93 protein-coding genes, 1 tRNA gene and 1 riboswitch (1 of these 95 running past the window's edge) are annotated in these 115,343 nt (G+C 46.1%); of the genes, 18 read left to right on the forward strand and 76 right to left on the reverse strand.

The features are described from left to right. The first annotated feature begins 127 nt into the window (after positions 1-127). The 3 genes from DMI82_RS05735 to DMI82_RS05745 all read left to right on the forward strand — a co-directional run bounded on the left by DMI82_RS05735 (position 128) and on the right by DMI82_RS05745 (position 3,233). Positions 128-1,336: a MalY/PatB family protein gene (locus DMI82_RS05735; protein ID WP_110102784.1), complete on the forward strand. Its 1,209-nt coding sequence runs from the start codon at positions 128-130 to the stop codon at positions 1,334-1,336. 104 nt (positions 1,337-1,440) lie between these two features. Then, complete coding sequence (locus tag DMI82_RS05740; RefSeq protein ID WP_092073111.1) at positions 1,441-2,799, forward strand: M20 family metallopeptidase; 1,359 nt, start codon at positions 1,441-1,443, stop codon at positions 2,797-2,799. 20 nt (positions 2,800-2,819) lie between these two features. Continuing rightward, a complete protein-coding gene (locus DMI82_RS05745; RefSeq protein ID WP_022426236.1) occupies positions 2,820-3,233 on the forward strand; it encodes a C-GCAxxG-C-C family protein in 414 nt (137 codons plus the stop codon). 256 nt (positions 3,234-3,489) lie between these two features. Here DMI82_RS05745 and DMI82_RS05750 read toward each other — a convergent pair whose 3' ends face one another. Next, positions 3,490-5,607 carry a glycoside hydrolase family 36 protein gene (locus DMI82_RS05750; RefSeq protein WP_110102785.1) on the reverse strand — a complete coding sequence of 706 codons (2,118 nt, stop codon included), beginning with the start codon at positions 5,605-5,607 and terminating at the stop codon, positions 3,490-3,492. A 260-nt stretch (positions 5,608-5,867) separates the two neighbouring features. On the opposite strand from DMI82_RS05750, the gene DMI82_RS05755 reads away from it, so the two are divergent. After that, a complete protein-coding gene (locus tag DMI82_RS05755) occupies positions 5,868-6,815 on the forward strand; it encodes an AraC family transcriptional regulator (protein WP_110102786.1) in 948 nt (315 codons plus the stop codon). A 174-nt stretch (positions 6,816-6,989) separates the two neighbouring features. Here the strand turns inward: DMI82_RS05755 and DMI82_RS05760 are convergent, their stop codons facing one another. The 3 genes from DMI82_RS05760 to DMI82_RS05770 form a co-directional block, all read right to left on the reverse strand. After that, complete coding sequence (locus tag DMI82_RS05760; protein ID WP_110102787.1) at positions 6,990-9,065, reverse strand: heavy metal translocating P-type ATPase; 2,076 nt, start codon at positions 9,063-9,065, stop codon at positions 6,990-6,992. Between the two features lie 14 nt (positions 9,066-9,079). Further along, positions 9,080-9,421 carry a DUF6110 family protein gene (locus DMI82_RS05765; protein WP_110102788.1) on the reverse strand — a complete coding sequence of 114 codons (342 nt, stop codon included), beginning with the start codon at positions 9,419-9,421 and terminating at the stop codon, positions 9,080-9,082. Between the two features lie 259 nt (positions 9,422-9,680). Further along, complete coding sequence (locus tag DMI82_RS05770) at positions 9,681-10,139, reverse strand: transcriptional repressor (RefSeq protein WP_021651932.1); 459 nt, start codon at positions 10,137-10,139, stop codon at positions 9,681-9,683. 330 nt (positions 10,140-10,469) lie between these two features. Here DMI82_RS05770 and DMI82_RS05775 point away from each other — a divergent pair, with 330 nt between their 5' ends. After that, the gene (locus DMI82_RS05775; protein ID WP_015527387.1) at positions 10,470-11,585 is read left to right on the forward strand and encodes an ABC transporter ATP-binding protein; all 1,116 of its coding nucleotides are present in this window, start codon (positions 10,470-10,472) and stop codon (positions 11,583-11,585) included. 104 nt (positions 11,586-11,689) lie between these two features. Further along, the gene (locus DMI82_RS05780) at positions 11,690-12,778 is read left to right on the forward strand and encodes a PucR family transcriptional regulator (protein ID WP_110102789.1); all 1,089 of its coding nucleotides are present in this window, start codon (positions 11,690-11,692) and stop codon (positions 12,776-12,778) included. A gap of 84 nt (positions 12,779-12,862) precedes the next feature. Here DMI82_RS05780 and DMI82_RS05785 read toward each other — a convergent pair whose 3' ends face one another. The 3 genes from DMI82_RS05785 to modA all read right to left on the reverse strand — a co-directional run bounded on the left by DMI82_RS05785 (position 12,863) and on the right by modA (position 15,577). Beyond that, the gene (locus DMI82_RS05785) at positions 12,863-13,912 is read right to left on the reverse strand and encodes a sulfate/molybdate ABC transporter ATP-binding protein (RefSeq protein WP_110102790.1); all 1,050 of its coding nucleotides are present in this window, start codon (positions 13,910-13,912) and stop codon (positions 12,863-12,865) included. Further along, positions 13,912-14,607 carry a molybdate ABC transporter permease subunit gene (modB, locus tag DMI82_RS05790; protein ID WP_021651929.1) on the reverse strand — a complete coding sequence of 232 codons (696 nt, stop codon included), beginning with the start codon at positions 14,605-14,607 and terminating at the stop codon, positions 13,912-13,914. The genes DMI82_RS05785 and modB overlap by 1 nt, the downstream gene beginning before the upstream one ends. Positions 14,608-14,674: 67 nt before the next feature. Beyond that, positions 14,675-15,577: a molybdate ABC transporter substrate-binding protein gene (modA, locus tag DMI82_RS05795; protein ID WP_110102791.1), complete on the reverse strand. Its 903-nt coding sequence runs from the start codon at positions 15,575-15,577 to the stop codon at positions 14,675-14,677. A 307-nt stretch (positions 15,578-15,884) separates the two neighbouring features. Here modA and DMI82_RS05800 point away from each other — a divergent pair, with 307 nt between their 5' ends. Both DMI82_RS05800 and DMI82_RS05805 read left to right on the forward strand, forming a co-directional pair. Continuing rightward, a complete protein-coding gene (locus DMI82_RS05800; protein WP_110102792.1) occupies positions 15,885-16,097 on the forward strand; it encodes a TOBE domain-containing protein in 213 nt (70 codons plus the stop codon). Then, complete coding sequence (locus DMI82_RS05805; protein ID WP_110102793.1) at positions 16,090-17,010, forward strand: substrate-binding domain-containing protein; 921 nt, start codon at positions 16,090-16,092, stop codon at positions 17,008-17,010. The genes DMI82_RS05800 and DMI82_RS05805 overlap by 8 nt, the downstream gene beginning before the upstream one ends. Positions 17,011-17,149: 139 nt before the next feature. On the opposite strand, the gene DMI82_RS05810 is transcribed toward DMI82_RS05805, so the two are convergent. The 9 genes from DMI82_RS05810 to DMI82_RS05850 form a co-directional block, all read right to left on the reverse strand. Beyond that, positions 17,150-18,724: a serine hydrolase gene (locus DMI82_RS05810; RefSeq protein WP_110102794.1), complete on the reverse strand. Its 1,575-nt coding sequence runs from the start codon at positions 18,722-18,724 to the stop codon at positions 17,150-17,152. Between the two features lie 52 nt (positions 18,725-18,776). Beyond that, entirely contained in the window at positions 18,777-19,853 is a 1,077-nt protein-coding gene (locus DMI82_RS05815; RefSeq protein WP_110102795.1) for an acyltransferase family protein, read from the reverse strand. Positions 19,854-19,868: 15 nt separating this feature from the next. Then, positions 19,869-22,637, reverse strand: coding sequence for a CDP-glycerol glycerophosphotransferase family protein (locus tag DMI82_RS05820; RefSeq protein ID WP_110102796.1), 2,769 nt, complete (start codon positions 22,635-22,637; stop codon positions 19,869-19,871). 23 nt (positions 22,638-22,660) lie between these two features. Continuing rightward, positions 22,661-24,325 carry a CDP-glycerol glycerophosphotransferase family protein gene (locus DMI82_RS05825; protein ID WP_110102797.1) on the reverse strand — a complete coding sequence of 555 codons (1,665 nt, stop codon included), beginning with the start codon at positions 24,323-24,325 and terminating at the stop codon, positions 22,661-22,663. A 14-nt stretch (positions 24,326-24,339) separates the two neighbouring features. Then, positions 24,340-25,536: a CDP-glycerol glycerophosphotransferase family protein gene (locus DMI82_RS05830; protein WP_110102798.1), complete on the reverse strand. Its 1,197-nt coding sequence runs from the start codon at positions 25,534-25,536 to the stop codon at positions 24,340-24,342. 27 nt (positions 25,537-25,563) lie between these two features. Next, complete coding sequence (locus tag DMI82_RS05835; RefSeq protein ID WP_110102799.1) at positions 25,564-26,487, reverse strand: hypothetical protein; 924 nt, start codon at positions 26,485-26,487, stop codon at positions 25,564-25,566. 24 nt (positions 26,488-26,511) lie between these two features. After that, positions 26,512-27,414, reverse strand: coding sequence for an undecaprenyl-diphosphate phosphatase (locus DMI82_RS05840; RefSeq protein ID WP_021651920.1), 903 nt, complete (start codon positions 27,412-27,414; stop codon positions 26,512-26,514). A gap of 130 nt (positions 27,415-27,544) precedes the next feature. Further along, on the reverse strand, positions 27,545-30,760 hold the full coding sequence (gene carB, locus DMI82_RS05845; RefSeq protein WP_110102800.1) for a carbamoyl-phosphate synthase large subunit: 3,216 nt from the start codon (positions 30,758-30,760) through the stop codon (positions 27,545-27,547). Continuing rightward, entirely contained in the window at positions 30,760-31,836 is a 1,077-nt protein-coding gene (locus DMI82_RS05850; RefSeq protein ID WP_015527400.1) for a carbamoyl phosphate synthase small subunit, read from the reverse strand. Before DMI82_RS05850 ends, carB begins: the two co-directional genes overlap by 1 nt. Before the next feature lie 237 nt (positions 31,837-32,073). On the opposite strand from DMI82_RS05850, the gene DMI82_RS05855 reads away from it, so the two are divergent. After that, positions 32,074-32,157 (forward strand) — tRNA-Leu (locus DMI82_RS05855). Positions 32,158-32,224: 67 nt separating this feature from the next. Here the strand turns inward: DMI82_RS05855 and DMI82_RS05860 are convergent. The 9 genes from DMI82_RS05860 to DMI82_RS05900 all read right to left on the reverse strand — a co-directional run bounded on the left by DMI82_RS05860 (position 32,225) and on the right by DMI82_RS05900 (position 43,439). Further along, a complete protein-coding gene (locus DMI82_RS05860; RefSeq protein WP_021651918.1) occupies positions 32,225-32,692 on the reverse strand; it encodes a signal peptidase II in 468 nt (155 codons plus the stop codon). Positions 32,693-32,773: 81 nt separating this feature from the next. Beyond that, positions 32,774-33,466 (reverse strand): zinc ribbon domain-containing protein, encoded by a 693-nt coding sequence (locus DMI82_RS05865; protein ID WP_110102801.1) that lies wholly within the window; start codon positions 33,464-33,466, stop codon positions 32,774-32,776. A gap of 42 nt (positions 33,467-33,508) precedes the next feature. Next, the gene (clpX, locus tag DMI82_RS05870) at positions 33,509-34,894 is read right to left on the reverse strand and encodes an ATP-dependent Clp protease ATP-binding subunit ClpX (RefSeq protein ID WP_022426973.1); all 1,386 of its coding nucleotides are present in this window, start codon (positions 34,892-34,894) and stop codon (positions 33,509-33,511) included. A 136-nt stretch (positions 34,895-35,030) separates the two neighbouring features. After that, a complete protein-coding gene (locus DMI82_RS05875; RefSeq protein WP_110102802.1) occupies positions 35,031-36,596 on the reverse strand; it encodes a S1C family serine protease in 1,566 nt (521 codons plus the stop codon). Positions 36,597-36,746: 150 nt separating this feature from the next. Then, complete coding sequence (locus tag DMI82_RS05880) at positions 36,747-37,676, reverse strand: glycosyltransferase family 2 protein (RefSeq protein ID WP_021651914.1); 930 nt, start codon at positions 37,674-37,676, stop codon at positions 36,747-36,749. A 71-nt stretch (positions 37,677-37,747) separates the two neighbouring features. Next, positions 37,748-39,088, reverse strand: coding sequence for an LCP family protein (locus tag DMI82_RS05885; RefSeq protein ID WP_022426970.1), 1,341 nt, complete (start codon positions 39,086-39,088; stop codon positions 37,748-37,750). Between the two features lie 18 nt (positions 39,089-39,106). Beyond that, positions 39,107-40,510, reverse strand: coding sequence for an undecaprenyl-phosphate glucose phosphotransferase (locus DMI82_RS05890; RefSeq protein ID WP_022426969.1), 1,404 nt, complete (start codon positions 40,508-40,510; stop codon positions 39,107-39,109). 108 nt (positions 40,511-40,618) lie between these two features. Further along, positions 40,619-41,575, reverse strand: a complete 957-nt coding sequence (locus DMI82_RS05895) for a glycosyltransferase family 2 protein (protein ID WP_110102803.1) — start codon at positions 41,573-41,575, stop codon at positions 40,619-40,621. A gap of 4 nt (positions 41,576-41,579) precedes the next feature. Further along, entirely contained in the window at positions 41,580-43,439 is a 1,860-nt protein-coding gene (locus DMI82_RS05900; protein ID WP_110102804.1) for a glycosyltransferase family 2 protein, read from the reverse strand. 181 nt (positions 43,440-43,620) lie between these two features. On the opposite strand from DMI82_RS05900, the gene DMI82_RS05905 reads away from it, so the two are divergent. Beyond that, a complete protein-coding gene (locus DMI82_RS05905) occupies positions 43,621-44,868 on the forward strand; it encodes a D-alanyl-D-alanine carboxypeptidase family protein (RefSeq protein ID WP_110102805.1) in 1,248 nt (415 codons plus the stop codon). A 109-nt stretch (positions 44,869-44,977) separates the two neighbouring features. Here the strand turns inward: DMI82_RS05905 and DMI82_RS05910 are convergent, their stop codons facing one another. The 11 genes from DMI82_RS05910 to DMI82_RS05960 form a co-directional block, all read right to left on the reverse strand. Beyond that, positions 44,978-46,417: a DUF2142 domain-containing protein gene (locus tag DMI82_RS05910; protein ID WP_242981817.1), complete on the reverse strand. Its 1,440-nt coding sequence runs from the start codon at positions 46,415-46,417 to the stop codon at positions 44,978-44,980. Positions 46,418-46,428: 11 nt separating this feature from the next. Further along, positions 46,429-48,876: a glycosyltransferase family 2 protein gene (locus DMI82_RS05915; RefSeq protein ID WP_110102806.1), complete on the reverse strand. Its 2,448-nt coding sequence runs from the start codon at positions 48,874-48,876 to the stop codon at positions 46,429-46,431. After that, positions 48,852-54,491: a glycosyltransferase gene (locus DMI82_RS05920; protein WP_110102807.1), complete on the reverse strand. Its 5,640-nt coding sequence runs from the start codon at positions 54,489-54,491 to the stop codon at positions 48,852-48,854. The genes DMI82_RS05915 and DMI82_RS05920 overlap by 25 nt, the downstream gene beginning before the upstream one ends. A 14-nt stretch (positions 54,492-54,505) precedes the next feature. After that, positions 54,506-55,828 carry an ABC transporter ATP-binding protein gene (locus DMI82_RS05925; protein ID WP_110102808.1) on the reverse strand — a complete coding sequence of 441 codons (1,323 nt, stop codon included), beginning with the start codon at positions 55,826-55,828 and terminating at the stop codon, positions 54,506-54,508. Between the two features lie 132 nt (positions 55,829-55,960). Beyond that, a complete protein-coding gene (locus DMI82_RS05930) occupies positions 55,961-56,767 on the reverse strand; it encodes an ABC transporter permease (RefSeq protein ID WP_110102809.1) in 807 nt (268 codons plus the stop codon). 11 nt (positions 56,768-56,778) lie between these two features. Then, positions 56,779-57,336, reverse strand: a complete 558-nt coding sequence (gene rfbC / locus DMI82_RS05935; protein ID WP_015527414.1) for a dTDP-4-dehydrorhamnose 3,5-epimerase — start codon at positions 57,334-57,336, stop codon at positions 56,779-56,781. A 27-nt stretch (positions 57,337-57,363) separates the two neighbouring features. Next, the gene (locus tag DMI82_RS05940) at positions 57,364-58,680 is read right to left on the reverse strand and encodes a D-alanyl-D-alanine carboxypeptidase family protein (protein WP_110102810.1); all 1,317 of its coding nucleotides are present in this window, start codon (positions 58,678-58,680) and stop codon (positions 57,364-57,366) included. Positions 58,681-58,698: 18 nt separating this feature from the next. Beyond that, positions 58,699-59,829 (reverse strand): dTDP-4-amino-4,6-dideoxygalactose transaminase, encoded by a 1,131-nt coding sequence (rffA, locus tag DMI82_RS05945; RefSeq protein WP_015527415.1) that lies wholly within the window; start codon positions 59,827-59,829, stop codon positions 58,699-58,701. A gap of 88 nt (positions 59,830-59,917) precedes the next feature. Then, positions 59,918-61,210 carry an ATP-grasp domain-containing protein gene (locus tag DMI82_RS05950; protein WP_110102811.1) on the reverse strand — a complete coding sequence of 431 codons (1,293 nt, stop codon included), beginning with the start codon at positions 61,208-61,210 and terminating at the stop codon, positions 59,918-59,920. Then, the gene (locus DMI82_RS05955; RefSeq protein ID WP_199579964.1) at positions 61,207-62,178 is read right to left on the reverse strand and encodes a hypothetical protein; all 972 of its coding nucleotides are present in this window, start codon (positions 62,176-62,178) and stop codon (positions 61,207-61,209) included. The genes DMI82_RS05950 and DMI82_RS05955 overlap by 4 nt, the downstream gene beginning before the upstream one ends. Next, positions 62,178-63,110 carry a glycosyltransferase family 2 protein gene (locus DMI82_RS05960; RefSeq protein WP_015527419.1) on the reverse strand — a complete coding sequence of 311 codons (933 nt, stop codon included), beginning with the start codon at positions 63,108-63,110 and terminating at the stop codon, positions 62,178-62,180. The genes DMI82_RS05955 and DMI82_RS05960 overlap by 1 nt, the downstream gene beginning before the upstream one ends. 168 nt (positions 63,111-63,278) lie before the next feature. Here DMI82_RS05960 and DMI82_RS05965 point away from each other — a divergent pair, with 168 nt between their 5' ends. Together DMI82_RS05965 and DMI82_RS05970 are read left to right on the forward strand one after the other, a co-directional pair. Beyond that, positions 63,279-63,629: an EamA-like transporter family protein gene (locus tag DMI82_RS05965; protein ID WP_110102812.1), complete on the forward strand. Its 351-nt coding sequence runs from the start codon at positions 63,279-63,281 to the stop codon at positions 63,627-63,629. After that, positions 63,622-63,960, forward strand: a complete 339-nt coding sequence (locus tag DMI82_RS05970) for an EamA family transporter (protein WP_015527421.1) — start codon at positions 63,622-63,624, stop codon at positions 63,958-63,960. Before DMI82_RS05965 ends, DMI82_RS05970 begins: the two co-directional genes overlap by 8 nt. A gap of 43 nt (positions 63,961-64,003) precedes the next feature. On the opposite strand, the gene DMI82_RS05975 is transcribed toward DMI82_RS05970, so the two are convergent. From DMI82_RS05975 to DMI82_RS19630, 17 genes are all read right to left on the reverse strand, one after another. Further along, positions 64,004-65,551: a GH25 family lysozyme gene (locus DMI82_RS05975; RefSeq protein ID WP_110102813.1), complete on the reverse strand. Its 1,548-nt coding sequence runs from the start codon at positions 65,549-65,551 to the stop codon at positions 64,004-64,006. A 171-nt stretch (positions 65,552-65,722) separates the two neighbouring features. Next, positions 65,723-68,626, reverse strand: coding sequence for a L,D-transpeptidase family protein (locus DMI82_RS05980; protein ID WP_110102814.1), 2,904 nt, complete (start codon positions 68,624-68,626; stop codon positions 65,723-65,725). Between the two features lie 52 nt (positions 68,627-68,678). Continuing rightward, positions 68,679-68,942, reverse strand: a complete 264-nt coding sequence (locus DMI82_RS05985) for an HPr family phosphocarrier protein (RefSeq protein WP_015527424.1) — start codon at positions 68,940-68,942, stop codon at positions 68,679-68,681. Between the two features lie 58 nt (positions 68,943-69,000). Further along, on the reverse strand, positions 69,001-70,302 hold the full coding sequence (locus DMI82_RS05990; RefSeq protein WP_059086146.1) for a CdaR family protein: 1,302 nt from the start codon (positions 70,300-70,302) through the stop codon (positions 69,001-69,003). Then, positions 70,283-71,167, reverse strand: a complete 885-nt coding sequence (gene cdaA, locus DMI82_RS05995) for a diadenylate cyclase CdaA (RefSeq protein WP_015527426.1) — start codon at positions 71,165-71,167, stop codon at positions 70,283-70,285. Before cdaA ends, DMI82_RS05990 begins: the two co-directional genes overlap by 20 nt. Before the next feature lie 42 nt (positions 71,168-71,209). After that, complete coding sequence (locus DMI82_RS06000) at positions 71,210-72,319, reverse strand: hypothetical protein (protein ID WP_110102815.1); 1,110 nt, start codon at positions 72,317-72,319, stop codon at positions 71,210-71,212. After that, the gene (locus DMI82_RS06005) at positions 72,316-72,750 is read right to left on the reverse strand and encodes a hypothetical protein (RefSeq protein ID WP_015527429.1); all 435 of its coding nucleotides are present in this window, start codon (positions 72,748-72,750) and stop codon (positions 72,316-72,318) included. Before DMI82_RS06005 ends, DMI82_RS06000 begins: the two co-directional genes overlap by 4 nt. Before the next feature lie 147 nt (positions 72,751-72,897). Then, positions 72,898-73,605 (reverse strand): ComF family protein, encoded by a 708-nt coding sequence (locus DMI82_RS06010; protein ID WP_021651891.1) that lies wholly within the window; start codon positions 73,603-73,605, stop codon positions 72,898-72,900. Beyond that, positions 73,602-75,875 (reverse strand): SF1B family DNA helicase RecD2, encoded by a 2,274-nt coding sequence (recD2, locus tag DMI82_RS06015; protein ID WP_015527431.1) that lies wholly within the window; start codon positions 75,873-75,875, stop codon positions 73,602-73,604. Before recD2 ends, DMI82_RS06010 begins: the two co-directional genes overlap by 4 nt. A 125-nt stretch (positions 75,876-76,000) precedes the next feature. Next, positions 76,001-76,984, reverse strand: coding sequence for a rod shape-determining protein (locus tag DMI82_RS06020; protein ID WP_022426956.1), 984 nt, complete (start codon positions 76,982-76,984; stop codon positions 76,001-76,003). A 133-nt stretch (positions 76,985-77,117) separates the two neighbouring features. Beyond that, the gene (uvrA, locus tag DMI82_RS06025) at positions 77,118-79,967 is read right to left on the reverse strand and encodes an excinuclease ABC subunit UvrA (RefSeq protein ID WP_110102816.1); all 2,850 of its coding nucleotides are present in this window, start codon (positions 79,965-79,967) and stop codon (positions 77,118-77,120) included. A 154-nt stretch (positions 79,968-80,121) separates the two neighbouring features. Further along, on the reverse strand, positions 80,122-81,258 hold the full coding sequence (hemW, locus tag DMI82_RS06030) for a radical SAM family heme chaperone HemW (RefSeq protein ID WP_110102817.1): 1,137 nt from the start codon (positions 81,256-81,258) through the stop codon (positions 80,122-80,124). After that, positions 81,248-81,634, reverse strand: coding sequence for a hypothetical protein (locus tag DMI82_RS06035; RefSeq protein ID WP_021651885.1), 387 nt, complete (start codon positions 81,632-81,634; stop codon positions 81,248-81,250). The genes hemW and DMI82_RS06035 overlap by 11 nt, the downstream gene beginning before the upstream one ends. A gap of 11 nt (positions 81,635-81,645) precedes the next feature. Beyond that, positions 81,646-83,454 (reverse strand): translation elongation factor 4, encoded by a 1,809-nt coding sequence (gene lepA / locus DMI82_RS06040; protein WP_021651884.1) that lies wholly within the window; start codon positions 83,452-83,454, stop codon positions 81,646-81,648. Between the two features lie 82 nt (positions 83,455-83,536). Then, complete coding sequence (locus DMI82_RS06045) at positions 83,537-84,907, reverse strand: stage II sporulation protein P (protein WP_022426952.1); 1,371 nt, start codon at positions 84,905-84,907, stop codon at positions 83,537-83,539. Positions 84,908-84,930: 23 nt separating this feature from the next. Beyond that, positions 84,931-85,860: a GPR endopeptidase gene (gene gpr, locus DMI82_RS06050; RefSeq protein WP_015527438.1), complete on the reverse strand. Its 930-nt coding sequence runs from the start codon at positions 85,858-85,860 to the stop codon at positions 84,931-84,933. Between the two features lie 4 nt (positions 85,861-85,864). Continuing rightward, positions 85,865-86,083 carry a hypothetical protein gene (locus DMI82_RS19630; protein ID WP_015527439.1) on the reverse strand — a complete coding sequence of 73 codons (219 nt, stop codon included), beginning with the start codon at positions 86,081-86,083 and terminating at the stop codon, positions 85,865-85,867. A 70-nt stretch (positions 86,084-86,153) separates the two neighbouring features. On the opposite strand from DMI82_RS19630, the gene rpsT reads away from it, so the two are divergent. Together rpsT and DMI82_RS06060 are read left to right on the forward strand one after the other, a co-directional pair. Continuing rightward, positions 86,154-86,417 carry a 30S ribosomal protein S20 gene (gene rpsT / locus DMI82_RS06055; RefSeq protein WP_022426951.1) on the forward strand — a complete coding sequence of 88 codons (264 nt, stop codon included), beginning with the start codon at positions 86,154-86,156 and terminating at the stop codon, positions 86,415-86,417. A gap of 133 nt (positions 86,418-86,550) precedes the next feature. Further along, positions 86,551-87,123 (forward strand): M48 family metallopeptidase, encoded by a 573-nt coding sequence (locus DMI82_RS06060; RefSeq protein WP_022426950.1) that lies wholly within the window; start codon positions 86,551-86,553, stop codon positions 87,121-87,123. Between the two features lie 3 nt (positions 87,124-87,126). Here the strand turns inward: DMI82_RS06060 and holA are convergent, their stop codons facing one another. Further along, positions 87,127-88,122, reverse strand: coding sequence for a DNA polymerase III subunit delta (holA, locus tag DMI82_RS06065; protein WP_022426949.1), 996 nt, complete (start codon positions 88,120-88,122; stop codon positions 87,127-87,129). Positions 88,123-88,293: 171 nt separating this feature from the next. On the opposite strand from holA, the gene DMI82_RS06070 reads away from it, so the two are divergent. Further along, on the forward strand, positions 88,294-88,701 hold the full coding sequence (locus tag DMI82_RS06070) for a DUF6465 family protein (protein ID WP_022426948.1): 408 nt from the start codon (positions 88,294-88,296) through the stop codon (positions 88,699-88,701). A 125-nt stretch (positions 88,702-88,826) separates the two neighbouring features. Here the strand turns inward: DMI82_RS06070 and glpK are convergent, their stop codons facing one another. The 13 genes from glpK to DMI82_RS06135 form a co-directional block, all read right to left on the reverse strand. After that, positions 88,827-90,326 (reverse strand): glycerol kinase GlpK, encoded by a 1,500-nt coding sequence (gene glpK, locus DMI82_RS06075; protein ID WP_022426947.1) that lies wholly within the window; start codon positions 90,324-90,326, stop codon positions 88,827-88,829. 51 nt (positions 90,327-90,377) lie between these two features. Then, on the reverse strand, positions 90,378-90,953 hold the full coding sequence (locus tag DMI82_RS06080) for a glycerol-3-phosphate responsive antiterminator (protein WP_015527444.1): 576 nt from the start codon (positions 90,951-90,953) through the stop codon (positions 90,378-90,380). 213 nt (positions 90,954-91,166) lie between these two features. Beyond that, positions 91,167-92,285: an Ldh family oxidoreductase gene (locus tag DMI82_RS06085; RefSeq protein WP_015527445.1), complete on the reverse strand. Its 1,119-nt coding sequence runs from the start codon at positions 92,283-92,285 to the stop codon at positions 91,167-91,169. A 141-nt stretch (positions 92,286-92,426) separates the two neighbouring features. Beyond that, entirely contained in the window at positions 92,427-93,158 is a 732-nt protein-coding gene (locus DMI82_RS06090) for a glycerophosphodiester phosphodiesterase (RefSeq protein ID WP_021976755.1), read from the reverse strand. Positions 93,159-93,456: 298 nt separating this feature from the next. Beyond that, positions 93,457-93,828 (reverse strand): DUF1667 domain-containing protein, encoded by a 372-nt coding sequence (locus DMI82_RS06095; protein WP_022426946.1) that lies wholly within the window; start codon positions 93,826-93,828, stop codon positions 93,457-93,459. A 5-nt stretch (positions 93,829-93,833) separates the two neighbouring features. Beyond that, on the reverse strand, positions 93,834-95,120 hold the full coding sequence (locus DMI82_RS06100; RefSeq protein WP_059086922.1) for an NAD(P)/FAD-dependent oxidoreductase: 1,287 nt from the start codon (positions 95,118-95,120) through the stop codon (positions 93,834-93,836). Between the two features lie 7 nt (positions 95,121-95,127). Beyond that, a complete protein-coding gene (locus DMI82_RS06105) occupies positions 95,128-96,585 on the reverse strand; it encodes an NAD(P)/FAD-dependent oxidoreductase (RefSeq protein WP_110102818.1) in 1,458 nt (485 codons plus the stop codon). 465 nt (positions 96,586-97,050) lie between these two features. Further along, positions 97,051-97,767, reverse strand: a complete 717-nt coding sequence (locus DMI82_RS06110) for an MgtC/SapB family protein (protein WP_022426944.1) — start codon at positions 97,765-97,767, stop codon at positions 97,051-97,053. A gap of 288 nt (positions 97,768-98,055) precedes the next feature. Continuing rightward, positions 98,056-99,378 carry an ABC transporter substrate-binding protein gene (locus DMI82_RS06115; protein WP_110102820.1) on the reverse strand — a complete coding sequence of 441 codons (1,323 nt, stop codon included), beginning with the start codon at positions 99,376-99,378 and terminating at the stop codon, positions 98,056-98,058. A gap of 89 nt (positions 99,379-99,467) precedes the next feature. Further along, positions 99,468-100,286 (reverse strand): carbohydrate ABC transporter permease, encoded by an 819-nt coding sequence (locus tag DMI82_RS06120; protein ID WP_021651865.1) that lies wholly within the window; start codon positions 100,284-100,286, stop codon positions 99,468-99,470. Continuing rightward, entirely contained in the window at positions 100,286-101,152 is an 867-nt protein-coding gene (locus DMI82_RS06125; RefSeq protein ID WP_022426943.1) for a carbohydrate ABC transporter permease, read from the reverse strand. The genes DMI82_RS06120 and DMI82_RS06125 overlap by 1 nt, the downstream gene beginning before the upstream one ends. Before the next feature lie 671 nt (positions 101,153-101,823). Continuing rightward, on the reverse strand, positions 101,824-102,288 hold the full coding sequence (locus DMI82_RS06130) for a DUF1700 domain-containing protein (RefSeq protein ID WP_022426942.1): 465 nt from the start codon (positions 102,286-102,288) through the stop codon (positions 101,824-101,826). A 282-nt stretch (positions 102,289-102,570) separates the two neighbouring features. Then, entirely contained in the window at positions 102,571-103,806 is a 1,236-nt protein-coding gene (locus tag DMI82_RS06135; RefSeq protein ID WP_431833222.1) for a galactokinase, read from the reverse strand. 345 nt (positions 103,807-104,151) lie between these two features. Here DMI82_RS06135 and DMI82_RS06145 point away from each other — a divergent pair, with 345 nt between their 5' ends. Further along, positions 104,152-105,042: an AraC family transcriptional regulator gene (locus DMI82_RS06145; protein ID WP_110102822.1), complete on the forward strand. Its 891-nt coding sequence runs from the start codon at positions 104,152-104,154 to the stop codon at positions 105,040-105,042. Between the two features lie 74 nt (positions 105,043-105,116). Here DMI82_RS06145 and xylB read toward each other — a convergent pair whose 3' ends face one another. From xylB to DMI82_RS06170, 5 genes are all read right to left on the reverse strand, one after another. Further along, the gene (gene xylB, locus DMI82_RS06150; protein WP_059086154.1) at positions 105,117-106,577 is read right to left on the reverse strand and encodes a xylulokinase; all 1,461 of its coding nucleotides are present in this window, start codon (positions 106,575-106,577) and stop codon (positions 105,117-105,119) included. Between the two features lie 198 nt (positions 106,578-106,775). Continuing rightward, the gene (locus tag DMI82_RS06155; RefSeq protein WP_110102823.1) at positions 106,776-108,260 is read right to left on the reverse strand and encodes an L-fucose/L-arabinose isomerase family protein; all 1,485 of its coding nucleotides are present in this window, start codon (positions 108,258-108,260) and stop codon (positions 106,776-106,778) included. Positions 108,261-108,343: 83 nt separating this feature from the next. Then, positions 108,344-108,961 (reverse strand): DUF4867 family protein, encoded by a 618-nt coding sequence (locus DMI82_RS06160; protein ID WP_110102824.1) that lies wholly within the window; start codon positions 108,959-108,961, stop codon positions 108,344-108,346. A gap of 112 nt (positions 108,962-109,073) precedes the next feature. Next, the gene (locus tag DMI82_RS06165) at positions 109,074-109,925 is read right to left on the reverse strand and encodes an AraC family transcriptional regulator (RefSeq protein WP_015527463.1); all 852 of its coding nucleotides are present in this window, start codon (positions 109,923-109,925) and stop codon (positions 109,074-109,076) included. Then, entirely contained in the window at positions 109,909-110,883 is a 975-nt protein-coding gene (locus tag DMI82_RS06170) for a bile acid:sodium symporter family protein (protein ID WP_110102825.1), read from the reverse strand. Before DMI82_RS06170 ends, DMI82_RS06165 begins: the two co-directional genes overlap by 17 nt. 207 nt (positions 110,884-111,090) lie before the next feature. Here DMI82_RS06170 and DMI82_RS06175 point away from each other — a divergent pair, with 207 nt between their 5' ends. Continuing rightward, positions 111,091-112,032, forward strand: coding sequence for a glycosyltransferase family 2 protein (locus DMI82_RS06175; RefSeq protein ID WP_015527465.1), 942 nt, complete (start codon positions 111,091-111,093; stop codon positions 112,030-112,032). Positions 112,033-112,036: 4 nt separating this feature from the next. Here the strand turns inward: DMI82_RS06175 and DMI82_RS06180 are convergent, their stop codons facing one another. Then, positions 112,037-112,600 (reverse strand): prolyl-tRNA synthetase associated domain-containing protein, encoded by a 564-nt coding sequence (locus DMI82_RS06180; RefSeq protein ID WP_110102826.1) that lies wholly within the window; start codon positions 112,598-112,600, stop codon positions 112,037-112,039. A 179-nt stretch (positions 112,601-112,779) separates the two neighbouring features. Continuing rightward, positions 112,780-112,852: riboswitch (Fluoride riboswitch) on the forward strand. A gap of 61 nt (positions 112,853-112,913) precedes the next feature. Here DMI82_RS06180 and DMI82_RS06185 point away from each other — a divergent pair. Continuing rightward, positions 112,914-114,143 (forward strand): chloride channel protein, encoded by a 1,230-nt coding sequence (locus tag DMI82_RS06185; RefSeq protein ID WP_178016050.1) that lies wholly within the window; start codon positions 112,914-112,916, stop codon positions 114,141-114,143. 99 nt (positions 114,144-114,242) lie between these two features. On the opposite strand, the gene DMI82_RS06190 is transcribed toward DMI82_RS06185, so the two are convergent. From DMI82_RS06190 to DMI82_RS19635, 3 genes are all read right to left on the reverse strand, one after another. Further along, complete coding sequence (locus tag DMI82_RS06190; protein WP_110102827.1) at positions 114,243-114,803, reverse strand: hypothetical protein; 561 nt, start codon at positions 114,801-114,803, stop codon at positions 114,243-114,245. A 62-nt stretch (positions 114,804-114,865) separates the two neighbouring features. Beyond that, positions 114,866-115,243: a hypothetical protein gene (locus DMI82_RS06195; protein WP_146207139.1), complete on the reverse strand. Its 378-nt coding sequence runs from the start codon at positions 115,241-115,243 to the stop codon at positions 114,866-114,868. A gap of 57 nt (positions 115,244-115,300) precedes the next feature. Then, positions 115,301-115,343, reverse strand: the end of a protein-coding gene (locus tag DMI82_RS19635; protein WP_129976250.1) for a hypothetical protein. The gene runs 311 nt beyond the window's last position; the window shows 43 of its 354 coding nt (coding positions 312-354); the start codon falls outside the window, past its right edge; the stop codon is at positions 115,301-115,303.

Below are 115,343 nucleotides of genomic sequence, written 5' to 3' on the forward strand. Positions count from 1 at the left end.
GCCTATGGAGAGTACAAGAACTTGTGAGTAGATAGATATTTATATCATCAAAAGCATACTCGTTGAAGTAGGAATGAAACATAGAAGTTTATAACTTTTTATAAGTTTTCAGTAACGGAGCATTCATATGAAATACGACTTCACTTCCATCATTGACCGGCATGGCAGAGATTCCATTGCAGTAGACGGCCTGAAGGGCGATGGTTTCTCTCCTGCCCCGCCGAAGGAGGGCTTCGATGCCATCCCGATGTGGGTAGCAGACATGAACTTTCCTACTGTACCTACCATACAGCAGGCGATCATCGAACGGGCCAGTCACCCGGCCTTCGGTTACTTCGAAGCCCCGCCGGAATATTATAAAGCCATCATCCGCTGGCAGGAAACACGCCACGGTGTCACCGGTCTGAAGCCCAGGCACATTGGCTATGAAAATGGCGTTCTGGGCGGAGTTATCAGTGCACTGAACTGCATCTGCTCCCGCGGTGATAACGTCCTGGTCCACAGCCCGACATACATAGGCTTCACCTCAAGCCTGAAAAACAACGGCTACGAGGCCGTACATTCTCCGCTGGTAAGGGATGAAAACGGCATATGGAGAATGGATTATGCAGACATGGAAAAACAACTCCGTGAAAAGAAGATCCACGCTGCCATTCTCTGCAATCCACACAATCCCTGCGGACGCGTGTGGGAACGCCGGGAGCTGGAAAAAGCCATGGAGCTGTACCGAAAATATGATGTCTACGTCATCTCAGACGAGATCTGGTCTGACCTCATCCTGAATGGCCATAAGCATATCCCCAGCCAGTCCGTCAGCGAAGATGCCCGCCAGCGTACAGCGGCCTTCTACGCTCCATCCAAAACCTTTAATCTGGCAGGACTTGTTGGCAGCTATCACATTGTATACAACAGCTGGTGGCGGGATCGTATTTTGAAGGAGTCCAGTCTGAGCCATTATAATATGATGAATGTTCTGTCCATGCACGCTCTGCTTGGCGCTTATCAGCCTGAAGGCTATGAATGGACCGATGAACTATGCGAAGTACTAAGCGGAAATGTAAGCTTTGCCTGTGATTACATTGACCGGCACTTTAAGGGTGTCAACGTTTCCAGGCCGGAAGGCACCTATATGCTCTTTGTCGACTGCACCGACTGGTGTGCTGCCCATGGCAAAACAATCGAAGATGTGGAAAAAGCCTGCTGGGATGTCGGCGTTGCCGTCCAGGACGGCAGGATGTTTTTCGGTCCCTGCCACCTGAGAATGAATCTGGCCTCACCCCGTTCCCGCATAGAAGAAGCCTTCCGTCGAATGGATCGGTACGTCTTCAACAGGTAAAAATCTACTCTGCCATTCATTACAATCTATGCTATAATAGAGCTCATAACATCAGCGTTCCATCCTGTCACTTTCCGGAACGCTGTAAACAGGAGGAAATCAATATGGATATTAAAGAGGAAATCCACGCATTATCAGAAGAAATGCTCACAAATCTTGGCAGACTGGTTGCCATTGACTCCCAGCTCGGTACCCCTTCCGAGGGAAAACCATTTGGTGAGGGTCCTGCAAAAGCCCTGAAAGAGGGACTGAAGATTGCCGAAGAACTTGGCTTTGAAACCGTAAACCTGGATAACTACTGCGGTTATGCCGAAATGGGTGAGGGCGATGAGATCGTCGGCATCGCCGGTCATCTGGATATCGTTCCTGTAGGCGGAGACTGGACCTACGATCCGTTCCGCCTTACCCGTGAAGACGATCATGTATACGGCCGCGGGACCACTGATGACAAAGGCCCTATCCTGGAAGCGCTCTATGCCATGAAGCTTCTCCGCGACCACGGCGTGAAGCTGAACAAAAGAGTCCGCCTGATCATGGGCTGCAACGAGGAAACAGGTTCCAAATGTATGGATCACTACAATCAGGTAGCAGAAGAACTTTCCTGCGGTTTCACACCGGATGCCAGCTTCCCATGTATCCACGGTGAAAAAGGTCAGCTTGCCATGATCGCCTGCTCAAAAAACACCCGGATCATCTCCATGAACGGCGGTTTTGTATCCAATGCAATGTGTGACACCTGTACAACCGTTGTTCCCGATGAGGACGGTCTGAAGGAAAAGCTGGAATCCGCACTTTCCCGGACGAAGCTCCAGGAATATAAGGTAACCGAAGAAAATGGTGAGCTCACCATCTACGCCAAAGGTATTCCGGCTCATGCCAGCACTCCCCATCTCGGTGTCAATGCTGCAGGAGTAACCTTTGAATGTCTGGCAAAAGCAGGCTTTGAAGATGACTTTGTGGAATTCTATAACTCCCATATCGGCACTGCATGTGACGGCTCCGGCATTGGTCTGAAATTTGCAGATGAATACGGCGATCTGACGTTATGCAACGGAATCGTAAAAACAGAAAACGGTGTCATTTCCTGTACCATCGATATCCGTGTTCCGGTAACTCTTAATGAGACCGATATCCGCAAAATGTGCCAGGACAGACTGGAAGATAAAAACGGTCGTATTGAGATCATAAAGGTTGTTGCCCCGTTATTCTTCCCAAGAGAATCTCCGCTGGTAAATGCTCTTTACAAAGCGTACACAGATGTGACTGGCGATACCGAACACAAACCAATGGTCATCGGAGGCGGCACTTACGCAAAATCCCTCAAAAACATCATAGCCTTCGGACCTGAAAAAGAGGGAATTGACTACCGCATCCACGGAGCCGATGAATTTATCCTGGTCTCCGGCATGGAAGAAGCAGTCCTGATCTATATGGAAGCGATCAAAAATATGCTTGCGATCTGAAATCAGGAGGATAAGAAATCATGAGTACAAAAGCTGAACACGCTACAAAATTACACGAGAATGGCTGTAACTGTGCACAGGCAGTTGCCTGTTCTTTCTGCCAGGAATTTGGCATCGATGAAAACGAGATGTTCCGTATTGCCGAGGGCTTCGGCCTTGGAATGGGTGTTATGGAAATGTGCGGTGCTCTTTCCGGTATGGCTATGATCATCGGACTTTCCAACAGCCGCGGAAACACTGAAGAAGGTTCCGGCTCCAAAGGTGACACTTACAAAAAGCTCCGCACCTATATCCAGAAATTCAAAGAAAAAAACGGTTCCTGTATCTGCCGTGAATTAAAAGGTGTGGAGACAGGCAAGGTTCTCTGCAGCTGCCCACAGTGTATCACGGATGCGGTTGCTCTTACAGAAGAATATCTTGCAGAAAATAGATAAACTCATAAAATAAAACAGCAGAATTGTATATTCCCTGTAATCCCGGGACATACAGCTCTGCTGTTTTCTGTTTCTATTCGCTTTTCACTGTCAGATCCTTCACCCATCTGTATTTCTTATAATTCAGGTACACAGCCGGGATCTTTACAACTTCATTCAGACTGATGAGCTTTCTGGCAAAAATGCCGGCGCTCTTTTATTTTCCATTTATTTTTGCCCACGCCTCTTCGTCAAACTTACGGTCTTTCACGCTTTTCTATTTCATCTCGATCTTAAACAGTCTGGCCGCTTTTTCCTGTGGCATCTTCACTACAAGATTTCCATTTTCGATCTTATATCCGCACATCTCTTCCTTCGGATAGATCACGGATACTCTGCGGACCTGCTCTGCATTTTCCAGCGGGATCACTGCTTCTGTTGTTCTCGGTGTCCATACCGAAAGATAGGTATTCTTCTCTGCTTTCACTCCGTAAGCAAGAACTTCAGATTTCAGAGTTCCAAAACCAAGCGGGAAGAACGGCACGCCGTCACGGACTTCCTCACGGATCTCCTTATACAGGGAGATTCCCTCCTTCATACGGTTCATGGAATTTTCGCCCAGCTTCCATACCATACCGCTGATATATGGGCGGAGAAGCATACCATTTACTACATTGTAGATCACATGCTCTTCTTCATCCTCATACGGATATACCCACATACCACCCTGCTCCGGAGTTACCGCACTGGCTACATTGGCAGCGATATTGGCATTGTAGAGATAATCTGTCTGATCACTGGTAGACTGCAGGCTTAAGATCTTCAGCATACCATAATCCATACGCTGTCCGCCGGAACCGCAGTTCTCCACAACAAGCTCCGGATGATCCCGGAAGATTTCCTCATACCACTGGTGAAGACATTCATAATGCTCACGGATGGCATCTGCACAGCTGTCACTGTTCAGATCACTTCCATATCCCATGGTTACGTTATAGTCCACTTTAAAGTACTCTACACCGTAATCATTGATCAATCTGTCTACTACATCACGGCAATATTTCCGTACCTCCGGATTGCGGAAATCCAGCATATAGCGTTTATTGTCAATGTGGCGTTTTCCATGACGGCAGACAAACCAGTCATCCGGAAGCTTGTTTGCCAGCTCGCAGGCAACTCCCATAACCTCGATTTCCAGCCAGAGTCCCATTTTCAGGCCTTTACTGTGTGCATAATCGCAGACTTCTTGCAGACCATTGGGGAATCTTCCGGATGCTTCTTTCCATTCCCCGACACGGTCCCACCAGAATCCGTCGTCATACCAGCCTGCATCCAGGCAGTAATATTCGCATCCGAGCTCTGCTGCCTTGTCAATGATGGAAAGCTCCCGCTCCGTTGTAGGGTCTCCCATCAGGCAATTCATGTAATCATTAAATACCACGTTCAGCTTCTCATCGTCCGTATTCGGTCTGCGTACTTTTCTCCGATATCTGGTCAGTGCCGCTGCTGCCGGATTCAGGCCACCTTTTACAACCGCTGCCCCTGCCGGAACGGTTGTAAAGCTTTCTCCCGGTTTCAGATTCTTATACCAGCCATGCTCCTGCTCTGTGGCGCCGCTTAAGGCAAGATACAGATTTCCGCCCTGTGCAGAGCCATATTCTGCCAGCCACTGTCCGGAGCTTTCAATCTGGAAAATATACGTCTCCCCTGTTTCTCTGTCCTCGGCAATTCCCATGGGAAGATACTCACAGGTAGACCAGGTGCCCTTTCCACTGTAACAATAACGGTTCAGGCCATATCCCTGATGATTGAAGCCATCTACGACCATTCCGTTTAAATTCAGCGTTTCTGCATCATATTTCTGCCACTGTGCCTCACAGCACCAGCTGTTAAACGGCACATAGATATCTGTTTTTTTATAATAAGGCTTCTCGCCGCCTCTGGAAATTCCCTGATACATAAAAGAAGAAACATAGGTCAGCCCCTGATCCTCGCTTCCCTCGTTGATGATCTCTGTCCAAGTCTGTACTGCCGGCACTCCATCAAACAGGCGCATATGATATACTGCCTTCAGCTTTTCCGGGGAAATCATTACGATCTCTAGCTCTTTTCCGCCGGCCTGTGCCTTCAGCTCATGGTTCTCATAAACAAAATCCACAGAGGACTGATTGATGTTGTTTTTGTAGGCATGCATGTTTAAGCTTCCTGTGCCGCTTCTGTGGATCTCAACAGCCGGATAACAGATATCATCCTTCGGCTCCATGACTGCTTTTTTTACTTCCTGTGAAGAAAAATCTGCCAGCTCTACCACGCCGTTTTCCCGGATACGAAACTGGATATCCAGGCCATTCTCATGTAATTCGATCATTTTCATGTTTTCATTTTTATAGCTCATAGAAAATACCCTCCGTTTTTCTGATTCTGATCACAGTATAATATCTGTTTTTTTATAAGGTGACAGGTATCATCCCCTGAATGTAAAAATGCAATATATTGTCGTATTTATTTTTGCGTGATATACTGTTTGCTGACAGTAAAGAGTACAGTCAGTCAGACATGTAGGGCGATTTAATCGAATATCTGCATCTGTCCGACTCGCAATTTACAGCTGAAATATTTACATTCCGCTTCGCAGCATACTCAGGAGGTTTTTTCATGCCAGATATTTTCCAGGACTCTTCCCGATATTTCCATATTTCTGCTTTTTATGCTCTCTCCCTGCCTTATTATCATATGGAGCATCACACACATTCCAGCTATGAGATCATGTATATCACCTCCGGTTCCTGCCGGGTTTTCTGCCTGGATGGCACACAGGACACGGAATTCCCACTGAAATCCGGGCAATTTATCTTTATCCGGCCGGATGTACCTCACAGGCTGGAGATTCCGGATGGTTTTCCCTGCTCGATCCTGAATCTGGAATTTTCCCTTACTCCCGAAAAAAGTCCGGTTGCTCTGGAGCTTCTCCTGAAAAAGGATCCCGGATTTTCCCAGTTCTGGAATTTTATGGAAGCCTCCCAGGGCTTCTGCTCCGGCGCGGATTCCCGCAGCTTCGGATACAGCCTGAAGGATCTGCTCACCTTTTTACAACAAAATTCCGGTCAGATACAAAAGGAAGAATTTCTCTTCTTTCTTCTTTTCAACCGTATGCTTACAGAGCTTGCATTCTGCGCCCGCTCCAGCCGGAGCACCCAGAGAATCGTCTATCTGAAAAAAGCGCTCCGCTATATTGACGAGCATTATCTGGAAGACATTGATATTCCTGCCATCTCCGCATATGCAGGGATCAACAAATCCTACCTGCAGGCGCTCTTTACAGAAAAAAACGGCTGCACCATCAATACCTATATCAACCGCAAGCGTATGGAACAGGCCGCCTTTCTTCTGTGCAACAGTACTCTGCACATTACGGATATTGCCTTTTCTTCCGGATACAACAGCCGGCAGCATTTTGCACATACCTTCGAAAAATTTTATCATATGAGCCCCTCCAGGTACCGAAGCCTTCATACCCGGCCTCTCCGTTCGGATACCCAAAAGAAACGCTATCATATGACTGACGGACTGACGTTGGAAAGCGAACCCTTTCCTCAGGAATAAAACTTACTTCATACACCTTCAGGCTGATACCTGTAATCCACGTCTGAGCAGCCTAAAAAAACGGCCAGGTACGAAGCTCTTATCTCTTCGATAACCTGGCCGGCTTTTTATATTTATTGTCAAGCGGATATTCGCAATCCTGCAGGGGACTTACTTGATTCGGTTAAAAATTTTCTATGGAAGCAGATTCTGCATACTCTTCAGGCTGATCGCCAGTGTGGAGGTATTATGCAGAAGTGCGGATGAAGTCGGCTGCAGGATACCTGCAACGCCACAGGCGATAAGACCTGCGTTAAAGGTAATAATAAAACGGTAATTGCGTCTGATACGCTTCATCAGTGCATTGCTGATCTCTTTCAGAACAACAAGCTCCTGAAGATCATCTGCACCTACAGTAATATCTGCGATCTCCCGGGCAATTTCAGCACCATCACTGATGGCGATACCGACATTGGCTGCGGAAAGTGCCGGAGAATCATTGATTCCGTCACCTACCATGATAACCTTTCTTCCGGCTGCCTTTTCTTTTTCGATGAAGTTGGCCTTATCCTCCGGAAGTACCTCGGAATAATATTCGTCCACTCCCACACGTCTGGCAATGGCTGCTGCTGTACGCTCACTGTCCCCTGTCATCATAACGATCTTGGAAATCCCTGCCCCGCGCAGTGCTTCTACAGCAACTTTCGCCTCCTCACGAAGGGGATCTTCAATACAGATCACGGCCGCAAGGCGTCCGTCAATGGCAAGATACAGGTGGGAATACTCTTCCGGAATATTGTCGAATTTCTCCTTGCCATCCTCCGGGATCAGACATTTCTCATCTTCAAATACAAAGTGATAGCTTCCGATCACGGCCTTATGGTCTTCGATCGTAGTGGAAATTCCATGCGCTACTACATATTCAACCTTTGAATGCATCTCCTCATGGGCCAGATGCTTCTTCCTGGCAGCACTGACAACAGCCTTGGCCATGGAGTGTGGGAAATGCTCTTCCATACATGCGGCGATACGCAGCATCTCCTCCGGATCATTGTTGTCAAAAGGAACCACATCCACAACGGTTGGCTTCGCCTTTGTCAGAGTTCCTGTCTTATCAAATACGATGGTATCTGCCTCAGCCATTGCTTCCAGATATTTACCGCCCTTAACTGTAGCCTTATGTGTACCGGCCTCACGGATCGCAGACAATACAGAGATCGGCATTGCAAGCTTAAGCGCGCAGGAGAAATCCACCATCAGGATCGCAAGGGCCTTGGTGGCATTTCTGGTAAGGAGATATGTAAGTGCTGTTCCTCCAAGAGTATAGGGAACCAGCTTATCTGCCAGATGCTCTGCCTTTCCCTCCAAAGAAGATTTCAGCTTCTCAGACTCCTCGATCATGGTAACGATCTTGTCATAGCGGCTGGAACCACCTACCGTCTTTACGCAGATGGTGATCTCACCTTCCTCCACAACAGTGCCTGCATAGGCAACGCTGCCCTCTTTCTTGCATACAGGTACAGACTCTCCGGTAAGAGAAGCCTGGTTGACCATAGCCTCTCCATCTGTAACACTTCCGTCAAAAGGAATTACGGTACCCATACGTACAACAACATCATCTCCCGGCTGGACCTCTCCGGACTCTACCAAGATCTCCTGATCCTCTTTCTTCAGCCATACCCTGCCAACATTCAGGGACATGGTTCTTGCAAGATCACCTACGGATTTCTTGTGCGTCCACTCTTCCAGGATTTCTCCGATCCCAAGCAGGAACATGATGGAGCCTGCAGTACCAAAGTCCTGACGTAATACAGACACTCCAATTGCAGTGGCATCCAAGACCGGCACCTCGATCTTACGGTGAAGAAGTGTATCGATTCCCTTCCAGATATATTTCAGGGAAGTAGCTGTTGTATAAATGGCATTCAGCGGATATGGCAGAAAAAGCCTTCTTCCGTAATGGCAGATCACCTTGGAGATCAGCTTCTCCTGATATTCTGCATTCAGTGCTCTCCCTGAGCTCTGCAGCACCTGTGAAGGAACCTCTACATCCTGATAATGAAATTCGCTGATACCACGGATAACCGCAGCTCTGCTGCCCCGATAATTTACAACTGCGTCACAGGTTCTCTCATATACCTTGGCAGAAACCACTCCATCAAGATTCTCGAGATAATACAACAGCGTATCTGCCTGCCCGTAGCTCATCCTCTTCTGAGCAAGATGGATACGAAGCCGGCCTCTTGTCTCATGTTTGATATAAAATTTCACGGAAAATCGCCTCTTTACTCAGCTGTCTCTTCTGCTGCTTCTTCTGTCTCTTCTGCTGTTTCTTTGAATGCATCCTCATCTGCAGTTTCCTCTGCTTCTGTCTCAACATCCTCTACAGCCTCTTCAGCTGCTGCTCTTTCCTCATTGATCTCCTTAGCTTCAGCATAAATATCTTCAGCATTCTCCTGAAGATTCGTAGCTGTTTTCATGATGCAGTCCTTAGCTCTTAAAACGGCTGCTGTGCATCCTGTGTAAAGCTTCTTCGCATCCTTGCTTGTGAGGATCTTGATTCCTGCTGTGCCGAAAAGAACGCCTGCTGCAAAAAGTCCTGATTTTTTGAATTTAAAGTCTGCCATAATAATTTCCTCCTGATATATGATTTTTATTTTTTTCTGATTCCCGGTGAGGATTTTTCATGTCCGTCCCGATATTTTCATTATTATAAAATGTCTGTAAAAAAAAGTCCAGTGTTTTTTGTGTGAATTCAACACAATTCATTAAATTTTCAGTTATTTTTGCCTAACAGTTAATTTTTACTAATAGTTTAATCTATCTAATTCTTAGTCTGTACAAACCTCTTCTTTCCTATTATATTGTGCCATAGCTTTTCCATACTCACCCGACCTCATGAACAGGCAGCAGCGCCAGGGTACGGATATTCTGTTCACTGATCTCCCCGCAGGCCCGAAGTCCTGCAAGGATCACTTCATTAAGCTTCTGTCCGGACAGATGGCATATCGTATCATCATCCAGTTCTACTGTGCAGACGCCTTTTGTGCTGCATGCCACGCGATACATATTCTTTCGGCTGATAGCACCGATGGATTCCAGCGTATTGACCATACGGTATACTGTAGCTACACCGATCTTCGGATCCAGTGCGGAAGCCCTGTAATAGATTTCCTTACAACAGGAGCACTCTCCCTCCAGGATAATGTCCAGAAGAATCTTTCTCTGTCTGGTGATGCGGAGCCCCTTCTCCTTCAGTTTCTCTATAATAAGATCCCTCTGCATCTCTGTATGTCGGTAGCATCCTGTTTTTTTCTCTTCTGTTTCGGCTTCTGCAATATGCATTCTGATCCCTCCTTTATTGAGAAAACTTTTCTTTTATCTAATAAGTTAGTATACTCCAACTTAGGTTAGTTGTAAATAACTCCTTTGAACTTTTTTACATATTGAGGATTCTGCCTGAATACCATATAATGTTTCGTGAACCTGTACATAGGAAACCGTCGTTTTGACAAAATGACGAAAAATCCCCTTTCGTTTTTTCGTCAGAATGACAAGAAACTGCCGGAAACTTTGTAAGATTCAGCTCTAGCCCTTTTCTCTCATTTTCGATATACTGTTAACCAGCAAAGGAAATTACGTAAAACAATATATTAATTTTGGAGGGAAACAACAATGGCAAGTTTATCATTATCTCACATTAATAAAACTTATCCGAACGGCTTCCAGGCAGTTAAAGATTTCAACCTGGAGATCGAAGACAAAGAATTCATCATCTTCGTAGGACCATCCGGATGTGGAAAATCTACAACACTTCGTATGATCGCAGGTCTTGAGGAGATCAGCGGTGGTACACTTAAGATCGGTGACAAAGTCATGAACGATGTTGAGCCTAAGGACCGTGATATCGCAATGGTATTCCAGAACTACGCTCTGTATCCTCATATGACAGTTTATGATAACATGGCATTCGGACTTAAACTTCGTAAAGTTCCGAAGGACCAGATCGACAAGGCTGTTCGTGAAGCAGCAAGAATCCTTGACCTTGACAAGCTTCTTGATCGTAAACCGAAGGCTCTTTCCGGTGGTCAGAGACAGCGAGTTGCAATGGGACGTGCTATCGTTCGTAATCCTAAGGTATTCCTTATGGATGAGCCTCTTTCCAACCTGGATGCTAAGCTTCGTGTACAGATGCGTATCGAGATCTCCAAGATCCATCAGAGACTTGGCGCTACTATCATCTATGTAACACATGACCAGACAGAGGCTATGACACTTGGTACCAGAATCGTTGTTATGAAAGACGGTGTTGTTCAGCAGGTTGATACACCACAGAACCTGTATCAGAAACCAGGCAACCTCTTCGTTGCAGGATTCATGGGATCTCCGCAGATGAACTTCCTTGATGCTGTTATCTCCGAAAAAGGCGGCAATGTAGTTGCTACGATCGGTGGTGAGCATGAGGTTATCGTTCCGGCAGCTAAGGCTAAAGTCCTGAAAGACAAAGGCTATGTTGGAAAGAAAGTTGTTCTTGGTATCCGTCCTGAGGATATCCATGATTCTCAGATGTTCCTTGAGACATCTCCAAGCAAACCAATGAACTCCGTAGTTAAAGTTTACGAGCTTCTTGGTGCTGAAGTATTCCTGTACTTCGATGTTGACGGAACTCAGGTTACAGCACGAGTTGATCCTCGTACAACAGCTAAGACCGGTGATCCGATCAGATTTGCATTCGATATGGAGAAAGCTCACTTCTTCGACAAAGAGACAGAGCTTACTATCACAAACTAATTCTCGTCGAATCATAAAAACAGAATGTAACCCCGGGGGATATGATTTCCCGGGGTTTCTTTTTATTTCACTAGTTTTATTTCACATCAGAAAGGACGCTTTTTATGAAAATACAGCAAACAATTCAAAAATGTCTGGATGACTGGAACCGGATCAGCGGTCTTGATTTCTGTATTCTGGATGAAAATGACCAGATATACATTTCCACAGGGGACCACCGACTTCCTTCTTCTGAAAAGCTTGCTCAGTTCCGGGAGGATCCTGCCTTATGCATCTCCAACCGCAGCTGCAGTCTGTACAAGCTGAACAACACACCTCAGAGCAATATGCTTCTGATCGTATGGGGCTCCGGAGAGCAGGCTTCTACCATCGGAGAGCTTGCTGTCTGCCAGGTAGAAAGTCTCCTCACCGCCTATACGGAAAAAACAGACAAGAACTCCTTTATGCAGAATCTTCTCCTGGACCGCTATTCCCAGGTAGAAGCTTTTAACAAGGCTGCCCGTCTTCATATCACACCTTCTGCCCGCCGTGCGGTATTTCTTGTGGAAACCAAGCAGCACAAGGACGAAAATGCCCTGGCTACCATCCGCAACATCTTTTCTGCCCGTACACGGGATTTTATCACTGCACTGGATGATTCCGGCATCATCGTAGTACGTGAGCTTCAGAGCACCGAAAGCTACGAAGAGCTGGATGGTATCGCCTGCATGCTGGTGGATATGCTCAATACAGAGGCCATGACCTCTGCCTGGGTTTCCTACAGCAATGTTGCAGATGATATCATGGAGCTTTCCGATGCCTACAAGGAAGCCCGCACTGCTCTGGAGGTCGGCAAGATCTTTTATGCTGACAAAAACGTTTTCGGTTACAACCGTCTGGGCATCGGACGTCTGATCTATCAGCTTCCCACTCAGGTCTGCAACATGTTTGTAGGCGAGATCTTCGGAGAAGAATCCCTGGAATCTATTGACGACGAAACCCTCAATATCATCCGGACCTTCTTTGAAAATAACCTGAACCTTTCTGAAACCTCCAGACAGCTCTATGTGCACCGGAATACTCTGGTGTACCGTTTTGAAAAGCTGCAGAAGCGGTTTGGCCTGGATATCCGTACCTTTGAGGATGCACTGGCCTTCAAGCTTGCCATGATGGTGTCCGATTACATCACCTATTCCGGAAATCACGGAAAATAGCTCCTGTCCGCAAAAATCCATCAAAAATGCAGGTGCACAAAAAATCCCGGAAACAGCAAATAATGTCTGTTTCCGGGATTTTCTTTATTTCAGCAGCATCAGATGCTCCGGTGGAAGATACAGATATTCCGGAAGATCTTTATCCGGATCCTCCGTAAAGCTGTTTTTGGGACGCATCCACCATAATCCGGCAGCATTCTCTTCCGCTTTGTTTCGGATCATATACTGATGTTCAAATGTAGTTTCTATGTATTGGTCTACCTGCACTGCCATACAGTTCTCACCCGGCTCTGATTCCGGGCGGATCCAGTGGCCGCGGATCCCTACATGGGTAATATCCTCATCTACATTTTCTTCGGTATGGAGCTTCATTTTCCAGTCCGCCGCATAGATCTCGTGAGGTCCCAGCCTCTCCGCTCTGGAAAAATTCTTACAGCCGGTAAGCTTTGCTGCCTCCAGAAGTCCCGGTCTCTCAAACAGCTGCTTTGTCTCCCCTGTCACAAGGATTCTGCCTTCATGTACAATGGAAAGCTCCCTGCAGAATTTATAGGCCTCATCTCTGCTGTGTGTCACAAGGATCATATCTCCCGGATAGTCCTTGAGGAAATCCTGCATCTCCCGCTGGAGCACATCCTTCAGGTAACCGTCCAGTGCGGAAAACGGCTCATCCAGAAGAATAGCTTCCGGCTCTCCAATCATCATTCTGGCCAGTGCCACTCTCTGCTGCTGTCCGCCGGAAAGCTGTGAGGGCAGGCGCTTCTCCAACCCCTCCAGATGATATCGCCGGATCAGATCTGCCACTTTTTCTCTGGCGGAGGATTTTTCCCCACGATAACCGCAGCGGATGTTCTGTTCCACTGTCATGGTTGGGAACAGCGCATAATTCTGAAACAGATATCCGATCCGTCGCTTCTGCGGTTTCAAATTGATCCCTTTTTCAGAATCAAACACTGTTTTTCCATTGATAACGATCCTTCCCTTATCCGGTGTTTCGATCCCTGCAATACAGCGTAAGGTCATGCTTTTTCCGCTGCCGGAAGCACCAAGAAGCCCAATGGCTGCCGAACTGCCTTCAAAATCTACCTTCAGGGAAAAATCACGGAAGTTTTTTTCGATATTTACTTTGACTGCCATCAGATCCACCTTCTTGTTTTCATTCCTCTTCCGGATACGATATTGATCAGCGCTACGATCACAAAGGAGATCAGCACGATCACAACGACCCAGAAGCCTGCAGTTCCGTAATTTCCGGCTGCTGTCTCTGATGCAATGGCAACAGAAACTGTTCTGGTTTTTCCAAGGATATTTCCGGCAAGCATAGAGGTTGCGCCATATTCTCCGATCGCGCGTGCAAATGCCAGCACTGTTCCGGATGCGATCCCCGGTCCTGCCGCCGGCATGACTACCCGCCAGAAGATCCGGCTGTCGCTCATCCCCAGAGTCTGACCTGCATGGATAAGATTTATATCCACCTGTTCAAAAGCAGCCCGTGCATTGCGGTACATCAGCGGAAATGCAATCACTGCCGCTGCGACCACACAGCCCTTCCAGGTCTGCACGATCTTAATATCAAAATTATCCAGAAGAAAGCTTCCGAAGGGCCTTTTCAGGCTGAAGATCAGTAGCAGAAAAAATCCAGCCACTGTAGGAGGAAGTACCAGCGGAAGAGTAAGGATCCCGTCCAGTACTGCTCTGGCTCCCGGCTTCAGCTTCATGATCTTCCGGGCGCAAAATATTCCCAGAAAAAAAGCGATCACTGTGGCTGCCAGACCTGTTTTTAAGGAAATCCACAGAGGACTCCAGTTTATTTCTCTCAAAAATTCTGTCATATTTCATTCCTGTGCCGGCATTTACTGTGTTTCAATATTTACTGCCTGCCGGTTTTCTACACCATACTCATTTGGATGTGCTGTCTGCGGAAGCTGTGCTGTCCTCAGCCTCCGTGTTGTCTGCAGAAGCTTCTGTGGCATCCTCGGAATCCTCAGCCTCATATGCTGTAAATCCATAGTCCTCAAATACCTTGATTGCTGCGTCAGACTCCACATAATCAAGAAAAGCCTCTGCTGCCCTGGTATCGTCTTCCGATGCTTCCTTGTCCTCGATAAGTCCCACAGGATAAAGAACCGGCGTCTTAAGGCTGTCTGCCGGCGCCTCTGCGATGATATCTACTTTATCAGTAACAGACGCAGCATCTGTCGCATATACAACACCAACCTCATTACTTCCTTCACTGACTGCTGCAAGTACATCCGTTACATTCTTGCACTCGTTGATCTCCATTTTGTTTACATCGTCCATGATTCCAAGATTGTTAAAGATCTCACGGGCGTACTGTCCCACCGGAACATCCTCTCCTGCAAGCGCCATATTCTCAGCGTCTGTGATATTCTCGAATCCTGTTACCTTTGTCTCTCCGTCCTTTGGTCTGATCAGAACGACTTTGTTCTCAAGAAGATCCTTAACGGTGTCTTCCTTTGTCAGTTTATCCTCTGTGAGGGCATCCATCTGTTTATCTGCTGCTGAAAAGAAAAGATCACAGCGTGCACCTTCCTCGATCTGTGTCTGCAGTGTACCTGAGCTGTCTGCACTGTAATAGATCGTTACATTCGGATAAAGCTCATTGAAATCCTTCTGGATCTCCTCCATGGAATTGCTGAGGCTGGCAGCAATAAATGCATAAACCTCTCCCTTCAGGTTCTCATCACCTTTCACTTCTGTGTCCGCCGCAAAAACAGTTCCGGTCATAAGGCCTGTTGTTAAAATTCCCGCGGTAAGGGCTGCTAAGATTTTTTTCTTCATCTTTTGTTTCTCTCCTTTTCCGTTTCGTTCAGTTTTGTTTAGTTTTGAATGGTTTTGTTTAATTTTACCGAAAGAAAAGTTTCTTGTCAAGCTATAAGGCATTGCTGTTTTTCTCTACAAGTGCTATCATAAATACATAGTTGACAAGCCAGGCGGATGTTCACGATCCGCTTCGTTTCTTATCATGAGTGGCTTACAGCACTCCTGATACAGACAAATCCCACACAAGGTTCATTGCTCTGCACAACGGAAGCAGAGAACTTGCCTGATCCGGTTCATTCAATATTCAAGAAAAGGAGAATTACTTATGAAACTCAGTGCACGTAATCAGTTAAAAGGAAAAATCATCAACATCAACCAGGGAGCTGTAAATTCCATCGTTTCCATCGATATCGGTGGTGGAAATATCATCACTGCTACCATCTCCTGTGCGGCGGTGAAAGAACTTGGACTGAAAGTAGGCTCTGATGCTTACGCAGTTATTAAGGCAACCAATGTTATGGTAGGTATCGATGAATAAAGTCTACACAGCACAGGAAGTTGCAGATAAACTAAAGATCAAAAAATCCACAGTATATGACCTGATCAAACGCGGAGAGCTTTCCTCCTCCAAAGTCGGCAAACAGCTGCGGGTCAGCGAGGAACAGCTGTCTCAGTATCTTAAGGGTTCGGAATGTTCTGCGTCTTCTGCTCAGTCTTATGATCACCAGCCGGAGAGTTCTCTTTTGAAAAGGGATTATCTTCTGCATTCCAGTGGACTGATCATCAGCGGACAGGCTTCTCCGGCTCTGGATCTTCTCCTGAATCAGCTTCCCACACACCCGGACAATCTGCCTGTTCTGCAGTCTCACATGAATACCTACAACGGACTGTATTCTCTCTATTTTGAAAAAGTCCACATTGCCTGTGCATCCGCCTCACCGGAAGATATCCATAGCCTTATACCCGGTATCCCACTGACTGTGATCTCTCTGTGTCAATATCCCGTCGGCTTCTATGTAAAAAAAGAAAATCCCAAGAATATCCGGGGATTTTCTGATCTTACACGGGCAGATATTATTTTTGTGAACCGCGAAAAAGGAAGCAGCCGTCGCATCCTTCTTGACCGTACACTTCTGTCTTCCGAAATTTCACCGGATTCCATATCCGGATATCGAAATGAGCTTGTTACCGATCACTCCACGGCTGCTGCAGTGGCTGGCGGACAGGCAGACATAGCTCTTGGCGAGGCCTGTGTAGCGAGAAACTTTCCGGAGCTGGATTTTCTTCCTGTTTGCCAAGAATCACTCTTCCTGGTTATGCAGACCAAAAATCTGAGCACCCCCGGCTTTCAGGCCGTAGCGGAAACCATTGCATCCGAACCTTTCCGCCGGTTTTTAGCTCTTCAAACCGGATACGATACTACTAACACCGGAAATATCCGGCATATTTAGGGCTAAGAAAAACGCTTATGTAAAAAATTCTTCCACAACCATTTCTTTGATAATACAAAATCAGCCAGCACGTCAATGATCACTCCTTATTTTTGCCCAATTAAGGAAGTTTCTTGATCCTATGACTGCTGGCTGATCTTTATTTATTCAGATATTGATATACTCTTGAAGAAATCGAACGAATTCCGTACAGTAAATGATCTTCGGAAGCGCCTTCTGAAAATATACATAATACATAATTTGTTTTCTTTCCATAGACGATTGCCATATCATGCTGAACTGAGCTTGTCTCACCAGTTTTGTTCGCGCATACTATACCTGTCGGAAGACCTGATGGAATTTTGTATCGTTTCGTCTGATGCAGTAAAAGATTTAGCATTTCTCTGGAATACTGTTGAGAAACACACTGACCTCGATAGATTTTTTCTAAGAGTCTCCCACAATCTTTTGCAGATGCCGTGTTACGCCAGCCATCACTGCTCCAGGCAGAAGAAGATGGATGCAGGGAACTGTGACAACCGGTATTTTTGTAACCGTTCTTTCGAAGATACTGGTTCACTACAGCCGTTCCTCCTACAAAGCTTCCGCCTCCCTGACGCCTTACCAGTTCATTATAACATTCATTATCACTGACAGTGATCATATCCCACAGCAAGCTGTACACACCGGAGCTGTATTGCATTTTTCCCTGACGGATCTGATCATAGACCGACGCCATCACAAATGCCTTGATCGTACTTGCCGGATACATTTCCCGATCATTTATGTTTACAACATTTCCTGTTTTCAGATCTTTTATATAAACAGACCAGTTTCCACCGTAGGCAGAAACAAAGCTCTCCAATTCCGATTTAAATGCACTTAGAGCATACTCTGATCTTGTACTTTTTCTTCCCTGCCAGTCCACATACTGACCATCCGGTGTTTTCATATTTTTCGCAATGGTTCCGTTCGATTTCAGGTAATAACCATCTTTCCACCGGTTCACCAGCATTTTTCCATTTTGGTCTACATAATATTGCTGGCCCTCACAGGTTACCCACCCTGCCTTCTGTACCATTCTCCCATTATCATTGCCAAAATAATAGATTCCGTTAAACTTTTTTCCCTGAACTGTTTTGTTCACTTTATGAAAAGACGGACGCATGCAGATTCTTCCGGTTCCATAGAAATAATAATAACCACTTTTAAAATTACGCCCACCGAATCTTCTCTGTCTTATATAGCGTACTGTTCCACGATCAGCCAGTTTTCCGTACGCTTCCACATAATAAATGCCTGCGATAATTTTTTTGCCCCGTACCTTCTGTTCAGCTACGTTTACAAAGCCACGCTCTCCCTTTGAAATTCTTCCATTGGAGTCTGTGATGTGGTATTTATCAAAGCGGACACCAGAAACTGTCTTTTTATCAAAATAATACACGGATTGTTTTCTCAAAAGTTTTCCGTTTTTATCAAACATATAAAATCCTGTTTTTAAAAACTCTGTCTTTGGAATTGACAAATAACGTAATCCGGTAAGTTTTCGCTTCTTAGAATCTTTCAAATACCAGTTCCCGCCAGATTTCTGAAGATAATTTCCACTGTTATCCCAAAATCGTACCGTTCTTTCAGCAGCCTCGACCTTTATCTCTGTACTTCTGATACCAATAATTCCTCCAAAAACCACTATTAATATCAACCAATATATACAAACTGTTTTTTTTGCTTTCATACTTTAACAAGACCTGCCACAGACAATGACAGGTCTTTCTCCTTTATCTTTATTATCCTATTTTCATGCAGATGTTCTGGATCAGGCGGTTGTAGCCGGTTACCTTTTTCAGCCATTCCAGCGCTATGGACACTGCCAGTGAAGCCAGCAGAAGCGTCAGTGTATTGGTCAGAAAATATCCACTCACATACACAAAAGAATATTTTCTTATAAATGTATGTATCAGAAATATATTCATGGAATGTTTTCCGAGGAACAATAAAATCTGTCGCACTCCCGGAATGACATTAATAAATTCGCAGCAAAATGCCATAAATACAATTGGATACACACCCCAGTGGATCTCACTGTATACCGTCAGCGGCAAAGTTCTGTACGCTTTATACAAAATAAACACCGCAAGAAGCTCCAGAAGAAATTTGAAAACATGCTTCATTCCAGCATTCCATATCTTAAACCATCGGTTAAACAGATCATACTTGGCTACACACATTCCCATGAGAAATACCGGTAAAAATGCATAAATACCCGTAATTCCCATAACCTCCAGGGAAATTATCCGTGGAAATGCCGCAACAGCCACAAGAATAAATACCAGATATTCTTCCTTTATCATAAACAGTGGCACACAGATGATAAAAATGATCGCCGCACTCATATACCACCAGGTTCCGTTCAGAGTCGAAGTTCCGAAAAGTTTCGCCAGACCAAAAAAATCCAGCACCATTGCGCTAACACCTTTGGCAATATTCCCGTTTCCGAAATATCTGGCCACGGCATAGCCGTTATAAAGCTGTGAGCTCACAACAGAAAGCCCCCATATAATCCAGAACCCTCCCATTGTTTTTATCAGTCTTTTGGCTGTCCACTTGCCAGGTGTAGAATTATTTTTTCTGTAACTGAGATACAGTCCGTATCCGGAAATAAATGCATAGATCGGTACACAGATCTTAAATGTTCTGCACAGATACATGATCCGATCTGCTGAAAACGGAGTGAAAACAACATTCAGCCCCTCAAATCTGTCTTGACTCAGATACATATGATGGAACAGCATTATAACAATGGCAATGCCCTTCATCGCCTGAGAATTATATTTATCAAACTTTATTGCCTGCTTTCCTTCCAAAATCCAACCTCCATATTACCGATTCTCGATGATCCTCTCATAAACTCGTTTGGAACAGTTACGGTCATTAAATGCAAAGGTCTCATCCATTCGTTTCCGATATTCCTCTTTCATCTGACAGCCGTCTGCCATATATTCGATGATCCGGTCCACAGTTCCGTCCAGTGTATGCTCCACCTCTCCGAAGCCATCTCTCTCATAGTCAAAGTATCCCTCTGTGTAGGAATGCGCGCCACTGAAAAAGCTGTCTCTGTCAAACTGGGAGTATACGATGGGTTTTCTCAAATATGCAAAATCAAAGGCAACCGAAGAATAGTCCGTGATCATCAGATCGGTCTGAGCAAAAATGTCCTTGTAGGAATAAGACGAATCCATAAATTTTACCCGTGGATCATGACGGAACATATGCAGACCGTCAATGGTATTGGGGTGAGGCATGAAGCAGATGGTATATCCGTACTTCTCTGCCGCTCCCAGAAGTCTTTCGTTGTTGAGAAGATCATCATAAAAATGGAAATATTCGCTTTCCTGAAATTCTTTTCCAAGCTGCCATACCCCTCTGGCATCGGTTCCTGAGGAAAGGCTTTTGCGCCAGGTAGGCATCACCGTCACATACTTACGCTCATCATGGACCAGACGGTCATAACGCGGCATTCCCGTAAGCCAGATATTTTTTTCCGGATAAAAATAGTCATAGGTAAAGGCAGAATCATATTCCGGCTTTGTGCTGACGATAAATCCGAAAAGATTACGGTTGTATTTGTTCAGCCACTTGGACTGGTTGTCTTTGGTCACACCATGCTGTAAAAATACCAGCTTTTTGTCATAGATGATATCGCGGTACAGATACTCCAGCTTTCCAAAAGGATTGATCACCGGTTTGTTAGCCTGGGAGGACAGTGAAAATTCATTCAGCAGGAACAGAAGCTTATGCTTCCAGGAGAAAGGCTCCACAACCTTTCCAAGCTTCTTCATTTCCACATAATCCTGTGTATCCTTGTTGACTACAAAGTACGGCTCCACCGTAGGGTCCGGATTGGCGCAGAGATAGCGGAACATCACTTCGCCGTTATCATCTCCGCGTGTTGTACGATCGGAGATCAGCCAGATCTGCTTTTTCTGCTTCGCCTTCTGCATCTCGTAGAGCTTACGCACGAGAACTGCCTTTTTTCCGGCCTTTCCCTGAGAAAATATTGCTTTGGTGCGTTTTTTCTTCAGCTGTTTCTCCCTGCTCTGACTGTATGGCTCTACCGTTACTTCATACTGATGGCCCAGAACCTTTGCATCTTCCTGATCCTCTCCACGGATCATCCGGACTTTTTCGTTAAGATACAGAAGCTTATCCTCTATATGCAGGAAAAGCGGCAGCTTCTTTGTAAATGGCACATATTTTCCGTAGGAAATATTGTACATTTTGTTTATATGTCCATCTGTGCCTGTGCCCCAGCTGATAAACTCCCGGATCTCGGAAAGCGGAATGTCCACGATATACAGCTTCTCAACGGCACTTTCTTCTCTGCACCAGCCGGTTCTTTCCAGTGTATATTTCCATCTGGCTTCATAGGTGTTGCCACCAGTCATCATATATGCACGGTTTGTCCTGCTCACAGGCTCCACAATGGAAAATTCACAGTGAAGCTGGTCTTTTTCCGGCTGGAATATCTTGACACGGAGATTGTCATATATGGGATTCAGGATCGTGTCTGCCTGATCCGGAAATTTTTTGCATATATCCGGATAATATTTCCGGAGAAGATATACTTTGTTTGCCCTGCTGATATGCTGATTGGACATCACGATCTCCGGAAACTCCATCTGCTTCAGGAAGCTTTCGATACCTTCCTCATATCTGCACTTTTTCTCTTCATCAAGCTTCTCGTTATCAAATATGATATCAGCTATTTTTGCGCTGTAATACAGCAGCACATAATCTGCATTTTTTTCATGAACAGGATTTTCTTTTATTCTGCAGTCTGCGATCTTTCGGAAAAATTCCTGATAAAATACCTCCAGCTGGTCCGGATCCTGCAGCATATTCTTCCAATCATCCACCATGAGATGGTCCGCAAGGATCTGCACATAGATATCTTCCCCTGAAGCCACTCCCAGACTCCGGCAGCTTACAACGGACTGATATACCATGGTCATCACATCCAGATACCAGATCTCCGGACGGATCTCGGATACCCATTTCACCTGATCTGCGGCAAATGTGTAAGCGGTATACAGCTGATGCAGAAGATATACATTGTTATCCAGCGTTGTTTTTTCGGTGAAACGGTTACAGTAATTATTATGCTCCCGCACATAGATATTTCCTTTTCCACGGATCTTTGTTAGGACAACATCTCTGTTTTCTTCCTCAAAGCAGCGTCTGATCTCTGCACTGGATTTTGGGGAAAAACGGATTCCGGCTTTTGCAAAAACAACATAGCTTCCGGCTATCTTATCCTTCAGCTCCGCCACAAGATCCCCGCATTCCAGTCCGTCAATATATAAAAGATCCCGGTCATCCAGCATCTCCCGGAAACGAGGATCCTCCGGATTGAACTCTCCGTAGATCTTATCCAGCTCTTCGTCCTTGAGCTCTTTCTCCTTTTCTCCGGCTTCCTCCAGCTCCCGCATGTCCCGTTCATCAGGAATATCCATATCTCCTGCAATGCATACTGCAAGGATCTGTACCGTTCCTTCCGGTGTGACCTCACGTACATTTTTAAAGGTTCTGTAAAGCTTTGCGGTATCTTTTGCAAAAACAACTACTGAAAATTCATACTCCCTGTTCATATTGCTCCTTTTGTATCCTTACATTAAAATTTTTTCTCTTTCAGCCTTCTTTTCAGTTTGTCCGGTATTTGAGCATTGGCTATATATTCATAAATTCGTTTGCTGTTGTCATTGTCCCTGTAGGGAAGAAGCTCATCTCTTCTTCCTGAAAATTCCGGTTTTTCACGGAATCCGTTCCTCGCATATTCTCCGATAAGGTCTACCAGCTGGTTCTGATCCCATGCCAGATCTCCGAAAACATCTTTTTTGTAGTCCATATAGCTTCCCTGGACTTTCTCATAGGTTTCCAGATCAAAGGGATAAAATACCACCGGTTTTTCCTGATAGTAGACATCCCAGGAAACAGAAGAATAATCGGTGATCAGCATATGACAGCTCATCAGAAGCTGATTCAGCGGCATAGTCCCAAATGGGATCAGACGGATATGCCTGTCTTCCACCTGAAAGCTCCGGATATGTTCCCGGAATTTCGGATGGATATAAAAATTCAGCGTGATATTTTCCTTTTCCAGAAGAGTCTTAAGCCTCTCATCCTGCAGAAATGCTTTATAACGCTGATAGTATTCACTTTTTTTGAACTGCTCCTCGCTGATATCCTCCAGCCAGCTTCTCCATGTAGGCATCAGCAGGATCTCTTTATGAGCCGGATCCGACTTGTCCTCCAGCACATCCCATCTGGCCAGTCCGGTGATAATGATCTCTTCATTATCGTATCCGAAATAATCATGGATGATCTTCTGTTCATAACCCGAAGACACCACAAACAGTGCCATCTGATTGCCTCCGCCTTTATGGAAGGTCCTGTGGCATTGCTTGAAGCCCATCACTCCATGCTGGAGAAATACGATGTTCTTCCGTGCCTGATACAGAACCTTGTAGATGCTGTTGGGCGAATCCCAGATATAAAAATGCCGGATTGCATCGGTAGATATCAGATACCGTGCAGCGCTGAGATAGATCATGTACTTAAATGACATGAACTGGATCACATTGGCATCATACTCTTTTACAGCCTGATAATCCGGACATTTTTTATCTATTACATAAAAAATCCGACTTCTGTCCTTCTCCGGTGCATGCTCCATACAGTACCGGAAAAAATAGAGGCCGTTGTCCTGTGCCATTGTACAGTATTTCTCGCAGATCAGCCATAATTTCTTATGATCCCAGTAAGGTTTCAGGATAAAATAGCAGAATAATGCAAGAAATTCTTTTGCTATAAATGCATAGCTGTCATATTTCGGATCATATTTCCGGTATTGAATGGTAAACTGCCTTGCTCCGTTGACAAAGGGATAAACCATATGCCCATCCCCGGTTCTGGTCCATCTTGGAAAAAGGATCAGCTTAAGTTTAAGTTTTGAACTTAAGCCTCCCAGGATCGCATCCTCATAATTTCCTTTTCCTTCTTTATCCACAGATGCCACCACATCCCAGAATGCGGTTTCCATCGGATACTGATCTACATTGATCTGTGCATGATACACGATCGTATTTCCTTTTTTTGCTGTCTGCATTTCAAAAGGAAAACTTGTATCCAGCACTGCATTTCGCTGTTTCAGCTTCAGGGAACGGATCCTTCCTCTGGATCCTTCCAGCTCAAAACTGATCTTTATGGTTCCTTTTGTCAGCGAAAATTTCCTGGTTTTTACCTTGATCTCCGCCGGAGCTTCCATTAACTGCTGCAATTTTTCACCACCTGTTACATTTCTTTGATCGCTTTGTAATTTCTTTCACAGTTCTTTGTATCCCACAGATCAAAATATTTTCCGTGTCTTTCCAGATAGATCTCTTCATTGGCAAATCCCTGCTTATGCAGGCGGATCAGCCAGTCCGTTACTTCCTGTTCCGTTACACATACCGGACCGAAGCCATCTTTCCGGAAATCAAAATACCCGATCTGATGATGACTTTGCCGGAATTTTTCATTGTCAAACTGGTAGTAGACCAGTGGCTTTTTCATGTAGGCAAAGTCCATGGCCACACTGGAAAAATCAGTCACCAGCACTGCGGACTCTTTAAGGAGTGTTTGCACATCGTACTCAGGCCAGGACGCCACTGTGATCTTCGGATGATCCACATGAAAATATTTCAGAAACCGATGCATTTCCCTGTGCGGATAAAAGATGATCTGAAGATCGTTCTCCTCAATATAGCGGATCAGTCTCTCATCCTTGAGAAGTGCATCCCAGTACCGGTAATAATCGGTTTCCATGAATTTCTGTGCTTCCAGCTCGTGATCAGAGGCTGAGATCTCATTGCGGATATACATACGCCAGGTCGGCATGATCAGGATCTGGTTCTTTTTTACCTTCATATCATGAAGCTGGTCAAAACGACACAGTCCCAGCTCCTGCACATAGCCTTCCGGATATCCGTACCGGTCATTGACATATTTCCACTCATCATAGGTACTGGTAACAAAAAGGCTCATTTTTGTATGCGGATAGTACAGAAAACTAAGATCTGCCGTAATGATCCCATGCTGCAGGAACGCCCGCTTGTTCCGTAGGATTCCGTAAACCTCCAGCACATAGCAGATGGCTGCGTTTGGTTTTCCCATTTTCTGGGAGCTGATATTTTTTGATGCAGCCAGATAGTAGATCCAGTGGCGGAAGCTTCCATACTGGATCACAGGTCCCATATCTTTTACCCGGGCATAATCCGGAGATTTTCTATTGATGGCGTACACTGCATCCTCACTGGTATTTTCTCTCAGATATTTGTACAGCCAGAATCCGTTATCCCGGCATTCATTCTCTGTATCACAGAGAAGCCAGAGATCCCTGCGAAAAAGTCTGTAGACCATCGCAATGGGAAATGCCAGGATAAACTTGATGATGTGAAGCAGATCCCCAGGTTTTACTCGTTTCAGTTTTTCAAGAAATGTCTGTTCCATGTTTCCCTCTGTTTACAGGATCCCGGTTTATTCCTCTGACCAGTCTCCGTTATCATCCCAGACAATCTCTCCGTCTCCGCTGTCATCTGTATCTGTACTGTTGTCAAGAGAATCGTCACCGCTTCCGCTGTTGCCGCTGTCATCTACATAGTCGCCGCTATCATCACTGCTGTCATAGTTTCCATCATCACTGCTGTTGTCGTAGCTTCCGTCATCGCTGTTGTCGTAGTTTCCGTCATTACTGCTGTCATAGCTTCCATCATCACTGTTATCATAGCTTCCATCATCACTGTTGTCATAGCTTCCATCGCTGCTGTCAGAAGAAGTATCCGTGATACCGGAAGAACTGTCTGTCAGATCTGAAGCATCTGTGCTGTCTGCGGAATCACTGCTGTCCGCCTCACTGTTATCCGTTTCCACATTGCCAATAGTGCTCTTCTCACTCTTGTCACTGAGGCTTGTATAGGTCAGGTATGCTTCTCCGTTATCGATCATCAGTTTTGCCTTTTCCATATCGCTCAGCTGTACACTGTAGATCTCATAGGCATTTCCGTCTCCGTCTACGATCTTCATATCATAGATGGCATCTCTTGCAGAATCCGGGGTGTAATACATCTGCACCTGCTCCGCATCTTTGATGGTAGCTTCTGCAGGAACAAGACTTTTGCCCCATTCTTCCCCTCCTGCCGCGCGGAGATAGATCTCACGGATCTCTCCCTTCGTGCTGTTGGTAAGATAAACAAATTTTGCAGTACTGGTCTTTACACCGATCAGCTTCGGTGCAGGTGTAGATGTGGGAAGCGGTGTGGATGTAGCCGGTGCAGCCGTAGGTGCGGCTGTAGGAACCGGTGTTGGTGTCACCTCTGCTGTTTCCTTTGATGATTTTCCACAGCCGGAAATACCAAGCGCCGTCACTGCTGTCAGTACGATCAAAAGCTTCTTATATTTCATAATGATTACCTCCAGATTGCAGTTTTATGCTAAAAATGTTTTTCCAACGAAGTATCCGAGCACCAGGATACCAAGAATGATCCTGTACCAGCCGAATACTTTAAAATCGTGTTTCTTGATATATCCCATCAGGAATTTGATGGCAAGAACAGATACCACAAAGGATACCACAACACCTACGATCAGGATGATCAGCTCTGTGGAGCTGAAGGCAAAACCGAATTTGACCAGTTTCAGAAGACTTGCTCCGAACATAACCGGAATTGCCAGGAAAAAGGTAAATTCTGCTGCAACTGTACGGGATGTTCCTGCAAGGATTCCTCCGATAATGGTAGATCCGGAACGGGATGTTCCCGGAATCACGGAAAGCACCTGGAAGCAGCCGATGATCAGCGCTGTCTTAAAGGAAAGCTCATCCAGTCTGGTGCAGGTTGGTCTGCGGCGTTTGTTGTAGTTCTCGATAACGATAAAAAGCACACCATAAACGATCAGCATGATGGCAACGACCACATAGTTGTAAAATTTCTTTTCAATAATGTCATTAAAAGGAAGAGCGATGATGATCGTCGGCAGACATGCTACCAGGATCTTAAACCAGAGGATCCACTTATCCTTATCACAGTATTTTTCTACAAAAGTAAGGACAGTTCTGGGTACTGCCGGCTGTTTACGCAGTGCCATCTGTGTTTTCTTCGGGATTTTTCTTATGTAAAAAGGCCACAGCTTGTTCCAGTACAGTACAACAACTGCCAGGATCGCGCCAAGCTGGATCACCACCAGGAAAAATTCCATAAATGCCTCGGATACATTCAGCTTGATGAACTCATCCACAAGGATCATATGTCCGGTACTGCTGATCGGAAGCCACTCGGTGATTCCCTCCACAATACCGAGAAGGATAACCTTCAGTAATTCTATAAAAATCATGTTAACTCCTTTCTAAAAGCAAGATAAGGACAGGGCCGGTATGTGAACGACGGCCCCGTCCTTATCAGTATATTACATATTTGACAATTCGTAAACTTTTAATTTTTTATTTCACAGAATTTACAATTTATTATCGATTGTCGATGGTGGCGATATCTACCAGAGTCAGGTGGTTCAGGTCTGTATTCTCAAGACTTGTGACCAGAGCCTCTGCAGTATCAAGGCTTGTAAGCACATTGACACCTGTCTCGATGGCATTACGACGGATCACGAAACCATCTTTCTGATGCTCAACACCCTGTGGCGGTGTATCGATGACAACATCGATCTTGTGGCCAAGGATCAGGTCCATCAGGTTCGGAGACGGCTGCTCCAGCTTGTTGGTACGTGTTACCTTGATTCCGTTCTCAGTCAGGACATTTGCTGTACCTCTTGTTGCGAAGATACGGTATCCCTGAGCCTCGAAGCGTTTTGCGATCGGGATGATATCCTCTTTATCCTCATCCTTAACAGTGATGATCATCTGTTTGTGTTTCGGAAGACGGATTCCTGCCCCGATGAATGCTTTGTAAAGAGCCTCGTTGAAGGTCTTAGCAATACCAAGGCACTCACCTGTGGATTTCATCTCCGGTCCAAGGCTGATATCTGCGCCTCTGATCTTCTCGAAGGAGAATACCGGCATCTTGATTGCGAAGTACTCTGCTTCTTTCTGAAGTCCCGGTGTGTAACCAAGCTCTTTGATCTTATGTCCAAGGATAACTCTTGTTGCAAGCGGAACGATCGGGATTCCTGTTACCTTGCTGATGTACGGTACTGTACGGCTGGAACGCGGGTTAACCTCGATGACATATACATCCTCGCCTACAACGATGAACTGAATATTGATCATACCGATAACATGAAGTGCCTGTGCAAGACGACGTGTGTATTCGGCGATGGTATCTTTTGCTTTCTGGCTGATGGTCTGTGCCGGATATACAGAAATACTGTCTCCGGAGTGGATACCTGCACGCTCGATGTGCTCCATGATTCCAGGGATCAGGATGTCCTCACCGTCGCATACTGCATCGACCTCGATCTCTTTACCCATCAGGTACTTATCAACAAGGATCGGATGCTCCTGTGCGATCTGGTTGATGATTCCGATGTACTCTTCCACGTCCTCATCGCTGACAGCGATACGCATTCCCTGTCCTCCAAGTACATAGGACGGGCGGACAAGTACCGGATAACCCAGCTCATTGGCTGCTTTTTTCGCCTCTTCTGCTGTGAATACGGTATGTCCCTTCGGTCTCGGGATCTCACATTTCTCAAGGATGGCATCAAAGAGCTCTCTATCCTCTGCAGCATCTACGTTCTCAGCAGATGTTCCGAGGATCTTAACGCCCATCTTGATCAGTGCCTCTGTAAGCTTGATGGCTGTCTGTCCACCGAACTGAACAACAGCTCCGTCCGGTTTCTCGATATTTACAACATTCTCAACATCTTCCGGTGTCAGCGGCTCAAAATACAGCTTATCTGCAATATCGAAGTCTGTACTTACTGTCTCCGGGTTATTGTTGATGATGATCGTCTCATATCCCTCTTTCGCAAATGCCCATGTACAATGTACAGAGCAGAAGTCGAACTCGATACCCTGTCCGATACGGATCGGGCCGGAACCAAGTACCAGGATCTTTTTCTTATCTTTTGTCTCGATTGCTTCGTTCTCTGTCTGGTCATCGCCGTATACAGAATAGTAATATGGTGTCGCTGCCGCAAACTCTGCTGCACAGGTATCAACCATCTTGTATGCTGCACGGATGCCGTACTCTTTACGCAGGTCTTTGATCTCAGCTTCTGTCTTTCCTGTCAGGTCTGCGATGATGTAGTCCGGGAACTCCAGACGTTTTGCTTCCAGAAGAAGGTCTTTGTCCAGCTTCTGAGTTTTCAGAGCCTGCTCCATCTCAACAAGGATAGCCAGCTTATCGATGAACCAGATGTCGATCTTTGTGATATCATGAAGCTTCTCCTGGGAAACATTTCGTCTCAGGGCTTCTGCGATCTTCCAGATACGGCGGTCATCCACAATGTTCAGCTCGTCCATCAGTTCTTCATCAGAAAGATGTGAGAAATCATAGGACATCAGACTGTCTACATGCTGCTCCAGGGAACGGATAGCCTTCATTAAAGCACCCTCAAAGTTATGGCAGATACTCATAACCTCACCGGTAGCCTTCATCTGTGTAGTCAGTGTACGTTTTGCTGTGATGAATTTATCAAATGGCAGACGCGGGATCTTAACAACACAGTAATCCAGCATCGGCTCGAAGCTTGCATATGTTTTGCCTGTGATGGCGTTCGGGATCTCATCCAGTGTGTAGCCCAGTGCGATCTTGGCTGCAACCTTGGCGATCGGATAACCGGTAGCCTTACTTGCAAGTGCGGAGGAACGGCTTACACGAGGGTTAACCTCGATAACGCAATACTCAAAGCTCTCCGGATGAAGAGCGTACTGTACGTTACATCCACCTGTGATGCCAAGCTCTGTGATGATGTTAAGTGCAGATGTACGGAGCATCTGATACTCTTTATCTCCTAAGGTCTGGGAAGGAGCAACTACGATGGAGTCACCGGTATGGACACCAACCGGGTCAATGTTCTCCATGTTGCAGACTGTGATGCAGTTTCCTGCGCTGTCTCGCATTACCTCGTACTCGATTTCTTTCCATCCGGCGATACATCTCTCTACAAGAACCTCGCCTACACGGGAAAGACGGAGACCATTCTCAAGGATTTCACGAAGCTCCGGCTCATCATGCGCGATACCACCGCCGCTTCCGCCAAGTGTATATGCAGGACGGAGAACAACCGGATAACCGATAGTCTGAGTAAACGCAACACCGTCTTCTACAGTTGTTACGACCTTGGATGCTGCAACCGGCTCGCCGATCTTTTCCATTGTATCCTTAAATTCCTGACGATCCTCAGCTTTACGGATCGTTGCTGCTGTGGTACCGATGAGACGTACATTGTGCTCTTTCAGGAAGCCCTTTTCCTCAAGCTCCATGGCAAGGTTCAGACCTGCCTGTCCGCCCAGTGTAGGAAGTACACTGTCCGGTTTCTCTTTGAGGATCAGCTGCTCTACGACTTCAACAGTCAGAGGCTCGATGTAAACTCTGTCTGCGATGTCTTTATCTGTCATGATGGTAGCAGGATTGGAGTTTAAAAGTACAACCTCCATGCCCTCTTCCTTCAGGGAGCGGCATGCCTGGGTTCCTGCATAGTCAAACTCTGCTGCCTGGCCGATTATGATCGGGCCTGAGCCGATTACAAGTACTTTTTTTATGTCCTTATTCCTTGGCATTATTTCTCTCCTCCCATCATCTTCATGAATCTGTCAAAAAGGTAACTGGAATCCTGTGGTCCAGGGCATGCTTCCGGATGGAACTGTACAGTAAAGATGTTCTTTCCGTTATATGCCATACCCTCGTTTGTTCCGTCGTTGACGTTTACAAATGCAGGATGTGCGATATTTTTCTCCTCAAGTCCCTCTGCGTCTACAACGTAGCCATGGTTCTGGGAGGAAATATATACTCTTCCTGTCTCAAGGTCTTTAACCGGATGATTTCCGCCTCTGTGACCGTATTTCATCTTATGGGTGTCTCCGCCTGTTGCAAGAGCCATAAGCTGATGTCCAAGACAGATGGCAAAGATCGGTACATCAGAGTCGTAAAGTTTTTTGATTTCTTTAATAATAGAAGTACATTCCTTCGGATCTCCAGGTCCGTTACTGAGCATGATGCCGTCCGGATTGTCTCCAAGGATTTCTTCTGCAGATGTCAGAGCCGGGTAAATAGTAACCTGGCATCCTCTCTCATTCAGTGAGCGTGCAATGTTTTTCTTGGCGCCCAGATCAAGAAGGGCAACCTTCGGTCCGTTCCCCTTAAGCACTTCCTTTTCGCGGCAGGAAACCTTCTCTACCACTTTTCCTGTTGTATATGCTTTTAATCTGGGGATGATTGTATCCAGGTCATAGTTCTCATCAACTGTGATCATTCCGTTCATGGTTCCCTTCTCACGAAGGATCTTAGTCAGTGCTCTGGTATCAATTCCTGCGATTCCCGGAATGTCGTTTTTGCTCAGAAAATGCTGAATGGTGTCTACGCTTCTGAAGTTGCTGGGAACTCGTGATAATTCGCGTACAATAAATCCGTCAATCCACGGCTTCCTTGATTCCTGGTCATCATAACAGATTCCGTAGTTTCCGATCAGCGGATATGTCATACACACCGCCTGTCCTGCGTAAGAAGGATCTGTCATTACTTCCAGATAACCGGTCATGGAAGTGTTAAAGACAATTTCACTGATGACTTCCCTTGCAGAACCAATGCTAGTTCCTGTAAATACATGGCCATCTTCCAATATCAGAAATGCTTTCATACAATCTCCCTTTCTTTGTTCTCTTATTTTATCCTAAATCTTCAAGATTGTATCACAGGAATCGTCATTTTTCAACACCATATGCAAAAAAAATGTATAAAACTAACTTAAAATATTTTTTTTGAATTTTTTTAATTTTTTTGAATTTTTCTATTGACATTATCCAATTCCTGAGTTATTATAAGTGAGCAGTCGACGAGCGGAGCAAACAAAGCAAAGCAAGCCGGTTGAAAAAATGCAGGAATGGCGGAATTGGCAGACGCGCAGGCTTCAGGTGCCTGTGGTCGCAAGATCGTGTGGGTTCAAGTCCCATTTCCTGCATTCTTTTTTATTTTATCCAAAATCAAAAAAACAGAAGCGCCCAACACCGGCACTTCTGTTTTTTTATTTATTTTTCTTTTTCAGAAAAGATCTCGCTCCCGCCCCAGAGAAGCGCACCTGTAAATATGAAAAGATCCGAAATATTAAATACGACCTTCTTAAGCTTCGGATTTTCCACATTCAGGCTCATATAATCCGTGACGTATCCCTTTCTGCGACGTTCCGTATAATTATTCAGACCGCCGCCCAGGATCATGGAAAGCCCAAGCTTGGATATGCGTGTGCCTTTTTCTCCGGAAGTACGTATATACTCCCAGATCGCACCGCCCAGCACCATAGATGCAAGATCTCTCAGGAATTCTTTATCTTTGTTTTTTAATATTCCAAGCATCATCCCATGATTATGGCAATTTCTTACGATCAGTCTGCCTCCCAGGCACTTTTCCTTCAGATCTTTCTTTTCCGATGTGTTGATTTTTTTCTTTATATAATAGTCTGTACCAAAGATTCCCGCCGTCAGTAAATTCCACAACATTATTCCCCCTCCTTATTTCTGTGGTCCGCATAATATTCAGGCAGGCTTCCACTGGGGAAAGCCTGCCTTATATGCTTATGGTTATTCTGTTTTTTCTTCTATTGTTTCTGTATTTTCCGGATCAGCCGCAGGCTCCTCTGTTTCTGCAGATCCCACTTCCGTTCTTTTCTCTTCCAATTCCGGATCTGATCCTGATGTTTCTGTTTCTGACGCTTCTGCGGTTTCTGCTGTTTCTACTACTTCTGACGCTTCTACTGTCTCTTCCGGATCTGCTGCCACTTCTGTAGCTTCTGCGTTTTCTTCCGCTTCTGTCTCCGGTACTTCTGTCACCTCTGCCTCAGCAGCCTCTTCAAGCTCCTCATCTGCCTGCTCGATCACATCGGCAGCTTTCTCTTCCAGCTCCGCTGTAGGACACGCCGCTCCGCAATACGGACAGAAGCTGGCCTCCCGCATCACCGCCTTATGGCAGGCCGGGCAGAACTTCTCCCCTTTACTGGCAGCGATCGCATCTCTATAGTGATCCGCCTCCAGCATGTGCTGGCTGATTTCCTCGCAGATAGCTCCCGTCTCACCGTCAACGGCTTCTCCCTGCTCATAACGTGTATAGATCATCTTTCCGATATCCATCATCAGCTTTTCGGTCATACGCTCCTGTGCAGAGAGCTTGTTACGGATCTTCTGGATCTCATAGAGATTCTCTGCTCTGGAACTTAAGCCCTTTGCCTTTCTTGTCAGTGTGTTTCCCAGATCATCCCAAAAACTGCTTTTTGCCATATCTGTCACGCTCCTTTATATATTAAAGAATCTTCTTGTTTCTTATCCTTCCAGTGCCGGGATCTCCTGTCCACGCATAAGGATCTTCGGACCTCCGTTGCCCTGAATGTATCCCTCTGTGATCACGACCTCACCGATATTGTCGTCCTTCGGGATCTCATACATGATATCCAGCATATATTCCTCCAGGATAGCCCGGAGAGCTCTGGCTCCTGTATGGCGTTCCAATGCCTTACGGGCAATGGCATGTAAGGCACCGTCCTCAAACTCCAGTTTTACTTCATCCAGTGCCAGAAGCTTCTTGTACTGTTTCAGAATGGCGTTCTTCGGCTCCTTGAGGATTTTCACAAGCATATCTTCCGTCAGCCCGTTCAGGGTAAAGATGATCGGAAGACGACCGATAAATTCCGGAATCATTCCAAATGCACGGAGATCATCTACCGTTACTTTCTCCAGCACATGCGGATCATCATCATATTTGTCCTTCAGATCTGCATAAAATCCGATAGACGCCTGTTTATTCAGTCTTTCTTTGATGATATTCTCAAGATCCGGGAACGCACCGCCACAGATAAACAGAATGTTCCTTGTATTTACAGTCACCATAGGTACCATGGCATTCTTGCTGGTAGCACCTACCGGAACTTCCACTTCACTTCCCTCCAGAAGTTTCAGAAGTCCCTGCTGGACAGCCTCTCCGCTGACATCTCTCTGGTTGGTATTCTTCTTCTTTGCGATCTTATCGATCTCATCGATGAAAATGATCCCGTGCTCTGCCTTCTCCACATCATTATCTGCAGCTGCAAGCAGCTTGGATACTACGCTCTCGATATCATCACCGATATAACCGGCCTCTGTAAGAGATGTGGCATCTGCAATGGCAAGCGGTACCTGAAGAAGTCTGGCAAGCATCTTCACCAGATAAGTCTTACCGCAGCCTGTAGGTCCGATCATCAGCATATTGGATTTCTCGATCTCAATATCATCCATGGTATCTGTGGCAACTCTTTTATAATGGTTGTATACACCTACAGACATTACCTTCTTGGCATATTCCTGTCCGATCACATATTCATCCAGAGTTGCTTTGATCTTATGTGGTGCAGGAATATCTTTGAGATCGATCACCGGCTTCGGAGTCTCTGATTTTTTCTTAATCTTCTTCGCCTGGTTTCCGGGATTCTGGAAACTGCTGAGATCGATCATGCTCACATTCGGCATGTTAAAAAGATCGGAATAATTTCCATTGTTCATCTGGGTGTTCATAGTATCAAAGCTTTTCTGCATGCAATCCGCACAGATATGTATATGATTAGGAAGGTCGATCATCTTCCCTGCCTGACTCTCCGGTCTGCGACATAAAAAACAGAATTTCTCGTATTTCTGCTCCTGGTCATTATCTTTATTATTATCAAACTGATCTGCCATAACATTTCCTTTCTGGTTTTTATTATGCATATTATAGCACATAATCCGGCTGTATCAAATTAAGTTTTTATAAACCGGGGAGCTGCATGTTCTTATGCAGCTCCCCGGTTTATAAATGGTTATCCTGTATTTTCTTTTATTTGTCAGAAGAGGGTTTGCTTCCGAGGGTCACTTCAACCGTCTGTTCCTTGTACTCTCCGCTGTTCGCTCTGGAGATCACCACTTCGATGGTTTCTCCTGCCTCATAATACTGCAGCTTATCAACAAGGTCATCCTTGCCGCTTACCTTCTGTCCATCCAGCTTCACAATGATATCGCCTTTTTTGATCCCTGCATTATCTGCTGCGCCACCTTCCGTTACCTCAGTAATAAAAGCACCTGCCGGCATATTATACATCTGGATGGCTTCTGTTGTAAGATCGGCAGCCTTGACTCCCATATATCCTACCTTGGAAGAATCTTCCACCTTATCCCTGGTTTCGCGGTTCATCAGTTCTTCCAGAATCGGCTCTGCCTTGGAGATTGGAATGGCATATCCCATGCCTTCCACCTGACTGTCTGCATACTTGGCCGCATTGATACCGATCACTTCACCGTTCATGTTCAGAAGTGCACCGCCACTGTTTCCGGGATTGATCGCTGCATCAGTCTGGATCAGTCCGCTGGCTTCTCCGTCCTCTGTACTGATGCTTCTGTTAAGGGCACTTATCCATCCGGAGGTAACTGACTGTCCATAGCCCAGTGCATTGCCAATGGCAACCACCTGCTCACCGACTACAAGATCGTCCGAGCTTCCCATCTGTGCGATCTTGATCTCATCCATGGTCTCATCCGGAATATCGGATTTCTCCACTGCCACCACTGCCAGATCATTCTCTTCATCGGTGCCTTTGATCTTGGCAGAAACTGCGTTATCCACATCCGCATCTCCATCGGAGCTGCTTGCCATAGCCTGGGTTTCTTCTTCCGCTCCTACCACATCACTGCCTGCAAAGCACACAGTAAGTGTAGTCGCTCCAGATACCACATGGTTGTTAGTCGCAATGAGAAGCTCGCTGTCATTTTCTCCTACAATAATACCGGAACCACTTCCTGCACTCTGATACTGCCTCGTTCCATATCCGAAAAAGCTTGGGATCTCCTGCACACTGACAGATGTAATGGCAACGATAGAAGACATGGTTGCCTGGGCTACACCGGCCACTGTACCACTCTCTGCCACAATATCCTTCACAGTAGAATCCGCAGAGCTACTGTCAGTACTGTCCTCTGTCCCGGTAACTGTTTCTGTCTTTCCGATCGTTGTACTGCTGTCATTTCCTCTGTATTTATCTGCTGCAATATTCACGCCCTGAAAAACCACTCCGGCTACCAGCCCAAAGATCACAGCCAGTGCCACCGCAGTGGCTGCTTTCTTTCCAAAGCTGTTGTTGCCTGAAAAATCTCTCTTTTTCCGCGGCTTTTTGGGCGGTATATTTCCACCGGCATAATTACCGGCCTGAGGCTGGTGCACCTCATAATGTCCGTATTTTGGTTTCTCCTGCGAAGTGCCTTCACTCTGTCCGGCACCTGCATCGCTGTCCTGTCTGCTCTCCTGCATCCTGCGTCCCTCAGAATAAGGATGCGTCAGCGGTTTCTGTTCTGCCGAAGCATTCTTATCCTCATCCGGCAAGTCTGTCCCCCATTTATTCTCTTCACTCATGCCTCTGGTGCTCCCTTCTATGTTATCTGATGCATGTATCTATTACTGCTCACTCCGTTCTCAGTAACATTTATTTCTCTTATAAAAGACAGTTTAACAGGGAATTGTGTTTAAACTGTGATATCTCTTTTAAAAAACCGTGACCTGCTCTTATTTGTTCTTTTTCCAGTATTCCGGATTCATGGTGCAGGAGCGGATCATTTTTTCAGGGAGCTTTTTGTATCGTTTTCCGAGAAAATATCCGGCGTATTTGGAGACACTTTGCAAAAACAGTCCGGGGATCAGCCATATGTGGCCTGTTTTCAGAAGATATGCCATGCTTTTTTTTACCAGCCGGATGCCCTCACCTTCGGAAGGCACTCCTTCAAAAACCTCCGGATGCTCCGCCTGGGAAACTCCCAGATCAAAATTCCTGTGGAACTGCTGCATACAGGTGTAATTGTGAGAATGATATACACGCGCTTCTGATACATAGGCAACTCCATAGCCTTTTTTTACCATCCAGCCTGCATAGATCATATCTTCATTAAAAATAGCATGCTCCGGAAATCCACCAATCTCATCATAGATCCTGTGATCATAAGCAGCACAGACGTTGGAGCAGAAATATGTTTTGATCCCGTAGGTCTGTACATCTTTTTCCGTTTTCAGACAGGACTGTTCCGGATAATTAAAGGAACGGGTATATTTTTCCAGAAATCTGCAGTCCTTTTTTGGAAGCTGACGCGCATAAGCGGCTCCTGCCTGTGGATTCTCTGCAAGAGCTCCTACCAGTGCTCCGATCAGTTCCCTGTCTGCCGGCATTGCATCCTGTGTCATAAATACAAGGATCTCCGCATCCGAAAGCTCTGCCGCCTGCCTTCTGGTACCGCCATGGTCAAATTCTTCTTTTGTAAGATGCCGGACTTCCACAAGCGGATATTCCTGTTCCCAGGTCTCTTTCCAGAATTTCTTTTCTGTATTCATGACAAGGATCTTATTGATAGGATATTTCTGTGCGCTGAGTCTTTCCAGCAGTTTTTCAAATTCTTCTCCCGGACGGTATGCCGGGATGATCACGTCTGTTTTTAATGTTTTCATATTTGTCTCCTGTCCAGAAAGGACCACCCGTTACTGGATGGTCCCTTCTGCTGGTTGCTTATTTTGATGTTTTATTCATTCTCCGAATAATCTTCTCCGTCGGTATAATCGCTATAATCCGTATCGGAATCGTCCGTATCTGTGCTGTAATCGTCTCCGGAATAATCCGTATCTGTGCTGTAATCGTCTCCGGAGTAATCCGAATCATAATCTGTGTCTGTGCTGTAATCAGCATCATCACTTGTGTCCGTACTGCTGTAATCTGTGGATGTATCTCCCTGCCACGTGTACGAATCATCCGTTGCGTCATTCGGTGTATCTGTCACCGCAGGTGCAGTGTCCTGCACGTCGCCTCCGCCTGCGATATTTGTGATCTGGGCACTTCTGTTGAGTACATCCTGCGTCGGAGTGTAACTGGTGTCTCCATACAGAAACTGATGCATCTTCAGAACATTGGATTCCAGTGTGGTAGGTACGATAACGCTGCCCTTTACCTGGGCAAATTTATAATCATTGGGGAAGCCTGTAGTTTCATCAATACTGTAGCCGATCATAGCCGGGATCATCTTCAGGATCTCTGTTTTGGAAACAGAAGTTTTGACCATCGGGAATACTTGATCCATAATATCAAAGATAGTGGAAAGTCCTGCCTTTTTCGCCTTATCTACGATCATCTGGATCACTCGTCTCTGTCTCTCGGTACGTCCCATATCAAGACTTGCAGTATAACGGATACGGCAGTAGGAGGTAGCCTGTACACCATTAAGATGATAGGTATCTACGATTGCTTCCTCATCCTCCGGCTTCGGATCCGGCAGTTCGATCGGTGTGTAGCTCTTTCCGGTTTCCTCTGATGTCTCCACACAGTAATTGTTCATATGAACGATCTCCGCATAGGAAAGAGGGATGTCCAATCCTCCGAGGCAGTCTACCACAGTTACCAGCGCATTAAAATCAATGGCAACATAATCTGTGATATTCAGATCCAGATTCGTATTCAGCATGGAAACCGCGTTGGTCGGTCCGCCAAATGCATATGCCGAATTGGCTTTGGAATAGGTATCATCCTTTACATTGAGAAGGGTATCTCTATAGACAGACACAAGTTTGACTGCCTTCGTATCATTGTTGATACTCGCAATGATGATGGTATCACTGTTCTCTGTATTCAGCTTCTCATTCTTGCTTCTGTGGTCCAGTCCGAACAGTGCATAGGTGGTATATCCCGTCATCTGCGGTGCCTGATCATTAGTTACAATATCCTGGTCTGCAAGATCTGTTTCCTGGATGTCGATCTTATCCAGTTTGGCTGAGATCTGACCATAAACGAACAGACCTCCGATAAACAGGAGCAGTACGACGATCTCCAGGATAAATAAAATCTTCTTGCTTTTTTTCCGAGGTTTTGACATCTTTTCCTTTTCCCCTTTTTAGTATGCGTTCTTATTAATAAATCCTTTGAATATGGTAAGAAACATGATCTTTATATCAAATCCCACAGACCAGTTTTCGATATAATACAGATCACACTCTATCCTTTTTCTGATAGAAGTATCTCCACGATAGCCATTTACCTGTGCCCACCCGGTAAGACCCGGCCGCACCTGATGCTTGACCATATAACGTGGTATCTCCTCCCTAAACTTTTCTACAAAAAACGGCCGCTCCGGTCTTGGTCCCACAAGACTCATCTCACCCTTCAGAATGTTAAAAAGCTGTGGAAGCTCATCCAGACTGGTATGACGCATAAATTTACCGATTCCGGTAACTCTTGGATCGTTCTTTACTGTCCACGCCTTTTTTTCTTCTGATTCTTTCTGGATCTCCATGGAACGGAATTTATACATCCGGAAAGTCTGATTATGAAGCCCGACACGTTCCTGCTTATAGATCAGCGGTCCCGGCGAAGTCAGCTTGATCAGCATACACAACACCAGCATCACCGGTGAGGACACAATGATCGCAACGATCGCGCCTGCAATATCCATAGATCTCTTGATCAGTGCATTAAACGTGTTGCTCAGGGGCACATACCGGATATTGATCACCGGAAGCCCGAGAATATCTTCTGTATATGGTTTGGTCGGAATAATATTATTATAATCCGGAATAAATTTTGTGTGCACGCCGGATTTTTCACAGAGTGCAACGATCTCTTCCAGACGATAATACTCACTTAAGCCCAGGGTAATGGCTATTTCATCCAGACGACTGGATGGAAGGATGATCATCAGATTGGCGATTCGACCGATCACCTTAACGCCCTTATAAGTAGTGCCTGCCGGCACATTGTCATCCAGTATGCCCCTGATCACATATCCCCATTGCGGATTCTGCAGGATCCTGTCTACATATTCCTCGGCAGCACGGCTGTATCCTACCAGCAGCACCTGTTTCTGGTTCATTCCTTTTTTGCGCATATCCCGGAGAATGTAAAATATGACCATACGCACAAACCATTCCAGGACGATATTGATCACACAGAAAGAAACCAGAGTAAGACGGGAATAGTCCAGCTCTTTAAAATTGTAAAGTGCAAACATGATGATAAGGAGCCCTAACGCATTTGCCTTCACAATTCCGGCAAGTACGAGACGACGCCCCTGCATTCGCATCGGTGTATAAAGATCAAAGGCCTGATAAAGAAGTAAATATCCCGGAATAATGAATATCAGCATAAACATATATTCCTGGACGGTCTTGGACTGGACCGCCGAATGTTCAAAAATTCCCTGAAAACGGATCAACCAGGCCAGGGCATAGGAGGCCGCGATCACAAATACATCGATCAGCATATGGAGACGACTGAAATTTTTCTGGTTGTCTTTAATCAATTTCCGCCACCTCATTTAAGTTCATTGCTTTTATCTTATAATAGATGAAACTCAAAAGCAATAAAATCTTCCCTCCGAAATATAAAAATTCTGTGAAAATATGATGTCTTAACCGGCAAAACGCCTAAAAATGTTGATCCAGAGTTCAAACTGGAGCTGTATATAACGCGGAAGATTCCTCATGGAAAATCTGACTTTTTTGTTTTTGCGGCTGATCTGAAAGCCGTTTTTGATGCCTGCAAGGTACTCACGTCCGAATCCCTTGGATGCAAAAAACAGGATCTTCGCACCGAATCCCACCAGAAAAAACGGAAGGTTCAGCACGATCTGGAGAAACGGCATATTCTTATAGATAAGATAAATATTGTTTCTGGAAGAATACCGGATCTTGAACTGATTATATCTGGAGCCGCTGGTGCCGCTTCCTACATGATAAACCTTCGCTTTTGGAGCATACCAGTTCTGATAACCGCAGATCCTGGCACGATAGCCGATATCCAGATCCTCCAGATAAGCAAAATGCTCCTCATCAAAATCTCCGATCCTGTCAATAAATTTCTTACGGTAGATCGCAGCTCCCGCACAGGTGGAAAAAATCTTCTGCTCTCGGTCATAATGGCGGATATCCTTGCCTTTTCCCCTGGCAAAAGCCCAGCCAAGGGCACAGTAATAATTTCCAGCATCATCCATCTTGTCCCTGTCATGAAGCTGGATCATCTTTGCCTGACAGGAAAATGCCTTCTTATGTCTGCGCAGGGCAGCAACCATCTCCTCCAGGAAATCCGGTTCCGCTTCCGTATCATTGTTCAGAAGCAGCACATATGGGGAACGTGCCGCACGGATCCCTTCATTGACGGCTCTGCTGAAGCCGTAATTCTCCGGAAGCTGTATCATGTGTACCCATGGATATTCCGCTGAAACAAATGCACAGCTGCCATCAGTGGAACCATTATCCACTAGTATAACCTCAAAATTATGGATAGTCTGTCTTTCAAGACTGGAAAGAACACCATCCAGATATGCCATTCCGTTAAAGTTTGGTATGACTACTGATACTTCCTGCATTGCTTTATCCCTTCTTCTTTCCCATTCCCGGAAGGGGCTTCAGGGAATAATTCCATTTGGTTAAAGAAAGATTTTTGTTATAGTATGGATCTCCTTTTTTCAGGATATCCAGCCAGTGACAGCGCATGTATTCAATCTCCGTCTGGAAACGGCGGACCTTTTCCTCGCTGTCCTCAGTGCCTCTTGACTTGGATTCGTAATGATAGAGCTTCACATACGGATCATAGACGATCAGATGGCCGTGGCTTCGCACCTTCAGACAGAGATCCACATCATTAAACGCAACTGCAAGCTCTTCCGTAAAGCCTCCTGCCTCCAGAAAAACTTCCTTCTTCATCATCATACATGCTGCAGTCACACAGCTCATATCCTGCAAAAGAGAGGCCTTATGGAGATATCCGGTACGCTCTGCCGGCATATTCACAAACATGTTCCCGGCAATTCCGCCCATTCCCACCACGCAGCCTGCATGCTGAATGGTGTTATCCGGATAGATCAGCTTGACGCCAACTGCACCTGTTTCCTTACGCTGGCACACGCTCAGCATCTCTGACATCCAGTCCGGATCGATGACCTTTACGTCATTATTCAGAAAAAGCAGGTAATCTCCTTTGGCATGGCGCACCCCGAAATTGTTGATGGCAGAATAGTTGAAGCCTTTTTTCCAGCGGATCAGATGGACCCTGGGATCCTCCGAAAGCTTTCTGTAATACCGAAAGATCTCTTCGGAGCTGCTGTTGTTCTCCACAACGATGATCTCGTAATTTTTGTAGGCAGTTTTTTCAAAAATGGATTCCACGCAGGCCTGAAGCGTTTCTTTCTCCTCACGGTTCGGAATGATAACAGAAACCAGATGTTCTCCCTGCACCGGATACTTCACACGGTAAAATCCAAAATCCGGAGTATGCTCCACGGTTCCCGGAGTTCCGGTCCGTTTGAGATTCCCCTCAATGGCACGTCTGCCGGCTTCAAAAGCATACATCTTGCTTGCCGGATTATCTGCTGTGGAGGATTTGTGGGTCCTCCAGTGATAAAGGATCTCCGGTACATGGACCACTTCCCTTGCCTGCTCCACACAGCGGAAAATGAAATCATAATCCTGGGCGCCGTCAAATTCCCGGCGAAATCCGCCCACTGTCTGCACTACGGAACGTCTTACCACCAGAAAATGGCAGATATAATTATTGGATCTTAAAAGATCCAGGTTAAAGTCCGGTTTCAGATGGGGCTGAAAATGTTCAGAAAGATCTGTCGTGACCTTATCCTCATCTGTATAGATCACATCCGCCTCCGGATGCTCCTCCAGTGCCGCCGCGATCTCATACAATGCATTAGGTGCCAGCAGATCATCATGATCCAGAAGTGCGATAAAATCACCCTCTGCCATGGCAAAAGCTACGTTTGTATTTTCTGCAATGCCAAGATTCTCTTTCAGATCCTGATAGCGGATCCTCCTGTCCATCTCTGCATAGGATCTCAGCACAGTCTGCATGTCCGGATCCTCCGGGCTTCCGTTTGCCAGACACAGCTCCCAGTTCTCATATGTCTGTGCAAGGAGAGAGTCCAGCATCTGTCTTAAAAAACGCTCCGGTGTCAGATATGCAGGTACCACAATGCTGATCAGCGGCCCATCCGGAAATTTGCGTTTCCGCTGCTTCTCCAGTGTTTCCTCGTCAGGTCTGTATGCCTCATACCATGGTCCGTAAGGAACCTCTTCCGGTTCAAAACGCTCATGAAGCCGGATCCAGAACTCTTTCAGGCCATAATGCTTCAGGTATCTTAAGCCCTTCTGTACTGTATAGGGGGAAAGCTTCTTTATAAGTCTGTCCCATTGGATCTTTCCTGTAGAATCATCTTTACTCATATATTATCTCCGTATTACTCAGTTTGATGTTACTGTTCACTCTGTTCTCAGTAACAGTTTGATGAACATATTTTACCATTCCATCATTTTTTTTGCAAGGAAGAGAGGAAATGTGTTATACTGAGTTTACGTATGTATTGCTTACATAAGAATTATTTTTTATACAGGAGTACCATTTATCATGAAAAAATCAAGAATAACCACAGCGCTTCTGGCTATTGGGATCTCCGCTTCCATGGTGTTCCAGACTCCAGTTTTCGCCACAGAAGGAACCGCTGTTGCTGCATCCTCCGGTATTACCACCAATGGGATCAGCGGCTGGCCTCAGGGGCCTGAGATCACTTCCGCATCTGCTGTGATCATGGAAGATACTTCCGATACGATCCTCTATGCCAAGGATATGGACACCACGCTTTCTCCGGCCGGCGCAGTTAAGATCATGACCTGTCTTCTGGCACTGGAGAACAGCCAGCTTGACGATCAGGTTACCATGACAGAAACCGGTGTATCCGGTGTTACAGACGGAGGCGCTCATATTTCCTCACAGCTCGGAGAGGTATTTACCATAGAGCAGTGTCTTTATGCTCTGATGCTGGCCTCTGCCAATGACATTGCTCTCCAGGTCGCAGAACAGATCGGCGGATCTGTGGATGCCTTTGTCCAGAAAATGAACGACCGTGCCAAGGAGCTAGGATGTACCAATACGGTATTCACCAATCCTACCGGTCTCCCGGATGACAACCAGCATACCACAGCACATGATCTGGCTCTGATCATGCAGGCGGCTATCCGTAATGACAGCTTCCGCACCATCTCCGGAGCCACCTCCTATACGATCCCGGCTACCAATGTTTCCGGCGGTACCCGTAACCTGACAAGCTCTTTTACCATGACAGATCCTGCATCCGCTTCCTATTATGAAGGATGTATCGGCGGTCGTGAAAGTACCACCACTGCTTCCGGAAGCGTTCTTGTCACAGCTGCACAGCGAAATGGTACTACTCTGATCGCAGTAGTCATGAACGGAGCGACCGGTCAGACAGCCAACGAAGCGATCTCACTTCTGGATTACGGTTTTTCCAATTTCCAGCTTCTGAATCTCAGCGAGGATGATTTTCACATCCTGTCCGGCGGCACTGTAATGGTTCCATCCGGTGCGACCGCAGACGACCTGACTACGGAAGATACGGAATCTGATGGTCAGATCTTACGCACCTATTCCTTTGGCGGAACTCAGGTGGGAACTGCAGTTGTCGAGGATTCCTCCCAGGAAAGCTCCTCCGATGTACTGGAAAATGATGAAAACATGGATTCTGCAAAAGCTTATTCCGAATCCAGATCCCAGATCCCGTATTTTGCCATTGGCGGTGTGGGCATCCTGCTCCTTATCCTTCTGCTGTGGCGCATGATCCGGATCATCCGTTCCTGATCTTGGTTCCCAGGCAAATATATTTCAGAATCAAAAAATCCCTCCTATGTACCGGTCATATCCGGATACATAGAAGGGATTTTTTTCTGCCATCTCACCCATCGGGGTGTCAGCCATAAAACGGAACTACCAGGAAGATATAGCATAAAAACGGCGAAGCAGCCAGAAGTGCTGTCAGGACCCGGTATATCCACATTCTGATATTTTCTTTTTTTACAAAACGCTCAAGCAGACGATTCCAGCCGGCTGTCACAAAATACATGGCCGGATACAGTGCCGGCATGATATAACGTCCCTGTGCCTGGTTGTCACTATAATATACATAATACATAAACAGCCCAACAGGGATCAGGATCAGAAGGATCAGCAGCAGATGAAAGATCCCTTTTCTGTCCCATTTATCGTACACGGTTATTGTTTTTATCTTCAGCTTTTCACTTCCTGCTGCTTTTCGTTCTTTTACCACAGTACGTTTCTTCGGATAAAACATTCCCAGCATGGTTAAAATACCGATCCCACCCATTCCAAAGAACAGGAAATATGCCTTGCTCACATTATAAGGCATATAGATCTGCATCAGACCAAAGGTTCCGATAAAGCTTACCAGTACTGTCAGCAGCCAGTTATGCTGCCAGCCCGGGTCCTGATACAGAAGGATATCCTTCCATGACCAGTTCAGCTTCTCCGGTGTAGGGTATCTGGACGGCCTGTAATCAACAGCCGCATATTTTTCCGCACACAGTGCACAGGCTTTTCTTCCGATAAGATCTCCGTCATAGAGAACGGCATTTCGTATAAACCACCAGCCGCATAAGGCAAAGGTTACTGCCGCGATCACGATCCCTCTCCGGAACAGAAATGCAACTCTCTGTTTTACCGGCTCTTCCCTGCACAGAAGGACTGTCAGGCAGAAAAACAGAAAGCTGCATAAGATCCATCCGTAGGCATTATAGTAGGACAGTGCACAGACTGCCATTCCAACAGCCAGAAGGATCGAATTTCTGAAACTCCAGTCTCCCGCTTCCAGACAACAGGACCAGGAATACAGGAGCATCGCCATGGATAAAAGTGCCAGGGAATCCGTATTTACATAAGTCCCCAGAAACAATGCCTGCGGCATAAAGCCTGCCAGTGCGGCAAACAGCCATCTTCCTTCTTTCGGAAAAAGCTTTCCGGATGCTTTCACCACAAAATATACCGCTCCAGTCACAAAGAGCACATCTGCCATCCTCGCCGCATGGAGTAATCCGTCTGCAGATGCATGGAACAGACCTGCGATTCCCATAAATACAGCAGATACCATATAGGAAAGGATCGGATAATAGGCATAGGAAATCCCCCATGTCGCATCACGGATGGTTGGCTCATCTCCAAGAGGCAGCTTTCCCGGATGCTCATGAAGATACTGTGCCACCATGTAGCGCATTTTTTCATCGGGGCCTGCCCCCAGGGGCTGCATGAACGCCCATGCAGTCAGGAGCAAAAATGCTGCCAGGACAAGAACCCCTGCCTGAACTCTCTCATCCTTCCAGATTTTTTTCTTTTCCAAAATATAACCTCCTATATCCGCTTCAGAGAAAAATCCTGGCTCTCCAGTGTAAGGTTCGGATTATAGTAAGGATCTCCGTCACGGAGGATCTCCGGCCAGTGCTTCTCAAAGGAAGCGATCTCGCGGTTAAATCTTGCCACCTTCTCCGGTGTATCCTCAAGACCTCTGGATTTGGATTCATAGTGATAAAGCTCCGCATAAGGATTGTATACAACCAGATATCCGGCTTTTCCCAGACGAAGGCAGAAATCTATGTCATTAAAGGCAACCTGGAATTCCTCACTTAATCCGTGAACCTTATCAAAGGCCTCACGCTTCACCATCATGCAGGCTGCGGTTACAGCGCTGTAATCCTGGGCACAGATGATCCTGTGGCAGTATCCGGTAGCGTCTCTCTTCTGCTGCACAAAGCAGTGTCCCGCAATGCCGCCGAAGCCAACGACTACTCCTGCATGCTGCACGGTATCATCCTCATAATAGAGCCGCGCTCCTACAGCTCCCACATCCGGTCTCATACAGTATCCCAGAAGCTGCTCCAGACAGTCCGGGCTGATGATCTCCGTATCATTGTTGAGAAGAAGCAGATAGTCACCCTTAGCATGAGCAGCTCCGAAATTATTGATAGCAGAATAGTTGAAAATACCATCCCAGTACACCACATGGGCTTTCGGATTGGATGCTTCCAGCTCTTTATAGTAAGCAAAGGTCTCATCCTCCGTACTGTTGTTCTCCACGATCACATACTCATAATTGCGGTAAGTTGCCTTTTCTTCGATGGAATCAATACATCTCTTCAGATCATCGATGTGATCCTTGTTTGGGATGATGATGGAAATCAGCGGTTTTTCCTCCCAGAGGAATTTTGTACGGTAAAGTCCAAGATATTCACCTTTTTCGATTTCCACCGGAACTCCGAGCCTGTCATAATGAGCCTTGATGGCACGTGCTCCTGCATCAAAGGCATACATTTTGCTTTCCGGATTCTCTGCTGTGGAATCCTCATGGCATCTCCAGTGATAAAGGATCCTGGGGATATGATGGATCTGCTCTCTTCCCGCAGCTTCCACACAGCGGAACACAAAATCATAATCCTGTGCACCGTCAAATTCCTTTTTCAGCCTTCCGATCTGATCCACGATCTCTTTTTTTACGACAAAAAGATGACAGATGTAGTTTACTGTACACAAAAGATCAATATTGAAGTCCGGTTTGAAATGCGGCTGAAAGAATTTGTGCCCGTCCATGGACATCTTATCTTCATCGGAATACAGAACCTTAAGCTCCGGATCCTCATTCAGCGCTTTCACACACTGGAACAAGGCGTCCGGCGTCAGCTCATCATCATGATCTGCAAACACGATAAAATCTCCTGTTGCCGCTTTCATGGCCGCATTGGTATTCTCTGCGATCTGAAGTGCCTGGTCGTTGCGGATCACACGGATCCTGTCATCACTTTTTTCCAGCCTGTTCAGATAATCGGTAAGAGGAGAATCTGCTCCGCTTCCGTCGGAAAGACAAAGCTCCCAGTTCCCGTAGGTCTGGGCTTCTATGGAATCTACCAGCTGCTGTAGATATTTTTCCGGTGTTTTGTAAAGCGGGATCACAATACTGAATTTTGGATTCCTGGAAAATTTCGTTTTTCTTTCTTCTGCAAGCTCTGCCTTGTCCGGCAGATGCTTCACGATCCATTTGGAATAATCCACCGGACGGTTTTTACGGTCCAGCACCTTTCCAAATACCTTTCCGGTAAGGGCTGCTGCCCCGTGAAGCTTCATGTAACGGCTTCCCTTACGGAAATATACCGCAGCTTTCTCCGCAAGGCGCTTCTGTGGCTGCAGATGTACCAGACGAAGCGTCCGCACATTGCCTGCCTCAAATACAATGTAGAATTCCTTCACACTGTCATAATGGAATTCAAAGAAAAAACCGCTCTTCTCATCGATTTCTGTTTCCTGGTACCGATTCTGTACATCCACACGTTTCAGTCTGGTGATCTCGCAGGGGATTTCCTTCCGGCTGCGATCCTCCAGGCGTATGGTCAGGGGGCTGTTAAAGGCTGCCCAGCCACGGACACGGCAGATCTTTTCCCCGGCTTCCACCTCGATGCTCTCAATAAAGTACTGCGGTTTTCCCTGTTTCCTGTAAAGCTGTGCTGCCGAAACAGAAAACCACCGGATACGTTTTTCACCCTTTACCGCATAAACAACAAGCTTCTTTTTGCCCTCCAGATCCGGCAGGCAGATTTCCATCTGCACACGTTCTCCGTTTACCAGATCCAGATCCTTAAAGCGCTCCAGGGCGCTGACACGCTCCTGGGCACTGATGGCTGCCGGAAGCTTTTCCCCGTCAAGAACGGCTTCCGGCTTATAATCCTTCGGCCAGGTTCCCTGAAGATGATACAGAGAACTGTCCTTCAGGTCAAACCTGTCCTTTTCTACTTCGTATAGCTCTCGCTGCATAACAATTCCTCCATTGCATCCTTTCCGGTATTTACTGTAAGGTAATGTTCCATAACCTTCTGATGTGCGGCCTCACCCATGGCTTTTCTGGCCTTCTCATCAGTAACCAGAGCTTCCAGGGCATTGACCCACTCTTCTTTTGTGGTACACATCCAGCCATCTTTTCCGTTTTCGACCACGTATTCCATCTCACAGTTACGGCTCATGACACTCGGAACCTTTACAAGGGCAGCCTCTGTCCACTTATTCTCGGATTTACACCAGTGGAACAGGCTGTTCTCCAGTGGCATCAGATTGATATCAAGTCCTGCGATCACGGCAGGCAGCTGTCTCCAGTCCATAAACGGAAGCTTCTCAATGCGGTTCTGCACCAGCTCCATTCCGGATTCATCCAGCACACCCACTAGCTTCAGATAAACCTCCGGGTGGCGCTCCATCACCTCCAGAAGTGCTGCCTCCACCTGGGCAAAATCCTGATCATGCGTTTTGGAACCACTTAAATATCCGATATAGATCCGGTCTTTAGCCTTGTCTGTCTGCTCCACAGCCTCGTGAGACAAGATCTCCATCTCCATACTCATACAGTTGCGGTTGATCACCACCGGTTTTTCCGGAAATTCTTCCCGGATCTCTCCTGCCAGTGTCTCCGTAGATGTAAAATATCCGTCGCAGAATCCCATACATCCGCGGATACGGTCTGTAGTTGTGCGGAAGTCACTGTACTCGCTTCCCTTCAGGAAATGCAGCCCGGAAATTTTTTCGTAATTAAATACCAGGTCATCCACATCATAGTAAACAGGGATTCCGGCTGCTTTCGCCCGGTTGGCAAGCATTTCTGCTTCCATCAGCTTGCTGCAGCGGTACATCACGATCGCTGTATATTCCTCGATCTTTTCCTGCTCTGCCTGATCTATCTGGATAAACTTCGATGCATAGCCTTTAAGGATCAGCTGCTCCCGGAAATGCTCCACACGATATCTGGAGGCAAAGGAAATCTCCTCTCCTACGAAAAGAAGCCTGCGTTTTTCCACAGGGAGCTCACTTTCGCCGAGAGTTTTCCACAGAGAAATCATCTCTTCCACAATATTCTCCGGCTTCTCATCTTTCAGGACAAGGCCCTTGGCATAGCGTTTCACACGTTCTACAGGTGCACCTACCGGAAGTACCGCTACCGGAAATCCCATGGAAATGATCTCCGAGGTTGTGTAGGAGAAGGTCTCCGGCCATACGGACGGGATCAGGAACATATCAATATCCTGCTCCAGGGTAAGTCTTGGGATCTCCTCTCTTATATATCTTCCTGTCTGGGAAAATACCGGACTTTCGATCTCTTCGTCGGAAGTACCGATCAGTCTCAGACGGATATTCAGTTCATTCTCTTCGATATATCCTGCAAGCGCCTTCACAACCTCCAGGCCTTTTTTGTAGCAGAGTACGCCGATAAGACCAATGTTAAAGGTCTCTGTGGTTTTTTTATTTTTTTTCACTGCCGGAAGGTAATGGGGTGCATGCGGGATCACATGGAGATTGTATACATCCGGATAAGCACGCTTGAACAGCCTTGCCGTATCATCGGAAAATGCACGGATCTCATCACAGTTTGACAGAAATTCCCGGAATTTTGTACGCCAGAGCGTTCCGGTTCCGTATTCTGTGCAGGCATTGCTGCGGTTATCCGGAATACATTTATCGCAGACCTCACAGGATGGAACACCACAGTATTTTCCTTCTGCATCGATCAGATTCACTGCCGGGCAAAGGGCAAAGAAATCATGAAGAAGCATAAGGAGCTTCGCACCCTGCTCTCTCTTAAGACGCAGGATACGTTCCAGAGTTCCGTAAAGATCCTGATAGGTCACAAGCTCGTTGATCCAGATCTCATCCACACGCATCAGCTCACCAAGGGCAGTTTCCAGATCATTTGCAAAAAATTCCATCTCATACTGCTTATACTGATACGTAAAGTAAAAACGATTGCTTACGATATTATAGCGGATGGTCACAAAACGGTATCCTTCCCGCAGAGCCAGACGTCTTTTTTCCACAAGATAAGCCGTTGCACCGCCGCCAAGATCATGGTCAAAGGCCACAATGGTAGGCACATCCAGCTTCCTGTTGAGAAGCTTCATTTCCACGTAGAGTCTTACCGGACGAAGCGGGTCTCTTCTGCAGTAATCCGCAGTATCCTTGTTGTAATCCGGATGCTTGCGGAGCAGCGCCTCACTGTGCTCTTTCAGAAGTCTCTGCTTTTCCTCAGACGGGAAACTTCCACCATGCTTGTGATATACAAACAGGTTATCCACATGCACGTTCTCATAGCCTGCAGCTATGGCACGCTGGCACCAGTCATTCTCCTCACCGTAGCCTTTTCCGAAATTCTCCTCATCCAGAAGGCCAACCTCCTGGATTGCTTTCAGGTTCATACCCATGCAGAAGCCCACACCGGTAGGCATAGCCGGATACTGCGGACGGATCATGCGGAATTCATCATCGATCTCCCACAGCGGCATTCCCTCAAACAGTTTGTTATCCCGGCAGAAATCCGGGAAGCTGCAGATGGTTCCGCAAGTGGTAAACGGTGTAGTGGTTGCAATATTTTCCTTTGCAAAGATCGGAAGCATCAGGCGCTCCAGCCACTCTTCCGGAACCTCCACATCTGTATTTACAAGAGCCACATGATTTTCCGCCATCTTTAATCCACGGTTTACAGACGGAAGGAAGCCCATATTGGTCTCATTATTCAGAAGTACCACATTGTCATGCTCTGCGGCATATTTTTCCAGATAGTTTCCTACTTCAGGATCCGGACTCTTATCATTTACGAGGATCAGACGATATGGAACCTTTGTCTTTTCAATTCCGGAAAACAGGGCATCAAAATACTCCAGTCCGTTGTAAACCGGCACGATCACATCCACCTTCTGCTGATAGACTGCCTGTGGATATGCCTTTCTCGTGCTGCGTACATGACGCTGTTTGAAATGGCGAAGATTTCCGATACTCTTCGGATCTTCGATCGCGTATACCAGAAGCTCTTTCTGATCCCTGGTTCCCGGGATCTTTCCGATAAGGAATCTTCCGGTATCCGCTGCGGTTCCGTATTCCAGGAAAACAGAAGTCTCTGCCGGCGCAAGAACCGTTGCCAGGAAAGAAAACCCGGCACTTTCCGCATCCGGATTTCCAATGGCATTAGCCACATCCGTACGGTAGATCGTAGTACAGGAAGCCTCCTGAAGCTTCTGTGTTCCCTGATAAAATGCGATCCTTGGCTGTCCCATAGACGCAAACGTCGGATCAAAGGCCCAGCCAATGGCATTTAAGGTGCCATTCTCATAATGGAAGAAATCAACACTGCCCATACAGGTAGGAGTTGTCTCCACTCCCATCACTGCCGCCGGCTCTGTATGATAGCGAAGAACCTTTTTGACCAGTCTCTTTACCTGCGCTTTTTTGCCTGGATGACGAAGGGCCTCTTCCTGCGCACGTGCTGCTTCCTCTGCAGCTTGCTTTGCGGCACGTTCAGCCTCTTTTCTGATACGCTCCTGTTCTCTTCGTACTTCCCGCTCTTTTTCAAAGGCCAGAAGCTTTTCCACATCCGGAAGCTCAAGGCAGTCAAGTTTTCCCTCTATTACGATCCTGTCCACATTTTCCGGGTGCGTAACATCGATAAGATAAAAGCCATCGGTGGTAAAAAACGCAGTGGTACTGTTATCCACCTTCATATGGACACCCTGAGGCACAAGCTCCGCACTGCATCCGCAATCCAGACGCTCTATCCTCACTTTCAGGAAATGACCGTTTGCAGGATTCCAGCGGAGATTTCGTATTCCTTTGATACCGGAAAGCGCAAACTCTACCCGGAAACGGTTTCCGGAAAGTTTTCCCTCTGCATAAAGTGTATGCTCTTCACAGAATCCCTCACCAAGATCATAGTACAGCTTGCTGTGCATCTGGTGCTTTTCTCTTTCTCTGTTCACCAGCTCTGTTACGGAAACCGGCACTTTTTTCTGTTCAAACGGGATCAGGGAACCGCAGCCCACATACTCATAGACGAAATGCATGGTCCAATCCATAAATATCTCATAGTCTGTATAGCTGATGTCAAACTCCGCCATCATCTCATCCTCATGACATAACCGCGGCAGCTCAGAAACATGTGTATACAGTTCATGGATCAGGCGCCACATGATAAAATTCACAGGCACAGGGAAATCAAACATCCACTCATAATCTATGATCTGATTTTCCTTTTCTCCCATAAAGATGTTGCTGCAGATCAGGTCCACATTGGCCGGGCAGACACATTCGTAATCCTCTCTTCCCGGATGATCACCAAATACCTCGCGGAACTCTCCGGTCCTGTAATCCACAACCTGACGAGCCCCGAAAAATTCCTGATAGAATTTTTTAAGAAGGGCCTTGATCTCTTCAAGATCTTCTTTCTGGGCAAGCTCTGCGATTTCCTGGTGAAGAGTTTTTCCAGTAAGGAGCGGATAAGAGATCTTTCCGTTTTCTGCCCTGCAGGGAAGATTCTTGTATTTATCGGATCCAGTACTCTCTGTTCCGGTTTTTTCCAGTTTTTCCACAAATTCCTCAGCCTGGGGCACCATAGCCTCTTTTTCCGCACGGACCTCTCCGTTCTCCCGGACGATCCTGGTCAGAAGACGGAACTTTTCTTTTCGCTCCTGGTTCAGCTTCACATAAAGGATTTCCTCCGGGTCCCGGTTTTCGGTACGTCCTGCCTCCACAAGAAAAGAATTCACAAAGCTGTCCAGGATCTTCTCTTTTTCGAAGGCCTTTACGCCTTCACTTTCTGCAAAAAGATCTGCTGTCTTATCTGTGTATACAGGATAGCTTCTTCCGTAGGAATTGGTATAAAGGCTCTCATCTGTAAAAATCTCTGTCGGAAATTTATAATCCGGATACGGGTAGTAAAAGCGCAGAAAAGGAAAGCCGCTGTTTTCCAGCAGCTCTCCCAGTTCATTCTTGGAAAAGGTGCGCACAGACTGATTTCCCGGATATCCATTGATCCCGAAAAAATGAAGATCTGTGTGATCCTCCGGTGCTCCGGCAAAGTACTTCAATCCCAGTCTGTTCTCAATGGCGATCAGAAGTCTTCCCTCCGGCTTCAGATAAGCGCCCATACGCTGAAGAAATGTCTCGTAAGGAGTTTTTCCCTCGGTAAAGCTCATGGCATACTCCAGCACACCGTTTACTACCACATAGTCGAATTTTTCCGGAAAAGTCATGTCATTCAGGTTTCCAACCATGATCGTCAGATTTTCCTTATCCCTGTTTCTCGCATAATTGATATCTGCCCGACGTTTGGAAAGCTCCACGGAAGTCACATGACCGGCCTTGCGGCAAAGCATTCCGGTAATGGCTCCGCATCCGGCTCCGATCTCCAGAACGGAATCTGCCTTTTTCAGAGGATACCAGCTTAAGATATTCTCCCGCAGCCCTGAAAAATGGTAGACCATTGGAAAACTTACCTCTTCCTCCGGCAGGTCTTCAAAAGATTTGCCTTCCTGTGCCATTTTCAGAAGTGTTTCCTCGATATCCCCATCGGAATAATGATCCTTCGCCGTATAATAATCTAAATTCAACTCCGCCATAGTCGTTCCTCCACTTATTTCACAGATACTTTGGAAAACAGATCAAAATATCCTACTGCTTTCTTATCTGTGATCACGGTCAGGTTACACACATCGTAAAGACGATGAAATACGGTAAAATCGCCGTCTTTATATCCGGTGCAGCCCAGACACAGCATATATTCCCCTGCCTCCAAAGGCATCACCTGTTTGAAGGTGATCTCACGGACATCGCCTGCCTTCTGCGGTTTCAGAGGCGTATGTTCATACATGGTATTGGTTCCTGTGATCTCGGTGCCTTTCAGATCTTTCAGGGTAAATGCAAAGATCGGATCGCTGACATCTGCCTGGAACTTCACTTTCATCTGAACGGAAAATTCCTTGCCTTTTTCGATCACATTGGTGATCATTCCTGTATCATCCCGGATGGCAAAATCCACGATCTCGCCAAGCTTACTGCCGTATTCCAGGACCTTGGGATTCAGGTTCAGGCTGTCCTTCATAGCTTTACCGTTTCCGGTATGTGCTTTCAGTGAAACGTCTGCTCCGGCTGCCTGATTCTCCGTCGCCTGTCCCTCTTCTGCATCGTCTGTGTTTTCTTCCAGATCTGCATCGTCATACTGATTGACCAGCACACGACGGTAAAGATTGACCATCTCCTTGGCACCACCCTCTGCAAGCTTCTCACCTTTGTTTAGAAGCACAACACGGTCACAGTATTTTCCGATGCTGCTCAGGTCATGGCTTACAAACAGAATGGTCTTCCCCATTTCCTTGAACTCTTCGAACTTCCGGTAACATTTTGCCTGGAAAAATACGTCACCTACGGAAAGAGCCTCATCAACGATCAGGATCTCCGGATCGATATTGATAGCTACCGCAAAAGCCAGACGCACGAACATACCACTGGAATATGTTTTTACCGGCTGATAGATAAAATCACCGATATCTGCAAAATCAAGAATAGACTGCAGCTTGGCATCGATCTCTTCTCTGGAAAAACCGATCATGCTTCCGTTGAGATATACATTTTCAAGTCCGGAATATTCTCCGTTAAATCCGGCTCCCAGCTCCAGAAGCGCTGAGATCCTTCCGTTTACGGCTATTTCTCCGGCCGTAGGCGAAAGTACGCCGGTGATGATCTTCAGGATCGTGGATTTACCGGAACCATTTGTTCCGATAATTCCCACTGTTTCTCCCTTATGCACCTGAAAGGATACATGGTTGAGCGCATAATGCTCTTTATATTTCTTTTTTCTGGATAATCCCAGAGACTCCTTAAGACGATCCATAGGATTATCGTAAAGCTTGTACATCTTACTGACATCATTTACTGAAATCGCAATATCTTCTGCCATTTTCAACCTCACTTTTGTGTAAATCGTTCACTCTCACAATCTGCCGCCGTTCTGCTTTTTATCCTTACAGAGCAAATCCCCCATGGGAACTGTCCGGTCCGGATCAGGCGGATATCCGCCATCCGCATTCAATTAAAGCACATCTGCAAAATGCGGCTTCAGACGTTTGAATATCACAGATCCCAGTCCGAAAAGCAGGATCGTAACTACCCAGAAATAGATCGTCCATGAAACATGGTTCCAGATCCCGATATGACCAAGCATGGAATCACGGTAGCCCGTAACTACATAGTACATCGGATTCAGCTTAAACAGCTTGATCAGCCATGGATGTGAAGAAAGCATATTGATATCCCACATGATCGGTGTAAGCCATACACCCACCTGAAGAAAAATACTGATGATCTGGGTCAGATCACGGAAAAAAATGACGATCGCACTTGTAGCATACACAAGTCCCAGTACAAAAAGGAAGGTGCAGACAGAGTAATAAATGATCTGCAGTGTATAAAGGCTTGGTGTATATCCGTAGCATGCACATAAGATCAGTGCAAAGGCCACAAAGAAAACATGCACGAAAAGTGCGGAGATGATCTTTACGATAGGAAGGATGCTGATCTTGAATACAACCTTCTTCACAAGATAATTGTATTCGATCAGGGCATTGGTTCCACCGTTTAATGCATCCTGGAAGAAAAACCACGGCACGATACCGGATACCAGATAGAGTACAAAAGGGTAATCCGATACCGTTCCGGCCTTCAGTCCTACGGAAAATACAAACCAGTAGACCAGGATCGTTACGATAGGCTGGATAAATGCCCAGACAATACCAAGATAGGATCCTGCATATTTTGTTTTGAAATCATTTTTTGCAAGGCTTAAAACCAGCTTTCGATTCTGGTACAGCTCCGCCGGCAAAGCTAATATTTTCTTCATTCTGCAATTCCTTATCGATTCTTATATTCCTCGAAGCTTCCCCACTTCTGGTCCTTGTCGGAGAAAATAAGCTCCATGCCTTCCGGGATCGGCCACTCAACGTTAATGTCCTTGTCATTCCAGATCAGTCCGCCCTCATCGTTTGGATGATAGAAATCAGAGCACTTGTAGGTGAACTCTGCATTCTCGGAAAGTACTAGGAAACCATGAGCAAATCCCTTAGGAATAAAGAACTGTTTCTTGTTTTCTGCGGAAAGGACTACACCATACCATTTTCCAAAGGTCTTGGAGCCTTCACGAAGGTCAACCGCAACATCAAACACTTCTCCGTTTACCACACGTACCAGTTTATCCTGGGGATAGCTGATCTGGAAATGAAGTCCGCGGAGAACACCGTAACGGGAGCTGGACTGATTGTCCTGAACGAATTCCACATCAATGCCTGCTTCCTTGAAATCGTTATAATTGTATGTTTCCATGAAATATCCTCTGGAATCACCAAATACAGTTGGCTCGATCACTTTCAGTCCTTCAATATCTCCGCACTGTGTTACTTTTATTTTTCCCATTTTTTCTTTCTCCTTTTCTGTTTTGATTTATTTGTGATGTTTCTTTTCTTTTATTCTGAGAGCCGCAAGAAGGGCGATCAGGATCAGGATCATCGCTGCCATGATCATAAGAAGGATCTTACGCAGGGCAGGAATGCTCTTTTTTTCGCTGGAGTCCTCTCCGGCTGTACTCTTCTCTGTTGTTTTGCTGTTATCTTCCTCTGCTGATTCTGTGGAAGCTTCCACTTCGGAGCTGTCCGCTTCCTGGCTGTCCTCTGCCGCCGCGGTCGGTTCCGGTACCGGTGTATCAGTTGCCTGTGCAACACTTGCGGTACCGATCAGATAATCTCCGAAATAGTAACCGGTTTCTGTTTTCCCATTGGTATTCTCTGACTTCTCGGTAAGGGAATTCAGCTCCACCCCTTTTGGAAGGAATACATAGCCGCCATTTACTTCTGTTTTTGTGAAATTCTCAAATGCGTAATTAAACATAGCTGTACTGTCCATACAGGAATTGGAAAGCTCTGTTCCACGCATAGTCACTGCAATATATGTGGTATTATCTCTGGTCACTCCTGTGACAAGTGTATGCCCTGCCGCAACGGTAGTTCCGGTTTTTCCACCAATGCAGCCTTCATAGTAAAATCCGCTTTCCGGTGCAAACATAGGATGATGGGTATGCAGGATCCTCTGCTGGCTGTTCATATTTGTAGGCTGGATGATATAGTCCGGTGTGCCCACGACCGTACGGAATGTTTCATTTTTCAGGCCTTCTCGGAAGATCAGCGCCATATCCCGTGCTGAAGAATAATGATTATCATCCGGAAGTCCGCTGGAATTTGCAAAATGTGTATTGGTACATCCGATCTCACTGGCGCGCTGGTTCATCATATCGATAAATGCCTGCTCTGTCCCGCCGATATGCTCTGCGATCTGTGCCGCAACGTCATTGGCAGACTGGATGATCAGAGCATGAAGACAATCCTCCATAGTCAGGACTTCGCCCACCTTTGTGCCGATATTACTGGAATCTGCCGTAACATTACGCACCCCGGTCTCTGTAAAGGTCACCTTCTCATCCATGGTGGAGTTCTCCACTGCCACCAGCAAGGTCATGATCTTGGTAATGCTGGCCGGATATCTCTGTTCATCTCCGCCCTTGTTATAAAGAACAACTCCTGTGTCTGCATCCATCAGGATACCGGTATCTGAGGTAATATCCGGTCCTGCCGGCCATCCCTGGATCTGGTTGGTGCTGATATCATATTTCGCATTCAGATCCACTGCAGCCATGGTCTGTAACGGCAGCATCAACGCCACACTGACTGCTGCGAAAACTGCCAGTAATTTTTTTGTTTTTTTCATAGCTCTCCCCTTCTTCTGTTAAAACCCGTCAAAGGAAGCAATCGCATCCACAACTCTCTTCGCATCCTCCATATCCAGATTATAGAACATGGGCAGTCGCATAAGACGCTCGCTTTCTTTTGTAGTATAAACATCTTCTCCGGAAAATCTTCCGAATTTTTTTCCTGCCGGTGCGGAATGAAGGGGTACATAATGGAACACACTGCAGATATCCTTTTCGCGGAGATATTTCAGAAGCCTTGTGCGTACCTGGATATCATGTACCTTAATGTAGTACATATGTGCATTATGTGTGCATTCTTCCGGTACATAAGGCTGCTGGATCTTTCCTTCCTCCGCCAGAAATCTAAGGTTCTCATTGTAAAAATCATAGATCTGCATCCGCTTATCGCTGATCTTCTTATGCTGCTCCAGCTGGGCATAAAGATATGCCGCATTCAATTCGCTCGGAAGATAGGATGATCCATAATCCATCCAGCGGTATTTATCTACCTGACCACGGAAAAACTTACTGCGGTCCGTTCCTTTTTCTCTCAGGATCTCTGCCTTCTCCAGGTACTGATCCCCGTTGAACAGGATCGCACCGCCCTCTCCCATGGTATAGTTCTTAGTCTCATGGAAACTGTAGCAGCCAAAATCTCCAATGGTACCAAGGGCTTTTCCCTTATAGTAGGCATCCACACCCTGGGCCGCGTCTTCCACTACCTTCAGATCATGTCTTCCAGCAATCTCCATGATCGTATCCATCTCGCAGGCTACTCCTGCATAATGGACCGGAACGATCGCGCGGGTCTTATCTGTGATTGCCTGTTCGATCAGCTTCTCGTCAATATTCATGGTATCCGGCCGGATATCCACAAATACAATCCTTGCACCGCGAAGCACAAATGCATCTGCCGTTGATACAAAAGTATAAGACGGCATGATCACCTCATCGCCAGGCTGGATATCTGCCAGAAAAGCAGCCATCTCCAGTGCATGGGTACAGGAGGTTGTCAGCATCACATGACCCACATGAAAGCGCTCTTCCATCCATGCAGAACATTTCTTCGTGTAGATCCCGTCGCCGCAGAGCATTCCCCGTTCTACTGCGTCACGGATGTACTCAAATTCCTTACCTGTAAACGCAGGTCTGTTAAAATCAATCATGTATTTCCTCTTTATTTCTTATTCTTCATGGTTTTTCTACATTAACTGCACATTTCATTTTCTCACACTCATGTTGTAAATTCAATGCCTATTTTTCTGCCGGTGCATAATCCGGGATCTGATTATGGTATGCCACCTCCTGGCCGTTGGGATCCAGAATATGCATTTCCTCATAAAACTCTTCTGTGAGAAGATCCATTTCCTTACAATTCTCTGTTTTTACATAATATAATGCCAGATACGGATTAGGACCATGCTCAATGACCTTCTCTCCTTCCTGATAAAAGATCCAGGGCTTTTCCACCTGTTCTTTCTCTCCCAGCCTGACTGCCGCAGACTGATCTCCGATGGTAAGAAGCCTTCCCTGAAAATAAATGACAGCTCCACAACACTGTGGTTTATGAACATCGTGTTCTGCAAGCATTTTTTCCAGTTTATCCGGATCATAGAGAGATGCAAGAAGAAGCTCTTCCATATTAAATCCATAGACCATATCGGTCAATTCATGCTCATATCCGAAAAATCGTGCGGCGATCTCGCAGACCTGGATACCTTCTCCCGGCTTCCAGAAAAACTGCATGGAAAGGGCTCCGTCTTTCTGACCGGTTCTGTCCGCATATGCCTGAAGAAGTTCTGTGGCAGGCTTTTCAACTTTTGACAATAATCTGGAAGGATACACATTTCTTGTACTGATGGGGATCTCCCCTTTGGCAACAAATGTCTTTTCACGGTCTGCAATACTGATCACATGGACTTTTCCATGCCGCACCCAGGTCATCATATTGAATTCATAGCCATCGTTATATTCTTCCACCAAAATCTCCGGCATATCAGAAAATCCTGCTGTTTTTTCTGCCCCGTTTATCAGCTCCTCCAGATCTTCGGATATATAGATCCCGCGGGAGCCGTATTTATCCAGTGGCTTGCTGACCACCGGATAACGAAGTCCCTCAAGCAGCTCTTTCAGCTGAGTTCTTTTGGACCTGTCTTTAAAATATGCGATCGGGATTTTTCGAAAGCCCGGAGTGGGAAGTCCCAGTTCAGTAAGCAGTGCTCTGGTCGCTGATTTATCACGATACCAGGGAAGCTGCTCCGGTTTCAGATAACAGGGGATTCCTGCCCGGTCCGCGATCTTTACCATACATTCCAGAAGAAGGTCGGAAAAGGATGTGATGATCCCATCGATCTCTTTTTCTCGGCAGAGACAGGCGATCCGTTCCGTATCTGTTACCGGGATCTGAAATGCCTCATCTGCAAATTTTCTTGCCGGACCATCCGGATATCCGTCGCAGACAATGGTGTAGTATCCTTTTTCGCGGGCCTTCTGCACCAGCTGCTCAAATTCTCCCAACGTTCCCAGTATCAGCAATCTGTGTTTCATGATTCCGTTTCCTCCCATTCTCTTATGGAATCCGCGATATACTGCATTTCTTCTGCCCCGTATCTCTGGTCACAGGGAAGCGGCAGCACATTGGCAGCCCAGTCATATTCCATGGTATCCCTGTCAAATTCTTCCAGGATATTACGCCAGTTTGTCGGCACAAAAATCTTCCGGCCTGCCAGCCAGCGTCGAAGCTCTAATCCGTTCTTATGATAATACGGATAGGCAAACGGTCCCTCCGGCACCTCCCCTGTAAAAGCATTCCTTGAAGGAAGAAGCTGCGACAGCAGACGGTAGTTCTGTTCTCTTCTTGTTTTGATACCGGAATAATCCATAGTCCTGAGGAGGTTTCCGGTCAGACGGGACATTCGGCGGATCTCCATCTCATGATAATTTGCTGCATTATCCAGCATTTTCTGATAGAAGGTTCCGGCATCATATTCATAACGTCCCAGAATATGCTCCATTCTTCCCATGGAATGGTCCAGAGGCTTCTTTTCCGGTTCCAGTTCCGCATCGGTGGACAGATATGCTCCGTCACTGACTCCGAGAAATTTTCTACAGGAGTACAGAGTGTCCACACCCGGCAGCGGTTTCTGAAAAAACGCATGCGTATGATCCACAATGATATTCCCATAGATTTTTTTATATTTCCGGATCTTATCATCGGTAAGCTGGCCATAATAATTTACCAGATATAGATATTCTCCTTCCGGAAGCGTTCTCTCCTCAAGGACCGGATGCAGACTTTCATCCATATGATAAAATTCTATATCTGCCCCGAATCTCTCACAGGCACCGGTTACGGAATCGCAGAGAAAAAATGGCAGGTAGATCTTTTTGCACCTGCGTGCTTCCATCAGCCACAAAAGCGCTGTTCTTCCGAGATTCACGCCGCAGAGATCCGGATAGTATTCCTGTCCCGCCGGTTCTTCCAGTTCCAGATAGCCGCCGATCTCTTTTTTCATCAGTCTGTCTCCTCCTGACGGATCACATAGTGCGGCATCTTTTTGGCCTCATTGAGAATATTCATGAGATAAATACCGATGATCCCGATCGAAAGCAATGTCAGTCCGAAAAATGCCAGCATCACGAGCATCAGAGATGTCCAGCCTTCCACTGAGATCCCGCACAGAAAATATCTCACCAGATAATAGATCCCCAGTAAAAAGCTTACCAGAAAACTGGCAATGCCGATGTTTCGCACCATAAGCAACGGAAATGCCGTATGGGCAGTAATATCATAGATGAGATCCTTCACAAGGCGGCGAAAAGAATATCCGCTCTTTCCATATGCACGTGCTGCATGCTGCACCGGAACATTGATGATACGGTTGGAGCTTAAAACCAGAAGATTTCCGATCTGCGGAAGATATGTATTGGTCTTCAGCATGGCTTCCACCAGAAACCGGCGGATCAGTCGATAACTGGTGATCTGAAGGTTCGGATCCTTGCCGAGCATTTTGGAAGTTGCCCATACAGACAGCTTTGTGCCCAGCTTCCGAATCAGATTATGCTTACGTCCTTCATAGCTTGCAATGATCACATCCACATCGTCACGTTCCTTCATTACATTGATCATTTTTGGGAGCTCCTCAGGCTGATGCTGAAGGTCATCATCCATAGTTACGATGAACTCTCCCTTTGCGTGGGCAAATCCGCACAGAAGCGCAGGATGCTGTCCGAAATTCCTTGCCATCTGGATGATCTTGACACGGGGATCTTTTTCCCGGAGTTCTTGCATAACCGCAAAAGACCGGTCCCTGGACCCGTCATCTACAAGGATCAGTTCAAATTCTTCTTTTATCGTTTCACGGAATACTTTTTCCAGACGGGTGTACAGTTCCTGCAGCGTATGTTCTGAATTGTATACAGGAACAACCACTGAATATAAACACATATCGTTTTTCCTCTCTTTTGTATCAATTGACACTTATCGTTTAATCTTATCATTTTCATTTCCTGTTGTAAACCGTTACATTGTTCAAACATTTTCTTGCATAAACCTGCCGGATGATATATATTGATTATCAGTCTATGATAATCGCATTTATGATATGGAGGAAACATGACAAAAATCAAAGATTATATTCAGCTTCATCTGAATATCCTGCTGTTTTCTCTTACCAGCGTTTTTTCCAAGCTTGCATCGGTTTATTACAATAAAGTAGGGCTTCATAGTCCTCTTCTCTATGTATTTCTTTTTCTTATGATCGCAAACTGTGGAATCTACGCCATTGCATGGCAGCAGGTGATCAAAAAATTTTCCCTTTCCACGGCCTACGCCAACAAAAGCGTCTATCTTCTGTGGTCCCAGGTATGGGCTGTGATCATTTTTCACGAAAATCTTTCGCTTCAGAACATCATCGGCATCCTGATCGTTCTGATCGGAGTCTGGATGGTGCAGAGATATGAATAGAACATTTATGCTGATCATGCTGGCCGGAACCTTTTTTTCGGCAATTTCCCAGGTACTTCTGAAGCAGAGTGCCAATATGGAATACAAAAATCCCCTCCGGGAATATCTGAACTGGCGGGTGATCCTGGCCTATGGTATCTTTTTTGGAGTGTTGCTCCTGAATACCTGGTGCTACACCAAAGTGGATATGAAATTCGGACCGGTGATTGATACTGCCGCCTATGTTTTTGTCCTGCTGTTTTCCTGGCGGATCCTGAAAGAAAAGATTTCCCGCGGAAAGATCATCGGAAATCTGATCATCATCCTGGGAATCCTTGTTTATACCTTATGATCATAAAAATGCCGGCAGCTTTATGTTCGCTGCCGGCATTTTTTTATTTTTTCTTATTTGCTGCGGATATAGTTGTGTATACACCATCTTCATCGAATGTATAGCTCTTTCCGTTTTTCTCAATAGTACAGTTTTTGTACATGATTCCTGTTTCCGGATCAAAATAATATCTCTTTCCGTCCAATTTGAGCCAGCCTCTCTGCATCTTTCCATTGGAGCCAAAATAATAGGTATGGCTTTCATTGTTTCCGCTCCATGTATAGAATACCTTTTTGACCATAACGCCGTCACCGCCAAAATAATATACATCATTCCTGCTGTTCATGTACCGCACATGTCTCATCATGTATCCGTATTTGGCCTGAAAATAATAATAGTTCTTTCCAACCTTTTTCATGCCTTTTAATGCATGTCCGTTTTTGTCAAAATAATATTTTTTCTCCTTATAGGTGATCCAAGTATTTTTCACAAGGACTCCATTTTTATCTACATACCTGGAAATATTCTTGGAATCTCTGATCAGCTTTGAACGGCACATTCCTGCGGTCTTATGGATATAATATTTCTTATTTTTCACCTGAACCCAGCCGTATTTTTTGACACCATTGACATAATAAAATTTCTTTCCGTTCTCTGTTGCCCAGCCGGTTTTTCCTTTATAGTTGCTGGTATCCGGTCTGGTGGATGCTTTGTATCCGGTCTGTACATGCCATCTGGGTGTGATGATCTTGGTATAATCAACATAACCGAAGTCAATATCTACAGTAGAATAAGACGGAATTCCCGCAACCAGACCCTTGGTGGTATTCAGATATCCGCCACCGTCACCATCGGTGGACTGCCAGATGGTATATTTGTACTTTTTCTTGTCAGGAGCCGGAATCGTATCACCATACCGCGCAAGCCATACATCATAACCTGTCATCTTGCTCCAGTCAAGCTTGTTGTCATACCAGTCTGTATTGCAGTAGATCATTGGATGATATCCGGCTTTTTTTACCTCATTGCAGAAGGTCTTTGCCAGATCCGCGATCTGTGATGCGGAAAGATTGCGCATCTGATCATATTCAATGTCATAAACCACCGGATAGGATACTTTATATCCATCCATTTTACGGATGGCAAGCTGCGCTTCCTTCAGTGCCTGCTGTGTGTTCAGCGCAAGGCTGTACACATAGGTTCCTGTCGGAACTCCTGCCTTCTCTGCCTGTTTCATGTTGTAATCATATGTCTTATCCAGATGATTCAGACCATAGGAGATCCTGACAAAGGCAAAATCTACATTAGATTTTTTGACCTGGCTCCAGTTGATGGTATCCTGCCACTCAGAAACATCGATTCCACGTGTGACAGCACCTTCCAGCTTCTGGCCGCTTCCGTTATAGCAGACACCGTTGATCTTCTTCCAGGCCTTTGAACTTACCCTGGAATTCTGTGTTGCCTTCCCGCTGGGGACCTTTTCTTCCTCAGCAACTGCCTCGCTTCGGTCTACGCCTCCGCCGCCCATGGCCATCGCTGTAGTTCCCATTGTTCCTATTCCCAGCAGTGCTGCCATACAGCCTGCCACCAGCCATTTCTTCCAGTTTTTCATTTTAGTTTCCTTCCATAAATTATGTTGTTTATTTGTGCATAACTCTTATTATACATATGAAAAAATGGAAAGTAAAGCCATATATGGAAAAAGACCGATGTCAGCTTCATACAGCTGAACATCGGTCTTCAGTTATTCTATATATTTCTTTCTGGTACTGTTCGGTAAAGATCACGGAACTTCCGGGTCTGTAGGATCAAAGTTTCCGGCTCCACGGAAGGTTGCCAGCGGTCTGCGGCCTAACGGTCCCTTGAAGGATTCATTGTTAACGTAATTTCCGCTGCTGTAAATGTGGATCGTAGAACCGTTACAGTTCTCAAATACCCACTTCGCATCAGCCACACAGGTACGGATACATCCGTGAGATGCAGGCTGACCAAGCTTCAGGTACTCGCCTGCCGGAAGATTATAAACACTCCTGGTCGATCCGGCTACGGAATGGATAAAGATTCCTCCCTGTCCGCATCCGTCAACATGTGTTCCATACTGTCCCCAGGACGGTCCCATCAGTGGCTGCCATCTCAGACTGCGGGTCAGTCTGTATGTACCATCCCATGTAGGTGTTCCGGAGAGACCTACAGAAACACGGATTGTCTTAACCGGAATGGTCTTGCTGCTATTTGTGTATACAGTCATAACACCGTTGGTCTTATCAACCTCCAGGTAATATGGTCCTCCGTAAATACTGGAAACATCATTACGGCGGTAACCATCCTTATCAAAGTAATACAGTTTTCCATCGATCCATCTGCTTGTATTGGTCAGATACTTGGAACCGCTGTCCGGATCGATATATTTGACCTGATCATAGTAATCGCTGACGATCACCCAGCCGGTGGAAAAACGTCCCTGGCTGTCCAGATAACCATTTACGGAACCACGCTTCATGGATTTATTTGTCACAACGGTATAGTTCTGCAGATAGTACCAGTATTTACCTACCTTCTGCCAGCCTGACTTTTTCAGAACACCGTTGCCGCCTGCATAATACCACTTATTCTGGTAACGGATCAATGTACTCTTGTACATCCAGCCTCTGTGCGCATTGGCATCTGATGTTGCAAAGAAATAGTATTTTTTGCCGATCTTTGTTTTTCCTGTTGCAAGCTGTCCTGTGCTATTAAAGTAATAGCTCTTTTTGGAGGACTTGTTTGTTATCATCTGGCTCTTATAGTGGTTTCCGTTTTTGTCAAAGTAAAACCATCCGAAGAACTGGCCTTTTGCGTCGGTCACCTTCTGCCAGCCATATTTTTCAACAACTTTTCCTGCTGTGCTTCCGAAATAATAAATCTTGTTGGATGCACCCGGGCAGCCATGCCAGCAGTTCTTCCAGGAAACTCTCTGGCCATTGCCTCCGAAATAATATCTGCTGCCTTTATACTTCACAAGTTTTTTTGTAATGATGCGGCCCTTGCTGTCTGAAACATAATATGCGTTATTCTGCGCCTTCGCCATTGTATTCGTCATAACATAGCCGCTGGCATTCAGCATATATCGATATTTCTTGGACATTACAGGTGATACATAAACTCCATGTTTCATGATCTGTCCACGTGTGGCAGCCTTCGGACTACAATAGATAAAACGTTTCTGATTTTTGCTGTTTAAAACATATGTCCATCCGCCATAAAAAAGCTTTCCTGGAATCTCTCCTGCCTTTGATGCCGGCTGGAAGTAATACTGATATGTTGTGGAACCGGTTGTCAGCTTCAGGATTCCTGTTCGCGGTTTTCCGTTACGCATCAGTGTATAATAAGCATTTCCGATCTTCTTGATCTTGCCTACAAGGTTCTGAGCCTCTATGGATTTGTAATCACCCTGGGAATTATAATAGCGGAAAACAGTTCCTGTCCATAACCAGTAATTTCTCTTCTGCTGGCCAAGATTGGATGTCCACGGTGTGATTGCTTTTCCGGTGGAATCCGAATACAGGGAAGCTTTGGAGTTTTCGAGGAAATACCATTCTGTCTTCTGTGTTCCGGTATAACCTGCTGCACCTGGCTCACGGGTCATACGGCCGGTTACCAGATATCCGTCTTCATTAAAAAGATAATATCCCACATGTCCGTTGGTATTGATCTTAAGAAGACCATCCTGCGCAGTAAAATAATTATCTTCGATGGAACCTGTCTCTGATACCTGAGAAGCGTTCCCTTCATCCTGGGCAAGAGTCTCTGCGTTATCTACGCTCTCTGATGTTTCGACTGCCGTCTCTGTTTCTACGGGTGCTGTCTCTGCGGATGTCTCCTCTGCAGACACTACATCTGCGGATGCTGTCTCTGCAGAAGCTTCTGCTGCGGATACTTCCTCTGTAGAAACTTCTTCTGCTGCAGTCTCCTGCTCTCCTTCTGCTGACTCATTCTGGAGTACCTGAGCCTGCTCACTCTCTGCTGCACCATCCGGAAGCTCTTCAGTCTGCTGTACCTCCTGTGCTGCTGCAGCTGTTTCATCAACTGTTGTTTTCTGCTCTTCTTCGCTACTTTCTGCAGGATCCTCAGAAGCTTTTCCCTCCGGGGCTGCAGATGCAGCAACCTTCTTTTTGCGGAGTCTGTAAAAACCGTTTGCAGAAACCCAGTCACTTGTCTTGGCAACGACTACACCGTTTACCAGTGATGCTCCGGTAGCAGAAGTTTCCTCTGCCTTGTTGTTCTCTACTTTGTTCTGTACTGCGGTATCTGCTGACGGTGCATCCAGTTCCTGTGCATCACCTGCACTGAAATCATCGCCCGGATCTGTACTGTCTTCTGTTGTCGCATCCGGTGCTTCTGTAGTTTCCGGTGTCTCTGTAATCTCCGGTGTTTCTATAACATCCGGTGTCTCTGCGGGGTTCTCCGGTGTAACAGGTGTTTCTTCTGAACTGTCTGTACTGTCAGTACTACCTGTTTGATCCGCTTCTGTCTCCGGCTGCTGTACAGTCGTTTCCGCTTCATCACTGAATACATCCTCAGCCGGATCGCCGGCTGTCTCTGCTGCCATCTGCACGTCTGTACTTTCCAAAGCCGCAGCGCCGGCTTCCAAAGTTCCGCCCATGCATAATGTCAGACTGAGAAAAATTGCCACAACTCTTCTCTTCACAATAATCCCTCCTGATCATGCTGCTGTAAATAATTATTGTATCTGTTACGTATCATTCGCCCAGTCCGCCTTCGATAAGAGCCACAAGCGCATCTATCGCAGCCTGTTCATCCTCACCCTCGCAGACCAGTGTGATCTCATCCCCGCTTTTAACACAGGCACCCAGAACACTCAGAACACTTTTGGCATTCGCTGTACCTCCGGCATACTGAAATGTTATGGACGATTTGTATTTTATTGCCTCGCCGCACAAAAGCCCTGCGGGACGAAGATGAAGCCCTGACGGGTTCCTGACCGTTACCTTATAACTTAACATTGCTGCTGTCTCCCTTTATATTACTTATCCTTCAAGCCTTGTCCAAAGCTGTGATTACTTACTGACTGCTGCTGTCTACATTGGAAACCTTGGAGATTTTGATCTCGGCGGTTACATCCTCCAGCAGCTTGTAGCCTTCCGGAAGACTGATTTTGATCGGTACTTCGTAGCTTCCCTCCTCCCAGTCATCCATGGAAAGTACTGCTCCCACCGACTTCAGATCAAATTGGGAAAGATCTCCTTCTTCCGCCTGCACCTTCAGTTCAATATCCGCAACTTCAAATGCCAGCTGCAGATCATCAGGCAGACCCTTTACTTTGATATCCTCTGTCGGGAAGCTGTATATCTTACTGCCCTCCGGCAGGATATTGACTGTGATCCAGAGGTCCGTACTGGATCCTGATGTCAGCTTGAGGCCATCCGGAAGAAGCTCTGACAGGTTTACTTTCTTTTCCACGTCATTGCTCTTTCCTGAAATATCCACATTCTCATTGTCTAGATAAATGGTATTTCCCTGAAGTTTCAGATTGTTCAGTGCTTCCTCACTTCCGGCTACGCTGAAAGTCTCCGGTACTGTTGTGACACTATCCACAACATAGCCTTCTGCTGGTTCCCCTGTATATCCCGCACTGATCCGTATATCAGAACGCACCTTCCAGAGCTTTGCCGTGACATTAACCTTTCCGTTGTTGTCAAATTTCAGATAGCTCATGGAATTTGATGAAAGAGTGTCCTGATTCTTATCTGTGATAGTCAGTTCTGCGTCCGTGATCATCGTATCCTGATCGATCCCGTCAAGTTTTGAACTTACATCCACACTCACACTATCTATTTTACCAACCAGAGATTCCGGTCCTGTAATACGGACTTTTTCCGGATTTGCGGTGAGCGAAGCAATCTCCAGCCCCTGTGCCGGCTTGCTGTCATCACTGGTAACATTGATCGCAAATTCTTTGGTCACCTTTTTTTCCAGATGGACACTCAGATTCTGCGGTGATACACTAATGTTTTCCGGCAGTATCCCGGAGCAGGTCGCTGTAATGGGAATCATTACAGGATCTGTATCGGTAGACTGGGCCTGCTGCAGATCCGCAACTGCCTTAATATCACTTGAGGTGAGACGGTTGACTGTCTTCCGATCACCTGTAATATAAACACGTACGGAATTTTCACGGTCATCCTGCATGACCATCTCACCCAGCTGATCCACATAAGCTTCGTTAATGATCTGCACATCTGAGATCACAAAGCCTTTCGTAATGATAGGGTCATCAACATTTACTACGATCAGCCACACCAGGATTCCCACAATAATCGACATGATCTTCAAAGGGATGTTCTTAGTCAGATTTTTCTTCATGTTTCACTCTCCCTTTCAGCAGATTTCTCAGCTTACCGTTGTCAACAACCTTTTTATTCTGAGCAGAAACAAGTACTTCACGAAGCTGCTTGCTGTTAAGCCCTCTGGACAGTTCTCCGCCTCTGGCCACTGAAACCTGTCCTGTCTCTTCCGAAACAATGATCGTAAGAGAATCCGTAGCTTCGCTGATACCCACACCTGCTCTGTGTCTTGTTCCCAGCTGTTTGCTCAGTTCCATATTATCTGAAAGAGGCAGATAGCAGGTTGCTGCTACTACACGGTTCCCACGCACGATCACCGCTCCGTCATGAAGAGGTGTATTATGCTCAAAAATATTGATCAGCAGCTGACTGGTAAGGATACCGTCAATATTGATACCGGTTCTCACATATTCGTCAAGCCGGATCTCTTCCTCGATCACGATCAGTGCTCCGGTCTTAACTTCACCCATATCAAAACAGGCCTTTACCAGTTCGTTGATAGTCTTGTCATTGAAACGCTCCTGCACTTCCCTGCCGGAATCAAAGGGAATAATGTTGGAAACAAACTTCTTCTGTCCCAGCTGCTCCAGCGCCTTCCTCAGCTCCGGCTGAAAGATTACGATCACACCGATCACCAGCACATTAGCCAGGTTCCGGAAGATCCAGAGGATCGTATTCATTTTGAAGATATATGCGACCAGGATAAATCCAAGGACGATCAAAATGCCCTTCAGAAGGGTATATGCACGTGTAAATTTAATCCATGCCATAAACTGATATACAAAAAAGGAAATCAGTCCGATCTCAATGATATCTATCACGCCAAATCCCGGAAGGGAAATCTTCCCCAGATATCCGGCCACAACTGTCAGCACATTCTGCATAAGTCTCCTCCTTTCTTCCTGAGCTATTCCAATCGTTCCTGTTTAAAGATCCTTCAGCGATTCCTCCAGCTGTTTTTCGAAATCGATCTTGTCCAATCCCTGCGGTTTCTCACTTACTGTATTTTCGGAAACCATATCCGGCATCTTTACTGTATGCATTTCGTTCTTCTCAGGAAATACATCATCACTGAAAGACACAACATTGTCTTCTTTTTTTTCTTCTTTTACCGGCTCCGCATTGATCTTTTTGATGCTTCTCTCAGAAGTGGCGACCGTTGCCTTCGGAACGGCTTTTACGTAGTAATAGTACTCATCATCCTCATATTCCAGACGTTCTGTTCTGCTGTAATCTCCGCCAAAAACAAAGAACTCCAGAACAAATCCTGCCAGTACGGAGATCACTGTGGACAGGATCATCGGCACCATGGCTACCGTAATACTAATGCAGAAATCTCCGGCAAGGATAACCAGGATATAGATCACGCCGCCGGCAATGACAGCGATCCTCCATGCATAATCAAACGCCCGTGTTCTCAGAAGGTTCACAAACAGGATCACTACCACAAACGCGATCACCGTGATCCACATTGCCCAGTTGTGGACAAGTCCGTCAGAGATCAGCTTCAGTTTTTCTGTGATCTCTGCGGCAGGATCACTGAGTGCCGCCGACTGTGCATGTACAAACCGTATAAAATAATAGATCACAACACCGCATCCGGCCGGAAGCGCTGACAATGCACTACCCAGCAGGCCTGCTCCGATCGGCATAAGTGCAGGAACACCAAATCCGAAGGAAAGTGGTGTAAGGATCATTGCAAGATTCTGTGACCTGCTGAATCTTAGGAACAGGATCAGCATAAACAGAATAAGAAGCAGCATAAATCCTGCCGTTTCGATCCCGACTGCATAACAGTGCCCGATCATCAACGCAAATCCCAGAAACATCATCACGGAAACCGGAAGGATCGAACATACAAGCGCCAGGATCAGGACAACAAAAATATTATCCAGCTGTTTCATGTAGCCCATATTGCTGTTGATCCAGAGAAAATAGGCAAATGCCAGAACAAACTTCAGGACCGGCAGTATATATACTTCATATTGTCCGTAAAATCTTTTGATATTCTGTTTGATCTCAAGTAAAGCTGTCATTTTCTATGTCCTCCTGCATTTCTCCGGACCGGATTTCTTTTTTCCTCCCGCCCGTAGATTTTTTCCAGTCTTGTAAGATCCTGATAATATTCCCTGACACTTTTTTTTGCCCGGAAATATTTCACAGAATACTGGATGTAGGTCAGTATCGAATATACAACAAGCACGATCAGATAACCGACGATGATATAGATCCCAACCTCGACCAGATTAATCTTATTCACATTATCCATAAGATATTCGCTGAAATATGCGGCAACGCCTGCAAGTCCCAATATATATCCGATCGTTACCAGAAAAAAGTTTCTGATCAGTGCAAGTCCAATATAATCACTTCGATAATATCTGCTCACCGGAAGATACTTCCTGCCTTCTCCATGCTCATACATGGCCAGACGGTTCATGATCTTCACTTTTTCTTCATTTACCATAAAAATAACTCCTCATAAGCTTTCTTTATCAGGAAAATCCCCGATATATGATCTGCATTACGCTTTCCATACAGTTATACTGTTTAACTGCAATCAAATTTATTGTAGCATAGTTCCATACCTATGAAAAGTGTTTTTTCGGCTGTTTCATGCCCTTCCTGCGCATATTGTCAGAAAATAAACTTTCTCTGCACCGGCCTCAAGAAGACACATTGCCATGGCATCTGCCGTACTTCCTGTTGTGTATACATCATCCACCACAAGTACAGAAAAACCCGGGATCTTTTCGGTTACCTGATATGCATTTTTCAGGTTCTGACGCCTCTGTATGGCATTAAGTTTTTTCTGAGATCTTGTGCTTCGTATCTTCTTTACCAGATGCTCATTCCATGGGATCCCCGTAAGAACACTGAGCCTTTCTGCCAGATATGCTGCCTGGTTAAAACCTCTCATCCTTTTTTTTCTGGGATGCAGAGGAACGGGAACGATCAGATCAGGCTTCCACCGTTCCAGATATTTTTTTCCGAAGACGCTCATTGCCTTTGCATAAAAATCCCCATATTCCCGACATCCGTAATACTTAAATCGTACCAGAGACTGTCTCCAGACCTCTCCGTACCAGAAAATACTTCTGCCCTCCGTAAAATGATGGGCACCCTTGCGGCAATCTTCACAGTATTCCTCTTCCATTTTTACCGGTCTTCCGCATTTCATACACCTGGGACCGGATATAGGCCTGACCTTTCCGGAACACTCCGGACAGATCAGCCGGTCTTTTTCTTTCAGTATCTGATGACACAGCGGGCATTTTTTCGGGTAAAGCATGTCCAGTAAAAAATCTGCTGTTTTTTTCAAGAAAGTCCTTTCTCCCCGATGGCGCTCTCCTTCTGTTCAGATTCATCCAGCTCCCGGATCCGTCTGTCCAGAGAGCTGTATCTCTGCTGCTGTTTTTCATTACGGATCATCTCCGCAAAAGTGGTCTCGCTGCCTACTACGGTAACACATTTTCTGGCTCTGGTCACTGCTGTATACAGAAGATTCCGATTCATCAGCATCCTTGGTCCGGAAAGGATCGGAAGGATCACTGCCGGATATTCTGAGCCCTGGGACTTATGTATGGTCACTGCATAGGCAAGTTCCAGTTCCTCAAGCTGTTTGAAGGAATATTCTGCCTGTCTGCCATCCTCAAATTCCACGGTGGCCGTTTCCGCAAATTCATTGATCTCCGTCATAATACCGGTATCTCCATTAAACACGCCCACACCTTTATCCACAGGAATCTTGTATCGTCCAAGGATTTCCCACTCCAGCTGGTAATTGTTCTTCACCTGCATCACCTTATCCCCTTCACGGAAAAGGCGCTGTCCGATCTCTTTCTCCTTTTTCTTTTCATCCGGCGGGTTCAGATATCTCTGAAGTATCTGGTTCAGCCGCTCCACACCTAAAAGTCCCTTACGCATAGGCGTGAGCACCTGGATCTCATAGGGCTTTGCATCTACATAACGCGGAAGCTTCTCCTGGATCAGTGCGATCACCACACGGATAATGATGTCCGCGTCATATCTTTTCAGAAAAAAGAAATCCCGGCTCTTGTTATTGATGGTCACCTGCTCGCCCCGGTTGATCTTATGTGCATTCACCACAATATCACTTTCAGATGCCTGGCGGAAAATCTTTTTCAACTCTACTACCGGAAAACAGCCGCTGCGGATAATATCCCTCAGAACATTTCCCGGGCCTACACTGGGAAGCTGATTTTCATCACCTACCAGGATCAGTCTGGTCCCTGCTGTCACTGCAAGAAGCAATGAATGCATCAGTGCGATATCTACCATGGACATCTCATCAATGATGATCACATCCGCTTCCAGCGGATTCTCCGAATTCCTGTCAAAATGAACTGCACGGCCTTCCTGCTCTTCCTCCGGCATTCCATTCAGCTCCAGAAGTCTGTGGATCGTCTGAGCCTCGTATCCGGTAGCCTCTGTCATTCGCTTGGCTGCACGGCCGGTGGGAGCTGCAAGCCGCAGCTCAGCGCCTTCCTCTTCAAAATAACGGATAATCGCATTGATCGTTGTAGTCTTTCCGGTTCCCGGCCCGCCGGTCAGAATGAACAGACCATGACTGGCAGCTGCCGCCACTGCCTGTTTCTGCATTTCATCTAACCGGGTTCCTGTCTCCTTTTCGATCCTGTTGATCCGTTTCTCCATCATCTCCTCATCTTCCGGGCAGAGGATGTTCAGCTCACAGAGCATTCTGGCTGAATTCAGCTCAAGATAATAATATCGTGTGGGATAGACAACTGCACCGTCTTCTGTTTCTTTCAGGATCAGTTTCCGGTCTACTACCATATCCATGAGATGTTTTTCCATGTAGGAGGAATCTACTCCCAAAAGTCCGGATGCCCTGGAAAAAAGTTCCTCCTTCGGGAGATAGATATGGCCTTCTCCTGAAGCCTGTAGGAGAGTATACAACATTCCGCTTCTTATCCTGTAATCTGAATCTGTATGGATCCCGATCCGGGAAGCGATCTCATCTGCGATACGGAATCCCACACCACTGATATCCTCTGCAAGGCGATACGGATTCTCCTGCAGGACTCCATATACAGTCTGCCCATATTTCTGATAGATCTTTGCGCCGAGATTCAGTGATATCCCGTATTTCTGGAGAAAGATCATAGCGCGGCGCATATCTGCTTTCTCCGTCATCTGTTCTGCGATCTCCATGGCCTTTTTTTCGCTGATTCCCTTGATCTCAGCCAGCCGCTCCGGCTCTTCCTCTACAATACGCATAGTATCATCACCGAAACGACGTACGATCCTGGCTGCCAGTGCCGCTCCGATCCCCTTGATCGCACCGGAACCCAGATAACGCTCCATGGCCAGTGCATCCTCCGGCATTTTTTCTACGTAGGAGGCTATCTGAAACTGCTTGCCATACACCGGATGTGTTGTATAATTTCCGGAAGCTTCAATGGCAGCCCCCTGGGTGATCGCAGGAAATGTCCCCACACAGGTCAGTTCCCGTTCCTCTTCCATCCCTTTCAGTACCATGACCGTATATCCATTATCTTCATTTCGGAAGATCACATGATCTATATATCCTGTAACTGTCTCACTCATTTTTTTCTCCATCTGTAAACCTCTGATAACAGCAAAAGGCACTGCAGCTGCAGCGCCTTATCTGTATGAGTTTCCTGCGGCAGTCTCTTCTCTGACCCTGTGCCGTCCAGACGACTCATAACGGTTTACATCCTTGACATGATTTCCGCATATTTTCCTGTTCCGGCAGCCACTACAAGCATTGCATCCTGCACAGTCAATGTGCTGACTCCTGTTTTCTGCTCGATCAATGCATCCATTCCATGCAGCATGGCACCTCCGCCTGTAAGAACGATTCCTCGGTCCATGATATCTGCCGCCAGCTCCGGCGGTGTTTTCTCAAGAACGCCATGGACTGTCTCTACGATCTGTCCGGTCGTTTCCCGCAAAGCGGTCCGGATCTCCTCAGAAGTCAGTGTTGCCACCTTCGGAAGTCCTGTGATGATATTTCTGCCCTTGACCTCCATCGTGCGAAGATCCGCTTCTTCACTGGCTGTTCCGATCTTGATCTTGATATTCTCCGCTGCATCCTCCCCGATAAAGAGGCTGTGCTTCTCACGTACATAATTCATGATCGCATGATCAAAATTATCTCCTGCAACCTTCACAGATGCGGAAACAACCACACCTCCTACGGATACGACCGCAACATCCGTGGTCCCTGCACCGATGTCCACGATCAGATTGCCAAATGGCTTGGTAATGTCTACACCTGCCCCGATAGCAGCAGCAATGGGCTCATCCACAAGAAAAACTTCCCTGGCTCCTGACTGATAGGCAGCTTCCTCAATTGCTTTACGCTCAATCTCTGTGATCCCGCTCGGAACACTGATGCTGACTCTCGGCTTCCGGAACGCTCTCCGTCCCATAGCCTGTGAAATAAAATATTTCAGCATCTTTTCCATTACATTATAATCTACGATCACACCTCTTCGGATTGGCCAGATCACTTCCATATTGGAAGTCAGATGGCTTGCCATCTGTCTGGCTTCCTCACCGATTGCTCTGATCTTCTCTGTATCTTTATCATAAACAACCACAGAGGGCTCTCTTAAAACGATTCCCTTGCCTGTGGAAAACACCAGACTGTTTCTGGTTCCCAGATCGATTCCAATATCCTTTGCCGGCATAAATCCTCCCGCCTGCGTCATACGCATTCTGTATGCTGACGCATTTATGACTTATTCTGTTCCGGTCTGTGCCGGAACGTTCCCGCACTTCATTATATACAAAACCACAGAAATTGAAAAGAACTTTTACCGGTTATTTCTGTTCCAGATATTTTTTCACATATTTACCGGTGTAGGAAACCGGATTCTCTGCTACTTCCTCCGGAGTTCCTCTGGCAATTACCGTTCCGCCTCTGTCACCGCCTTCCGGTCCGATATCAATAATATGATCTGCCGTCTTGATCACATCCAGATTGTGCTCAATGACCACAACGGTGTTTCCTCCTTCAGACAGACGGCGCAGGATCTCGATCAGCTTGTGGACATCCGCAAAGTGCAGTCCTGTGGTAGGCTCATCCAGGATATAGATCGTCTTTCCGGTACTGCGCTTGCTGAGTTCTGTGGCAAGCTTGATACGCTGTGCTTCTCCTCCGGAAAGAGTGGTGGAGGGCTGACCCAGACGGATATAGGAAAGCCCTACATCATACAAGGTCTCGATCTTTCTCCGGATCGACGGTACATTCTCAAAAAATGTCAGTGCTTCTTCCACAGTCATATTCAATACATCATAAATGCTCTTGCCCTTATACTTCACTTCCAGAGTCTCACGATTGTAGCGTTTGCCCTTGCAGACTTCGCAAGGCACATATACATCCGGAAGAAAATGCATCTCGATCTTGATGATTCCGTCACCGCTGCAGGCCTCGCACCGTCCGCCCTTGACATTAAAACTGAAACGGCCTTTCTTGTAGCCCTTTGCCTTGGCATCTGCGGTGGCTGCAAAAAGATCACGGATCTGGTCAAAAACTCCGGTATATGTGGCAGGATTGGAACGGGGAGTTCTTCCGATCGGGGACTGGTCGATATTGATCACCTTATCCAGCTGATCGATACCCAGGATGTCATCATGTTTCCCGGGGATCACTCTGGCACGGTTCAAGTCTCTGGCAAGTCTCTTGTACAGGATTTCATTGATCAGAGAGCTCTTACCGGAGCCGGAAACACCTGTGATACAGGTCATCACTCCCAGAGGAATATCTACGTCGATATGCTTCAGGTTGTTCTCTGCCGCACCCTTTATATGAAGAAATCCGGTTGGTTCCTTCCTCACTTCCGGTACCGGGATCTTCAGCCTTCCGCTTAAATAAGCTCCTGTCACAGACTGCTCATTTTTCATCAGATCCTCAGCTGTCCCCATTGCGACCAGTTGTCCGCCATGTTCTCCGGCTCCGGGGCCGATATCGATGACACAGTCTGCAGCACGCATGGTATCTTCATCATGCTCCACCACGATCAGACTGTTGCCAAGATCACGGAGACGCATCAGTGCCCCCAGAAGCTTGTCATTATCTCTCTGGTGAAGCCCGATACTCGGCTCATCCAGGATATATGCAACCCCCACAAGCCCGGATCCGATCTGTGTGGCAAGACGGATCCTCTGAGCTTCTCCGCCGGAAAGGGTTCCGGTAGCTCTTCCAAGTGAAAGATACTCCAGGCCAACCTCTGCCAGAAATCCAACCCTGGCGCGGATTTCCTTCAGGATCTGTCTTCCAATAAGCTCCTGCTGCTTTGAAAGCTTCAGATCGCGGAAAAAGCCCTGCAGCTTCTGTACCGGCATATTGGTCACTTCATAAATATTCTTATCCGCCACGGTCACTGCCAGTGACTCCTTCTTCAGCCTCTGTCCCTTACATGTGGTGCACGGAGTAATCCGCATAAAGCTCTCGTATTCCTGCTTCATGGCCTCGGAACCGGTTTCACGGTATCTCTGCTCCACATTGCGAATCAGTCCCGGGAACGCCACATCGTAAACGCCCTCTCCCCGCTGTCCTTTATAATAAACCTTCACAGAATGACCGCCGGTACCATGGATGAGGATATCCTGTACCTTCTTCGGATACTCGCAGAAAGGTGTATCCAGAGAAAATTCATATTCCCTTGCCAGGGCATCCAGGATTGCTCTGGAAAAACTTCCCTGCGTAGTACAGGACTGCCATCCGAGAACAGCGATAGCCCCTTCATTGATACTCCGTTTCTTATCCGGAATCATCAGATCGATATCAAATTCCATCTTATATCCAAGACCCAGACACTGCGGGCAGGCACCAAATGGATTATTAAAGGAAAAGCTCCTGGGTTCGATCTCATCAATGCTGATGCCGCAATCCGGACAGGAAAAACTCTGACTGAAATTCAGAAGCTTCCCGTCCATAGTGTCTACTACCAGCAGACCATCCGCCAGATCCAGCACGGTTTCAATAGAATCGGAAAGACGCTTCTCTATTCCCGGTTTCACAATAAGTCGATCCACAACGATCTCAATGTTATGTTTGATATTCTTATCCAGCTTGATCTCCTCAGAAAGCTCATAGAGATTTCCGTCAATCTGCACTCTCACATATCCGCTTCTTCTGGCCTGATCCAGAAGTTTAACATGGGTTCCCTTGCGGCCCCGCACTACCGGTGCAAGAAGCTGGATCTTCTGGCGTTCCGGAAGCGTCATGATCTGATCCACCATCTGATCTACCGTCTGTTTGCGGATTTCCCTTCCACATTTGGGACAGTGCGGGATTCCCACACGGGCATACAGAAGTCGGAAATAATCGTAGATCTCCGTTACCGTACCCACTGTAGAACGGGGATTCCGGTTCGTTGACTTCTGATCAATGGAGATTGCCGGCGGAAGGCCCTCGATACTCTCCACATCCGGTTTCTCCATCTGTCCCAGGAACTGCCTCGCATAGGAAGAAAGTGACTCCATATAACGTCTCTGTCCCTCTGCATAAATGGTATCAAATGCAAGAGATGACTTACCGGAGCCGCTGAGTCCGGTAAGTACCACAAACTGGTCTCTGGGAATATCGACGCTAAGATTCTTAAGATTATTCTCATTGGCTCCGCGTATCCTGATAAAACGCTTCTTATCGTTTGCTTCTGCTGACATGAAAGCCTCCTACTCTGTCCGGTCATAAAAAATACTCCGGTATTCTTCTCAACAGCAGAATCTACCTCTCTTATTCCGCTGTAAAACTTCTGATTTTTTATCAGTATACTGCCAGAACATCCGTTCGTCAAGGTGAAAAAATCGACAAATTTTTCTACAGCAGAAAATCCGCCATCACTCCATTGCTCACATGGATTCCCTTTCTCGAAAGATATATCCTGTCTCCTTTTTGTTCCAGCATTCCGATCTCCAGATGTTTTTTCAGGACCTCTCCGTAAACGTTTTCCATATTTTTTCCGAAATATTTCGCAAACGCTTCCATTGAAACGCCCTCTGTCATCCGAAGCCCCAGAAACATAAACTCAGCCATCTCATCTGCCTCTGTAAGGCTTTCCATATTCTGGCGGATCTTATCCGGAAACGCACTGTTTCCAATATATTCCTTCATATCCGCAGTATTGGAAAAACGCATATGCTCCAGAAGTGAAGACGCCCCAAGTCCCAGTCCCAGATAATCGATCCTCTGCCAGTATCCCTTATTATGACGGCATTCCCGTCCGCCTTTCGCATAATTGGAGATCTCGTACTGATGAAACCCATATTCCTCCAGGATCCCTGCCGTATTCTCATACATACGGTACTCCGTATCCTCATCCGGCAATTTCAGCTTTCTCTCCCCGAAAGGAGTGCCTTCCTCAATGATCAGACTATAGGCGGAAATATGTTCTGGCGAAAGCCCTGCCACCGTGCGGAGATTTTTTTCCCAGTCTGCATAGGTCTGTTCCGGAATGGCACTCATCAGATCGATATTGATGTTGGAAAAGCCTGCATCCCTTGCCATAAAAAAGCTCTCCTGAAACTCTTCCCACGTATGGATCCTTCCAAGGATCTTTAATTCCCGATTCTGCGGGGACTGAAGCCCCAGACTCAGCCGGTTGATCCCGTGTTCCAGATATATCTGAAGTTTTTCTTTATATAAAGTCCCCGGATTTGCTTCGATGGTGATCTCAGCATCCGGGGCCACAAAAAACTTATTTCTGATCTGATCCAGCATCTCTCCAACAAGAGACGGATCCGGCACGGAAGGTGTTCCTCCGCCGATAAAAACTGTGGTGATCTCCCTGTCCGAAAAATCCGGAACAGCGGCAATCTCCCTTTCCAGAGCCTGGAAATATTCACGCTGCCTCTCTTTTCCGGCAGGTCCGGAAAGGAAATCACAGTAATCGCATTTTTTTACACAAAACGGAATATGGATATAGAGCTCCAGCGGTTTTTTCGCCTCATTCTCCATCCATGGCTCCTTCCTCTCCACCACTACCTGATGTATCATTATCCTCATCGGAGCTTGTATCTTCACCGGCACTATCCGCATTATCCGTGCTTCCATCCGAAGCAGCCGGTGTCGGTGTCACGCCATCGATCCCCAATGCCTCACTGCCGTTTTCTGCCAGGTACTCATTGACCATTGTCAGATTTCCATTGCTCGTCACTGCATCCGGATCTACGGTTTTCGGATCAGGAGTGGCAGTCGGTTCCGGCGCTGTACTGATTTTGATCACACTTTCCTCTTCTGCATTTTTCTTCTTTGAACCACATCCGGTAAGCAGAGCTCCTGTTATAGCCAGAAGTCCTGCTGCCAGAAACAGTTTTTTTATATTTTTTTTCAAAAAGTCATCTCCTATTTATCATCCAGCTTCAGGACACTCATAAATGCCTTCTGCGGGATCTCCACGTTACCTACCTGACGCATACGTTTCTTACCTTCCTTCTGTTTTTCCAGAAGCTTCTTCTTACGGGAGATATCTCCACCGTAACACTTGGCAAGTACGTCTTTACGCATGGCTCTTACCGTCTCTCTGGCAATGACCTTGCTTCCGATAGCTGCCTGGATCGGGATCTCAAAGAGCTGTCTCGGGATCTCGTCTTTCAGCTTCTCACACATCTTTCTTCCACGCTCGTAAGCAGTATCTGCATGCACGATAAAGGAAAGAGCATCCACTTCTTCTTTATTCACAAGGATATCCAGCTTCACAAGCTCACTTCTCTCATATCCGTCCAGTTCGTAATCCAGGGATGCATAACCTCTGGAACGTGATTTCAGTGCATCAAAGAAATCATAAATGATCTCGTTCAGCGGCAGTCTGTATTTCAGGAGTGCACGGGTTTCTTCCATATATTCCATGCCTTCATACTGACCACGTCTCTCCTGGCAGAGATCCATGATCGCACCAATGAACTCTGTGGTTACCATGATCTCCGCCTTCACCATAGGCTCTTCCATGTATTCGATCTCTGAAGGATCCGGAAGGTTGGTGGGATTGGTCAGCTCGATGATCTCACCATTGGTTTTATAGACCTTATAGATAACACTCGGTGCTGTAGTTACAAGATCCAGGTTATACTCTCTCTCCAGACGCTCCTGGATGATCTCCAGATGAAGAAGTCCCAGGAAGCCGCAGCGGAAACCAAATCCAAGGGCGACCGATGTCTCCGGTTCATAATAAAGGGAAGCATCGTTGAGCTGAAGCTTCTCCAGCGCGTCACGGAGATCGCCGTACTTGGCACCATCTGCCGGATAAAGGCCACAATAAACCATAGGGTTTACCTTCTTATATCCCGGAAGTGCCTCTGCACAGGGGTTGTCCGCATCCGTTACCGTATCACCCACGCGGGTATCACGGACATTCTTGATGCTGGCTGTGATATATCCGACCATACCTGCTGTCAGCTCGTCACACGGGATAAACTGACCCGCTCCAAAATATCCAACCTCCACAACCTCCGTGGTGAATCCGGTCGCCATCATATGGATCCTCGTGCCCTTTTTCACACGTCCGTCCTTCACTCTGCAAAATACGATAACACCCTTATAAGGGTCATAAACAGAGTCGAAGATCAGAGCCTTCAGAGGTGCATCCACATCCCCCGCCGGCGCCGGGACCTTATTGACGATCTGCTCCAGGACCTGGTCTACATTCAGTCCTGTTTTTGCGGAGATCTGCGGTGCATCCTGCGCTTCGATTCCGATCACATCCTCGATCTCATTGATAACACGCTCCGGATCCGCACTTGGAAGGTCGATCTTGTTGATCACCGGAACCACATCCAGATCATGGTCCAGTGCCATATATACATTGGCAAGTGTCTGAGCTTCGATTCCCTGTGCTGCATCCACAACAAGGATCGCTCCGTCACAGGCAGCAAGGCTTCGGGAAACTTCATAGTTAAAGTCCACATGTCCCGGGGTATCGATCAGGTTAAAAATATACTCATTTCCGTCCTTGGCTTTGTATACAATACGAACCGCCTGGGATTTGATGGTGATTCCTCGTTCTCTCTCAAGGTCCATGTTATCCAGAACCTGGGCCTGCATTTCCCTCTCGGTAAGAAGTCCCGTCATCTCGATGATACGGTCCGCAAGTGTTGACTTGCCATGGTCGATATGTGCAATGATACAAAAATTCCGAATTTTACTCTGGTCTATCATTCAGGAAGTCCTCCTTAAATTTCTCTCGTATAAAGCGTTCAGAACGCATATTTTTCCATACTGCTCTTTATCATATCATATTTCAGCCTTCTTTGTCACTGCCTTTCAGAACTCTGTTTAAGATATCTGCAAATGGTTCCATGGCATTTCGGACTTCCTCCACGGTATTTGTCTGTGCTCCGGCCTCCAGAAGCAGGGCCCGTGGCTTAAGATGCAGATTATAGCGAAGACCTGCCAGATAGATCCCCCGGTAAAGATCGGGGTAATACTGTGCCGCCTGATATTCTAGCTGAAAGGAAAATGCCAGATTCTCTTCTATGTAAGGATTGGGCAGATAACTCACTGCCCCCTGACTGACTGTATAGCTTAATCCATTATAAAAAAGCAGCTGAGCAGTAGGTTTTCCATTCACCTGCGTTACCAGATGACGCTCATCCGGCACACCATCTCTGTGAAGGTCGATCACAACTTCAATGGTGGGATTTTCTTCCAACACTTTTTCTATGGATGCCCTAGCATAATCATAAGCCTTGCTCCTGTCCAGTGTTCCTCCCATCATATCAAAGGCATCTGTTATATGAATGACCTGGTATCCATATGTTTTTTCCAGAAGTTCAGTAAGATGATCTCCCACTCCTACGATGGTGTCCTCAGTCTGTCCTTCTCTTGAATCTGCAAAAGCCTCCTGGGAATGGGTATGATAGATCAGGATCTGGGGTACCGATGAATCCTTTTTAACGGACAGATCCTCCTTCAGAAAACGGGGCGCACTGATCTGCTGCGCATTCGTTTCCGTATTGGAATCCAATATAAAAAACTGATTCATCACATAGTCAAAATCTGCCAGTTTCGCCTGAGACAAGTCAATCTGCGGATGTGGCAGTGCCACAGTCTCCTGTTCCTTCGCAGTATTTTCACCGGATTGGTTCTCCTCTGACGGAGGAGTCTCCGGTTCTGTGTCCCCCGGCTCCGTAGCTTCCTGTTCTGAACCTCCTGGCTCTGTAATTTCTGGCTCAGCAACTTCCTGTTCTGTATTTCCCTTAACAGTCTCCTTTTCATTTTTTTTGCCGGCAGAGGATTTTTTCCCTGCCATTTCTGCCTCTTCCGCTTCTTTCTTTTGAATTTCTTTTTTCTTTTGAAGCTCTTCTTTCTTCTGAAGGGCTTCTTTCTTTTCCACTTCTTCCGCCTCGGCCATCAGCAGCGTCTCCTGCTCTTTTCGGTTCTCTGCTTCCACTTCTTCACCCAGATGCTCTGCGTTTTTTTCCTGCAAAAGCATCTCTGTTTCCCGGTCTCTGCCATTTTCCTTCTGCAGAGCTTTCTTTTCCAGAAAGCAATACAGCGGCAGCTGTCTGTAGATCTCACCATGCCTGAAAAAATCTCCCGGAAGGACAGCCACCACCCCCAGGAAGATCAGGCTCAAAACCACGCAGAAAGCCCTCTGGATATTCGTCACCCACGATCACCTCTTATGGTATTTTATGACCTGTCCTCTTCGATTAGACTATCGGAAAAAGCCAGATTCAGTCCCTCGGAAATGGTAAAGCTTAAATATCGTACCGTTTCATCCACATCCTTTGGTGTTACAAACATGGTGTAAAGCTTCGGTGAGATCATTTCTTCCAGAAACTCCTTCTGCTCATCCTCCTCCAGTGCCTCCAGAAGCTCTGCCATGGAATCATGGACAATAGTAGCCGCATCCACCACAGTCGGAACACCGATCCCGATCACACGGACCGAAAGATTTTCTTCATTCAGGCCTTCCCTGTGATTCCCCACGCCGGAGCCCGGACTAATCCCGGTATCCGTGATCTGGATCGTCCGGTTAAGTCTTGTCGTACTTCTGGCCGCCAGCGCATCTACGGCGATCACCAAATCCGGCTTTGTCTCAGAAACAACACCCCGAACAATTTCCAGAGTTTCCATTCCGGTCTGTGCCATCACACCCGGAACGATCCCGCTGATCTGATGCATTTTCATATGTTCATTGCTCTTCAGCCCATATTCCCGGATCACATGCCTTGTCATATGAAGATTGGAAACTGCACGAGGGCCAAGGGAATCCGCAGTAATCTCCTGATTTCCAAGGCCTACCACCAGGATCGACTGCTGCCGTCCGAGATCGATCAGCTCCCTCAAATGATGTGCCACCTCTTCCGAGATCTCCCTGTGATAATCCTCATCCGGAACGGAAAGATCCGGTGCCTCAATGGTAATATAGGTCCCCTGTGGTTTTCCCATGGTCCTGGCTCCATTTTCCGTTGTGATCCGCACTACGGTAGTCCGAACATCCTTTTCCTCATCGTATCTTTCCCTGATCTCTACTCCACGTACTTCTACGTTTTCCGCCTGAAAGCGTTCCGTTGCTTCCAGCGCCAGGTCTGTTCTGATTCTGCTCCTTCCAGCCATACTCTCATCCTCTTTTTCTGTAAGATTGCAAAGACTTTTTCGCTGCTGCCTGCAGCTTTTCCGGTGTTTTCCCTTTTATTATTTCCCCTTTTTCCCATAAATATGTATCATTTCCCCTTTTCCACACAGCATCTGGTATTTTTTGCATATTTTTTTGGAATTTTTGCGAAAAACATCTTGACATTCCTGTGCACGTATAATAATATATATAAGCATGTTTCATAGGAGCGCCCGTGTCTGTTCCTGTGAATGTAATTTAATATTATATTTTTAAGGAATCGGAGGTGTACGAATTGGCTAACATTAAATCCGCAAAGAAGAGAATCTTAGTTAACAGCACTAAGGCTGCAAGAAACAAAGCAATCCGTTCTGCAGTTAAGACTTCCATCAAGAAAGTTGAGACAGCAGTTGAGAATAAGGATAAGGCAGCTGCAGAGGTTGCTCTTAAGGACGCAATCTCCACAATCAGCAAAGCTACATCCAAGGGCGTTTATCACAAAAATAACTGCGCCAGAAAAATTTCCCGTCTTTCCAAAGCTGTCAACAGCATTGCGTAATAGACCACGGAATATTTTAGTTATAAGCTTATAAGTAAAAGGAAAGACAGTCGAACCGTCAGCGACTGTCTTTTTTGTATATAGATTTCTGTTTTGTATATAGCTTTCTGTATTGACCAAAAGGAGTTTTTTTATGATATCTCATCCCTTTCCCTACCGCATTATCCGCAGTAGCCGGAAAACCCTGGCGATCCAGGTCAGCGTTTCCGGTCAGGTGACTGTCCGTGCTCCGCACACAATGCCAGATTCCACCATCCAGCGTTTTCTCTCCCAGAAAGAAAGCTGGATCCTGAAGCACCTCTCCCACTCTGCCTCCAGGCCGGCACAGCCCCAGGCTGAAAACCCGCCTCTTTCGGAATTCCGCCGCAGTTATTATATGGAATCCGCCAGAAAAATATTCAAAAGAAAAACCGCAGCCTACGCCAGAAAAATGGGCGTAACCTACGGCCGTATCACGATCCGGGAACAAAAAACCCGCTGGGGAAGCTGCACCAGCGAAGGAAACCTGAATTTCAACTGGCGGCTGATCTTCGCCCCGGAAAAAGTCCTGGATTATGTTGTAGTACACGAACTTTCCCACAGAAAAGAAATGAATCATTCCCCTGCCTTTTATGCAGTGGTGGCATCTGTGATGCCAGAGTATAAAGCCTGCGAAAAATGGCTCAGGGACAACGGAGCGACCCTGTGGCAGAACCCGTCTCCGTAAAACTCAGGCTCTCACTGCTCTCGCCGAGCTATACTTCACGATCAGAAGCTCCACGCTGAGCACATCTCCAAGTGTACCTGTCTTTACCGCCTCTTCCGCATCCACAAAATCCCGCACAGCATTCTCCAGCTCTTCCACAGTGTAGGATCTGGCACAGGATGCCAGATTCCGCACAACAAAAGAGGGTACTCCCAGTTTGGAAGCGATCTCGGTCTGAGAAAGACCCTCCTGTGACATTTTCTTGGTCAGGCAGATCTGACGAAACTGTTTCGCCAAAAGAAACAATATCCGCATCGGCGGTTCCCGAAGGGTCAGAAGGTCATAGTACAGATCCAGGGCCCGCTTCTGGTTCTTCTCCGTCACCGCACGCACCATATCAAAGATCTTATTGGTTGTCTGCGTGGTACAGACAGCCTGGATATCTGCAGCCGTCACAACATCTCTTCCGACCGTATAGGAGATCAGCTTTTCCAGCTCCATCCTTATATTTCCCATATCTGTTCCCGTCATGGTCAGCAGAAGCTCCACATCTCTCTGGGTGATCCTGCGGCCATTTTTTCCAAGGATCCCTGCTGCCCACCGCATAAGAGTCTTTTCATCCTGCTGTTTAAATTCCCCGATGCTGCCGCAGGCTTTTACCGCCTTGTACATACGGCTTCTTTTATCTACTTCAGACTCGCAGAACACTAGATACAGATAATCAGGCAGAGCTTTCATATAATCTGCCAGTTCCTCGCATTTGTTCTTAAAGAATCCCGTATCCTCAAGAAGGACTACTCTTCGCTCTGCAAAAAAGGGCATGGTATCACAAAGACTCAAAAGCTCCCGGACATCGATCCCCTTCCCCTCATATCTGGTAAAATTCATGGTATCATCGTCCGGGTTCAGAGCCTTCACCAGATTTCTTTTATATTGTTGTTTCAGATAGGCTTCCTCACCGTAAAGGAGATATGCCTGCTTAAATTTTCCTGTTTTAATATCTTCCTGAATATTCTTCAATCTCTGTACCCCTGTCTGATTTTCTCTGTAATCCAGTTTATACGACAACTGCCGGAAATGCAACACCCAAGCAAAAATTTGACTTTCCACCGGATTCATGCTACTGTAAACAGGTACATATTCCGGCAGATCCGTTCTGTCAGCGAAATATGTGGAAGGGAGTGTTCCATTATGGAAAAAAGAAGAAACAGCAGAACAAGCAACCTGAAGAGCGCAACCACCAAGGCCAAAGCTACCGTGAAATCAACTGTAGAAAAGATTGAAAAAACACCTGCAGCTGAAAAAACCGTTAAAGCAGTCAAAAAGGCAACAGAGACTGTAGCAGCCAAGGCACCAGAAGTAGTAGAAGAAGTTAAGAACACTGTAAAAAATCATAAGATCAGCGGCATCACACTTGAAATTTTTGAGACATCCATCACAGTTGCCGACCTTGAGGCAGCTGTTAAGAAAGATGCAGAAGCAAAGGGCCTGAAAGGCAAAGAGCTCCACATCTATGTAAATGCAGAAGAAAGAGCAGCTTACTACACTGCTGACGGAACGGGTTCCGACGATTACAGGATCGATCTGACCACTCTGTAAGCTCCGGCGGATCTGTTCCGCGATCGCTTATATGCCGGTCTGTCTGTGACATTCCGGAAACGCAAAAAAGCCATGCACAGGACATTTTCATCCGGTCCCGCTGCATGACTTTTCTTTTTTATCTTTTACTGGATCTTTTTGATCCAGTCTCTGGAGCAGCCTACTGCAGCTCTCCAGCCTTTTACCATGGCATTTCGCTTCTCATCATCGATCTCCGTGCGGAAAATACGTTCCACATCACGGCTTTCCAGTACTGCCTCCTTGCTTTCCCAGAATCCCACAGCAAGACCTGCAAGATATGCGGCACCAAGAGCAGTTGTCTCAATACATTCCGGACGTTCTACAGCCACATTACTGATATTGGCCTGGATCTGCAGGAGAAGATTGTTTGCACTTGCTCCGCCGTCTACACGAAGAACTGCAAGGTCACTTCCTGCATCTTCCTTCATAACCTCCAGCACATCATTGACCTGATATGCAAGTGATTCCAAAGTCGCACGCACAATATGATACTTATTTACACCACGGGTCAATCCCACGATCGTGCCACGGGCATACTGATCCCAGTAAGGAGCTCCAAGTCCTGTAAATGCAGGCACGACGTAGCAGCCGTTTGCATCCGGTACCTTTCCCGCAAAATACTCGGTATCCGATGCGGAATCCACCAGATGAAGCTCATCACGAAGCCACTGGATCGCAGCACCAGCCACAAATACGGATCCCTCCAGAACATAAGTGATCTCTCCGTTAAGTCCCCATCCGATGGTTGTAACCAGCCCGTTATTGGAAAATACCGGTTTATCTCCTGCATTCATCAGAAGAAAGCCACCGGTTCCATATGTATTCTTGGTTTCACCTTTCTCAAAGCAGGCCTGTCCGAACAGCGCCGCCTGCTGGTCCCCGGCAGCACCGGCTACCGGGATCCTTCCACCGAAAAAGGACGGATCTGTCTCACCATAAATCTCACTGGACTCTTTTACCTGCGGGAGCATGCATTTCGGAATATCAAGCTCCTCCAGGATCTCATCATCCCACTCCAGTGTATTGATGTTGAACATCATGGTTCTGGACGCATTGGAATAATCTGTTACATGAACAGCTCCCTTGGTCAGCTTCCAGATCAGCCAGGTCTCCACGGTACCAAACAGAAGCTCACCCTTCTCTGCTCTTTCGCGGGCACCCTCCACATTATCCAGGATCCATTTTACCTTGGTGGCAGAAAAATACGCATCAATAACAAGTCCTGTTTTCTGACGGAATTTTTCTTCCAGTCCCTTTGCTTTCAGGCTGTCGCAGTATTCTGAGGTTCTCCTGCACTGCCATACGATGGCATGATAAACCGGCTGTCCCGTATTCTTATCCCAGACAATGGTGGTCTCTCTCTGATTGGTGATACCGATCGCTGCAATATCCTCTGCCGTTGCCTCAATCTGGTTCATAGCCTCTCTGGCAACAGAAAGCTGTGTGGACCAGATCTCACCTGCATCATGCTCTACCCATCCCGGTTTTGGAAAATGCTGGATAAACTCCTTCTGTGCCACACTGCGGATCCTTCCGCTTTCATCAAAAAGAATACAGCGGTTACTGGTCGTTCCGGAATCCAGCGCCATAACATATTTTGCCATATAAAAATCCTCCAATACATTTCTTGGCTGCGGCTCAATGCCTCTGCAGCCTCATAATTCCCATACCTTCTGATTTGTAGTGGAAACCGCTGCTGCCCCCGCACCCAGGGCTCCCATCACGTCCTCCTTATCGGAGATCAAACCGCCTGCGATCACAGGCACCTTGCTTGTTTTACATATCTGTTTAAGAATCTTCGGCATCAGCCCCGGCAGAACCTCTACCACATCCGGCAGCTGCTCATGCTGATTTCCCAGATTCTCAATGTTCTTGATCGCCATGGAATCAATAAGGAAAAAACGCAGAACTGTATACATTCCAAGCTTCTTCGCCCTGTTGATCATGGATGCTTTTGTTGAAATGATCCCATCTGCATGGATATTTTTACAAATATAATCCACAGAAACCTCTTTTGAGCTTAAACCTGTGATCAGGTCTATATGTGCCATCGCGATCTTCCCCGCCTGGTGGATCCGCTCCACAATTCCCCCAATAGAACGGATATCTCCATACAGGATAAAGATCACGGTAAGCTCCTCCCTGCCCAAACAGTTCTGAAGCCCCTGCTCATCCTTTACAGCCGCTATGATCGGGTTCGCCTCGATCGCGTCCAGAAATTCTTTGTTCATCTTCTCTCTTCCTCCGCAATGTTCACACAATATCATTTTATCTCCGCGCATTATTTGAAGATATTATTCTTATTGTATCAGTTTATTGCTTCAAAGACCAGACGCATTTGCCAAATATATCTGTTTTATTTCCGGCTGTATTACAATTCTCAGACAATCTTCTTCTCTGGTAAAAGAAGGGAAGCCCCTATGGACTTCCCTTCTGCAGATACATTATTTCTCAAACGGGAATTTGAACTGTGTAAGTCCGAATTCATCGCGAAGTCCGATAAACTCTTTCTGAACTGCCTCTGTCACCGGAACTCCCTTATCCTTACGATACATCCATACATCATATTCCTTCTCGCCTGCTGTGTAGATACGTTCCTGTCCAGGAGCCTTCTCGGAGCCTCTCAGGTCTCTCAGGATATCACCGCATGTTTTCTTGAATGCCTCTGCACCCATAAATGCCTCTGTGTCGATAGCAATAAAGAAATGTCCAAGATGATATGGACGGATCTTTCCTTCCTCATCCTTACCATCCAGAGCTTTCAGGAAGAGACCGGACTGAAGAGCAGCGGAAAGGATCTCAACAACCGTAGAGTATCCGTATCCCTTATATCCTCCGGTTGTCTCACCAAATCCACCGAGAGGAGCAAGTGCTGCCTGCTGGCTTCTGATCTTCTTAAGGATCTCTGCACTATCTGTAAGCTCCTCTCCTTCTCTGGAAATAACAAGACCCTTAGGAGTATCATGGTTGATACGTGCGTAGTATTCGATCTTGCCATTCTGGATAACAGATGTTGCACAGTCCAGTGTAAACGGGAACGGCTCATCTGTAGGCATACTAAATGTTAATGGGTTGGTTCCAAGCATATTCTCAACACCAAATGTCGGTGCAACAGATGGTCTTGCGTTAGTACCGCTGATACCGATCATATTCTCCTTTGCTGCGAGACCTGTCCAGTAGCCTGCGATTCCATAATGGGAAGAGTTACGGACTGCAACCATACCCATGCCGTATTTATGTGCTTTTTCGATACACATGTCCATAGCCTTCTTGCTGGCTACCATTCCCATACCATCGTTAGCATCAAGAACTGCAGTTGTCGGTGTCTCTTTAAGAATATCGATCTTTGTTACAGGATTTAAGATTCCGGATTTGATACGGTCGATATAGATCGGTTTAAAGCGGTTGCAGCCATGGCTCTCGATTCCACGTCTGTCACTTTCCAGAAGTACATCAGCGCAAAGTCTTGCATCCTCCGTCGGAACTCCCATTTTCTCAAATACTGCAGTCATAAAATCGTCTGCAAGCTGCCAGGAAATAAAAGGTCTTGTTTCTTTCTCCATTGTAAAACTCCTCCATATACATTATTATAGTTTTTTTATTTTGCTTATATAGATCTGCAGCAGGACCCCCTCCTGCCGGAGATTTCAAATTTAGCCTGCCTCCTGTATGTGCCTCACAGAAAGCGCCTTTACATCGCAGTTTCAATCCTCGTCTGCCACTGCTCTTCCTCTGTCCGGATAATTGGTAATGATGGAGTTTACTCCCCATTTCTTCATCCTTCTCATATCCTCTTCCTCGTTTACAGTCCAGACATTCACCCCGATCCCATTCTGGGAACAGCTGCGTACATGTTCTTCCTTCAGGTATTCCAGATTCGGATGATAATACTGCACATCACAGGTTCTTGCATAAACCCCTGCATTATCCACATATTTCTCTACCAGAAAGCCTCCTGCAATAGTCTCATCACTCTGTCTGCACAATACAATGGATGCGTTATTGAAAGAGGAAAGGATGATCCGATCCTCCAGACCATATTCGCAGATCATATCAATGACCTTCTCTTCCATACCACCATAATAATAAACACTGTTCTTCAGCTCGATGTTTGTAATCAGATCTTCCTCCTCTGCCATCCACTCCAAATACTCTCTCAGAGTCGGAATCTGAAGCCTGCCGAATTTTCCGGCAAACTTATCCGGATAACTGCAATCCAGTTTACACAGCTCAGCATATGTAAGATCATAGATATACCCGTTTCCATCTGTGGTACGATCAACCTTCTCATCGTGCATGATCACCGGAACCAGATCCTTGGTCAGCTGCACATCAAGCTCGATCCCCTCGCAACCAGCCTCCACTGCCTTCTGAAACGCCAGCATTGTATTCTCCGGATATTCTCCGCTGAAACCACGATGTCCAAATACTTTCATTCTAATCATCCTCCATTCAATGCATTACATCGTTGTGAGCATTTTTGCCAATTCATATTTCTGATTATATCATAGCTTTTATTTATTTTCAACATTTTTTATCGACTTTTGTGCATTTTTTTGTTATTTTTTAATTAATTATTCTTTTAAGTGCTAATATCTTTTGTGCATTTTGTACATTTTATTTCATGGCAAACAAAGCGATAAAAAAGCCTTTTCAGGTTTATTTTATTCGCTTTGTCTGCCAGAGGGCTGACATATTATAAGCATACAGATCGCCATATATATCCTTTGCAGATCACTGTATGATCTGCTTCACATTTCCTGTAGCCACGATATCCACACCTGTACCTGCTGCATTCTCCAGGATCACGTCCCCAATCTGAACCGGCGCTTCCACACATACATCCCGCAGCGCATCCACACAGTCAAAAATCTTTCCTTTCGGAATATCCTGTGCTGTCTTTACTGACACCACCGGCATGCTTCCATTCTTCACACGCACGGTCGTTGTCACGATCCTGGTCGGATCTGTCACTTCCTTCACTGCATATTCCGCACCTTTTTTACAGGTATTTCCTGTGACGGAAATGATTTCTTTTCCATTCATTTCCACCAGAAGGGCGCATCCCATAGGACATCCGATACAAGTAAGATTCCTTTTTTCCATTTTCATCACTCCTCCACCTGGATCACAAGTTCATGTTTATCCTGTTTCTGTTTTCCTTCCAGAATGGAAAGAAGCTGCTCTTTTTTCAATTTGATCTGTTCCATCTCTCCGGGTGCTGCCACCTGTTTTTTTCTGGAAAAGATCCGTTCTCCATCCAGATATGCACGGATGTAACAATTTTTATATACATTTCCCACACGGAAGCGGACCAGCTGCTCCTCCGCCATATGACCGGTACGGATCTCAGACGGCACTGTATAGCGGACTCCGTTTTGGGGCGAAAGTGTGATCTTCATCTCTTCCGGTATTTTATCCTCTCCATTGTTGTTTATATAAAGAGCCGCATTTCTTCCTGCATTGCCGGCTTCCTCCGAAACAAAATCCACCAGATCGTGAACATGAAGAACATTTCCGCAGGCAAAAATACCTTCTACATTTGTCTCCAGACTTTCGTTTACCACCGGTCCGGAAGTCACATTGCTCAGCTTCACACCTGCCTGTCCGGAAAGCTCATTCTCTGGGATCAGACCAACAGAAAGAAGAAGCGTATCGCATTCAAAAAATTCCTCTGTACCGGGAATCGGGCGTCTGTTTTCGTCTACCTCTGCAAGAGTGATTCCTTCCACACGTTCTTTTCCTTTTATGTCAACCACTGTATGGCTAAGCTTCAACGGGATTCCAAAGTCATCCAGGCACTGCACGATATTTCGCTTCAGGCCTCCGGAATATGGCATCAATTCTGCCACTGCCTTAACCTCTGCACCTTCCAGCGTCATACGTCTAGCCATGATCAGTCCGATATCACCGGATCCCAGGATCACTACTTTTTTTCCCGGCATAAATCCTTCCATGTTTACAAGGCGCTGTGCTGTTCCTGCTGAATAAATGCCTGCCGGTCGATATCCCGGAATGTTCAGTGCACCTCGCGGTCTCTCTCTGCAGCCCATGGCAAGGATCACAGCTTTTGCCCGGATCTGATACATTCCCTCCTGGCGGCTCATGGCAGTGATCACCTTATCCTGGCTGATATCCATGACCATGGTGTTCAGCCGGTACTCGATCTGCTGCTCTTTTACCATCCGGATAAAACGTGCCGCATATTCCGGTCCTGTCAGCTCCTCCTGAAATGTATGAAGGCCAAATCCATTATGGATACACTGATTCAGGATCCCGCCCAGTTCCTTATCACGTTCCAGGATCAGGATACTCTCTGCTCCCTCTTTCTTTGCAGCCAGGGCTGCTGCCAGTCCTGCAGGGCCTCCGCCTATGATCACGATATCTCTCTTCACCATAATCTTATCATTCATGGTTCTCGCCCTCCTCTGCAATTTTCTTGTTGATTCCTTCGATCAGTCTGGAAGCTCCGCCTGTTTTTGTGATCTCCTCCATGGAAATGCCAAGCTCTCGGCTGAGGATTTCCATTGTTCTGGGAGAGCAGAAGCCTGACTGACATCTTCCCATTCCTGCTCTTGTACGACGTTTTACTCCGTCCAGGGATTTCGCTCCAAGCGGTCTTCGGATCGCATCCAGGATCTCTCCCTCAGAGATCATCTCACATCTGCAGATGATATTTCCATATTCCGGTGATCTTTTGATCAGCTCATTTCTTTCTTCCAGAGAAAGCTCTGACGGATCCAGGATCCCTTTTCTCACCGGATCAAAATCCGGATTTACTTCCGGATGTAATTTTTCTTTTACGATGTCAGCAACCATACAGCCAATGGCCGGTGAGCTGGTAAGTCCCGGGGATGCGATTCCTGCACAATCGATAAATCCAGGAGCATCCTCCACCTCTTCGATCACAAAATCCATACCGTCCTCGATAGCTCGAAGCCCTGCAAAGCTTGTGATCACCTTTCGCATCGGAATATCCTTTACTGTTTTCCGGGATTTGGCACTTACTTCCTCCATCCCCTCTGATGTAGTCGCTGTTTCCTCCCGATCCTCCAAATCCGTAGCTGTAGGCCCGATCAGAAGATTACCGTGAACAGTCTGTGTTACCAGAACTCCTTTTCCGTTCTTATTTGGAAGTGCAAAGATCGTATGATTCACATGTATTCCTGCACTTTTATCAAGAAGCATATACTCACCCTTACGAGGAGTGATATGCAGTTTTTTCTCACTTACCATATTATGAAAAACATCCGCATAGATCCCGGCAGCATTGACGATACAGCCTGTCTCAAGATCACCCTTTGAGGTTTCCACAACAAAACCTTTTTCCTGTTTCCGGATGTTCTTTACTTCTGTGTCAAATTTAAATTCCACACCATTGTTATATGCATTCTCTGCCATTGCAATGTTCAGCTCAAAGGGACAGACAATTCCGGCTGTCGGTGCATACAGCGCTGCCAGCACCTGATCAGACAGATTCGGCTCCATGGCAAGTGCCTCTTCTCTGTCAAGGATCCTCAGTCCCTCTACTCCGTTTTTCAGTCCTCTTTCACGCAGCTTATGCAGCATGGCGATTCCATTCTCAGTTGTACAGACAGTCAGTGAACCAGTCTGTTTAAAAGGAAAATCCAGTTCCTTCGAAAGCTGTCCCATCATATTGCTGCCCTTCACATTCAGTTCCGCCATAAGGCTTCCCGGTTCTGCATCATAACCGGAATGAGCGATTCCGCTGTTTGCCTTGGAAGTTCCACAGCATACATCCTCTTCTCGCTCCAGAACGCAGATTTTCAGCCGATATCTTGAAAGCTCTCTCGCCGCTGCCGCTCCGGAAACTCCTGCTCCGATAATGATCACATCATACATAGATCTGTTTCTCCTTTCCTGTTTGCGGATCTTCTGAACTGTCCCCGGCTTTCTCTGCGCCGGAAACAGCAGAATATCCGTTGCAACACAAGCATTGCCGTCCGCAGGTATATATTCTGCGAGGAGTACTGCTTACGAACAGCAATCTTTCAAGTGAATATGCCATTATTTTTATGCCGTAACCCTTTGTAACCCTTGTAATCCTTTTGAAACATTAACATTTGCGCATAAAAATAGCCGGCATAAAAACACACTTATCCATGTGTCTTCATGCCGGTCTCTGTTCTCAATGGCATTCTCTGTATTCAGCAAGCTGAATCAGATTCCTTCTTCACTTTGTATTCATTGTATCAGACTATTCTTCATATTTCAAGTGCATTTTTCGTAAAATACATCGTTTTTTCTTTAACATGCTCTTAACTTTCTCAAAAACATGATAAGTTTCATTGTATTCCCGATTCCCGATCATATTTCCTCCACAGAAATAACTCCTTCCTGCTGTCTTACCTCACGAAATACAGTATGGCGTGCTTTCCATTTGGCAGCCTCCATTGTTGCCTGGATCACCACACTCTGTGTTTTGGATCTCTTTTTGATGATAACTACGTTGGAGATCATGATGTCCTCTTCCCGGAGCTTCTTTATGACCATACTCATCTTGTCTTCATTTTCAAACTCCATATATACGTCATAGGTATTGGAATGCTCTTCCACATAAACCTCTATATATTTCGCATATTTGAACACCAGAATAAGCCCCAGCGTGGTAAAGATCGCACCGCTGTAAAAGCCGATTCCCACAGCAAGTCCGATACACGCAGAAGTCCAAAGACTGGCTGCTGTCGTAAGACCGGATACATGTCTCTGTCCGGTCACAATGATAGTTCCCACTCCAAGAAAACCAATCCCGCTGACAACCTGTGCGCCAAGTCGTGCAGTATCTCCGATTCCTGCCCCATTAGAATATACATGGATAAAATCGCCCGTCATCATAACCAGAGTTGCCCCCATACAGACGATCATATGTGTTTTTACACCTGCCACACGCTTCTTCATTCCACGATCAATACCGATCAGACATCCAAGAAACATCGCAAGAATCAGCCGAAACAGCGTCGATCCCATATTTAAAGTGTGCAAATAATCCGATATTGCATTACATGCTCCGAGAATTCCGCCCATAAATTTGCTCCTTTCCTGTTGTAACATTATTTTCTGCCGGTGATAACGCCAATCGCGCATCACTTCATTTTGCCTTGCACGAACGCCGCAGGCCACACTCACTCCATTCGAAAGCTGTCTAGTCAGCCGGACTCACTCCGTCCGTCTCACTACGCAGTTTTTCATATGATCCTATACCCCGGATATACATGATCTGTAGTCTCACAGCATGTAAAACAGCAGGGATACCGGCGCCCGGCGGCGGTATCCCTATCTGTTGCTCTATCTACTGATCAGAGGGCATTCTGATTATTTAATAGACTCGTTATAGTTCTCGATCGCTTTGTTTACAGAAGCTGCAAGCTGATCAACAGCGTCCTGAGTTGTAAGCTTGCCATCATATACCTGCGGCATGATCTCGTTGAATGTAAGACGGGCTTCTGTCTGTACACCTGAGAGAACACCTGCTGTATTGCAGTTTACAGGAGAATCCTTCAGCTGGTTGATAGCTGTCTCGAAGTTCGGGTTTTCTTTGAGGTAAGCCTTCATATCCTCTGTCTCATAAGCTTTCTCGTTGATCGCAAAGTATCCTGTACCCATGGACCATTTAGCCTGTACATCAGGAGTTGTGATGTACTCGATGAATTTCCATGCTGCATCTTCGTTAGCTTCGTTGCCTGTATCTGTAAGCCACAGGGATCCACCACCGATGATAACACCGCCTTCATCATTCTGCTCGATTCTCGGAAGATATCCTGTACCAACTTCGAACGGAGAAGAATCAACTGCATTTTTCAGGATAGCAGTAGACTCGATGATCATACCAACCTGTCCGGAGAAGAATGCTGTCTGAGTATCTGCTGTTGTTGTTCCGTAATCTTCGAAGCATCCGGAATCATACAGCTTTTTCCACATATCAAATACTTTTAGGCCACCGCCGTTGGAATCAAAATCAACAGCTGTAACTGCCTCTGTACGTCCATTGTCATTGTTTCCGTATGTTACGCCAAGTCCTGCAAGCTGCTGCTCAAAGAACCATCCGTAAATAGCCTGTGAATAACCAACCGGAGCTGCTCCGCTCTCTACGATCTTCTTGGCATCCTCAAGAACCTCATCATAAGTTGTCGGCGGAGTTTCAGGATCAAGTCCTGCTGCCTCAAATACGTCTTTGTTGTAATACAGCATAGGTGTGGATACGTTAAATGGCATTGAATACTGCTTGCCGTCTACGGTATAGTAACTGCTGATAACCCCCATAACAGAGCTCTTATCATAGCCTGTGCTTTCAAATTTGTCTTCTACAGGAATGACAGCACCACTGTCATACATGAACTTTGTTCCTACGTCATACATCTGGCAAACATCCGGAAGACCGGAGTCACTCTGCATAGCAGCTTTCAGTTTTGTGATGGTATCATCATAGGTTCCCTGATACTCAGCTTTAACCTCGATCTCATCCTGGGATGCGTTGAAATCATCCACGATCTGCTGAAGCACCTCACCGTTTGTGCCGCCCATTGCATGCCAGAATGTAAGTGTTGTTTTCTCAGCTGCACTTACTGAGCACGGAGCTGCCAGAGATGCAGCCATGATTCCTCCTAAAAGAATCGCCATCCATTTTTTGTTGTTCATATAGAAACCCTCCTTTTATAATGGTCCGACCCGCCCCAATACAGGTCGGACAAATTAACATTTTTGCTACTTGCTCTTATGTGATTGGATCAACCCTTAACAGCACCTGCTGTCAGACCACTGATCATCTGCTTCTGACCAATGATAAATACAAGGATCGACGGAATCAGGATAACCATAGCACCAGCCATAACCGGTCGGAAGTCTGTTGCCTCAGCCCCCTGAAGCATACCAAGACCGATCTGAACCGTTCTCATATTTACACTGTCTGTTACAAGCAGTGGCCACAGATAGTAGTTCCAGCTCTGAAGGAATACATAGATGATCAGAGCACCCAGTGATGGTTTGATAAGCGGAACACCGATGGTATATAAGAACTTGAAATTTGTACATCCGTCAATCTCTGCCGCCTCATGGATCTCCTTCGGCAGTGTCAGGAATGCCTGACGCATGTTGAATACCGCAAAAGCTGCTGCTGCATTAGGAAGGATCAGCGCTGCGTATGTATTACGGATACCCCAGTCAGCAATAGTCAGGTAGTTTGCGATGATGATCGCCTGGCTCGGGATCATCATGGTTGCCAGCATAATATAGAACAGGACCTTTTTGCCTTTGAACTCCATCATTGCAAAAGCATATGCTGCAAGAGCACCTGTAACGACCTGAGCAAATGTGATAACACCGGATACGATCAGTGAGTTCTTAATGAAGGTAAAGAACGGTGCAAGCTGAAATGCTCTTGTGTAGTTCTCGATAGTCAGATGGGACGGCCAGAACTTTCCGCCGTAGATCTCCTTCAGATCCATCATACTAACATTGAAACAGTAGATAACAGGAACAATAATAATAATTGCAAAAATAATATTCAGCGCATACATCGCCACTTTTACATATGGTTTTTCTTTCATCAGTAGGTCACCTTCTTTTCCAGTCTAAACTGCAGTGCAGTCAGGATGATCAAAATAACAAACAGAATTACGGATTCTGAACAGGCCACACCGAAACGGCTGTTGATAAATGCCTCCTGGTAAATCTCATACACGATAACGTTGGTACTCTCTGCCGGTCCGCCCTGGGTCATCATCTTGAACTCTGCGTATGCCTGTACGGAGTTGATGACATTGATGATGAGAAGGAAGAACAGTGTCGGAGAGATTGACGGAATCGTTACATGACGGTGCTTCTGGAAGAAATTCGCTCCATCCAGGGCAACGCTCTCATAAAGCTCAGCCGGTACACTCTGGATCGCTGCAGTAAGGTAAATGAAATTCATACCGATCGCCATCCATACACTAACGATCGTAACTGCGATCAGTGCATATTTCTTATCTGTCAGCCATCCGATATGAGTTCCGAGAGCCCTGTTCAGGATACCCAGAGAGCTGTGGAAAATAAACATGAACACTACAGATGCCGCTGCTGCGGAAATAGCCATCGGAAGTGCATATACAGTACGGAAAAATCCCTTTGCCCTGATCTTCTCTGTACTGATGATCGCCAGTATAAAACCGAGCACAATAGAAAGGATAACTCGCATAACAGAAAATTTCAGTGTTGTCACCAAACTGTTAAGGAACGTTCCATCTGTAAAAATATTCGTATAGTTGTCAAGTCCTACATACTGTGCCACCTGACCAAGAGGTGTGGTTCTGGCAAAGCTCAGCTGGATCGTCTTAACGAACGGCCAGAATACAAACAGTATAAAAAGGATCATTACAGGAACCAGATAGAGATAAGGCTCCACTGTCCTGAAAAAAGATTTTTTACTTTTCATTGTATATCACCTGCTTTTCATAAATTTACGTACTACCGATCAGCTGCATCATCACGATATCTCTGTCCTCCTGACAGTGCTGATCATGTTGCTCATTACACATTCTGCTGAAAAACATTTCCGTTATATCTTCCAGCAATTACCCCAATACATTAAGCAAAACTCTCATTTACGTTCTGCTGTCAAAAATGCCCTCTCACTACCCTCCTTTGTATTTGCGCATTTGTTATCTTTACCAACTTTTTACCAAATGATAACATATTCCTTGCATATAATCAACAGTTATTTCCCTATTTTTCAATATTTCTTTATTTGTTTTAGACAATTATTATTTGATAATAATTATTTTTTTATCTATTTTATACAATTTATCGTACCCCAATAAGGCAATCCATTCTGATCACCTTCCATAAAAAACAGATAAAAAAATCGGCAGAAAATAACACATCCTTCGATGTATATCTTCTGCCGTTCTCTCTTCTCAATGGCATCATCTGTTTTTATACAAAACAGACACAATCTCAACTTGTTAACCCAGATTATACAGTAAAATCCACTATAAATCAAGACCAAACACATATTTTTTATGCAAATCTTATAAATACTTTTTTCACAAGCAATCCATTTCATTACGCGGAAATTGTCTTTAATTCACAGCTATTGTGGAACACTTATACTTTTTTCTTCCTGTACCAGGATATTAAATACAAAACTATACCAAAAATTATCAAAAATGGAGCAACTGCCACCAAAACAGTTGTTAAAAGTATCACAATTAACGCTGCAATAGCGATCACGATTGCCTTTCCATACCATGTGCTCAGATCCAGTTTAAAGCTTCTTGCCTTTCCGGCACTGCTCTCCGTCCCATTATCCGCATAATCATCTGCACCATAGCTCTCTTCAGAATAACCAGACTCATCATAAACAGCTGCACTGTCATCTGTATCGATCAAAGTCTTGGCGATCAGCCTGGGATCCCCCAGTTCTGCCAGAACATCTGATTCACTTCGACCGTTCCGGACCTGAGACTGAATGTAATCCTCATAATACCGCACATGAGCCGCAGCTCTCCCCTGGGTCATCTGTCCGGACAGCTGCCCCCGTAAAACCTCAAGAAACTCTCTTCTGCTCATAAATATGTCAAACCTTTCTTATGAAATATAATGAAAAAACAAAACTCAAAACAACTCCAGAAACCTCACCTTGAAAACTTCTGCAAATTCTTTTTTATTACTCTCTTAAAATTTTTCTCATTATACCATAACCCATAAATTTAAATCAGAAACAAATCATAAAATTTTGATTAAAAAATAAAAAATCATAGTACAGCGCAAAGGGCGGTTCATTTCCGGATGCCGCCAAAGCCGCATTCGGAAACGAATCGCCCTCCATGACGTTCGTTATGCCATCAAAAATCACTCAACATGAACAGCCCCTGTACTCCTGATATTCATCGGATAGACATTTTCCCTTCCAACATACTGAGCCATATAGTCCACATACGCATCTGCGTTCTCGATCGGAAGCACGCACATGATAACTCCTGCAAAACCACCACCATGAACTCTGCAGATACCAGCACCGATCTTATTCAGAAACAGCTTGGTAAGCGCCAGACTCAACGTGATCTTCTGCTCCTTGCAATTCTGCAGAGAATAACAGTTCTGCAGCCACTCCCAGGAAGAATTACCGGACTCCTCAAGAAGACGCAGGAATCCCTCACCGTCTTTATTCTCAACAGCCTTCACAGCATCTGCAACACGTCTGTTCTCTTCATAAAAATGCATCGCACGAAGAACAGCACGGTCATTCGGAATATCCTTCACATGTGCCAGAAGATTCTCCATATTGGACTCACAGAGAAGCTCTACGCCCATAGCCTTCGCAGCCTCACGCATCTCCATAGGAATAGAGGAATATTCCTCACTGAGATCTGCATGGCCCTTACCGGTATTTACGATCACAAGTCTGCAGCCCATATCCTCAAAGGAAAATGCGATCTTCTCACAGCTGATATTCTCTTTATCAGAGAAATCCAGAAGGATCGGGCCGCCGGCAGCACAAGCCATCTGGTCCATCAGACCGGAAGCCTTTTTCCAGTAAACATTCTCAGCATACTGACCTGCTCTCGCATACTCGCCATACTCCAGCTTACCTTCATTAAAGAAATAATTGGTGATCGCACATACAAGCATCTCAAAGGAAGCAGAAGAGCTTACACCTGCAGCGGCAATAACCTTGGTGGAAACATAAGCGTCAAATCCACCGGTAGCATAGCCTTTTTTCTGCATATACTCCATAATACCTGCAACAAGAGCATCTGTACCTTTTGTATAGGTTTCTGTGCTGAGCTTGTCAAGATCAACAACTACTTCCTGTTTGTAACCCTCACTGATCATATGGATCACATTGGTTCCGTTTGGATAAGCAGCACCGATGGTATCCAGATCGATACTTGCCGCAATGATCTGACCGCCGTTATGATCAACATGGTTGCCAATGATCTCCGTACGGCCCGGAGCAGTAAAAAACTCTGCCTTGTCATGATGATATTTCTTCTCGAAATTCACAGCAAGATTGGTATAACGGGCGCTACTCTCCTCTGTCTCTCCATAGATTTTTTTCAGCACTTCTGCTGCCGGAATTTTAATTGTTCCCATTTTTTCTTCCTCCTGTTATATAGTTTACACCCCAGATCCGGAAGAACCTGAAAAAATCTTCCGCTCTGTCACGCTTCATGGTTACTGTTCACTCCGTTCTCAGCAACACACTTCGCAATGCGCAGAATATCACCAGTGAATAGTAACGCTTCATGTACTTTTATTATAACAGTCCCGTCTTTTCTGTCCATAACAATTTTGTGTAAAAACCGTATTATTTTGTGGTGATCCCGGAATATCCCTTTGCATTTTCTGCCTTTTCTGATAAAATAAATTCCACTATGAAAAGCAGATATACACTTCAGGATCCGCGCACAGAAGGAAGGAGGTAACACCTTGCAGATCATCACAGATCCCGCCGGAAAAGAACTGAAAAAACACGGAGACAGCTCCTTCCCATTCCTGGTAAGCTACGAGCGGCTTTCCGGCTATGAGACCGGTTCCTTTCTGTGGCACTGGCATCCGGAGATCGAGCTTACCTATATCGAAAAGGGCGAAATGCTCTACAAGATCAATCAGAATACCTTTCACCTGAAAGAGGGACAGGCAATCTTTGGCAATGCCAATGCCCTTCATGCCGGATATATGTATCAGGATCAGGACTGTCAGTATATCCCCATAACCTTTGACCCCAAACTGATCTACGGATTTTCGGGAAGCCTTCTTTTTCAGAAATATACAGAACCGATCCTCCGAAGCTTTTCCCTGTCCGCTGTACCGCTTGATCTATCCTGTAAATGGCATTCCGAGGCCATAAAAGATATCCGTGACATCATCGACCTGGACAGTATCCGGGAACCCATGTATGAATTTGAGATCATCGCCAGACTGCAGCACTTCTGGAAGATCTTGTATGAAAATACGATCTCCCGGACAACTCTTCCATCCGGTCAGGATGAAGAAAACTACCGCCGCATCCGTCAGATCATGTCCTATATCGCAGAACACTACTCTGAAAAGATTCTCCTGAATGATGTTGCAGACCTGATCCACTTAAGTCCCAGCGAATGCAGCCGGCTTTTCAAAAAATGCATGAATATCACACTCTTCGGATACATCCAGGAATACCGCATTGAACGCAGCCTGGAATATCTGGAAAATCCTTCCTGTTCTATCACAGAATCAGGACTGCTGTCCGGTTTTTCGGACTCTAATTATTACACAAAGGTCTTTACGAAAATCAAGGGCTGTACACCAAGACAGTACAGAAAAAATCAGGAGCTGTGACATGCTCCTGATCTTTAACCGTTCAGTGCTCCATACCTATGAAGCAGAACAATATTTATCCGTGAAAATGGCTGTTATCTGAACAACTCTTTCATTGCCGGATACAGTTTGCGGAATTTCCGGTATTTTTCTTCATATTTTGCAACCAGCTCCGGTTCCGGTTCTACCGTATCTACTACCCTGACCAGCTTATTACAGATCGTTTCTACATCCGGGTATTCGCCGCAGCCTACTGCTGCCAGCATTGCACCGCCCATGGACGGGCCTTCCTCATTCTCCGGCACATCCACCTTCAGGTTCATCACATTTGCAATGATCTTTTTCCAGAGAGGGCTCTTAGCTCCGCCGCCGCAGATCTTGGTGCGCTCAATATGGATCCCGAGGCTTCTTGCAACCTCAAGGGAATCTCGAAGTCCGAAAGCAACTCCCTCCAGAACAGCCTGTGTCATATCTGCTCTCGTGGTATCCATGGACATTCCGAAAAATACGCCTCTTGCATCCGGGTTGTTATGCGGAGATCTCTCTCCCATCAGATATGGAAGGAAGAATACCTGATTCTCGCCAAGCTTTTGGATCGGTGCCTGCTCTGCCACAAAATCCTTTGTCTTAAGGATCTCCTCTGACCACCATTTGTTGCAGGAAGCAGCGCTTAACATGCATCCCATCAGATGATAGCTTCCATCTGCATGGTCAAAGGAATGCAGTGCATTGTTTTCATCCACTCCGAAATCTTTGCTGGAAATAAAGATCGTACCGGATGTTCCAAGGGAAATGTTGCACTGGCCATCGCCAACCGTTCCTGTTCCGACAGCTGCCGCAGCATTGTCGCCTGCACCTGCTACAACCTTCACATCTTCTGAGAAGCCAAGCTCTTTTGCAACTTCCGCTTTCAGGTTTCCGACTACCTGCCAGCTCTCGTACAGCTTCGGAAGCTGTTCCTCTGTGATATGGCAGATCTCAAGCATTTCCTTTGACCAACAGCGGTTCTTCACATCCAGAAGAAGCATACCGGAAGCATCGGATACATCTGTGCAGAAGGATCCGCTTAAGCGATAGGCAAGATAATCCTTCGGAAGCATGATCTTTACCACTTTTTTAAAATTCTCAGGCTCATGCTTCTGCATCCAGAGTATCTTTGGTGCAGTGAAGCCTGCAAATGCAATGTTTGCGGTATACTGAGAAAGTTTTTCCTTTCCGATAACCGTATTAAGATATTCCGTCTCCTCACCGGTACGGCCGTCATTCCAGAGAATCGCCGGACGGATCACATTGTCATCTTTATCCAGAGTTACAAGACCGTGCATCTGACCGCCAAAACCGATTCCTGCTACTTCTTTGCGGTCAATCCCTTCTGTGAGCTCTTTGATCCCTTCCATGCTCTGGGCGAACCAGTCCTCCGGATTCTGCTCAGACCAGCCCGGATGGGGGAAGAACAGCGGATATTCTTTTGATACGATGTTGCAGATCTTTCCGGATCCTTCCATAAGAAGAAGCTTTACAGCGGAAGTTCCAAGATCAACGCCAATATAATACATAGTAATTTTTCCTCCTGTAAATACAGAAACCGCAGCTCTCAGTTCGCAGCGCCTGCACGCCTGAGAGCCCGCGGTTTCTGAATCGTATTTAACCAAATCAAGAAAGTCCCCTGCGGGGTTACGAAAAGCAATAAGCAGCGAGTGGAGACTTGCTTGTATCAGGCAGCACGTACGGATGATCTTACCTGCCTGTTTTAATTATCTCCAAGGATTCTCTGTCGGATATCTCACGCCTGCCGGCTGATTGTAACCGATCTCTTCAACCGGTACACCAATGTATTTGAACACCTCGAAGAGAGCTTTTCCGTGATGTCCGAATGCTACAGCACCGTGATGCGGGAATCCTCCCTCGATCAGCACGTGACGGTAGAAACGTCCCATCTCCGGAATTGCAAATACACCGATAGCACCGAAGGAACGTGTTGCAACCGGAAGAACCTCGCCGTGTGCGATATATGCACGAAGCTTGTTGTCCGCTGTACTCTGCAGACGATAGAAGGTGATATCTCCAGGCTTGATATCTCCCTCAAGAGTTCCGTTTGTAACCTCGATTGGAAGGGATCTTGCCATGATCATCTGATATTTCATCTCACAGAAGGACAGCTTGCTGGATGCTGTGTTTCCACAATGGAATCCCATAAAGGTATCCTGAAGTGTATAGTTGAATTTTCCTTCGATAGATTCTTTGTACATATCCTTCGGAACGGAGTTATTGATATCAAGAAGTGTAACGATATCATCACTTACTACCTGTCCGATAAACTCACTTAATGTACCATAGATATCAACCTCACAGGATACCGGAATGCCCTGTGCTGTCAGACGACTGTTTACATAACATGGAACAAATCCAAACTGTGTCTGGAATGCAGGCCAGCATTTTCCTGTCAGTGTTACATATTTACGATATCCTTTGTGATCTCTTACCCAATCCTTCAGAGTCAGCTCGTACTGTGCAAGCTTCGGAAGGATCTCAGGTTTCTTGTTTCCCGCACCAAGCTCTTCTTCCATCTCTTTTACGATCGCCGGGATCCTTTCATCACCTTCATGCTTGTTGAATGCCTCGAAAAGATCCAGCTCTGAGTTCTCCTCGATCTCAACGCCAAGGTTGTAAAGCTGTTTGATCGGTGCATTGCAGGCAAGGAAGTTTGTAGGACGCGGTCCGAAGCTGATGATCTTCAGGTTGCTCAATCCCTCGATCGCTCTTGCGATAGGAAGGAATTCATGGATCATATCCGCGCAGTCCTCTGCATCACCTACCGGATACTCCGGAATATAGGCTTTTACATTACGAAGCTGCAGGTTGTAGCTTGCATTCAGCATACCGCAGTAAGCATCTCCACGTCCCTGGCAGAGATTATCCTGTGTTTCCTCAGCTGCTGCGATAAACATCTTCGGTCCCTCGAAATGCTTTGCAAGAAGGGTCTCAGAAATCTCCGGTCCGAAGTTTCCAAGATATACACAGAGTGCGTTACAGCCTGCTTTTTTGATATCCTCCAGAGCCTGGACCATATGGATCTCACTCTCTACGATACAGACCGGACATTCGTAGATATCCTTTGCATCGTATTTCTTTGTGTAAGCTTCTACAAGAGCTTTTCTCCTGTTTACGGAAAGGCTTTCCGGAAAACAATCTCTGCTGACTGCAACGATTCCGATCTTAACTTCTGGCATGTTGTTCATAATCTTCATTCTCCTTTTTATATCCGGCAGATTTTCCACCGGTGATATTATTGTTCGTTTGTAACTATTCACTTCACCCAAAATCAGTCAAGTGTGATATTTTCACCCTTCAATCCATTGAATGCGCCTTCGATCTTCGCATCCTCATGAGCGATAAGCCATTTATTTCTGGCTGTCATCAGACCGTCCTCTCCGTCCTCTGACATCGGAAAATCAATCTCTGTGTTGGTTCCTCTTGGAAGAACAACTACACACTGAAATCCACTCTCATTCACATGACACGGTGCATAGTGGAGCGTTGTGGCATAAACCTCGATCCCGGTTCCTGCCGGTACCAGAAATGCCTCCACCTTTGAGGTATCGTATGTAAGATCCTCTTCTATATCCTGCTGATGTCCGATAAGCAGTACAAGATCTGTCACTGCTACATTGATCTCGGAATTCCGATGATATTCCAGGGCATTCAGCTTTTTATTGTGACCATTGCAATATCCGATCTGGACAGGTAATCCACCAAACGCTCTGTTTTTCAGCTCTTTTTCCACATCGAGAGCTTCCAGCTCCTCTGCTGACGGAACATATACCACATCCTCCGGAACCGGTGTATGCTTCATCTCCTTCAGAAGCGGACCGAAATTGTATCCCTCCAGAACCTTTCCGTATCTGCGGAAAGCCGGATCTGTTACTTTCTGAATTTTCACGATTTAACCCTCCTTACAAAATTACTGTTTCACAGCTTCTCTGTATCTTCGTTTTGAACTGAAAAAAGCATACCACATCATGGTATGCTTTTCGCCGCTTTTCTTGACTCATTCATAGCACTTTTTTGACATTTTTATGATTCTGACGCTCCACTCTTCCCGGCAGGATCCCGTAACGCTTTACAAATTCCCTGGAAAAAGCCCTGCTGCTTGCAAACCCGTTGTCAAGTGCGATAGAGCTGATGGTATGATCTGTATGCAAAAGCTCCTTATAGGCGTATGCCATGCGGATATCCTGTAAATATGTCTTAAAATTGACCTTCGCATATTTCCGGAACATTCTTGACAGATATGCATCGGAATATCCGAACATGGCTGCAAGTCCGGAAAGCCTGAGATCCTCCTTGTAATGCTCCCGCATATAAGTGGTTATTTTTGACAAAGCATCCAATCTGCGGCTGATCTTCAGCGCATTCTCCTCCACCTCTGTTTCCCTGTATGCAGAAACCATAAGATAAAGGACTTCATAGAACACTGCCCTGATACGGAATTCGTACCCCGTTTCCCCGGATACGTACACCCGATACATCTCCCGGATCAGAGAAACCATCCGCCTGTCTGTTTCCTCAGACTCTTCGTTTCTGCTCCGAAAACGGATAAATCTCTGAGCGGTAAAATAATCCGAAAACTGCTTCAGCGGGATCTGCAGTACGATGGTCTCATTACGTACTGGCGCCTGAATAGAATGTACTTCATTGGAATTAATGATCAGAAACTCCCCTGCCTTCAGAGGATACTCTTTCTCATCGATATAGAAATAAAGGCTCCCCTCCATCACCGCAAAGATCTCGATCGAAGTATGCCAGTGTTTTTCCCTTACATAATTTCCGTTTCTTCCTTCAAAAAGAAAAAGCTTAAAAGGAAATCCTTCATTGGGAATGATCAATTCATGCTGAAACTCCATGCTCCTTCTCCCTTTCCTGCTGTCCGGTCTGGATCCGGCGCATCATACTTCCGTAAAAAGCCGCCAGGATCTGCTGAAATAACGTTCCGATCATAACCGGAAATAATGTTTCCGCCGGAAAATACGCTCCCGCGATCACCGCACCGGCGCTGATGTTCCGCATTCCGGAACCATAGATCATGGAAACCGTTGCCGCTTTATTCTGCCTTGTAAGAATGGCAATGATCCAGCCAATGGCATATCCCCCTGCTGCCAGGACCAGGATCGCTGCTGCTACCTCCAGCCGTTCTCCATTAAGATGCTTCATATAAGGAGAAACCTTGGAGGAGTTAGAGGTTACCACAAAGATCAGGCACATTTTTGAAAAAGGCGCCAGCTTTTTCGGCCAGGTCTCCATAACCTTTCCATGGCTGACTTCATTAAGGCACATGGCAAGGACTGCCGGCAGAGCGATCATGAAAACCAGCTCCTTCATCATTCCCACAGTATCCATTTTTACGCTGGAGCCCACCAGGAGCTTCAATACTGCCGGGATCAGAAAGGGAGCCAGGATCGTATCGATCACAACCAGCGAAAGTGACAGTGGACTGTTTCCATTATAAATGGATACCCACATCAGACTGATCACCGCTGCAGGTACGGAAAATTCCAGCACCATTCCTGTGATATAATTCATATTGCCCGGGAACAGAAGATGTCCCAGACCGCAGGCGGCCACCGGTCCCAGCACATGAAGGATCAGCAGCATCAGGATCAGCGGAAGCGGCCGCTTAAACACATCTGCTACATCACGGAACCTGGATTTCAGCGCACCGATAAAGGTCATAAATGCAAAAGCATACGTCACATAGGGCACGCCATGCTTTGCAATATCCGGAAACAGTACCCCCGTAAGCAGACAGGCCGGCGTCACAAAAGCCATCCATTTCTCCATAAAGCTGTTAAATTTTTCCAGCATATCACACCTCTTGTTTATCTTTTTTTCTGTCTTTTTTACAGTTTATCACAAAAAAACAGCGGTGCAAGAAAAAAATCCCCTGTTTTATAGCCGATTCCGGACAAATATGATATGATAGTACCCATCCAAAAGCAACCTGAAACCAGGGCGGACTACAGATATCCGCCAAAATGATCATTTTTTATGATCTGGAAAACGAGGCCAAAAATGATTTCTTTAATTATACCATGCTTCAATGAGGAAGAATCCCTTCCGCTTTTTTACCCGGAAGCCACTTCTGTCCTCAGGCAAATGAACTGTGATTATGAACTGATCTTTGTGAATGACGGTTCCAGAGACAGAACCCTTGAGATTTTAAAAGAGCTTTCCGAAAAGGATCCTCATGTGATCTATCTTTCTTTTTCCAGAAACTTCGGAAAGGAAGCTGCCATGTATGCAGGCTTCTGCAATGCCGGCGGCGATTATGTAGCAGTAATGGACGCTGATCTTCAGGATCCGCCGTCCCTTCTCCCGGAAATGCTGGAGAAGCTGGAATCCGGAGAATATGACAGCGTTGCCACCAGACGTGTCAGCCGTGACGGAGAGCCACCTATCCGGAGCTTTTTTGCCCGGAAATTTTATCAGCTGATCAATAAGATCTCGGATGCAGATATTGTGGACGGCGCCAGAGACTTCCGTCTGATGAAGCGCAGTATGGTGGATGCCATCGTCTCCATGAGTGAGTACAACCGCTTCTCCAAGGGAATCTTCGGCTGGATCGGTTTCCGCACCTGCTGGCTCCCCTACAAAAATATCGAACGCGTAGCCGGTGAGACCAAATGGAACTTCTGGAAGCTGTTTAAATACGCCGTCAGCGGCATCATCAATTTTTCTCAGGTACCGCTGACCATCGCCTCCTGGTTCGGAACGACCATGACCGGTTTTTCCTTTCTGGTCCTGGTAGCCATCATCGTCCGAAAGCTGATCTTCGATGATCCGGTCCCAGGCTGGGCTTCCACCATCTGTGTCATCATCTTCATCGGCGGCCTGCAGCTTTTCTGCCTGGGTATCATGGGACAATACATAGCCAAAACCTATATGGAGGTCAAGCAGCGCCCCCATTACATCATAGCAGAGTCCAACAAAAAGGACTTTACACCCATACGTTGATTTTCTATTCTGTCGGCAGCTCGACCACCTGATATTCGTGGCCCAGCGCCGGCAGGATTTTTTCTTTTACATCACTGGTCTTCATCAACAGAGTGGAAGTATTGATACACGGATGGCATCCGAAATATTCTTCATCCAGGACTTCTTTATCGATCACCAGGTGTACCTTCTTTTCTTTATCAAAGATCAGTCCCATCAGACTTAAGGACCCCGGGGTAATGTTCAGATATTCCTCCATCTGCTCTCCGTCTGCAAAGGAAAGTCTGGCTGTTCCGATCTGTTTGGACAGAAATTTTGTTTTAAACGGCTTCTCTCCCGGCATCAGCAGCAGATAGAAATCCGTTTTCTGTCGGTTGCAGAGAAAAAGATTTTTGCATATCTGCGCCCCCAGAAGCTGATCCACTGCCTCGCAGGCCTCCATGGTCATCAGTGCTTCATGATCTGCTCTTTTATATTCAATCCCAAAACTATCCAGAAAATCGTACACTGCGATTTCCTTCTCCAGACGGCCCTCGGTGTTCTCCGGTCTTCCTGTATAGACTGTTTTGTCAATTCTTGGTTCTTCCATGATGTCTCCTCCGTTATTTTTACATTCTCATATGTGCAGGTCTTAGTCGCAGCATATTACGCTTTACTGCTTCAACCGTAACCTGCCGATTTGTTTAATCATAGCACACCTGTAACAAATAAGATACTCCGGATTTCCGTCTGACTATTGACGATATCAGCCTCGGATGCTATACTCTCAGGCAGAAAGGGAATGAAGTTCTCCCCCGATTTTTATCGAAACCGCCAATGAGCTGATGACTTCTGTGCAATGCACGGGGTTACCAGCTTTTTTTGATGGATTTTTAAGATCCGGGAGATTGAAAGGAGTTACTATGACAAAAGAAACTATCCAAAAAGAACATCAGATCCTGCAGCTGAAATATGCTGTCCTTGCAGTGGTCGTGGGAATCTGCGTCGGGATCGTAGATACTATCTTCGGCCGGGGCCTGCTGGCGATCTCTGCTTTTCGCACTGCACACTGGCGCTGCCTGCTGCCCTTCCTGCCTCTGGCCGGACTTCTTATTGTATGGATGTATCATCATTTCAGCACCTTAAGCTTAAAGGGCATGTCCCTGATCTTCGAAACCGGGCAGAAAAAAAGAGACCAGATTCCTCTGGCCCTTGTCCCTCTGGTAATGCTCGGCACCTGGATCACTCATCTCTTCGGAGGAAGTGCCGGCCGTGAAGGTGTTGCCGTGCAGATCGGTGCTACACTCTCCCACGAGGCCGGACGCAGGCTGCATATCCGGGAAAATAAGCCTGTCATGCTGATCACCGGTATGGCTGCCGGTTTTGGCGGTCTGTTCCAGACGCCACTGGCCGCTGTATTTTTTGCCATGGAGGTGATCGTTGCCGGATATCTTGAGTACGATGCGCTGCTGCCGGCACTTATTGCCGCATATACAGCCTCCTTCACCTCTCATTTCCTGGGACTGGAAAAATTTGCTGTGGATATCCAGGACACCTGGACTGTGACCAATCTCCGAAGCATGATCTCTCTCATTGCTCTCGGACTTGCCTTTGGTCTTGCCGGACGATGCTTTTCCGTACTTCTTCAGGAAGCAAAGAAATTATTCGGGGAAAAAATTTCAAATCCGCTGATCCGCATCGGTGTCATGGCCATTCCACTGGCAGCTCTGCTGTTTGTGAGCTATGGCGGACGCTACACAGGTCTTGGAACCAATCTCATCTCCGCTTCCTTTGCCGGAGAAACGATCTACGGATATGACTGGATTCTGAAGCTTCTGTTTACTGTATTTACACTTGCCATCGGTTTTCAAGGCGGCGAAGTGACACCACTGTTCTCCATCGGCGCTTCCCTTGGAGTCGTCCTAGGTTCCATCCTCGGGATCCCTCCCATTATCTGCGGGGCACTTGGCTACGCCGCAGTATTCGGCAGCGCCACCAATACCCTCATCGCCCCGATCCTTATCGGCCTGGAAGTCTTCGGCAACCGAAATACCCTTCCCCTCATCCTGGTATGCATCCTCGCTTATCTGATCAACGGAAATCACTCCATTTATGGAGCACAGCAGAAGGCGCTTTGCAGGTTTGAGGAGTAGATATGTACATATTTTTTATTCGGTCATGACTGACTCGGTTGTGGCCGAGTGAACTACCCAGCACCTAAGGATATCAGATTCGCCATATGATTCCTTTCTTCAGCTATTAATGGATTCTATCTCCGAATCATCATATATTTTCTTTAACTCTTTTCTCATTTCCTTATTGATACTTATATATTTTGAATCATTATCAGCCCATTTTACTTTCAGGATATCGTGTTTGCGTATATATAATACAGGCAGCCGGCTTCTGTGCTTATCCATAAAGATTCCCTGGCTTTCATAAAAAATTTCCTGCAGATAATCATTCATTTCATCTACCTGGATTACAAATGTAAAACGAATATCCTTCTTTTTTTCTTCTCTGCTCATCTCATTGATCCAGAACTCTGCAAATTTATCATTTAACAACAAAACATCATTTCTATCCATATCTGTAATATCTATAAGCGCCCAGATATTCACCTGATTATTTCTATTTTTCTTGAAAAAACTTACTTTTCCTTTTTCGTCCAGTTCATATTCTGACTTTTTTTGGTACTGGTTATGTAAAAGCCCTTTTTCAAATACAACGTTTCGTTCTTCGACCTCTTCTGGAAAAGTTATTTTGATATCTATTAACTTCTCATATTTGTAACAAATAAAACTGAATGGCATCCAGATTTCTTTTTTATTCTCTATATACCTGTAGCTTCTTGCATGAATCCTAGCACTATGCTTCAAAATTGAACATACCCCGCTGTCATTAAAATATACAGTGGTAATAACGCTTTTTCAATCGCATCATTCCCACTGCTATTCGTCCAACATTTCCAACAGGAATATACTGCTGCAAAAAAAACATCTGTCAAAAGCAACATTTGAAACAGAAAACACCCTCTGATTCCGGAAAGCCATTTTCGATTTTTTCTCATCATCCCATAAACATATAGAGGATTTTCATCTACACTTTCCGAAGAAATATCCTGATCCGGTGTTTCGCCACATCTGAATACCCATCCAGTCAATGCCAAATATCCCCAAAAGGCTACTCCAAATGTGAATCTATCATCTTCAAAAATCCAACGATATGACAAAAATAAAATACAAAATAACAAAATTTTTCCAAGTATATTATTTTTTCTTTTTCGGTTTATTATGATCCCCCCTAGTCATCAGGCCTGTACAACATCCGATATTCCCAGACAATCCAACAGA

The organism is Blautia sp. BCRC 81119, assembly GCF_003184505.1.
GTDB classification, from domain to species: Bacteria; Bacillota; Clostridia; order Lachnospirales; family Lachnospiraceae; genus Blautia_A; species Blautia_A fusiformis.

Excerpts from the sequence above, each read along its gene's own strand:
- DMI82_RS05990 (WP_059086146.1), bottom strand. The coding sequence starts at position 70,302 with ATGAAGAAAAATCTGACTAAGAACATCCCTTTGAAGATCATGTCGATT.
- DMI82_RS05940 (WP_110102810.1), bottom strand. The coding sequence starts at position 58,680 with ATGAAAAAAACAAAAAAATTACTGGCAGTTTTCGCAGCAGTCAGTGTG.
- DMI82_RS06020 (WP_022426956.1), bottom strand. The coding sequence starts at position 76,984 with ATGCCGGCAAAGGATATTGGAATCGATCTGGGAACCAGAAACAGTCTG.
- DMI82_RS06100 (WP_059086922.1), bottom strand. The coding sequence starts at position 95,120 with ATGGTGAAGAGAGATATCGTGATCATAGGCGGAGGCCCTGCAGGACTG.
- DMI82_RS06155 (WP_110102823.1), bottom strand. The coding sequence starts at position 108,260 with ATGAACAACATGCCAGAAGTTAAGATCGGAATCGTTGCAGTCAGCAGA.
- DMI82_RS19630 (WP_015527439.1), bottom strand. The coding sequence starts at position 86,083 with ATGAAACATGCTTATATATATTATTATACGTGCACAGGAATGTCAAGA.
- DMI82_RS06180 (WP_110102826.1), bottom strand. The coding sequence starts at position 112,600 with ATGGAAGAACCAAGAATTGACAAAACAGTCTATACAGGAAGACCGGAG.
- DMI82_RS05735 (WP_110102784.1), top strand. The coding sequence starts at position 128 with ATGAAATACGACTTCACTTCCATCATTGACCGGCATGGCAGAGATTCC.
- DMI82_RS05860 (WP_021651918.1), bottom strand. The coding sequence starts at position 32,692 with ATGTTGTGGAATTTACTGACGGCGGGAATCTTTGGTACAGACTATTAT.
- DMI82_RS05770 (WP_021651932.1), bottom strand. The coding sequence starts at position 10,139 with ATGCATATTGCAGAAGCCGAAACAGAAGAGAAAAAAACAGGATGCTAC.
- DMI82_RS06080 (WP_015527444.1), bottom strand. The coding sequence starts at position 90,953 with ATGAACAAAGAATTTCTGGACGCGATCGAGGCGAACCCGATCATAGCG.
- gpr (WP_015527438.1), bottom strand. The coding sequence starts at position 85,860 with ATGGCTGGAAGGAGCAGAATCAGAACAGACCTGGCGCTGGAAGCAACG.
- DMI82_RS05835 (WP_110102799.1), bottom strand. The coding sequence starts at position 26,487 with ATGAAATATAAGAAGCTTTTGATCGTACTGACAGCAGTGACGGCGCTT.
- DMI82_RS06095 (WP_022426946.1), bottom strand. The coding sequence starts at position 93,828 with ATGGAAAAAAGGAATCTTACTTGTATCGGATGTCCTATGGGATGCGCC.
- DMI82_RS06120 (WP_021651865.1), bottom strand. The coding sequence starts at position 100,286 with ATGAAAGAAAAACCATATGTAAAAGTGGCGATGTATGCGCTGAATATT.
- DMI82_RS06165 (WP_015527463.1), bottom strand. The coding sequence starts at position 109,925 with ATGGAGTTTCAGCATGAATTGATCATTCCCAATGAAGGATTTCCTTTT.
- DMI82_RS05755 (WP_110102786.1), top strand. The coding sequence starts at position 5,868 with ATGCCAGATATTTTCCAGGACTCTTCCCGATATTTCCATATTTCTGCT.
- DMI82_RS05810 (WP_110102794.1), bottom strand. The coding sequence starts at position 18,724 with ATGAAAGCAAAAAAAACAGTTTGTATATATTGGTTGATATTAATAGTG.
- DMI82_RS05930 (WP_110102809.1), bottom strand. The coding sequence starts at position 56,767 with ATGAAGAAAATATTAGCTTTGCCGGCGGAGCTGTACCAGAATCGAAAG.
- DMI82_RS05970 (WP_015527421.1), top strand. The coding sequence starts at position 63,622 with ATGAATAGAACATTTATGCTGATCATGCTGGCCGGAACCTTTTTTTCG.
- DMI82_RS06060 (WP_022426950.1), top strand. The coding sequence starts at position 86,551 with ATGATATCTCATCCCTTTCCCTACCGCATTATCCGCAGTAGCCGGAAA.
- DMI82_RS05975 (WP_110102813.1), bottom strand. The coding sequence starts at position 65,551 with ATGAAAAACTGGAAGAAATGGCTGGTGGCAGGCTGTATGGCAGCACTG.
- DMI82_RS05950 (WP_110102811.1), bottom strand. The coding sequence starts at position 61,210 with ATGAAACACAGATTGCTGATACTGGGAACGTTGGGAGAATTTGAGCAG.
- modB (WP_021651929.1), bottom strand. The coding sequence starts at position 14,607 with ATGACAGAATTTTTGAGAGAAATAAACTGGAGTCCTCTGTGGATTTCC.
- DMI82_RS05820 (WP_110102796.1), bottom strand. The coding sequence starts at position 22,637 with ATGAACAGGGAGTATGAATTTTCAGTAGTTGTTTTTGCAAAAGATACC.
- DMI82_RS06190 (WP_110102827.1), bottom strand. The coding sequence starts at position 114,803 with ATGCCATTCAGTTTTATTTGTTACAAATATGAGAAGTTAATAGATATC.
- xylB (WP_059086154.1), bottom strand. The coding sequence starts at position 106,577 with ATGTATTATATTGGCGTTGATCTTGGAACTTCCGCTGTAAAGCTTCTT.
- DMI82_RS05805 (WP_110102793.1), top strand. The coding sequence starts at position 16,090 with ATGAATAAAGTCTACACAGCACAGGAAGTTGCAGATAAACTAAAGATC.
- lepA (WP_021651884.1), bottom strand. The coding sequence starts at position 83,454 with ATGATAGACCAGAGTAAAATTCGGAATTTTTGTATCATTGCACATATC.
- DMI82_RS05960 (WP_015527419.1), bottom strand. The coding sequence starts at position 63,110 with ATGTGTTTATATTCAGTGGTTGTTCCTGTATACAATTCAGAACATACG.
- DMI82_RS05905 (WP_110102805.1), top strand. The coding sequence starts at position 43,621 with ATGAAAAAATCAAGAATAACCACAGCGCTTCTGGCTATTGGGATCTCC.
- DMI82_RS05915 (WP_110102806.1), bottom strand. The coding sequence starts at position 48,876 with ATGCAGCGAGAGCTATACGAAGTAGAAAAGGACAGGTTTGACCTGAAG.
- DMI82_RS05830 (WP_110102798.1), bottom strand. The coding sequence starts at position 25,536 with ATGGAACAGACATTTCTTGAAAAACTGAAACGAGTAAAACCTGGGGAT.
- DMI82_RS05800 (WP_110102792.1), top strand. The coding sequence starts at position 15,885 with ATGAAACTCAGTGCACGTAATCAGTTAAAAGGAAAAATCATCAACATC.
- DMI82_RS05955 (WP_199579964.1), bottom strand. The coding sequence starts at position 62,178 with ATGAAAAAAGAGATCGGCGGCTATCTGGAACTGGAAGAACCGGCGGGA.
- DMI82_RS05775 (WP_015527387.1), top strand. The coding sequence starts at position 10,470 with ATGGCAAGTTTATCATTATCTCACATTAATAAAACTTATCCGAACGGC.
- DMI82_RS05740 (WP_092073111.1), top strand. The coding sequence starts at position 1,441 with ATGGATATTAAAGAGGAAATCCACGCATTATCAGAAGAAATGCTCACA.
- DMI82_RS05880 (WP_021651914.1), bottom strand. The coding sequence starts at position 37,676 with ATGAAAACATTAAAAACAGACGTGATCATCCCGGCATACCGTCCGGGA.
- DMI82_RS05745 (WP_022426236.1), top strand. The coding sequence starts at position 2,820 with ATGAGTACAAAAGCTGAACACGCTACAAAATTACACGAGAATGGCTGT.
- DMI82_RS06090 (WP_021976755.1), bottom strand. The coding sequence starts at position 93,158 with ATGAAAGTATTTGGACATCGTGGTTTCAGCGGAGAATATCCGGAGAAT.
- DMI82_RS05920 (WP_110102807.1), bottom strand. The coding sequence starts at position 54,491 with ATGGCGGAGTTGAATTTAGATTATTATACGGCGAAGGATCATTATTCC.
- DMI82_RS06085 (WP_015527445.1), bottom strand. The coding sequence starts at position 92,285 with ATGGAGAAAGAAACAAGACCTTTTATTTCCTGGCAGCTTGCAGACGAT.
- DMI82_RS05780 (WP_110102789.1), top strand. The coding sequence starts at position 11,690 with ATGAAAATACAGCAAACAATTCAAAAATGTCTGGATGACTGGAACCGG.
- DMI82_RS05885 (WP_022426970.1), bottom strand. The coding sequence starts at position 39,088 with ATGTCAAAACCTCGGAAAAAAAGCAAGAAGATTTTATTTATCCTGGAG.
- DMI82_RS05850 (WP_015527400.1), bottom strand. The coding sequence starts at position 31,836 with ATGAAAGCATTTCTGATATTGGAAGATGGCCATGTATTTACAGGAACT.
- uvrA (WP_110102816.1), bottom strand. The coding sequence starts at position 79,967 with ATGTCAGCAGAAGCAAACGATAAGAAGCGTTTTATCAGGATACGCGGA.
- DMI82_RS06000 (WP_110102815.1), bottom strand. The coding sequence starts at position 72,319 with ATGACAGCTTTACTTGAGATCAAACAGAATATCAAAAGATTTTACGGA.
- recD2 (WP_015527431.1), bottom strand. The coding sequence starts at position 75,875 with ATGAGTGAGACAGTTACAGGATATATAGATCATGTGATCTTCCGAAAT.
- carB (WP_110102800.1), bottom strand. The coding sequence starts at position 30,760 with ATGCCAAGGAATAAGGACATAAAAAAAGTACTTGTAATCGGCTCAGGC.
- DMI82_RS05750 (WP_110102785.1), bottom strand. The coding sequence starts at position 5,607 with ATGAGCTATAAAAATGAAAACATGAAAATGATCGAATTACATGAGAAT.
- DMI82_RS05785 (WP_110102790.1), bottom strand. The coding sequence starts at position 13,912 with ATGGCAGTCAAAGTAAATATCGAAAAAAACTTCCGTGATTTTTCCCTG.
- DMI82_RS06185 (WP_178016050.1), top strand. The coding sequence starts at position 112,914 with ATGACAAAAGAAACTATCCAAAAAGAACATCAGATCCTGCAGCTGAAA.
- DMI82_RS05840 (WP_021651920.1), bottom strand. The coding sequence starts at position 27,414 with ATGATTTTTATAGAATTACTGAAGGTTATCCTTCTCGGTATTGTGGAG.
- clpX (WP_022426973.1), bottom strand. The coding sequence starts at position 34,894 with ATGGCAGATCAGTTTGATAATAATAAAGATAATGACCAGGAGCAGAAA.
- DMI82_RS06110 (WP_022426944.1), bottom strand. The coding sequence starts at position 97,767 with ATGGGCGGAATTCTCGGAGCATGTAATGCAATATCGGATTATTTGCAC.
- DMI82_RS06115 (WP_110102820.1), bottom strand. The coding sequence starts at position 99,378 with ATGAACAACAAAAAATGGATGGCGATTCTTTTAGGAGGAATCATGGCT.
- DMI82_RS06125 (WP_022426943.1), bottom strand. The coding sequence starts at position 101,152 with ATGAAAAGTAAAAAATCTTTTTTCAGGACAGTGGAGCCTTATCTCTAT.
- DMI82_RS06005 (WP_015527429.1), bottom strand. The coding sequence starts at position 72,750 with ATGGTAAATGAAGAAAAAGTGAAGATCATGAACCGTCTGGCCATGTAT.
- DMI82_RS06105 (WP_110102818.1), bottom strand. The coding sequence starts at position 96,585 with ATGTATGATGTGATCATTATCGGAGCAGGAGTTTCCGGAGCGGCAGCG.
- modA (WP_110102791.1), bottom strand. The coding sequence starts at position 15,577 with ATGAAGAAAAAAATCTTAGCAGCCCTTACCGCGGGAATTTTAACAACA.
- rffA (WP_015527415.1), bottom strand. The coding sequence starts at position 59,829 with ATGATTGATTTTAACAGACCTGCGTTTACAGGTAAGGAATTTGAGTAC.
- DMI82_RS06130 (WP_022426942.1), bottom strand. The coding sequence starts at position 102,288 with ATGAGCAGAAGAGAGTTTCTTGAGGTTTTACGGGGGCAGCTGTCCGGA.
- cdaA (WP_015527426.1), bottom strand. The coding sequence starts at position 71,167 with ATGCAGAATGTGCTGACAGTTGTGGCCGGATATCTGGGGAAGATTTCC.
- DMI82_RS06070 (WP_022426948.1), top strand. The coding sequence starts at position 88,294 with ATGGAAAAAAGAAGAAACAGCAGAACAAGCAACCTGAAGAGCGCAACC.
- DMI82_RS05900 (WP_110102804.1), bottom strand. The coding sequence starts at position 43,439 with ATGAGTAAAGATGATTCTACAGGAAAGATCCAATGGGACAGACTTATA.
- DMI82_RS06175 (WP_015527465.1), top strand. The coding sequence starts at position 111,091 with ATGATTTCTTTAATTATACCATGCTTCAATGAGGAAGAATCCCTTCCG.
- DMI82_RS05765 (WP_110102788.1), bottom strand. The coding sequence starts at position 9,421 with ATGGCAGACTTTAAATTCAAAAAATCAGGACTTTTTGCAGCAGGCGTT.
- rfbC (WP_015527414.1), bottom strand. The coding sequence starts at position 57,336 with ATGGGAAAAATAAAAGTAACACAGTGCGGAGATATTGAAGGACTGAAA.
- hemW (WP_110102817.1), bottom strand. The coding sequence starts at position 81,258 with ATGGAGAATGAGGCGAAAAAACCGCTGGAGCTCTATATCCATATTCCG.
- DMI82_RS05875 (WP_110102802.1), bottom strand. The coding sequence starts at position 36,596 with ATGAGTGAAGAGAATAAATGGGGGACAGACTTGCCGGATGAGGATAAG.
- DMI82_RS05865 (WP_110102801.1), bottom strand. The coding sequence starts at position 33,466 with ATGGCAAAAAGCAGTTTTTGGGATGATCTGGGAAACACACTGACAAGA.
- DMI82_RS05895 (WP_110102803.1), bottom strand. The coding sequence starts at position 41,575 with ATGCAGGAAGTATCAGTAGTCATACCAAACTTTAACGGAATGGCATAT.
- DMI82_RS06170 (WP_110102825.1), bottom strand. The coding sequence starts at position 110,883 with ATGCTGGAAAAATTTAACAGCTTTATGGAGAAATGGATGGCTTTTGTG.
- DMI82_RS05985 (WP_015527424.1), bottom strand. The coding sequence starts at position 68,942 with ATGTTAAGTTATAAGGTAACGGTCAGGAACCCGTCAGGGCTTCATCTT.
- DMI82_RS05965 (WP_110102812.1), top strand. The coding sequence starts at position 63,279 with ATGACAAAAATCAAAGATTATATTCAGCTTCATCTGAATATCCTGCTG.
- DMI82_RS05925 (WP_110102808.1), bottom strand. The coding sequence starts at position 55,828 with ATGGCAGAAGATATTGCGATTTCAGTAAATGATGTCAGTAAGATGTAC.
- glpK (WP_022426947.1), bottom strand. The coding sequence starts at position 90,326 with ATGGCAAAATATGTTATGGCGCTGGATTCCGGAACGACCAGTAACCGC.